Annotated in this window: 93 protein-coding genes, 1 tRNA gene and 1 other RNA gene (1 of these 95 running past the window's edge); 59 read left to right on the plus strand and 36 right to left on the minus strand. The window is 56.6% G+C overall.

What is annotated here, in order from left to right; genetic code table 11:
- The 5 genes in view from agaF to kbaZ are tightly spaced (at most 20 nt apart) and all read right to left on the minus strand, a layout consistent with a single transcriptional unit that may run on beyond the window.
- On the minus strand, positions 1-299 hold the 5' portion of the coding sequence (gene agaF / locus KIF87_RS12605) for a PTS galactosamine/N-acetylgalactosamine transporter subunit IIA (protein ID WP_159514984.1). The gene continues 136 nt to the left of window position 1, outside the view; only the first 299 of its 435 coding nucleotides appear in the window; it begins with the start codon at positions 297-299; the stop codon falls past the left edge of the window.
- Between the two features lie 16 nt (positions 300-315).
- Entirely contained in the window at positions 316-1,194 is an 879-nt protein-coding gene (agaE, locus tag KIF87_RS12610; RefSeq protein ID WP_029739649.1) for a PTS N-acetylgalactosamine transporter subunit IID, read from the minus strand.
- Positions 1,184-1,963 carry a PTS N-acetylgalactosamine transporter subunit IIC gene (gene agaW / locus KIF87_RS12615; protein ID WP_024906387.1) on the minus strand — a complete coding sequence of 260 codons (780 nt, stop codon included), beginning with the start codon at positions 1,961-1,963 and terminating at the stop codon, positions 1,184-1,186. Before agaW ends, agaE begins: the two co-directional genes overlap by 11 nt.
- Positions 1,964-1,973: 10 nt before the next feature.
- Positions 1,974-2,447: a PTS N-acetylgalactosamine transporter subunit IIB gene (gene agaV, locus KIF87_RS12620; RefSeq protein ID WP_213328893.1), complete on the minus strand. Its 474-nt coding sequence runs from the start codon at positions 2,445-2,447 to the stop codon at positions 1,974-1,976.
- A gap of 20 nt (positions 2,448-2,467) precedes the next feature.
- Entirely contained in the window at positions 2,468-3,763 is a 1,296-nt protein-coding gene (gene kbaZ, locus KIF87_RS12625) for a tagatose-bisphosphate aldolase subunit KbaZ (RefSeq protein WP_349628229.1), read from the minus strand.
- 251 nt (positions 3,764-4,014) lie between these two features.
- Between kbaZ and KIF87_RS12630 the strand changes: the two genes are divergently transcribed.
- On the plus strand, positions 4,015-4,818 hold the full coding sequence (locus KIF87_RS12630; RefSeq protein ID WP_063143552.1) for a DeoR family transcriptional regulator: 804 nt from the start codon (positions 4,015-4,017) through the stop codon (positions 4,816-4,818).
- Between the two features lie 46 nt (positions 4,819-4,864).
- Here the strand turns inward: KIF87_RS12630 and garD are convergent, their stop codons facing one another.
- A complete protein-coding gene (gene garD / locus KIF87_RS12635) occupies positions 4,865-6,436 on the minus strand; it encodes a galactarate dehydratase (protein ID WP_213328894.1) in 1,572 nt (523 codons plus the stop codon).
- 374 nt (positions 6,437-6,810) lie between these two features.
- Here garD and garL point away from each other — a divergent pair, with 374 nt between their 5' ends.
- The 14 genes from garL to KIF87_RS12700 all read left to right on the plus strand — a co-directional run bounded on the left by garL (position 6,811) and on the right by KIF87_RS12700 (position 22,146).
- On the plus strand, positions 6,811-7,581 hold the full coding sequence (garL, locus tag KIF87_RS12640; RefSeq protein WP_213328895.1) for a 2-dehydro-3-deoxyglucarate aldolase: 771 nt from the start codon (positions 6,811-6,813) through the stop codon (positions 7,579-7,581).
- Between the two features lie 21 nt (positions 7,582-7,602).
- Positions 7,603-8,493, plus strand: a complete 891-nt coding sequence (garR, locus tag KIF87_RS12645) for a 2-hydroxy-3-oxopropionate reductase (protein WP_213328896.1) — start codon at positions 7,603-7,605, stop codon at positions 8,491-8,493.
- 59 nt (positions 8,494-8,552) lie between these two features.
- Positions 8,553-8,929, plus strand: an RNA gene (gene rnpB / locus KIF87_RS12650) — RNase P RNA component class A.
- 199 nt (positions 8,930-9,128) lie between these two features.
- Complete coding sequence (locus KIF87_RS23290; RefSeq protein ID WP_249665889.1) at positions 9,129-10,013, plus strand: PAAR domain-containing protein; 885 nt, start codon at positions 9,129-9,131, stop codon at positions 10,011-10,013.
- A 24-nt stretch (positions 10,014-10,037) separates the two neighbouring features.
- Positions 10,038-10,550, plus strand: coding sequence for a hypothetical protein (locus KIF87_RS23295; protein ID WP_249665890.1), 513 nt, complete (start codon positions 10,038-10,040; stop codon positions 10,548-10,550).
- Positions 10,540-10,956 (plus strand): hypothetical protein, encoded by a 417-nt coding sequence (locus KIF87_RS12660; protein ID WP_249665891.1) that lies wholly within the window; start codon positions 10,540-10,542, stop codon positions 10,954-10,956. The genes KIF87_RS23295 and KIF87_RS12660 overlap by 11 nt, the downstream gene beginning before the upstream one ends.
- A gap of 810 nt (positions 10,957-11,766) precedes the next feature.
- Entirely contained in the window at positions 11,767-12,687 is a 921-nt protein-coding gene (tdcA, locus tag KIF87_RS12665) for a transcriptional regulator TdcA (RefSeq protein WP_008501504.1), read from the plus strand.
- 101 nt (positions 12,688-12,788) lie between these two features.
- On the plus strand, positions 12,789-13,778 hold the full coding sequence (gene tdcB / locus KIF87_RS12670) for a bifunctional threonine ammonia-lyase/L-serine ammonia-lyase TdcB (protein WP_032640996.1): 990 nt from the start codon (positions 12,789-12,791) through the stop codon (positions 13,776-13,778).
- A gap of 9 nt (positions 13,779-13,787) precedes the next feature.
- Entirely contained in the window at positions 13,788-15,119 is a 1,332-nt protein-coding gene (gene tdcC / locus KIF87_RS12675) for a threonine/serine transporter TdcC (protein WP_213328897.1), read from the plus strand.
- Positions 15,120-15,149: 30 nt separating this feature from the next.
- Complete coding sequence (tdcD, locus tag KIF87_RS12680) at positions 15,150-16,358, plus strand: propionate kinase (RefSeq protein ID WP_213328946.1); 1,209 nt, start codon at positions 15,150-15,152, stop codon at positions 16,356-16,358.
- 15 nt (positions 16,359-16,373) lie between these two features.
- Positions 16,374-18,668 (plus strand): formate C-acetyltransferase, encoded by a 2,295-nt coding sequence (gene pflB, locus KIF87_RS12685; RefSeq protein ID WP_213328898.1) that lies wholly within the window; start codon positions 16,374-16,376, stop codon positions 18,666-18,668.
- A 149-nt stretch (positions 18,669-18,817) separates the two neighbouring features.
- On the plus strand, positions 18,818-19,228 hold the full coding sequence (locus KIF87_RS12690; protein ID WP_148243368.1) for a Spy/CpxP family protein refolding chaperone: 411 nt from the start codon (positions 18,818-18,820) through the stop codon (positions 19,226-19,228).
- A gap of 261 nt (positions 19,229-19,489) precedes the next feature.
- Positions 19,490-20,821 (plus strand): SLC5/6 family protein, encoded by a 1,332-nt coding sequence (locus KIF87_RS12695; RefSeq protein ID WP_213328899.1) that lies wholly within the window; start codon positions 19,490-19,492, stop codon positions 20,819-20,821.
- Between the two features lie 20 nt (positions 20,822-20,841).
- Positions 20,842-22,146 carry an L-cysteine desulfidase family protein gene (locus tag KIF87_RS12700; RefSeq protein ID WP_213328900.1) on the plus strand — a complete coding sequence of 435 codons (1,305 nt, stop codon included), beginning with the start codon at positions 20,842-20,844 and terminating at the stop codon, positions 22,144-22,146.
- An 80-nt stretch (positions 22,147-22,226) separates the two neighbouring features.
- Here the strand turns inward: KIF87_RS12700 and KIF87_RS12705 are convergent, their stop codons facing one another.
- Positions 22,227-22,928 carry a pirin family protein gene (locus KIF87_RS12705; RefSeq protein WP_023309295.1) on the minus strand — a complete coding sequence of 234 codons (702 nt, stop codon included), beginning with the start codon at positions 22,926-22,928 and terminating at the stop codon, positions 22,227-22,229.
- A 104-nt stretch (positions 22,929-23,032) separates the two neighbouring features.
- Between KIF87_RS12705 and KIF87_RS12710 the strand changes: the two genes are divergently transcribed.
- Positions 23,033-23,935: a LysR family transcriptional regulator gene (locus KIF87_RS12710; protein ID WP_213328901.1), complete on the plus strand. Its 903-nt coding sequence runs from the start codon at positions 23,033-23,035 to the stop codon at positions 23,933-23,935.
- 41 nt (positions 23,936-23,976) lie between these two features.
- On the opposite strand, the gene KIF87_RS12715 is transcribed toward KIF87_RS12710, so the two are convergent.
- The 11 genes from KIF87_RS12715 to KIF87_RS12765 form a co-directional block, all read right to left on the minus strand.
- Positions 23,977-24,342 carry a DUF805 domain-containing protein gene (locus KIF87_RS12715; protein WP_029739660.1) on the minus strand — a complete coding sequence of 122 codons (366 nt, stop codon included), beginning with the start codon at positions 24,340-24,342 and terminating at the stop codon, positions 23,977-23,979.
- 107 nt (positions 24,343-24,449) lie between these two features.
- Positions 24,450-25,436, minus strand: a complete 987-nt coding sequence (locus KIF87_RS12720; protein ID WP_213328902.1) for a glutathione S-transferase family protein — start codon at positions 25,434-25,436, stop codon at positions 24,450-24,452.
- A gap of 71 nt (positions 25,437-25,507) precedes the next feature.
- The gene (locus KIF87_RS12725) at positions 25,508-25,900 is read right to left on the minus strand and encodes a DoxX family protein (RefSeq protein ID WP_023309292.1); all 393 of its coding nucleotides are present in this window, start codon (positions 25,898-25,900) and stop codon (positions 25,508-25,510) included.
- A gap of 253 nt (positions 25,901-26,153) precedes the next feature.
- Positions 26,154-26,450 (minus strand): YqjK-like family protein, encoded by a 297-nt coding sequence (locus KIF87_RS12730; protein WP_213328903.1) that lies wholly within the window; start codon positions 26,448-26,450, stop codon positions 26,154-26,156.
- A gap of 2 nt (positions 26,451-26,452) precedes the next feature.
- Positions 26,453-26,845, minus strand: coding sequence for a phage holin family protein (locus KIF87_RS12735; protein WP_023333540.1), 393 nt, complete (start codon positions 26,843-26,845; stop codon positions 26,453-26,455).
- Between the two features lies 1 nt (position 26,846).
- Positions 26,847-27,152 carry an ElaB/YgaM/YqjD family protein gene (locus KIF87_RS12740; protein WP_008503141.1) on the minus strand — a complete coding sequence of 102 codons (306 nt, stop codon included), beginning with the start codon at positions 27,150-27,152 and terminating at the stop codon, positions 26,847-26,849.
- A gap of 31 nt (positions 27,153-27,183) precedes the next feature.
- Positions 27,184-27,552, minus strand: a complete 369-nt coding sequence (locus KIF87_RS12745) for a DUF1090 domain-containing protein (RefSeq protein WP_213328904.1) — start codon at positions 27,550-27,552, stop codon at positions 27,184-27,186.
- Positions 27,553-27,694: 142 nt separating this feature from the next.
- A complete protein-coding gene (gene mzrA / locus KIF87_RS12750) occupies positions 27,695-28,078 on the minus strand; it encodes an EnvZ/OmpR regulon moderator MzrA (RefSeq protein ID WP_121424730.1) in 384 nt (127 codons plus the stop codon).
- A gap of 2 nt (positions 28,079-28,080) precedes the next feature.
- Positions 28,081-28,743, minus strand: coding sequence for a DedA family general envelope maintenance protein YqjA (gene yqjA, locus KIF87_RS12755; RefSeq protein ID WP_023309289.1), 663 nt, complete (start codon positions 28,741-28,743; stop codon positions 28,081-28,083).
- A gap of 344 nt (positions 28,744-29,087) precedes the next feature.
- Positions 29,088-29,864: a transcriptional regulator ExuR gene (exuR, locus tag KIF87_RS12760; protein ID WP_023309288.1), complete on the minus strand. Its 777-nt coding sequence runs from the start codon at positions 29,862-29,864 to the stop codon at positions 29,088-29,090.
- Positions 29,865-30,060: 196 nt separating this feature from the next.
- Complete coding sequence (locus KIF87_RS12765; RefSeq protein ID WP_159514971.1) at positions 30,061-31,359, minus strand: MFS transporter; 1,299 nt, start codon at positions 31,357-31,359, stop codon at positions 30,061-30,063.
- Positions 31,360-31,835: 476 nt separating this feature from the next.
- On the opposite strand from KIF87_RS12765, the gene uxaC reads away from it, so the two are divergent.
- Positions 31,836-33,248, plus strand: a complete 1,413-nt coding sequence (gene uxaC / locus KIF87_RS12770; protein ID WP_213328905.1) for a glucuronate isomerase — start codon at positions 31,836-31,838, stop codon at positions 33,246-33,248.
- 17 nt (positions 33,249-33,265) lie between these two features.
- The gene (locus KIF87_RS12775; RefSeq protein ID WP_213328906.1) at positions 33,266-34,753 is read left to right on the plus strand and encodes a UxaA family hydrolase; all 1,488 of its coding nucleotides are present in this window, start codon (positions 33,266-33,268) and stop codon (positions 34,751-34,753) included.
- 92 nt (positions 34,754-34,845) lie between these two features.
- Here KIF87_RS12775 and sstT read toward each other — a convergent pair whose 3' ends face one another.
- From sstT to KIF87_RS12795, 4 genes are all read right to left on the minus strand, one after another.
- Positions 34,846-36,087, minus strand: a complete 1,242-nt coding sequence (gene sstT, locus KIF87_RS12780; RefSeq protein WP_213328907.1) for a serine/threonine transporter SstT — start codon at positions 36,085-36,087, stop codon at positions 34,846-34,848.
- 237 nt (positions 36,088-36,324) lie between these two features.
- Positions 36,325-37,293, minus strand: a complete 969-nt coding sequence (locus tag KIF87_RS12785) for a TerC family protein (protein ID WP_032650327.1) — start codon at positions 37,291-37,293, stop codon at positions 36,325-36,327.
- A 250-nt stretch (positions 37,294-37,543) separates the two neighbouring features.
- Positions 37,544-38,542: a Gfo/Idh/MocA family protein gene (locus KIF87_RS12790; RefSeq protein ID WP_213328908.1), complete on the minus strand. Its 999-nt coding sequence runs from the start codon at positions 38,540-38,542 to the stop codon at positions 37,544-37,546.
- Between the two features lie 70 nt (positions 38,543-38,612).
- Positions 38,613-39,116, minus strand: a complete 504-nt coding sequence (locus KIF87_RS12795) for a YgjP-like metallopeptidase domain-containing protein (protein ID WP_213328909.1) — start codon at positions 39,114-39,116, stop codon at positions 38,613-38,615.
- Between the two features lie 83 nt (positions 39,117-39,199).
- Here KIF87_RS12795 and rlmG point away from each other — a divergent pair, with 83 nt between their 5' ends.
- The gene (gene rlmG / locus KIF87_RS12800; protein WP_213328910.1) at positions 39,200-40,336 is read left to right on the plus strand and encodes a 23S rRNA (guanine(1835)-N(2))-methyltransferase RlmG; all 1,137 of its coding nucleotides are present in this window, start codon (positions 39,200-39,202) and stop codon (positions 40,334-40,336) included.
- Positions 40,337-40,456: 120 nt separating this feature from the next.
- Here the strand turns inward: rlmG and KIF87_RS12805 are convergent, their stop codons facing one another.
- From KIF87_RS12805 to lsrR, 3 genes are all read right to left on the minus strand, one after another.
- Complete coding sequence (locus KIF87_RS12805; RefSeq protein ID WP_213328911.1) at positions 40,457-42,478, minus strand: NADPH-dependent 2,4-dienoyl-CoA reductase; 2,022 nt, start codon at positions 42,476-42,478, stop codon at positions 40,457-40,459.
- A 185-nt stretch (positions 42,479-42,663) separates the two neighbouring features.
- Complete coding sequence (gene lsrK, locus KIF87_RS12810; protein ID WP_213328912.1) at positions 42,664-44,244, minus strand: autoinducer-2 kinase; 1,581 nt, start codon at positions 44,242-44,244, stop codon at positions 42,664-42,666.
- Positions 44,245-44,278: 34 nt separating this feature from the next.
- Positions 44,279-45,247, minus strand: coding sequence for a transcriptional regulator LsrR (lsrR, locus tag KIF87_RS12815; protein WP_010435856.1), 969 nt, complete (start codon positions 45,245-45,247; stop codon positions 44,279-44,281).
- A gap of 215 nt (positions 45,248-45,462) precedes the next feature.
- Here lsrR and lsrA point away from each other — a divergent pair, with 215 nt between their 5' ends.
- The 6 genes from lsrA to lsrG are packed head-to-tail and all read left to right on the plus strand — an operon-like array spanning position 45,463 to position 51,148.
- Entirely contained in the window at positions 45,463-46,950 is a 1,488-nt protein-coding gene (lsrA, locus tag KIF87_RS12820; protein WP_213328947.1) for an autoinducer 2 ABC transporter ATP-binding protein LsrA, read from the plus strand.
- Positions 46,947-47,978 carry an autoinducer 2 ABC transporter permease LsrC gene (gene lsrC, locus KIF87_RS12825; RefSeq protein ID WP_213328913.1) on the plus strand — a complete coding sequence of 344 codons (1,032 nt, stop codon included), beginning with the start codon at positions 46,947-46,949 and terminating at the stop codon, positions 47,976-47,978. Before lsrA ends, lsrC begins: the two co-directional genes overlap by 4 nt.
- On the plus strand, positions 47,979-48,956 hold the full coding sequence (gene lsrD, locus KIF87_RS12830) for an autoinducer 2 ABC transporter permease LsrD (protein ID WP_213328914.1): 978 nt from the start codon (positions 47,979-47,981) through the stop codon (positions 48,954-48,956).
- A 1-nt stretch (position 48,957) separates the two neighbouring features.
- Positions 48,958-49,959: an autoinducer 2 ABC transporter substrate-binding protein LsrB gene (gene lsrB / locus KIF87_RS12835; protein ID WP_042715406.1), complete on the plus strand. Its 1,002-nt coding sequence runs from the start codon at positions 48,958-48,960 to the stop codon at positions 49,957-49,959.
- 11 nt (positions 49,960-49,970) lie between these two features.
- Positions 49,971-50,858, plus strand: coding sequence for a 3-hydroxy-5-phosphonooxypentane-2,4-dione thiolase (gene lsrF / locus KIF87_RS12840; RefSeq protein ID WP_213328915.1), 888 nt, complete (start codon positions 49,971-49,973; stop codon positions 50,856-50,858).
- Complete coding sequence (gene lsrG / locus KIF87_RS12845; protein ID WP_003862606.1) at positions 50,855-51,148, plus strand: (4S)-4-hydroxy-5-phosphonooxypentane-2,3-dione isomerase; 294 nt, start codon at positions 50,855-50,857, stop codon at positions 51,146-51,148. The genes lsrF and lsrG overlap by 4 nt, the downstream gene beginning before the upstream one ends.
- 114 nt (positions 51,149-51,262) lie before the next feature.
- Here the strand turns inward: lsrG and KIF87_RS12850 are convergent, their stop codons facing one another.
- Positions 51,263-51,952, minus strand: a complete 690-nt coding sequence (locus tag KIF87_RS12850; protein ID WP_213328916.1) for a B3/B4 domain-containing protein — start codon at positions 51,950-51,952, stop codon at positions 51,263-51,265.
- A gap of 42 nt (positions 51,953-51,994) precedes the next feature.
- Between KIF87_RS12850 and KIF87_RS12855 the strand changes: the two genes are divergently transcribed.
- Entirely contained in the window at positions 51,995-52,597 is a 603-nt protein-coding gene (locus KIF87_RS12855; RefSeq protein ID WP_213328917.1) for a helix-turn-helix domain-containing protein, read from the plus strand.
- 38 nt (positions 52,598-52,635) lie between these two features.
- Here KIF87_RS12855 and ygjG read toward each other — a convergent pair whose 3' ends face one another.
- A complete protein-coding gene (ygjG, locus tag KIF87_RS12860) occupies positions 52,636-54,015 on the minus strand; it encodes a putrescine aminotransferase (protein WP_032660397.1) in 1,380 nt (459 codons plus the stop codon).
- Between the two features lie 435 nt (positions 54,016-54,450).
- Here ygjG and KIF87_RS12865 point away from each other — a divergent pair, with 435 nt between their 5' ends.
- Both KIF87_RS12865 and KIF87_RS12870 read left to right on the plus strand, forming a co-directional pair.
- Positions 54,451-55,971: a methyl-accepting chemotaxis protein gene (locus KIF87_RS12865; protein ID WP_213328918.1), complete on the plus strand. Its 1,521-nt coding sequence runs from the start codon at positions 54,451-54,453 to the stop codon at positions 55,969-55,971.
- Between the two features lie 336 nt (positions 55,972-56,307).
- Positions 56,308-57,867, plus strand: coding sequence for a methyl-accepting chemotaxis protein (locus KIF87_RS12870; RefSeq protein WP_213328919.1), 1,560 nt, complete (start codon positions 56,308-56,310; stop codon positions 57,865-57,867).
- Here KIF87_RS12870 and KIF87_RS12875 read toward each other — a convergent pair.
- Positions 57,864-58,358, minus strand: a complete 495-nt coding sequence (locus tag KIF87_RS12875; RefSeq protein ID WP_023333504.1) for a PadR family transcriptional regulator — start codon at positions 58,356-58,358, stop codon at positions 57,864-57,866. The genes KIF87_RS12870 and KIF87_RS12875 overlap by 4 nt on opposite strands.
- Positions 58,359-58,505: 147 nt before the next feature.
- Here KIF87_RS12875 and KIF87_RS12880 point away from each other — a divergent pair, with 147 nt between their 5' ends.
- Positions 58,506-59,270 (plus strand): siderophore-interacting protein, encoded by a 765-nt coding sequence (locus tag KIF87_RS12880; protein ID WP_213328920.1) that lies wholly within the window; start codon positions 58,506-58,508, stop codon positions 59,268-59,270.
- Here the strand turns inward: KIF87_RS12880 and KIF87_RS12885 are convergent, their stop codons facing one another.
- Entirely contained in the window at positions 59,271-60,440 is a 1,170-nt protein-coding gene (locus tag KIF87_RS12885; RefSeq protein WP_213328921.1) for a coiled-coil domain-containing protein, read from the minus strand.
- 432 nt (positions 60,441-60,872) lie between these two features.
- Here KIF87_RS12885 and KIF87_RS12890 point away from each other — a divergent pair, with 432 nt between their 5' ends.
- Together KIF87_RS12890 and KIF87_RS12895 are read left to right on the plus strand one after the other, a co-directional pair.
- On the plus strand, positions 60,873-61,376 hold the full coding sequence (locus KIF87_RS12890; protein WP_084492154.1) for a hypothetical protein: 504 nt from the start codon (positions 60,873-60,875) through the stop codon (positions 61,374-61,376).
- Entirely contained in the window at positions 61,373-61,720 is a 348-nt protein-coding gene (locus tag KIF87_RS12895) for a hypothetical protein (protein WP_213328922.1), read from the plus strand. The genes KIF87_RS12890 and KIF87_RS12895 overlap by 4 nt, the downstream gene beginning before the upstream one ends.
- A 55-nt stretch (positions 61,721-61,775) precedes the next feature.
- Here KIF87_RS12895 and KIF87_RS12900 read toward each other — a convergent pair whose 3' ends face one another.
- On the minus strand, positions 61,776-62,351 hold the full coding sequence (locus tag KIF87_RS12900; protein ID WP_213328923.1) for a phage repressor protein CI: 576 nt from the start codon (positions 62,349-62,351) through the stop codon (positions 61,776-61,778).
- 227 nt (positions 62,352-62,578) lie between these two features.
- Here KIF87_RS12900 and KIF87_RS12905 point away from each other — a divergent pair, with 227 nt between their 5' ends.
- The 17 genes from KIF87_RS12905 (at position 62,579) to KIF87_RS12980 (ending at position 72,545) form a co-directional block, all read left to right on the plus strand.
- Positions 62,579-62,917, plus strand: a complete 339-nt coding sequence (locus KIF87_RS12905; RefSeq protein ID WP_213328924.1) for a DUF5347 domain-containing protein — start codon at positions 62,579-62,581, stop codon at positions 62,915-62,917.
- 68 nt (positions 62,918-62,985) lie between these two features.
- A complete protein-coding gene (locus KIF87_RS12910) occupies positions 62,986-63,213 on the plus strand; it encodes a DUF2732 family protein (protein WP_213328925.1) in 228 nt (75 codons plus the stop codon).
- On the plus strand, positions 63,213-63,434 hold the full coding sequence (locus tag KIF87_RS12915) for a TraR/DksA family transcriptional regulator (RefSeq protein ID WP_193941385.1): 222 nt from the start codon (positions 63,213-63,215) through the stop codon (positions 63,432-63,434). The genes KIF87_RS12910 and KIF87_RS12915 overlap by 1 nt, the downstream gene beginning before the upstream one ends.
- Before the next feature lies 1 nt (position 63,435).
- Positions 63,436-65,625: a replication endonuclease gene (locus tag KIF87_RS12920; RefSeq protein ID WP_213328926.1), complete on the plus strand. Its 2,190-nt coding sequence runs from the start codon at positions 63,436-63,438 to the stop codon at positions 65,623-65,625.
- A 109-nt stretch (positions 65,626-65,734) separates the two neighbouring features.
- Positions 65,735-66,175 carry a DinI-like family protein gene (locus tag KIF87_RS12925; protein WP_213328927.1) on the plus strand — a complete coding sequence of 147 codons (441 nt, stop codon included), beginning with the start codon at positions 65,735-65,737 and terminating at the stop codon, positions 66,173-66,175.
- Between the two features lie 179 nt (positions 66,176-66,354).
- On the plus strand, positions 66,355-66,558 hold the full coding sequence (locus tag KIF87_RS12930) for a tail protein X (protein ID WP_023309248.1): 204 nt from the start codon (positions 66,355-66,357) through the stop codon (positions 66,556-66,558).
- The gene (locus KIF87_RS12935) at positions 66,549-66,770 is read left to right on the plus strand and encodes a phage holin family protein (RefSeq protein ID WP_029741404.1); all 222 of its coding nucleotides are present in this window, start codon (positions 66,549-66,551) and stop codon (positions 66,768-66,770) included. The genes KIF87_RS12930 and KIF87_RS12935 overlap by 10 nt, the downstream gene beginning before the upstream one ends.
- Complete coding sequence (locus KIF87_RS12940) at positions 66,754-67,263, plus strand: lysozyme (protein ID WP_213328928.1); 510 nt, start codon at positions 66,754-66,756, stop codon at positions 67,261-67,263. Before KIF87_RS12935 ends, KIF87_RS12940 begins: the two co-directional genes overlap by 17 nt.
- Complete coding sequence (gene lysB / locus KIF87_RS23300) at positions 67,260-67,685, plus strand: Rz-like lysis system protein LysB (RefSeq protein ID WP_249665892.1); 426 nt, start codon at positions 67,260-67,262, stop codon at positions 67,683-67,685. The genes KIF87_RS12940 and lysB overlap by 4 nt, the downstream gene beginning before the upstream one ends.
- Positions 67,573-67,818 carry an Rz1-like lysis system protein LysC gene (gene lysC / locus KIF87_RS12945; protein WP_229226321.1) on the plus strand — a complete coding sequence of 82 codons (246 nt, stop codon included), beginning with the start codon at positions 67,573-67,575 and terminating at the stop codon, positions 67,816-67,818. The genes lysB and lysC overlap by 113 nt, the downstream gene beginning before the upstream one ends.
- Complete coding sequence (locus tag KIF87_RS12950) at positions 67,781-68,248, plus strand: phage tail protein (protein WP_213328929.1); 468 nt, start codon at positions 67,781-67,783, stop codon at positions 68,246-68,248. Before lysC ends, KIF87_RS12950 begins: the two co-directional genes overlap by 38 nt.
- A gap of 112 nt (positions 68,249-68,360) precedes the next feature.
- Positions 68,361-69,002, plus strand: a complete 642-nt coding sequence (locus tag KIF87_RS12955; protein ID WP_032645069.1) for a phage baseplate assembly protein V — start codon at positions 68,361-68,363, stop codon at positions 69,000-69,002.
- On the plus strand, positions 68,999-69,349 hold the full coding sequence (locus KIF87_RS12960) for a GPW/gp25 family protein (RefSeq protein ID WP_023309241.1): 351 nt from the start codon (positions 68,999-69,001) through the stop codon (positions 69,347-69,349). Before KIF87_RS12955 ends, KIF87_RS12960 begins: the two co-directional genes overlap by 4 nt.
- A 5-nt stretch (positions 69,350-69,354) precedes the next feature.
- Positions 69,355-70,263 carry a baseplate assembly protein gene (locus tag KIF87_RS12965; protein WP_213328930.1) on the plus strand — a complete coding sequence of 303 codons (909 nt, stop codon included), beginning with the start codon at positions 69,355-69,357 and terminating at the stop codon, positions 70,261-70,263.
- Positions 70,256-70,864 (plus strand): phage tail protein I, encoded by a 609-nt coding sequence (locus KIF87_RS12970; RefSeq protein ID WP_193941375.1) that lies wholly within the window; start codon positions 70,256-70,258, stop codon positions 70,862-70,864. The genes KIF87_RS12965 and KIF87_RS12970 overlap by 8 nt, the downstream gene beginning before the upstream one ends.
- Positions 70,861-71,946, plus strand: a complete 1,086-nt coding sequence (locus KIF87_RS12975; protein WP_213328931.1) for a phage tail protein — start codon at positions 70,861-70,863, stop codon at positions 71,944-71,946. Before KIF87_RS12970 ends, KIF87_RS12975 begins: the two co-directional genes overlap by 4 nt.
- On the plus strand, positions 71,946-72,545 hold the full coding sequence (locus KIF87_RS12980; RefSeq protein WP_213328932.1) for a tail fiber assembly protein: 600 nt from the start codon (positions 71,946-71,948) through the stop codon (positions 72,543-72,545). Before KIF87_RS12975 ends, KIF87_RS12980 begins: the two co-directional genes overlap by 1 nt.
- A gap of 86 nt (positions 72,546-72,631) precedes the next feature.
- Here KIF87_RS12980 and KIF87_RS12985 read toward each other — a convergent pair whose 3' ends face one another.
- Positions 72,632-72,826 carry a hypothetical protein gene (locus tag KIF87_RS12985; protein WP_213328933.1) on the minus strand — a complete coding sequence of 65 codons (195 nt, stop codon included), beginning with the start codon at positions 72,824-72,826 and terminating at the stop codon, positions 72,632-72,634.
- On the minus strand, positions 72,813-73,073 hold the full coding sequence (locus tag KIF87_RS12990) for a hypothetical protein (RefSeq protein ID WP_249665893.1): 261 nt from the start codon (positions 73,071-73,073) through the stop codon (positions 72,813-72,815). The genes KIF87_RS12985 and KIF87_RS12990 overlap by 14 nt, the downstream gene beginning before the upstream one ends.
- Positions 73,074-73,225: 152 nt before the next feature.
- On the opposite strand from KIF87_RS12990, the gene KIF87_RS12995 reads away from it, so the two are divergent.
- The 9 genes from KIF87_RS12995 (at position 73,226) to KIF87_RS13035 (ending at position 80,279) form a co-directional block, all read left to right on the plus strand.
- Positions 73,226-73,819, plus strand: coding sequence for a recombinase family protein (locus tag KIF87_RS12995; protein WP_213328934.1), 594 nt, complete (start codon positions 73,226-73,228; stop codon positions 73,817-73,819).
- Positions 73,820-73,877: 58 nt separating this feature from the next.
- Positions 73,878-75,065 carry a phage tail sheath protein gene (locus KIF87_RS13000; protein ID WP_213328935.1) on the plus strand — a complete coding sequence of 396 codons (1,188 nt, stop codon included), beginning with the start codon at positions 73,878-73,880 and terminating at the stop codon, positions 75,063-75,065.
- An 11-nt stretch (positions 75,066-75,076) separates the two neighbouring features.
- On the plus strand, positions 75,077-75,595 hold the full coding sequence (locus tag KIF87_RS13005) for a phage major tail tube protein (RefSeq protein WP_023309235.1): 519 nt from the start codon (positions 75,077-75,079) through the stop codon (positions 75,593-75,595).
- A 56-nt stretch (positions 75,596-75,651) separates the two neighbouring features.
- On the plus strand, positions 75,652-75,960 hold the full coding sequence (locus KIF87_RS13010) for a phage tail assembly protein (protein ID WP_029741760.1): 309 nt from the start codon (positions 75,652-75,654) through the stop codon (positions 75,958-75,960).
- Positions 75,961-75,992: 32 nt separating this feature from the next.
- Positions 75,993-76,112 (plus strand): GpE family phage tail protein, encoded by a 120-nt coding sequence (locus KIF87_RS13015; protein ID WP_023616176.1) that lies wholly within the window; start codon positions 75,993-75,995, stop codon positions 76,110-76,112.
- Positions 76,105-78,384, plus strand: coding sequence for a phage tail tape measure protein (locus tag KIF87_RS13020; protein WP_213328936.1), 2,280 nt, complete (start codon positions 76,105-76,107; stop codon positions 78,382-78,384). The genes KIF87_RS13015 and KIF87_RS13020 overlap by 8 nt, the downstream gene beginning before the upstream one ends.
- An 11-nt stretch (positions 78,385-78,395) precedes the next feature.
- Positions 78,396-78,860: a phage tail protein gene (locus tag KIF87_RS13025; protein WP_213328937.1), complete on the plus strand. Its 465-nt coding sequence runs from the start codon at positions 78,396-78,398 to the stop codon at positions 78,858-78,860.
- The gene (locus KIF87_RS13030) at positions 78,857-80,011 is read left to right on the plus strand and encodes a phage late control D family protein (protein ID WP_213328938.1); all 1,155 of its coding nucleotides are present in this window, start codon (positions 78,857-78,859) and stop codon (positions 80,009-80,011) included. The genes KIF87_RS13025 and KIF87_RS13030 overlap by 4 nt, the downstream gene beginning before the upstream one ends.
- A 67-nt stretch (positions 80,012-80,078) precedes the next feature.
- A complete protein-coding gene (locus KIF87_RS13035) occupies positions 80,079-80,279 on the plus strand; it encodes an ogr/Delta-like zinc finger family protein (RefSeq protein WP_182073016.1) in 201 nt (66 codons plus the stop codon).
- Between the two features lie 82 nt (positions 80,280-80,361).
- Here KIF87_RS13035 and KIF87_RS13040 read toward each other — a convergent pair.
- Positions 80,362-80,437, minus strand: a tRNA-Ile gene (locus tag KIF87_RS13040).
- A 125-nt stretch (positions 80,438-80,562) separates the two neighbouring features.
- Between KIF87_RS13040 and mug the strand changes: the two genes are divergently transcribed.
- Positions 80,563-81,069 carry a G/U mismatch-specific DNA glycosylase gene (gene mug, locus KIF87_RS13045; RefSeq protein WP_029741755.1) on the plus strand — a complete coding sequence of 169 codons (507 nt, stop codon included), beginning with the start codon at positions 80,563-80,565 and terminating at the stop codon, positions 81,067-81,069.
- A 102-nt stretch (positions 81,070-81,171) separates the two neighbouring features.
- Here the strand turns inward: mug and rpoD are convergent, their stop codons facing one another.
- The 3 genes from rpoD to rpsU form a co-directional block, all read right to left on the minus strand.
- On the minus strand, positions 81,172-83,019 hold the full coding sequence (rpoD, locus tag KIF87_RS13050; RefSeq protein WP_023333459.1) for an RNA polymerase sigma factor RpoD: 1,848 nt from the start codon (positions 83,017-83,019) through the stop codon (positions 81,172-81,174).
- Between the two features lie 153 nt (positions 83,020-83,172).
- A complete protein-coding gene (gene dnaG / locus KIF87_RS13055; RefSeq protein ID WP_213328939.1) occupies positions 83,173-84,918 on the minus strand; it encodes a DNA primase in 1,746 nt (581 codons plus the stop codon).
- Between the two features lie 115 nt (positions 84,919-85,033).
- Positions 85,034-85,249, minus strand: coding sequence for a 30S ribosomal protein S21 (gene rpsU, locus KIF87_RS13060; protein ID WP_001144069.1), 216 nt, complete (start codon positions 85,247-85,249; stop codon positions 85,034-85,036).
- Positions 85,250-85,485: 236 nt separating this feature from the next.
- Between rpsU and tsaD the strand changes: the two genes are divergently transcribed.
- Positions 85,486-86,499, plus strand: a complete 1,014-nt coding sequence (gene tsaD, locus KIF87_RS13065) for a tRNA (adenosine(37)-N6)-threonylcarbamoyltransferase complex transferase subunit TsaD (protein ID WP_032650276.1) — start codon at positions 85,486-85,488, stop codon at positions 86,497-86,499.
- Positions 86,500-86,617: the final 118 nt, after the last annotated feature.

Genomic DNA, 86,617 nt, shown 5'->3' on the forward strand with positions numbered 1-86,617 from the left:
ATCTCCAACAGCAGCTGCAGGTTGGTGCCGGTGATCACTTCGCGGCCCGGCCTTTGCATCGCGAGCGTTGACGCTACGCGGAACGGCGTGCCGCCGAGCAGGTCGGTGAGAAACACAATATCGTGCTGCGCATCGAGTTCGCTGACCGCCTGCTCAAGCTGAGCGGTCAGCCGCGCGGTGGTGGAGGTTTCAGGAAAATCGATGGCGATAAACTGCGGCTGCTCGCCGAGGATCTGCTTCATCGCCTGCTCAAGCCCGCTGGCAAACCCGCCGTGACCCGTCAAAATAATGCCTAACATCGCAACCTCTTTGCTTTTACAGGAAGTGACAGAATTTACCGACAACGCCCAGCAGCACGGTGATACCGATTAGCCGCAGCGGGCTCCAGCCGCGGCGTACCAGCCAGAACATCGTCAGGGTGTAGACAAGCGGCAGGAACGCGGGCATCAGCTTGTCGATGACGTCGGCCTGCAGTTTGACGACCGCATCACCCGCCTTGATTTCGAGCGTGGTATTGAGGCGGACGTAGGTTGCCACCAGCGCGCCGATCACCGTCATCCCCACGATAGACGCTGCGTGGCCAACCTTTTTGGTGTTGGCTTTAATCAGCGGAATGGCCGCGACGCCCATCCGGTAAGCGTAATGCGCCAGGCCAAAACGCAGGCCGAGGTGTACCACGTTAAACAGCACGATAAAGACCACCGCGCCCAGAATCGATCCTTGCAGCGCCAGGCTGGCACCAATACCGCCGCAGATGGGCAGCAGGGTTAGCCAGAACATGGCGTCGCCAATGCCGCCGAGCGGCGCGCCGACGGCAATTTTGGTGCTCTGGATGCTGTTCACATCCTGCTTGGATCGCTCCATCGCCAGAATGATGCCGATAACAAAGGTCACCAGGAACGGGTGGGTGTTAAAGAAGCCCATATGGCCTTTCATCGCCCGCGCCAGGTCCCGCTTGTTGGTGTGGATCTTTTTCAACGCGGGCAGCAGCCCGTACAGCCAGCCGGAGGCCTGCATACGTTCGTAGTTAAACGAGGCCTGCAGCAGCATGGAACGCCAGGCCACGCGGTTAATATCCTTTTTCGTCAGTTCGGCACCGATGTTTTGGTCTTCGTAGACGTTTTCATTCACGCCGGTCAGCAGCGTCTCTTCGCTTTCAGACACGCCCGGCAGGGTGGTTTGGTTAGATGCCATCTTCGAATTCCTCTTTCTGGGCTGCGGGAGCCGTCGGTTCAGGTGATTTACGCATCAGGTCGATCAGCGCCATGGCCAGCGCGGCCGCCGCAATCGCCAGCACCGGAAGCTTGAGCCAGGCGGCGGCGACAAAGCCGATAATGAAGTAAGGGATGTAGACGTTTTTCATCATGATCTTCAGCAGCACGGCGAAGCCGATGGCTGGCATGATGCCGCCCGCGACGCCGAGGCCGTCAATCAACCGTGCTGGCAGAACGTCAATGGCGGTTTTTGCATGTTCCGCACCGAAGTAGATCGGCAGGAACGCGCACAGAAAATAGAAGATGCCGAGCGCCAGCAGCGCAAGATAGTTAACCCGTTCAATACCGTGAGTATCTGCATTGGCCGCCATGCGATCGCAGCGTGACATGACGCCGGACATTACCGAGAAGAGGAACGTAATCCCCATCTGAACCGCCACGGCAAACGGCACGGCGACGCCAACCGCGACTTCTGGCTTCACGCCGGTGCTGATGGCAAAGGCGGTACCCACGATGGTGCCGATAATGACGTTAGGCGGCTGGGCACCGGCGAGCGGGGCCAGCCCCATCCAGACCAGCTCTAACGTACCGCCGGTCAAAATGCCGGTGTGCAGATCGCCCAGAATCAGGCCGACCAGCGGCCCGAGTACCACCGGGCGGTGCATGTGCGTTAACCCGTTAAACATATCCAGACCGGCGATAAAGGCGAGTATGCCTAACCCCAGCGCCTGCAACAGACTGATTTCCATTGTGAATCCCTCAGAGCAGTTTAAAGAGATCCAAAGCAGTTTCTGTTGGAACGCCCTGAACGAAGCATTCCACACCGGCCGCTTTCAGGCCGTTGAACGCGGCGATATCGTTCGTGTCGACAGAGACCGTTTTGGCAATTTGTTGTTTGCCACTGGCGTAGTGCATGTTTCCGACGTTAATACGGGTGATGGGCACGCCGCCCTCAACCAGCTTCAGAAAATCGGCGGGTGATTTGCAGACCAGCAGGATTTTCTGGCGGTCAGCGGCGCGATGAATGTTGTCGATGACCTTTTGCAGCGACCAGAAACGCACGGCAATCCCTTCCGCGAGCACCATTTCCATCAGGTTCTGTTGAACCGGATCCTCAGCGACCTCGTCGTTAGCGACCAGCACCAGGTTTGCCCCCGCAAACCCCACCCACTGCACGCCCACCTGACCGTGGATCAGGCGTTCGTCGATGCGGCATAAGACAATGTTTGGCATAGCGTTTTCCTCTTTTTTAATTATGCGTTTTGAGTCGTTACGCCTTCGCAGGCGGCGTGGTACTGCTGGAGTATGTCCTGAATGTGGTCGATGATGAGTTCCCGTGGCGTTGACTTGAGAGCGCCCTCGCGAACTTTGCCGTACTGAAACGGCAGGTACTGGCTGATCAGCGGCAGAGGAATAGGCTCGTCTGCCAGGTTACGCACCAGCCGTTCAAAGGCGTCGTCGATCTGGCTGTCCGGCCAGTAGTAGCGCACGCGGTCTGAGTAGCTGTAGCCGCGCGCCAGGCGACGCGCGTTGCCGTCACCGTGGTAATGGCTTTGCCAGTATTCCGGGCGATCGAGCATGACGTTTTCCAGCACGTGACGCAGGCCGGAGCTGGCTTTTGCCGGCAGCAGCTCCTCTTCTATGGCGGCCAGCGAGAACAGCGCTTCGCGCAGGGCGAAGGTCAGGGCGGGGCCAACTTTCAGAATCGCAAAGTGATCGTTGACCAGCTGACGCAGCGCCTGCGGCGTCTGGTAGTCGGTGGAGTGCGCTTCAAACACCAGCGTATCGTAGGCTTCAACCATTTTGCTCAGGGCAACGGCTTTCTGCGGCTGATAGTCGCAGACGTGCGCGTGGTCGAACTCCACGCCAGGCTGGACCACCAGGCCAATAATGCGCGGCCAGATGTCGCTCAAGCCTTCCTTTTCGAACGCGTGGCGGTGCGCTTCAAGCGTGGCGCGTGCCGCGTCCGGCGTGGTGACGGCAAGTTCGGTGAGCGCCTCGTGCGCGCCGCCGGGAACCGGCACTTCCGTGCCGATAACGTAGACCAGATCGGATTCACCAAACCGATCGCGACAGGTCGCTTCGGCAATCTTCGCCAGGCGTGCGGCGCGACCGGCGACGATCGCATCGGTCAGGGGAACCGGATCGTCCTCGCAGGACATGCTGCAGTCCAGGTGGATCTTTTTGAATCCGGCAGAAACATAGCTTTTGATCAGATCGTCGGCGTTTGCCATCGCCTGTTCCGCAGGGAGATTTTGCCAGCGGTTAGGGCCTAAATGATCGCCGCCGAGGATCAGCTGTGACGTCGGGAAACCGAGCGAATCAGCAAGCTGGCAGACAAATCCGTAAAAATCCGCAGGCGTCATGCCGGTATAGCCGCCAAACTGATCCACCTGGTTGGAGGTGGCCTCGATCAGCAGCGGCGACTGATGCGAATGCGCGTAACGAATGGCAGCTTCAAGTACCAGCGGATGTGCGGAACAGACGGCATAGATCCCGTTTGAATTCCCTCGTTTATGTTGTTCCACCATTTCTGTCAGATGTTTCACTTTCCTCTCCATTTCGGATGGTAATGATACTTGTCTTTCGTTTTGTTTCATTTAATCCTGCATCATGGTGATATAAAAATAAAACGAAAGATAATAGATTTCCGATCTGTTTCACAAAAGAAACATAATGAAAGGTTTCAGCGCAGTGTTGGCTTGCTTCTGGACGTAAGGCGGGACTTGCATTCCCGTAAAAGAAAGGCCTTAATAGGCAAAACGAAATGAAACGAAAGACTATTTATTAAGGAGCTCGTATGAGCAGCACCGATTCATCCGCGGAAAAGCGCATCACCGGCACCAGTGAAAGGCGAGAGCAGATCATTCAGCGGTTGCGGGCGCAGGGAAGCGTGCAGGTTAACGACCTGTCTCATCTGTACGGCGTATCGACGGTGACGATCCGCAACGATCTGGCGTTCCTGGAGAAGCAGGGCATTGCCGTTCGCGCTTACGGTGGGGCATTGATATGCGAAGGCAACATGCCGGGCGCTGAGCCTTCCGTGGAGGATAAAAGCTCGCTGAATACGGCGGTGAAGCGCAGCATCGCGCAGGCCGCTGCCGCGCTGGTCAAACCCGGGCACCGTATTATTCTGGACTCCGGCACCACGACGTTTGAAATCGCCCGCATGCTGCGCCAGCACACGGACGTCATTGCGATGACCAACGGGATGAACGTGGCGAATGCGTTGCTGGAAGCGGAAGGGGTGGAATTGCTGATGACCGGCGGGCATCTGCGCCGTCAGTCGCAATCTTTCTACGGTGACCAGGCAGAACAGTCGCTACAGAATTACCATTTTGACCTGCTGTTCCTGGGCGTTGACGCCATCGATCTCGATCGCGGCGTGAGCACGCACAACGAGGATGAAGCCCGTCTGAACCGCAAAATGTGCGAGGTGGCGGAGCGCATTATCGTTGTCACTGACTCCAGCAAATTTAACCGCTCAAGCCTGCATAAAATCATTGATACGCAAAGGATTGATATGATTATTGTCGATGAAGGCATTCCGGCGGAGAGCCTGGACGGGCTGCGGAAAAGCGGGATTGATGTGGTGTTGGTTTAAGGTTTTTACCCTCTCCCCTATGGGGAGAGGGTAGGGTAAGGGGAAGTCACGTCACCGGTGCCGGGTTAAACACCGCCAGCTGATTATGCAGCCCCCACTGGTCGGAGAACGTTTTCTTCCGTCCGCTGGCGACATCCAGAATGAAGTGGAACAGTTTCCAGCCCACGTCCTCAATACTCTCTTCTCCGGTGGCGATGGTGCCCGCGTTGATGTCCATCAAGTCATACCAGCGGTTTGCCAGCTCGGTGCGGGTCGCCATCTTGATTACCGGCACCGCCATCAGGCCGTACGGCGTGCCGCGCCCGGTGGTAAAGACCTGCACCGTAATGCCGGACGCCACCTGCTGCGTGCCGCAGACGAAGTCGCTGGCAGGCGTTGCCGCGTAAATCAGGCCGCGTTTCGTCGGGCGCTGGCCCGGAGAGAGCACTTCCACAATCGCGCTCTGGCCGGATTTGGCAATCGACCCGAGGGCTTTTTCCACCACGTTTGCCAGGCCGCCTTTTTTGTTGCCCGGAGACGGGTTGGCGCTGCGGTCGGTTTTGCCCATATCGAGATAGCTATCGTACCAGGCCATTTCCTCGAGCAGGCGCTTGCCCACCTCTTCATTCACGGCGCGTGGCGTCAGCAGATGGATGGCGTCACGCACTTCGGTCACCTCGGAGAACATCACCGTGGCGCCGCAGCGCACGAACAGATCGGATGCATAGCCCACCGCCGGGTTGGCCGTCACGCCGGAGAAGGCATCGCTGCCGCCGCACTGGGTGCCCACTACCAGTTCCGAGGCCGGGCACGTTTGGCGCTGGCGCCGGTTGAGTTTGTCGAGATGACGCTCTGCCACCTGCAGAATATCGTCGACCATTGAGCGGAACCCAACGTGGCGTTCGTCCTGCAGGCGCACGATGCTGGCCTCGTCTACCGGAATGGCTTTGACATCTTCAGTGCCCTGCAGCAGGCGCTCGGGCTGCAATTTTTCACACCCCAGACCGATGACCATCACCTCGCCGCCAAAGTTCGGGTTCAGGGCGATATTGTGAATGGTACGGATAGGCACCACGGCAGCGGGGGCGTTAATCGCCACGCCGCAGCCGTAGAGGTGGTTCAGGCCCACCACGCCGTCGACGTTCGGGTATTTCGGCAGCAGATCGCGTTCGATGATTTTCACCACGTAATCCACGACGCCCGCCACGCAGTGCACGCTGGTGGTAATGCCGAGCAGGTTCTTGGTGCCGACGCTGCCGTCCGCGTTGCGGTAGCCTTCGAAGGTATAGCCCTCCAGCGGAGGAAGCGGTTCCGGCACGCGGGTCGCCAGCGGAAGCGTGTTCAGCGGCGGCGCTTCAGGCAGCGCCACCAGCGACTCCTCAACCCAACTCCCCTGTGGTATAGAGCGAACGGCATAGCCGATGACTTCACCGTAACGTACGATTTCGCTATTAGCAGGGATATCTACCAGGGCGACCTTATGCCCCTGCGGAATATGCTCAATCAATTCCAGCCCGTCCGGGAAGCGGGTGCCCGCTTTTAAGCCATTATCGTTGACAATAATCGCCACATTATCGGTGTCGTGTACTTTGATATAAAACGCCGTCGGCGATGCCTGTCGAATTTCAATGTCGGCCATTGTTCAGTATTCTCCAGCAAAGTGTCTGATAATAATTCCAGCCAATTTTCTAATGGTAGAAATAAATACGCGGCTTTCAGAATTAAAGCATGTCAGCATAGGGGGCATGAAAATGTGATCGCGATCGCTCCCGAACCGGTAATCCCTGATTCTGTGCATTAGCGCCCAGTGCTTTGTGCATATGCAAAAATTTTTATCAAAATGTATCGCAATGCTTGAGCATTACAACAATGTGTGGTCGTGGATTGCGTCTTATACTGAATGACGATTTTATAACGCCAAAATACGTCAGAATAATAAATATAATGCTGGTGCGGTGTCTGAATAAATAAAATGATACTGAAAAAGGCTGCGGAATAAAAAAGGTAAATACGATGAGTAACGATATCTTCCCGAATAAATTTAAAGCGGCCCTCGCGGCGCACCAGATTCAAATTGGCTGCTGGTCCGCGCTGGCAAACCCAATCAGCACCGAAGTGCTGGGCCTGGCCGGTTTCGACTGGCTGGTGCTGGACGGCGAACATGCGCCGAACGATATCAGCACGTTTATTCCGCAGCTGATGGCGCTGAAAGGCAGCCACAGCGCCCCGGTAGTGCGTGTACCCACCAATGAGCCGGTGATTATCAAGCGTCTGCTGGATATTGGTTTCTACAATTTCCTGATCCCGTTTGTGGAGACGGAAGAACAAGCGGCGCTGGGCGTAGCCTCAACGCGCTATCCGCCAGAAGGGATCCGCGGCGTTTCCGTTTCGCATCGCGCCAATATGTTTGGCACCGTGCCGGACTACTTCGCGCAGTCTAATAACAACATCACCATTCTGGTTCAGATCGAGAGCCAGCAGGGCGTTGATAACGTCGACGCGATTGCAGCCACAAACGGTGTGGACGGTATCTTCGTCGGCCCAAGCGATCTGGCTGCCGCCTTTGGCCATCTGGGTAACGCCAGCCACCCTGACGTGCAGCGCGCGATCCAGCACATCTTTGCCCGCGCTAAAGCACACGGCAAACCGTGCGGCATTCTGGCGCCGGTTGAGGCTGATGCCCGTCGCTATCTGGAGTGGGGAGCCACGTTTGTTGCCGTCGGCAGCGACCTCGGCGTATTCCGCTCGGCTACGCAGAAATTAGCGGACACTTTTAAAAAATAACCATCATTGAGGAAACAGATTATGACGCTGAAAGTGGGTTTTATTGGCCTGGGGATCATGGGTAAACCAATGAGTAAGAACCTCATCAAAGCGGGTTACTCACTGGTGGTATCCGATCATAATTCGCAGGCCGTGGCTGAGGTAATGGCGGCTGGCGCAGAAACGGCCACCACCGCCAGAGCCATTGCCGAGCAGTGCGATGTCATCATCACCATGCTGCCAAACTCCCCGCATGTTAAAGAGGTCGCGCTGGGTGAAAACGGCATTATCGACGGTGCGAAGCCGGGCCTGGTACTGATTGATATGAGCTCTATTGCGCCGCTCGCAAGCCGTGAAATCAGCGAGGCGTTAAAAGCGAAGGGCGTCGATATGCTGGATGCGCCGGTCAGCGGCGGTGAGCCGAAAGCGATCGACGGCACGCTGTCGGTGATGGTAGGCGGCGATAAAGCTGTATTCGATAGATACTACGACCTGATGAAAGCCATGGCGGGCTCCGTGGTGCATACCGGGGACATCGGGGCGGGTAACGTGACCAAGCTGGCAAATCAGGTTATTGTGGCGCTGAACATTGCCGCCATGTCCGAAGCGCTGACGCTGGCAACCAAAGCGGGCGTCAATCCGGATCTGGTCTATCAGGCCATTCGCGGTGGTCTGGCGGGCAGTACCGTGCTGGATGCCAAAGCGCCGATGGTCATGGATCGTAATTTCAAACCCGGTTTCCGCATCGACCTGCATATCAAAGATCTGGCGAACGCGCTGGATACGTCACACGGCGTGGGCGCACAGCTGCCGCTGACCGCGGCGGTCATGGAGATGATGCAGGCGCTGCGTGCCGATGGCCTGGGCACGGCCGATCACAGCGCGATTGCATGCTACTACGAAAAACTGGCGAAGGTGGAAGTGGCGCGTTAATCACGCCTTGCCCACACCTTAGGGTGACAGCGGCGCGCAAACCCTCTATACTACGCGCCGAAGCTGACCAGACAGTCGCCGCTTCGTCGTCGTCCCTTTCGGGGGAGACGGGCGGAGGGGAGGAAAGTCCGGGCTCCATAGGGCAGGGTGCCAGGTAACGCCTGGGGGGGAAACCCACGACCAGTGCAACAGAGAGCAAACCGCCGATGGCCCGCGCAAGCGGGATCAGGTAAGGGTGAAAGGGTGCGGTAAGAGCGCACCGCGCGGCTGGTAACAGTCCGTGGCACGGTAAACTCCACCCGGAGCAAGGCCAAATAGGGGTTCACAAGGTACGGCCCGTACTGAACCCGGGTAGGCTGCTTGAGCCAGTGAGCGATTGCTGGCCTAGATGAATGACTGTCCACGACAGAACCCGGCTTATCGGTCAGCTTCAACTTCTTCTAAAACGATCGTTGATGTGTCTCAGGTGTAAAAAATGGGATGCATCAGCGGTTGTCTTTTTTCCTGCCCTCCATTACGTATACCTATTGAGTAATACCTGATTAAGTTTTACTTAAGTCTGATGTTTCTTGTTTGAGAGATTATTGCTTGTAAACTGTCCAGCATTGTTATTTCCATAACAAGTAGAGGGACTTATGGCAACAGGTTATTATCTGCGGGTTGGAGACCAAACTACCTGTGGTGGCAAAATCTTAACCGGAACCCCGGTAATAGATTGGTACGGTGCTAACGCTGCGCGCGAAGGCGATTTTGTTTCTTGTGGAAAAAATCCAGGTGTTTCCTACAAAATTATCGGGGGCACAGAGGGATTTTTGGACAAAACGCAGCAGTTAGCCGGAACATTGGATAGTATCAGCTCCTGCCCGTGCAAGGCGAAGTTCATTCCTTCCATTCCGGACTGTTATGAAAAAGAAAATGTATCTTCGTCAAGACGTTCAAATGTAGCGGCAGCGTCCCCAGTCGCACTGATGCCAAAACTTCGTTCAGAGCCGGAACCAGAACAGCACGCCCAGACCGCGAAAAAGAAAACAGGAATAGACGCAGGTTTTGCCATTATCCCCTATGGTGGCACTACGGAAGCCTGGCAACGTCTGTTGTTCACAGAGAGCCCACCTGCAGGTGTAAAAGAACTCTTTGCCGCGCTGAACGGCCGGGATGAAAGATATAAAGCCGGTTCTATTATGCTGGTGGTTGACCCTGATAAGCAGGACAGAGAACAAATTGCACATATGCGGACCGCGAAAGCGCGAGTTGATGCAGCGTTAGCTCCTCTCTCCATTCAGCAAGCCAACTTTCTCTACAAGTACAAAGACACCATTGAGATGTTCGCTGCTGCTGCCAGTACGGCGAGCGATACTTATGGATACTCAGGACAAGCAACCGAAGCCGCGAAAGGGTATTTTGAACAGGTAGAAAAAATCCTTGTCGAGATAGAGAAAACCTACAAGAACCAGTACATCACCAGTGGCACACTGATCGGTGAACAATTCTTTGTTGAGCGCCGTCGCCTGTTCGGGTAACTCGATAGCGTGCTGAAGATGTTCATGAAGCATCGTTTCATGTTCAATGAATACACCGACCTTAAAAGCGCCCTCGGCCTTTCCAGCCGTTCAATCACTCACCGCTGGAATGAAACAGGCATTAGCGATATAGAGGGTTACGCCACCCACATTGAGAAGCTGGCGAAGTACGTCAAGTGGATGGAAACAGCCGGGAAGATCGGCATTGGTCTGTCTGCCTTTGATACAGCCGCAAAGATCATCGAAGCCTGCACCGTGGGCCGAGATTGTGCGAAAATGTCGTTTACCTCTATTGGAGAGTTTTCCGGTAGCCTGAACGGCGGTGCGATAGCTGGAAAAATTGCGGGTACAGCCGCAGCAAATACCGTCTGTGCGATAGTGCTTGGCGCTGCAACCATAGAAGCCGCAGGTGCCGGAGCATTACTTTGTACGCTTGGTGTAAATGGCGCTATTGCATATGGGAGCGATAAAGCCACATCCGCGTTCGGTGGCTTCGTTGGTGAATCGCTATATGAGGTTACAAGCAATGACCATTGATGACCTACTTAGCGCCAAGGCAACAGTAATTATTGGTGCACTTGCTTTCGGCTTCGGTATAGCCAGTATCATAGCCTCAGTTCTGAACAGGGATAGATTTAAAGAGATCTGCATCCTGTACAAAGAAAGATACGGTAGTTTGCCTGATGCTGTATTGCTGTTCGAGAACGTCAACACGCTCTATGTCAAAGTGGCATACAGCACAAAAGTGAGTTTTATATACATGCCGCTGTTGTGGAATAAAAGCTCAATCCTGACCAAAAACGATGACAAGGACTTTATTCGTGGGCTACCAAAACGGCTTATTGGCCCATTCTACGCGGAGATATACCTGGCGGTTGTCAGTCTGTTGTTTTTTATCGTTGGTGTATTACAAATGTTAGCAATTAGGCATGGTTGGGTGTGAAAGGAGCTTTACTCGGTGGACTTTGCACTGTAACACAAACGGCGATACAGTCTGCGACACACGACAACCCCAGCGCCGCAAATGCCTGACGTATGGTTGAACGAAGCCGTCTTATCGGTCAGCTTCAACTTCTTAAAAAACCCCGCTTCGGCGGGGTTTTTGCTTTCAGGGTGTTGTAGGTCGGGTAAGCGCAGCGCCACCCGACAAACGACATCAATTCTCATATTTGCGACATTAAGCACATTTCACTGTTTTTACCCCCTCAGTGTCGCTCCTGTATCTGTAGACGATCGCCATCACAAAATTTCACGCTAAAAAACGCACGATTTTCAGTATTGATAATTTGTTATGATTGTTACCTTAATGATCGCGAAACTTTTCTCGTTTGATATACATATATTGAAATCAAATACATTTCTCCCGTGAATATGTGACGTATTCCACTCTTTTCCGCAAGCATGAAAATTCGCGTCGGAAAAATTTGATAAATTGAAAGAATGTTTCAAACAATTAGCGGTTATTTATTGGCCTTTAATTGCCTGAAATATCGTCTTTATTGATTTTTTCCGGACGGTAAAATTTATCAGGGTTATCGCCATAAAATAAATTTATTACCGCTATTTTTGTTGATCAATATCAGCGTAGTAGCATATTTATACTGTGGTATCTATTTGATATATATTTGTTTTATTGGTTTTATGATGTGTGTGTTAAGGGGCCTGGAAAGCAAATTGTGAGTAACAGCACATACCCCTTCAAACATTATTGAGTAGAATTCACCCCGTCATAGGGAAATAAGTGCAGAATATTATGAACACTATTATTCTACCGAAAACACAGCACCTCGTGGTATTTCAGGAAGTCATTAAAAGTGGCTCCATAGGTTCTGCAGCAAGACAGCTGGGCCTGACGCAACCCGCCGTCAGCAAAATCATCAGCGATATTGAGTCCTACTTCGGCGTGGAAGTGATGGTGCGTAAAAACACCGGCGTAAAACTCACTGCCGCGGGCCAGGTTCTGCTCTCGTACTCTGAGTCGATCACCCGCGAAATGAAAAACATGGTGAGTGAGATTAACAGCCTGAGTTTCAGCACCGTTATGGACGTTTCCTTTGGTTACCCGTCGCTGATCGGCTTTACCTTCCTGTCTGAGATGATCAAAAAATTCAAGGAAGTGTTCCCGAAAGCACGCGTCTCGATGTATGAAGCCCAGCTCTCCTCTTTCCTGCCGGCCATTCGCGACGGTCGTCTGGATTTCGCTATCGGCACGCTGAGTGATGAAATGCTGTTGCAGGATCTGCACGTCGAACCGCTGTTTGAGTCCGAGTTTGTGCTGGTCGCCAGCAAAACGCGAACGTGCACCGGCCCGACGACACTGGCATCGCTCACGCACGAGCAGTGGGTGATGCCGCAAACCGATATGGGCTACTACAAAGAACTTCTGACCACCCTGCAAGACAACCACATCAGCATCGAAAACATCGTCCAGACCGATTCCGTCGTCACCATTTATAACCTTGTCCTGAATGCCGATTATCTGACGGTCATTCCCCGCGACATGATTGCACCGTTCGGTTCTGACCAGTTTATAGTGCTGCCAGTGGAAGATGAATTACCCGTGGCGCGTTATGCTGCCGTGTGGTCAAAAAATTACAGGATTAAAAAATCGGCGTCAGTATTAGTTGAGCTGGCAAAACAATATTCGTCGATGAATATCGAAAGACGACGATGAATAATTAGCACCCATTTTAAAAACACCCAGAGCGTTAACGTGTTAACGCGCTGATACCCTGACTTTGCCTGAAAAGAATGAATTATTATAACGAGGATATTATGCATATTACCTACGATCTCCCGGTAACGATTGAAGATATTCAGGACGCCAGAAAACGACTGGCAGGAAAAATATATAAAACCGGTATGCCACGTTCGAATTACCTGAGCGAACGCTGTAAGGGTGAAATATTCCTGAAGTTTGAGAACATGCAGCGTACCGGCTCGTTTAAGATCCGCGGCGCGTTTAACAAGTTAAGCTCGCTGACCGACGCTGAAAAACGCAAGGGCGTTGTCGCCTGCTCCGCGGGGAACCACGCGCAGGGGGTGTCCCTCTCCTGCGCCATGCTCGGCATCGACGGCAAAGTAGTGATGCCGATGGGTGCGCCGAAATCCAAGGTTGCCGCTACCCGCGACTACTCCGCAGAAGTCGTGCTGCACGGTGAAAACTTCAACGACACCATCGCCAAAGTCAGCGAAATCGTCGAGATGGAAGGGCGTATTTTTATTCCCCCTTACGACGATGCCAAAGTGATCGCCGGGCAGGGCACCATCGGTCTTGAAATTCTCGAAGATTTATACGACGTGGATAACGTCATTGTGCCTATCGGCGGTGGCGGTTTAATTGCCGGGATTGCGACGGCAATTAAATCCATCAACCCAACCATTAATATCATCGGCGTGCAGTCAGAAAATGTTCACGGCATGGCGGCATCGTATCAGGCCGGAGAAATAATGAGCCATCGCGTTACCGGCACGCTGGCCGACGGCTGTGACGTTTCTCGTCCCGGTAATTTACCGTTCGAAATTGTTCGCGAGCTGGTTGATGACATTGTGCTGGTCAGCGAAGACAACATTCGCGACAGCATGATCGCGCTTATTCAGCGAAATAAAGTGGTGACGGAAGGCGCGGGCGCGCTGGCCTGTGCCGCGTTATTAAGCGGCAAGCTTGACCACTATATTCAGGGTCGTAAAACCGTCTGCATTATTTCCGGCGGCAATATCGATCTCTCCCGTGTTTCCCAAATTACCGGCTTCGTTGACGCATAAAGGTGACCTATGAGCAACACAGAAAGCATTATCGTTGGCCAGACAAAAACGTCCTCCTGGCGTAAGTCTGATACCACCTGGACGCTTGGCCTGTTTGGTACCGCCATTGGCGCAGGCGTGCTGTTCTTCCCCATTCGCGCAGGCTTTGGTGGATTGATCCCTATCCTGCTGATGCTGGTTCTCGCGTTCCCGATTGCGTTTTACTGCCACCGCGCGCTGGCGCGTTTGTGTCTGTCCGGCAGCAACGTCTCCGGCAACATCACCGAAACGGTGGAAGAGCACTTTGGTAAGACCGGTGGGGTGCTGATCACTTTCCTCTACTTCTTCGCCATTTGCCCGCTGCTGTGGATTTACGGCGTCACCATTACCAACACCTTTATGACTTTCTGGGAAAACCAGCTCCAGCTGCCTGCGCTGAACCGCGGCGTGGTGGCGCTGTTCCTGCTGCTGCTGATGGCCTTTGTTATCTGGTTTGGTAAAGACCTGATGGTGAAGGTCATGAGCTTCCTGGTGTTCCCGTTTATCGCCAGCCTGGTGCTGATTTCCCTGTCGCTGATCCCTTACTGGAACTCGGCGGTGATCGACCAGGTCAACCTGAGCGATATCGCCTTTACCGGTCATGACGGCATTCTGGTCACGGTGTGGCTGGGTATCTCCATCATGGTCTTCTCCTTCAACTTCTCGCCTATCGTCTCCTCGTTTGTGGTCTCCAAGCGCGAAGAGTACGAACCTGAGTTCGGTAAAGAGTTCACCGAGCAGAAATGTTCCAAAATCATCGGTCGCGCCAGCCTGCTGATGGTGGCCGTGGTGATGTTCTTCGCCTTTAGCTGTCTGTTTACGCTCTCTCCGCAGAACATGGCGGACGCCAAGGCGCAGAACATTCCGGTGCTCTCCTACCTGGCGAACCACTTTGCGTCAATGTCCGGAACCAAATCGACGTTTGCGACGGTACTGGAATACGGTGCTTCCATCATCGCGCTGGTGGCTATCTTCAAATCCTTCTTCGGTCACTACCTGGGCACGCTGGAAGGGCTGAACGGCCTGATCCTTAAGTTCGGCTACAAGGGCGATAAGAAGAAAGTTTCTGTTGGCAAACTGAACACCATCAGCATGGTGTTCATCATGGGCTCCACCTGGGTTGTGGCCTACGCCAACCCGAACATTCTGGACCTTATTGAAGCCATGGGTGCGCCAATCATCGCCTCTCTGCTATGCCTGCTACCGATGTATGCCATCCGCAAGGCGCCTGCGCTGGCGAAATACAAAGGGCGTACCGAGAACATCTTCGTTACCGCGGTCGGCCTGCTGACCATTCTGAATATCGTTTACAAACTGTTCTAACCCATTGCTCAGGAAGAGCGGAGTCACATGATGATTGAGTTTCCGGTTGTACTGGTTATTAACTGCGGATCGTCCTCTGTTAAGTTTTCGGTGCTCGACGCCAGCAGCTGCGATGCCCTGATGACGGGCATTGCAGACGGGATCAACACCGAGAAGGCCTTTATTTCCGTGAACGGGGGTGAGCCGGCCAGGCTGGCTCACCAGGACTACGAAGGGGCGCTGGCTGCCATCGCCCTGGAGCTGGAGAAGCGTAACCTGATGCGCAGCGTGGCCCTAATTGGCCACCGCATTGCGCACGGCGGCGACCTCTTCAGCGAGTCGACCCTGATCACGGAAGAGGTGATAGAGCAGATCCGCCAGGTCTCCCCGCTGGCGCCACTGCATAACTACGCCAACCTGAGCGGCGTGGAAGCCGCAGAGCGCCTGTTCCCGGGCGTGCAGCAGGTGGCGGTATTTGACACCAGCTTCCACCAGACGCTGCCGCCGCAGGCGTATCTGTACGGATTGCCGTACCGCTATTTTGAAGCGCTGGGCGTGCGCCGCTACGGCTTCCACGGCACCTCTCACCGCTACGTGGCCGCGCAGGCGCATACGCTTCTCGGGCTGTCCCCCGATGACAGCGGCCTGGTGATTGCCCATCTCGGCAACGGGGCGTCCATCTGCGCGGTGCGCAACGGCGAAAGCGTCGATACCTCGATGGGGATGACGCCGCTGGAAGGGCTGGTAATGGGGACGCGCTGCGGCGACGTGGACTTCGGCGCGATGGCGTGGATTGCCCAGCAGACCGGGCAGTCGTTCGAGGATCTGGAGCGCGTGGTCAATAAAGAGTCCGGGTTGCTGGGGATCTCCGGCATCTCCTCCGATTTACGCGCGCTGGAGAAAGCCTGGCACGAAGGCAATGAGCGGGCACAGCTGGCAATACACACCTTTGTTCACCGCATTGCGCGACATATCGCCGGGCACGCGGCGTCGCTGCACCGCCTGGATGGGGTGGTCTTTACCGGCGGCATTGGCGAAAACTCGAAGCTTGTCCGCGCGCTGGTGGCGGAACATCTGAACGTATTCGGCATCCGCCTCGACGACGCCAAAAATGCCCTGCCGGGCAGCGCGGGTGAGCGCGTGATCTCCACCGAGTCGTCCCGCGTGGCCTGCGCGGTTATCCCTACCAACGAAGAAAAAATGATCGCGCTGGACGCCCTCCGTCTTGGGAAGGTTACCCCGGCCGCGGCTTACGCCTGATAAAGCGAGAAACACATGAAAGTAACAATCGATACGGGCGTCGCGCCCTACAGCGACGCATGGGCCGGGTTTCGCGGTGAAGAATGGAAAAACGCCGTCAACGTCCGCGATTTTATTCAGCATAACTACACCCCTTATGAAGGCGATGAAGCTTTCCTCGCGCAGGCGACGCCAGCAACGACGGCGCTGTGGCAGAAGGTAATGGTTGGCATTCGCCAGGAGAACGCCACCCACGCCCCGGTGGATTTTGACACCAGCATTGCCACCACTATTACGGCCCACGGGCCGGGCTATATCGACCAGGATCTGGAGACGATCGTCGGTCTGCAAACCGATAAGCCGCTCAAGCGCGCGCTGCACCCGTACGGCGGGATCAACATGATCCGCAGCTCGTTCGAAGCCTATGGCCGGGAGATGGATCCGCAGTTCGAATACCTGTTTACCGACCTGCGCAAAACCCACAACCAGGGGGTATTTGACGTCTACTCCCCTGAGATGATGCGCTGTCGTAAATCCGGCGTGCTGACCGGTCTGCCGGACGGCTACGGGCGCGGACGCATCATCGGCGACTATCGCCGCGTGGCGCTGTACGGGATCGCTTATCTGGTGCGCGAGCGTGAACTCCAGTTTACGGATCTGCAGGGCAGGCTGGAGCGCGGTGAAGATCTGGAGGCGACGATCCGCCTGCGTGAAGAGCTGGCGGAGCACAAGCGCGCGCTGCTGCAGATCCAGCAGATGGCGGCGAACTATGGCTTTGATATCTCGCGCCCGGCGATGAACGCCCAGGAAGCGGTGCAGTGGGTCTATTTTGCCTACCTTGCCGCGGTGAAATCCCAGAACGGCGGGGCGATGTCGCTGGGGCGCACGGCCTCGTTCCTCGATATCTACATTGAACGCGACATGCAGGCAGGAAGGCTGAATGAAGTCCAGGCGCAGGAGCTTATCGACCACTTCATCATGAAGATCCGCATGGTGCGCTTCCTGCGCACGCCGGAGTTCGACACGCTCTTCTCCGGCGATCCGATCTGGGCGACGGAAGTGATCGGCGGCATGGGGCTGGACGGGCGCACGCTGGTGACCAAAAACAGCTTCCGCTATCTGCACACGCTGCACACCATGGGGCCTGCGCCGGAGCCGAACCTGACGATCCTCTGGTCTGAACAACTGCCGATCGCTTTCAAGAAATATGCCGCGCAGGTGTCGATCGTCACCTCTTCGCTGCAGTATGAGAACGACGATCTGATGCGTGCGGACTTCAACAGCGACGACTACGCCATTGCCTGCTGCGTCAGCCCGATGGTGATCGGCAAGCAGATGCAGTTCTTTGGCGCGCGCGCCAACCTCGCCAAAACGCTGCTGTACGCGATCAACGGCGGGGTGGATGAGAAGCTGAAGATCCAGGTCGGCCCGAAAACCGAGCCGCTGCTGGATGACGTGCTGGATTACGACACCGTGATGGCGAGCCTCGATCACTTTATGGACTGGCTGGCGGTGCAGTACATCAGCGCCCTGAATCTCATTCACTACATGCATGATAAGTACAGCTACGAAGCCTCGCTGATGGCGCTGCACGACCGAGACGTCTATCGTACCATGGCCTGCGGCATTGCCGGGCTGTCGGTAGCGGCGGATTCTCTGTCGGCCATTAAATATGCCACGGTGAAGCCGGTGCGCGACCATACCGGACTGGCGGTCGACTTCGTGATTGAAGGGGACTATCCGCAGTACGGCAACAACGACGACCGCGTGGACAGCATCGCCTGCGACCTGGTGGAGCGCTTTATGAAGAAAATTCAGGCGCTGCCAACCTACCGCAACGCGGTGCCAACCCAGTCGATCCTGACCATCACCTCCAACGTGGTTTACGGCCAGAAGACCGGGAACACGCCGGACGGACGCCGCGGCGGCACGCCGTTTGCGCCTGGCGCGAACCCGATGCACGGCCGCGACAGAAAAGGGGCGGTGGCCTCGCTAACGTCGGTTGCCAAACTGCCGTTCACCTATGCGAAAGACGGGATCTCGTACACCTTCTCCATCGTGCCGCAGGCGCTGGGCAAGGACGAGCTGGTTCGCAAAACCAACCTGGTAGGGCTACTGGACGGATACTTCCACCACGAAGCGTCCATTGAGGGTGGGCAGCATCTGAACGTCAACGTCATGAACCGGGAAATGCTCCTTGATGCCATCGCGCATCCCGAGAATTACCCGAACCTGACGATCCGCGTGTCAGGCTATGCGGTGCGGTTTAACGCCCTGACGCGCGAGCAGCAGCAGGATGTGATTTCGCGAACGTTTACCCAATCTATCTAAAAATGAGTTCTCATGCCCCCTCAACGCAGGGGGCTTTTTTTTGCCCGCTAAACATACAAAATTGTTTATATAATTACTGACACATATTCATCCGCTCTTGAAAAACAATACGCCTGCTTTTCCCTATAACAGCATGTAAGGACAGTAAGATGATGAAAATGACCCGTATTGCGCTGGTCGCCGCCTCGCTGGCAGTGTGCAGTTTTACGGCACAGGCCGCGAACGTTGAGGCTGCCCCGTCTCCATCGCAGGATCCGCTGGTACAGCACCTGAAGCTCAGCAATGAGCAGGTTAAGAAGATTGAAGATCTGCATAAGCAGCTGGAACAAAATGTCAGCAAGATCCCGATGACGGGCGTGAAGGACGGCGCGCTGATCGACATGTTCCAGGCGGGTAAATGGGACGAAAGCACGGTGAAAAGCCAGCTTACCGCCTTTAGTAAAATTGAAGAGCAGACCCGTTATTACCGCGTGAAATATTACTTCGACGTCAGCCAGGTATTGACGCCGGAACAGCGTAAGCAGATCAGAACCGACATGGCTAACGCGCTGGCTGAGTGATTTCCTACCCGCGCACGGCGCGGGTTTTTATTTCTTGATCGTCGTCACTTTTAGAAAAATAACGCATATTAAACCTTCAAAAAAGCAAAATTTCCCCCAGCTTTTGAAAATCCTTATAAAAATTGTGACTTTTTTCTCCCTCGCTCCGGATATGATTTTCACACATCAACAATAAGCACCTGCTGCTCTCTGAATCGCAATCGCTGGCGATCGGAAACCTATAAAAACAACTGTTTACCCTACAAAATAAGCGAGTGCCCAATGGATACGGCAACAAACAGCAGTGTGATTGTGAGTGATTCCCCCGCGGCAAGGCGGGCGGGAATGAGCGAAAGCGAGTGGCAAGAGGCAATTAAATTCGACAGCACCGACACGGGCTGGGTCATCATGAGTATCGGGATGGCTATCGGCGCGGGGATAGTTTTTCTCCCCGTACAGGTAGGATTAATGGGGCTGTGGGTGTTTTTGCTCTCATCAATAATCGGCTATCCGGCCATGTATTTATTCCAGCGTCTGTTTATTAATACGCTGGCGGAATCGCCGGAGTGCAAAGATTACCCGAGCGTCATTAGCGGTTATTTGGGGAAGAACTGGGGCATCTTATTAGGCGCGCTCTATTTCGTGATGCTGGTGATCTGGATGTTTGTCTATTCCACGGCCATCACCAACGACAGCGCCTCGTATTTGCACACCTTCGGCGTGACCGACGGTTTGTTATCCGACAATCCGTTTTACGGTTTATGCCTGATCTGCATTCTGGTGGCCATTTCGTCGCGCGGTGAAAAGCTGCTGTTTAAAGTCTCCAGCCTGATGGTGCTGACCAAGCTGTTTGTGGTGGCGGCGCTGGGGCTGTCGATGATTGGGCTCTGGCATCTGGCCAACGTGGGCATGCTGCCGCCTGCGGGGCTGCTGATTAAAAACGCCATCATTACGCTGCCCTTTACCTTAACCTCCATTCTGTTTATTCAGACCTTAAGCCCGATGGTGATCTCATATCGTTCACGTGAAAAATCCGTGGAGGTTGCGCGTCACAAGGCGCTGCGGGCGATGAATATTGCCTTTGGCATACTGTTTGTGACGGTCTTTTTCTACGCCGTCTCTTTCACCCTGGCGATGGGGCACGATGAGGCAGTTAAAGCCTACGAGCAGAACATTTCGGCTCTGGCGATTGCGGCGCAGTTTATCAGCGGTGACGGCGCGGGCTGGGTCAAAATTGTCAGCGTGATCCTCAATATTTTTGCCGTGATGACCGCGTTCTTCGGCGTTTACCTCGGCTTCCGCGAGGCTACGCAGGGTATCGTCATGAACATCCTGCGCCGCAAAATGCCGGCAGAGAAAATCAGTGAAAACGCCGTCCAGCGCGGGATTATGCTGTTCGCCATTCTGCTGGCCTGGAGCGCCATTGTCTTAAACGCGCCGGTGTTGAGCTTCACCTCCATTTGCAGCCCTATCTTCGGCATGGTGGGCTGCCTGATCCCTGCATGGCTGGTCTACAAGGTGCCGGCCCTGCATAAATATAAAGGCGTATCGCTGGTGATAATCGTCATCACCGGACTGCTGCTTTGTGTTTCTCCTTTCCTCGCATTCTCCTGAGGGTAATTAAGGTCGTAACGATGTCTAAGCAAACTCATCCTTTATGGAATCAATTTATTCGCGCGGTGCAGGAAGAAGTGAAGCCTGCTCTTGGGTGCACCGAACCCGTATCTCTGGCGCTGGCCTGCGCGATGGCCGCAGACCTTCTGCCGGGGGAGGTCACGCAAATAGAGGCGTGGGTATCGCCGAACCTGATGAAAAACGGGCTGGGCGTAACGGTGCCGGGTACTGGGATGGTCGGGTTACCCATTGCGGCGGCGCTGGGCGCGACTGGCGGTAAAGCCAACGCCGGACTGGAGGTGTTGAAAGATGTCACCGCCGATGCGCTGATACGCGCCAAAGCCCTGCTTGAGGCGGGGCTGGTGCAGGTCAAACTGCAGGCGCCGTGCGATGAGATCCTTTACTCGCGCGCCTGTGTTCATGCAGGGGACACCTCGGCAATGGTGACCATCGCTGGCGGGCATACGCGAGTGGTGGAGGTGGTTTGTCAGGGCGAAACGCGCTTTAGGCTTGACGATCAACGGTGCCAGACGAACGACGATCCGCTGGCGGTGCTTTCCACTACCACGCTGTCGCAGATCCTGGAATTTGTTGAGCAGGTGCCGTTTGAGGCGATCCGCTTTATCCTGCAGGCAGGGCAGTTGAACGATGCGCTCTCCCGCGAAGGGCTCAGCGGGAAGTGGGGGTTGCACATTGGCGCAACGCTCAGTAAGCAGCGCGCGCGCGGATGGATGGCGCAGGATCTGGGGTCAGATATTGTCATTCGTACCAGCGCAGCCTCGGATGCCCGTATGGGCGGCGCGACGCTGCCGGCGATGAGCAATTCGGGCTCTGGCAATCAGGGGATCGCCGCCACTATGCCGGTGGTGGTCGTGGCTGAACACGTTCAGGCTGACGACGAACGGCTGGCGCGGGCGCTGATGCTGTCCCATCTTTCGGCTATCTATATCCACGTCCAGCTTCCGCGGCTGTCGGCGCTGTGTGCGGCGACAACGGCAGCGATGGGCGCTGCGGCGGGGATGGCGTGGCTGATGGGCGGTTCTTACCAGACCATTTCAATGGCGATAGGCAGTATGATCGGTGACGTCAGCGGGATGATCTGCGACGGGGCATCTAACAGCTGCGCCATGAAGGTCTCAACCAGCGTCAGTAGCGCCTGGAAAGCGGTGATGATGGCACTGGATGACTCTGCCGTAACGGGCAACGAGGGGATTGTGGCGCACGATGTGGAGCAGTCAATTGCAAACCTGTGCGCGCTGGCGTGCCGCTCAATGCAGGAAACGGACCGGCAGATTATTGAGATTATGGCGAGTAAGGTGTTGTGATTTAATCCAACCCGTTACCCCTCACCCTAACCCTCTCCCACAGGGAGAGGGAACCGATCGAGCGAGGGGGCGTGTTTATCTTAAACCGGCAAATCAATCAGCAGCGCGCGCAGCGGCGTATCCGCCACCAGGGTGATATTCGCTTCATCACGAATAAACGCCCCGTCGCCGCAGGTGAGCGCTTCTTTCTCTTCCGTGTGCGTCACCGCATGCACCGTACCGTGAATAGACTGCAAATAGGCGCGCGGACCATGAAGCTGGAAGCTCGCCTGTTCACCTTTCTTCAGCTCGATATGGTGCAGCCACACCTGCTGACGCAGCTGCAGACTACCTTTACTGCCGTCCGGCGATGCAATCAGCTGCTGCTTATCACCCGTTAAATCTAACTTCTGTACCAGCGGATTTTCCCGCTCAGGGCAGGCGTCCAGCCACAGCTGCATGCGGGTCAGCGTTTTGTCTTTGCTGAGGTTATGCTCGCTGTAGCTAATGCCCGGCTGCGTGGAAATTAACAACGCTTCGCCAGCCTTTGCCTGGACATGATTGCCCTCGCTATCGCGGTATTCTGCCTCGCCTTCCAGGATCAGGTTCAGGATATCGACTTTCGGGTACGTACGCGGCTGGAAGGAGGCGCCCGGGGCGAGCACTTCCTGGTTCAACACGCGCAATGAAGCGTAACCGAGGAGTTTAGGGTCAAAGTAGTGTCCAAAGGAAAAGGTGTAGCGGGCCTGCAGCCAACCGAAATCGGCTTGTCCGCACTGTTTAGCTGTTCTTGTCGTAATCATAAACTTGACCTCTCTTTACACTAAAACAATGGTAAAGGTATGGACGCTGCATTGTTAGCCAGATATTCTGCCCGGTATGTTCAAATTTCCTGAATGAGAACGAGATGGCTAAAGAGAGAGCATTGACGCTTGAGGCGCTTCGCGTCATGGACGCGATTGACCGGCGCGGCAGTTTTGCGGCGGCGGCAGATGAGCTGGGGCGCGTTCCGTCTGCGCTAAGCTACACCATGCAGAAGCTGGAGGAAGAGCTGGACGTGGTGCTGTTTGACCGCTCCGGTCATCGAACAAAATTCACCAACGTGGGGCGAATGCTGCTGGAGCGCGGCCGCGTGCTGCTGGAAGCGGCGGACAAGCTCACGACGGACGCGGAAGCGCTGGCGCGCGGCTGGGAAACCCATCTGACGCTGGTGACGGAAGCGCTGGTGCCGACTGAAGCGCTGTTCCCGCTGGTGGACCGCCTGGCGGCGAAGGCCAATACGCAGCTGTCAATCATCACCGAGGTGCTGGCAGGCGCGTGGGAACGTCTGGAAACGGGCAGGGCGGATATCGTCATTGCGCCGGACATGCACTTCCGTTCCTCATCAGAAATCAACTCGCGCAAGCTTTACAGCGTGATGAACGTCTACGTTGCTGCACCCAATCACCCGATTCATCAGGAGCCGGAGCCGCTCTCGGAGGTAACGCGGGTGAAGTATCGCGGCGTGGCGGTGGCGGATACCGCGCGCGAGCGTCCGGTGCTAACGGTGCAGCTGCTGGATAAGCAGCCTCGTCTGACGGTGACCTCGCTGGAAGACAAACGGCAGGCGCTGCTGGCAGGTCTGGGCGTGGCGACCATGCCGTACCCGTTTGTGGAAAAAGACATTGCTGAGGGGCGGCTGCGCGTTGTCAGCCCGGAATATAGCCACGAGGTGGATATCATTATGGCGTGGCGTCGCGACAGCATGGGCGAAGCCAAATCGTGGTGCCTGCGCGAAATACCTAAACTCTTCGCCCACCAGAATAAATAAACGAGTAGGCCCGGTAAGCGTAAGCGCCACCGGGCGTTATTTTACGCGCCGATCTTAGGATCGGGACCAAAGCGGTTTTCGCCCGGCGTCCCGCTCTGGCAGTTGAAGATCAAAATCACGATCCAGCCAATAATCGGGATCAACAGCAGCAATAGCCACCACGCTGAACGATCGGTATCGTGCAGTCGACGGAACAGTACCGCCCATGATGGCAGCAGGACCAACAGGCCATAAATGGTGGTCAGCACGCCTTCACCGCCAGCCCGCTCCCAGCCGAGAATTTTATCCACAATACCCAGCACCATGATAAGGATGAAGTTCACCAGAACGAACATCCAGTACTCTTTGCGGCGGGCACGGCCACCAAATCCAATGTAGTTGCGCAGTACTTTTAAATACCAGTCCATTTTTCCTTGCCTCAATAGTCGGTCAATCACTTGTTTTCTAAGCAATCAAAGTAAGGATAGATGGAGATTGTGAATTAAAAAAGGGCATCCATTGATGCCCTTAATATTTATCCAAAACGGACGTGGCGCCCGTGAGGTTCATCCAGATCCTGCCACGGCCCAATGGAGATAATGCCCGTCGGGTTGATGGTTTTGTGGCTGCGGAAATAGTGGGTGCGAATATGGTCGAAGTCGACCGTGTCGGCAATACCCGGCATCTGGTAGATGTCGCGCAGGAAGCCATACAGGTTCAGGTAATCGCTGATGCGGTGCTTGTCGCACTTAAAGTGGGTGACATAGACCGGATCAAAGCGAACCAGCGTGGTCCACAGGCGAATGTCCGCTTCCGTCAGGCGATCGCCCGTCAGGTAGCGATGCTTGCCCAGGAGCTGTTCCAGACGCTCCAGCGATTCAAACACCTTTCCAACCGCTTCGTCATACGCTTCCTGGCTAGTGGCGAAACCGGCCTTGTAGACGCCGTTGTTGACGTTGTCGTAAATCCAGCTGTTCAGCTCGTCAATTTTCTCACGCAGCTCAACCGGATAGTAATCTCCGGCACGGGCGCCGTGCGCGTCAAACGCGGTATTGAACATGCGGATGATTTCCGCAGACTCATTGCTGACAATCGTCTGGTTTTTCTTGTCCCACAGCACCGGCACGGTAACGCGCCCGGTGTAGTGCGGATCGGCGCGCAGATAGAGCTGGTAAAGGAAATCGTGGTGGTAAAGATCGTCGCCGGTCGCCGCAGGGAAATCACTGTCAAACGTCCAGCCGTTTTCCAGCATCAGCGGGTTCACGACTGAAACCGGAATTAAGGATTCGAGACCTTTAAGCTTGCGCACAATCAGCGTGCGGTGTGCCCACGGGCAGGCAAGCGAAACATAAAGATGATAACGGTCTTTCTCAGCCGCGAAGCCGCCTTCGCCGCTCGGGCCTGGCGCGCCGTCGGCGGTCAGCCAGTTACGGAAGGCCGAAACAGAGCGCTTGAAGCGACCTCCGGTGGATTTGGTGTCATACCAGACATCCTGCCATACGCCGTCTACGAGTTGTCCCATTTTTTCTCCTCCGTCAGATAGCAAAAGCGAGGAGATGTCTCCTCGCTTTGTGTTCATTCAGTATAGCGTGCTTACCATTTCTTATTCAGAACGCGGTCGATGCTGTATGCGCCCGGGCCAGTGACGGCCAACAGCAGGAAGCCGCCCGCGATGGTCAGGTTTTTCATGAACATCAGAGAGTTCACGCCTTCCGCAAAGTTGCTGTGGAAGATGAACGCCGTCAGCACGGTGAAGCCTGCGGTAAACAGCGCGGTGGTACGGGTCAGGAAGCCGAACAGGACTGCCAGGCCGCCGCCGAACTCAAGAAGAATGGTCAGCGGCAGCAGGAACCCCGGAACGCCCATGGCTTCCATATACTGCTGGGTACCCGCATAACCGGTGATTTTTCCCCAACCTGCCACGATGAACAGAATTGGCATCAGAATACGCGCGACCAGTACACCAACATCTTCTAATTTTTTCATTTTACTCTCCAGGAAACCACATGAGCGGCTGAACTTTATTTGTCTGCAATTCCGGGTAGATACCGCGGTATTGCTGTCGATGGAGAGCATCATAAACGGGGCGGGTGGCAATTGTTAGCAAGGAAAACTGTCAATCTAATTCAAAGATATTGAGTAAGGGGGCGTGCGCGCTGGTGCCCTCACCCCAACCCTCTCCCACAGGGAGAGGGCGCAAAAACAAAAAACGGTAACCAGGGTTACCGTTTTGCTTTTATCACCGTAACTGCTGCTGACGGATCGTGGCTTTCACCAGACGCCAGGCGCTCCAGGCACCAAACCCACGACGGGCCCAGCGGATCAGCATATTCGGATGACGAACGGACCAGATAGCCATCACGCTGCTGCCGACCAGCGCCCAGGAACGCAGGCTCAGGACGGTATTCCAGCCCCGGTCAAACCGTCGCGTCGCGTCAACCCAGCCGCGACGACTGGCAGACAGATCCAGCCGTTGCTGCTGGATCTGGCTTAACAGGTACGCTTTTCGCTTTTGACGTTCGGCTTTACCGCTCACGGCTAGTCATCCTCCAGCAGGGCGCGATCGTTCGCCAGCTCCTGACGCGTATGGCGCAGGAAAGTGGATTTGCGCGCTTTACGCAGCGTCCAGATACCGCCTATCAACGCTGCGACCAGCAGAACGACGGTGGTGGCAATCATCGCGTTAAGACGATACTGCGGATCAATGGCCCAGATGATTAGCACCATCAGGCTCATCAGACCAAACGCGGCGAAGAGCATGGTCAGCCCGAGCATCAGCAGCATCTGGAAGAGGTTCGCTTTCTCCTCCTCCAGCTCGACCACTGCCAGCCGGACGCGCGTTTCGGCAATCCCGACCAGCGTCGTTAAAATACGCTGGCCGATGCCGAGGACGTTGTTAGCAGGCCCTTGTGCGTGACGAGGATCTTCCATATCAACGACGCGTCAGAAGGACACCCAGTACCACACCCACTGCGGCACCAATCCCTACACCCGTCCATGGATTATCACGCACATATTCGTCCGCGCGCGCAGCCGCTTCGCGGGTCTGTTTCGCCAGTGCATCACCGGTTTCACCCAGGCGATAGCGGCTCTCTTTCAGCGCCTGCTCCGCCTTGCTGCGCAGTTTGCTGACCTCTTCTTTTGACTTGTCAGCAGAGGAGTTCAGCACCTCTTCAAGGGTATCGGCCAGGGATTTCAGTTCAGCGCGCAGATGTTCAGACGTCGTATCTTTTGACATGATTCTCTCTCCTGTTGAGATTTCCGTTAACTCAATAATCGCGAGCTTCCAGCGCTTTCAGATCATCCTGCGCTTCTTTCAACTTCTTCTCGCGCTTAGCAATTTTTTCCGCATCCCCTTTCTCTTTCGCTTCCTGCAGGTCGCGACGGCGCTCGGCTATCTCGTCCTTCTGTTCAGCGATTTTCTTCTGGTGGTCGGCACGAAGCTTACTGTCTGAACAGTTCGCTTTCACTTCGCTCAGCGCTTTTTTAAGACCATCAACACGGTGCTGATTGTTATGCTTTTGGGCATAACCGATCTCACGCTGAATATCCTGTTCTTTCTCCTGACAGAGAGAGTTTGCGAAGGATGCTGTGCTTAAAGAAAAAAGGGCCAGAGCCAGAGTAATGCGGAATTTCATTATCGAAACCTTCCATTGTGTGGCGGCATAAGCCGCTATCCAAAGTTATGCGGAGTACATCGAGGGGTGCTCCGCGTACTTAAGCATAGTAAGTAAACGGGGGATTCACCAAAGTGAGTGAAAAGATTCGGAATCCTGGAAGTTATCCAAACCGATGCGACGTATCGCGAATCAATGAGAGCCAGGCCGCAGGCTGGCTCTCATCTTCCTGCTGAGCAATGATATACCCGTGCGGCAGCGTACGGTCTAGCACCACTTTCGCGGCGGCACTTTGCGCACGGGAATCAAACTTGATCAGTAAAACATCGTCCTGCGGGGTGATGCTCTTAAAGCGGATCCCGTTCGCATCCAGATGATGCCAGACGGAAAAACCGTCAGGCACGCTGGCACCCTGGTTTACCGGGCGGATGGCCAGCGTCGATTCCTGATGCGAAAGCGCGCTCCATGCCAGCAGCAGGGCGCTGAGTACCACCAGTGTAATCATGGCAAAAGCAAAACGGCGCAGAGCGAGCGGTGAGATAACCATCGTCAGCCTCTGGCTCCGTATTTCTTTTTCCACAGGACAACCAGTGAGCCAATCAGGCCGAAGACCAGCAGAACCACGGGCAGCAGCATCAGGCAGGACATCAGCTGATCTTCATATTTCATAAAGACCGGCGTTTTACCCAGTGCATAGCCCAGCGTCGTCAGAATAAGCACCCATAGCAGGCCGCTCATCCAGTTAAAGAACTGGAAGCGCGCACTGCTCAAGCCCGACAGACCGGCAATGGTGGGCAGCAGGGTGCGAACAAAGGCGATAAAGCGGCCAATCAGCAGCGCGGAAAGCCCGTGCTTATGGAACAGGTGGTGCGCCCGCTGGTGATAATGCGCGGGAAGGTGAGAGAGCCAGTTCTGGACGATCCGGGTATTGCCCAGCCATCTTCCCTGGATATAGCTCACCCAGCAGCCGAGGCTGGCCGCAACGGTCAGTAATAAAATGGTGTGTGGAAACGCCATCGCCCCTTTGGCACACAGCACGCCGACAAGCACCAGCAAACTATCACCGGGCAGGAAGGCAGCAGGCAGCAAACCGTTCTCAAGGAACAGGATCATAAACAAGACGAAATAGAGCATGCCAATCATGGAAGGGTTGGCCAGCGTTTCAAAATCCTGCGCCCAGAGGGCATGCAGTAGTTGGGTCAAAAGTTCCATTCAGTGTTCCTGGAAATCGGTTAACGTCACGCCTGTTATCCGGGACAAACAGCACGGCGACATTGTTGTGATTTCATTATGGTCGCTCGCGGACACATTGCGGTGTGGCCAACACTGTTCCCTGTTAATTGGCTGGTTAGCAAGCACTAACTTACAAAATAAGGAATTGAATCCAATTGTAACAAAGCCCAACGTTCTGCGTCACAGAATTTGCAGGGGTGAGTTGATTTTGGCGTAAGCCCAGGAAGTGAGCGAGGGGATTTACAAAGGCTGACACTATATATGTTTTGCTTACCCATGTGAGCCGGAAGGCGCAACGTAGCGCCTGCCAGCAGAAAGGTCATCTATTTTGCGGCACTGGATGCCGTATCGAGATGAACAACGGGATTATCGGCAAAAAGATAGCGGTCAGCGTTAAATTCGAAGTCATCGCTGGTTTCGTTGAACAGCATCTGCTTGGTGTTTTCCAGGTGCTGCCACATCGCCAGCTTGGCGGCATGCGGATCTTTACGAATCAGCGCCTTAAGGATTTGGTCGTGATCGTCACACCAGTTGTCGACAGTACGGGAATCGATATGGTCGTGCAGTTTTTTCCAGTACGGGTTGTGAACGCGCTGAGTCCACATTTTTTCAACGATTGCCGCCAGGGCCGTATTTTGGGTTGCCAGTGCGACCTGAACGTGGAACTGAAGATCCCACTCTGAATCGCGGAAACATTTTTCCTTACGGGCGTTCTCCTGGATCTCCATCAACTTCATGATGTCCTGCTTGGTCACCTGCGTCGCCGCAAACTCAGCAATGTTGCTTTCGATCAGCTGGCGAGCCTGGAGCAGCTCAAACGGGCCATAGCTGGCGAATTCCAGGCTTTCGTCCGCGACGGGAGAGTGTTTCGGCAGATTAGAAATCACGTGAATGCCGGAGCCTTTGCGTACCTCAACGTAGCCTTCCACTTCCAGCATGATAATCGCTTCACGCACCACGGTGCGGCTCACGCTTTTTTCATCCGCGATAAAGCGCTCGGCGGGAAGTTTATCACCGACAAGATAGACCCCTTGCTCGATGCGATCTTTCAGCTCCGCAGCAAGTTGTTGATATAAACGACGTGGTTCGGTGATTTCCATATGCGCTCCAGGCAGGGTACGGCAGATGATTTGTTATACCACTTTTGCGTGCCACTCTCCAGATTTTGCCATTAAAAAAGCCGCTACTGAGCGGCCTTTAAATGCCGGGTGGCGCTGCGCTTACCCGGCCTACGGTTTCGTTGGATGGTGTAGGCCGGGTCAGGCGAAGCCGCCACCCGGCTCCCGGCACAACATGCTAACTCTGCGTAGCCGGTTTCCCGAGGGACTCTTTCGCCAGCTCCTCTGCCGATTTGCTTTTCAGCACCGTCCAGATAACCACCGCACCCATCAGGTCGAAGATCGCCAGCACCGCGAACAGCGGGCTGAAGCCGATGGTATCCGCCAGCGCGCCGACCACCAGTGCAAACATGGTGCTCGCGGTCCAGGCGGCCATGCCGGTCAGGCCGTTTGCGGTTGCCACTTCGTTACGACCAAAGACGTCAGACGAGAGCGTAATCAGCGCGCCGGACAGGGACTGGTGCGCAAAGCCACCGATGCACAGCAGAGCAATGGCGATGTACGGGCTGGTAAACAGGCCGATCATGCCAGGGCCGATCATCAGCAGCGCGCCCATGGTGACGACCAACTTACGGGAAACAATCAGGTTCACCCCAAACCAGCGCTGGAACAGCGGTGGCAGGTAGCCGCCCACGATACAGCCCAGGTCAGCGAACAGCATTGGCATCCAGGCGAACATCGCGATCTCTTTCAGGTTAAAGCCGTAGACTTTAAACATGAACAGGGGGATCCACGCGTTAAAGGTACCCCAGGCCGGTTCAGCCAGGAAACGCGGCAGGGCGATACCCCAGAACTGACGGGTGCCCAGGATCTGCCAGACGGTCATTTTTTTGCCGTTGTTGGTCTGATGCTGCGCTTCCTGACCGCCAATGATGTATTCGCGTTCTTCTTCGGAGAGCTTTTTCTGATCGCGCGGGTGTTTGTAGAAAATCAGCCACGCCATCGCCCAGGCAAAGCTCAGCACGCCAGAGATGATGAACGCCATCTGCCAGCTGTGCATCACGATAGCCCACACCACCAGCGGCGGCGCAATCATGGCCCCGATGGACGAGCCTACGTTGAAGTAGCCGACCGCAATGGAACGCTCTTTCGCCGGGAACCACTCGGAGCTGGCCTTCAGACCCGCCGGGATCATTGCGGCTTCAGCCGCACCGACCGCACCGCGAGCCAGCGCCAGTCCACCCCAGCTGCCTGCCAGCGCGGTTGCACCGCAGAACACCGCCCAGGCGATGGCGAAGAAGGCATAACCGATTTTGGTACCGAGAATGTCCAGCACATAGCCCGCAACAGGCTGCATGATGGTATAAGCCGCGGAATAGGCGGCAATGATGTAGGAGTATTGCTGCGTGGAGATATGCAGCTCTTCCATCAACGTTGGCGCTGCTGCTGCCACGGTGTTACGCGTCAGGTAGCCCAGCACGGTGCCTAACGTCACCAGTGCGATCATATACCAACGTAACCCTTTAATTTTACGCATCTAAAACCTCATCGTTATGTTATTTCCGCGCCAGAGCACGGCAACCTCTCAACCGTTTCCGGGAGCAGTTGTGTAACGGGAGGGGCGTAACCGGGAGCATGTCCCGGAACGGCCCGAACCTTGCCATAAGTAAGCGTGCATAAGTCGGTATCCGTACCGCTAAACCCGATGTCTCTCACACCGGTAATGCATTCCGTCGGCTTATAGTTTGCGACGGCGAAAAGATAACTTGTCATACAACTTTAAAAGGTGAGTGACATCACAAATGTATGATTCTTTGTGGGGACATTAATCGTTGCGCGCAAAGCCAGTAATGGCGGGGGTTGCGGAAGGGTTTACTCCATTGAGGGTAATTTATTTGTTGACGTTTATTGATCTCACTCACGAAAAAAGCTTCGGTGGGTGGAAATTGGTGTGATAACTTTGCAGCATATGAACATACGCTTTCTGACGCTCCCGTAATGAGGAAGACGATAATGACGCCGTTTATGACCGAAGATTTTCTGTTAGATACCGAATTTGCTCGCCGCCTGTACCACGACTACGCAAAAGACCAGCCGATTTTCGACTACCACTGCCATTTACCGCCGCAGCAGGTTGCCGAAAATTACCGTTTCAAAAACCTGTATGACATCTGGCTGAAGGGTGACCACTACAAATGGCGCGCCATGCGCACCAACGGCGTTGCCGAGCGCCTGTGTACCGGCGATGCGACCGACCGCGAGAAGTTTGACGCCTGGGCGGCGACCGTTCCGCACACCATCGGCAACCCGCTCTATCACTGGACGCATCTTGAGCTCCGCCGTCCGTTTGGCATCACCGGCAAACTGCTCTCCCCAGCGACCGCCGATGAAATCTGGGATCGCTGCAACGCGCTGCTGGCGCAGGATAACTTCTCCGCGCGCGGCATCATGAAGCAGATGAACGTGAAGATGGTGGGCACCACCGACGATCCGATCGACTCCCTGGAACATCATGCCGTTGTCGCCAAAGACACCTCTTTTGATATCAAAGTGCTGCCAAGCTGGCGCCCGGACAAAGCCTTCAACATTGAGCAGGCCACCTTCACCGATTACATGGCGAAGCTGGCGGAAGCGTCGGATACCGACATCCGTCGTTTCGCTGACCTGCAAACCGCGCTGACCAAACGTCTGGATCACTTCGCGGCGCACGGCTGTAAAGTGTCTGACCACGCGCTGGACGTGGTGCTGTTTGCGGAATCAAACGAAGCCGAGCTGGACAGCATCCTTGCGCGTCGTCTCTCCGGCGAAGGCCTGAGCGAGCACGAAGTGGCGCAGTTTAAAACGGCGGTGCTGGTATTCCTCGGCGCGGAATACGCGCGTCGCGGCTGGGTACAGCAGTACCATATCGGCGCGCTGCGCAATAACAACCAGCGCCAGTTCAAGCTGATCGGTGCCGACGTGGGCTTTGACTCCATCAACGACCGTCCGCTGGCGGAAGAGCTGTCCAAACTGCTGAGCAAACAGAACGAACAAAACCTGCTGCCAAAAACCATCCTGTACTGCCTGAACCCGCGCGATAACGAAGTGCTGGGCACCATGGTCGGCAACTTCCAGGGCGAAGGGATGCCGGGCAAGATGCAGTTCGGTTCCGGCTGGTGGTTCAACGATCAGAAGGACGGCATGGAGCGTCAGATGACGCAGCTGGCGCAGCTGGGCCTGCTGAGCCGCTTTGTCGGCATGCTGACCGACAGCCGCAGCTTCCTGTCCTATACCCGCCATGAATACTTCCGCCGCATTCTGTGCCAGATGATTGGCCGCTGGGTGCACGCGGGCGAAGCGCCAGCGGATATCCAGCTGCTGGGCGAAATGGTGAAAAACATCTGCTTTAACAATGCGCGTGACTACTTCGCCATTGAACTGAACTAAGGCCGTTTGAGGTTGATATGCAATACATCAAAATCCATTCGCTGGATAACGTTGCCGTCGCGCTGGCTGATTTGACCGAAGGAACGAGCGTCACGTTCGACGGTCAGTCGGTCACGTTGCGCCAGGCTATTGGGCGTGGACACAAGTTTGCCCTGATCCCCATTGCGAAAGGGGAGAACGTGGTGAAGTACGGTTTGCCCATCGGTCATGCGCTGGCGGATATTGCGCCGGGTGAATATATTCACTCCCACAATACCCGCACCAATCTGAGCGATCTGGACGAGTACAGCTATCAACCTGATTTCCAGGCGGAAGCCGGGCAGGCGGCAGATCGTGAGGTGCAGATCTACCGTCGCGCCAGCGGCGAGGTGGGGATCCGCAACGAGCTGTGGATCCTCCCGACCGTCGGCTGCGTGAATGGGATTGCGCGTCAGATCCAGACGCGTTTTCTGAAAGAGACCAACGATGCCGAAGGCACTGACGGCGTGCATTTGTTCAGCCACACCTACGGCTGCTCGCAGCTCGGCGACGACCACATCAATACCCGCACCATGCTGCAAAACATGGTGCGTCACCCGAACGCGGGCGCGGTGCTGGTGATTGGTCTGGGCTGCGAGAACAACCAGGTGGACGCCTTCCGCGAAACGCTGGGGGAATTCGACCCTGAGCGCGTGCATTTTATGGTGTGTCAGCATCAGGACGACGAAGTGGAAGCGGGCATTGAGCAGCTTCATCAGCTGTACGACGTAATGCGCCACGACAGGCGCGAGCCGGGCAAGCTGAGCGAGCTGAAGTTTGGGCTGGAGTGCGGCGGGTCTGATGGCCTGTCCGGGATCACCGCTAACCCAATGCTCGGCCGTTTCTCGGACTACGTGATTGCCAACGGCGGCACCACGGTGCTGACCGAAGTGCCGGAAATGTTCGGCGCGGAACGTATTCTGATGAGCCACTGCCGCGACGAAGAGACGTTTGAGAAGACCGTCACCATGGTGAACGACTTCAAACAGTACTTCATTGCCCACAATCAGCCGATTTATGAGAACCCGTCGCCGGGCAACAAGGCGGGGGGGATCACCACGCTGGAAGAGAAATCCCTCGGCTGCACTCAGAAAGCGGGCGCGAGCCAGGTGGTGGACGTGCTGCGCTACGGCGAGCGCCTGAAAACGCACGGTCTGAACCTGCTGAGCGCACCGGGCAACGATGCGGTCGCCACCAGCGCGCTGGCGGGTGCCGGCTGCCATATGGTGCTGTTCAGCACCGGGCGCGGTACGCCGTACGGCGGTTTTGTGCCGACGGTGAAAATCGCCACCAACAGCGAGCTGGCGGCAAAGAAAAAGCACTGGATCGACTTTGATGCGGGCCAGCTGATCCACGGCAAAGCGATGCCGCAGCTGCTGACGGAGTTCGTGGACGCTATCGTGGAATTTGCTAACGGTAGGCAGACCTGCAACGAGAAGAACGATTTCCGCGAGCTGGCGATTTTTAAAAGCGGTGTGACGCTTTAATCGGTGCGGCCTGATGCCCTCACCCTGGCCCTCTCCCACGGGGAGAGGGTACAAACACTAAAAACGGCAACCTCAGGGTTGCCGTTTTGCTGTTAACCTCGCAGGGCGTTCTTCGCTAAACGCGCGTCTTCCGCCTGGCATACGGCGGCGGTGAACATCACGTCGGTGGAGGAGTTAATCGCCGTCTCGCAGGAGTCCTGCAATACGCCGATGATAAAGCCCACCGCAACTACCTGCATGGCGATCTCGTTCGGGATGCCGAACATATTACACGCCAGCGGGATCAGCAGCAGGGAACCGCCCGCCACGCCGGATGCGCCGCAGGCACAGAGCGCAGCAACGACGCTTAGCAGCAGAGCCGTTGGCAGATCCACCGGGATACCCAGCGTATTGACCGCCGCCAGCGTCAGCACCGTAATGGTAATTGCCGCCCCCGCCATATTGACGGTCGCCCCCAATGGGATTGAGACGGAGTAGGTATCGCGGTCCAGATTCAGCTTCTCACACAGCGACATGTTGACCGGAATATTCGCCGCAGAGCTGCGGGTGAAGAAGGCGGTCACGCCGCTTTCGCGCAGGCACATCAGCACCAGCGGGTACGGGTTACGGCGGGTCTGCAGGAACACCAGCAGCGGGTTAATCACCAGCGCCACCACGGCCATACAGCCGATCAGAACCAGCAGCAGTTGGGCATAGCCCCACAAGGCCCCAAAACCGGTCGTTGCCAGCGTCGAGGCGACAAGACCAAAAATACCAATCGGTGCGAAGCGGATCACCACCGTCACGATAAAGGTCACGGCGTTAGAAACGTCGGTGATCAGGTTTTTGGTGGTGTCATTGCTATGGCGCAGGGCAAAGCCCAGGCCCACCGCCCACACCAGAATGCCGATATAGTTGGCGTTGATCAGCGCGTGAATCGGGTTTGCCACAATGCTCATCAGCAGGCCGTGCATCACCTCAACAATGCCCGCAGGTGGCGTAATGTCGGTTGCGCCGGTGGTCAGCTGCAGCGTGGAAGGGAAGATAAAGCTAACGATAACCGCCGTCAGCGCGGCGGAGAACGTACCCAGCAGGTACATCCACAGAATCGGGCGAATATTGGTTTTTTGCCCCTGCTGGTGGTTGGCGATTGAGGCCATCACCAGGGTCAACACCAGAACCGGCGCGACCGCTTTCAGCGCGCCGACGAACAGCGTGCCGAGCAGGCCGGTGGCCTCGGCGGCAGGTTTCGAGATCAGTGCCAGCGCGATGCCGAGCACAAGGCCAACCAGTATTTGCTTAACGAGGCTGCCGCGCGACAGACGCGCAAACAGACCAGACGAAGATGCGGTCATGGGGATTCCTTAAGTGAAATTGCGTTCCATCCCGGATGTGCTCTAAGTCACATTTATGTCCGGATGTAAGTACATGTTTGCCTGGTCGAGTATAGGGAAAGTGTCTTCGGAGGGAAGCGTAAAATGCTGGATTTTACGTGTTGCATCATGTTTTTTAACTACTGCATTACAAATGTGTGTTCACCCTCTCCCTGTGGGAGAGGGCCGGGGTGAGGGCATCAGCCCGCACCGACCGTTTTACTCCACCTGCTGCTTCTTATCGTGCTGGCGGTTAACCCAGGTATTGATAATCAGCGTCACGATCAGAATGCCAAACACCACGCCGAGCGAAATGGCGATCGGGATATGGTAGAAATCGACGATCAGCATCTTGATACCGATAAACACCAGGATCACCGACAGACCGTACTTCAGCATCGAGAAGCGCTCCGCCGCGCCTGCCAGCAGGAAGTACATCGCACGCAGGCCGAGGATGGCGAACAGGTTTGAGGTCAGGACGATGAACGGGTCGGTTGTCACCGCGAAGATAGCCGGAATGCTGTCCACCGCGAAAATTACGTCGCTCAGCTCAACCAGAATCAGCACCAGCAGCAGCGGGGTTGCAAACAGCAGGCCGTTCTTGCGCACGAAGAAGTGCTCGCTCTCAATCTTGTCGGTCATGCGCAGATGCCCACGGATCCACTTCACCAGCGGGCGATCGCCAATCGCGGAGCCGTCCTCTTTCGCCAGCGCCATCTTGACCCCGGTGAACAGCAGGAACGCGCCGAAGACGTACAGCAGCCATTCGAACTGGGTAATCAGCCAGCTGCCGGCGAAGATCATAATGGTACGCAGAACAATGGCACCCAGCACGCCGTAAACCAGCACGCGGCGCTGCAGGGCAGCAGGCACGGCGAAGTAGCTAAACAGCATCAGCCAGACGAAGACGTTATCGACCGCCAGGGCTTTTTCAATCAGATAGCCGGTGAGGAAGGCGAGCGCCTGAGGATCGGCCACCGCGCGGCCTTCGGTCGAGGCCAGATACCACCAGAAGGCGGCACAGAACAGCAGGGAGAGGGTGACCCACACCAGAGACCAGGCCGCAGCCTGTTTGATGCTCATGCCGTGTGCGCCGCGACGCCCCTGCAAAAAGAGGTCGATCGCCAGCATGATGAGCACGACAACCGCGAATCCGCCCCACAACATTGGAGTGCCGACAGAATGCATACTATTTTCCTTACACATAAAAAACAAAAACGGCCATGGTCAGAAGACGATAGCCGTTAGCTTTTTATGCATAGACCTCGCCTTCCGGCAAGGTCTCACTTACAACCACGAGGGTTGCCCGGCGACCGGATGCGTGTTTAACGCATCGTAATGACGATCCACCGGCGAAGAAGTTACTCCCCTTTGCAGGTAACAAAATATGTCAGACCATTGGTTTCGTCAATGGTCTGCGCCGTTTCATTACACAGCTTTACGCGATAGCTTCCGCGCCTACGCCGTCTGCCGGGAACACCACGCCGGTCTGGCGGCGGATCTCCGTTTGCAGCTTCGCCGTGGTGCGGCTCACCGCCAGGCCAGGGTGATTCACTTCGTTGTCTTCCACCAGACGGGCGAAGACCTCTGCCTCATAGAGCATAGTGTTAATATGCTGAGGCTGCGTCAGCTCCTGCGCTTTGCCGCCGCGAGGCACAAAGCTCACTTTCTGGCACTCGGAGATCTTCTCGATAACCAGCGAGCCCGCCTCGCCCTGAATTTCGCTCGGCAGCACGGAATCGCTCACCTTGGAGTGCTGCAGCGTGACGCTGAAATCACCGTAGTCCAGCACCGCTAAGCCGTGCGCATCCACGCCGCTCTCCAGCAGGCTGGCGGTGGCCGTTACGCCGTGCGGCTCGCCCCACAGGGCCACGGCGGAGGCCAGACAGTAGAAGCCGATATCCATAATCGAGCCGTTCGAGAAGGCCGGGTTAAAGGTGTTCGGGTTCTCGCCGTCCAGGTAGCGCTGGTAGCGCGACGAGTACTGGCAGTAGTTGATAAAGGCTTTACGCACTTTGCCAATTTTCGGCAGGGACTGCTGCAGCAGCAGGAAATTCGGCAGGCTGGCGGTTTTGAACGCTTCGAACAGCACCACCTGGTTTTCGCGGGCAAGCGCAATGGCCGCTTCCACTTCCTGGATATTTGAAGCCAGCGGCTTCTCGCAAATCACATGCTTTTTGTGGCTGAGAAACAGCTTTGTCTGCGGGAAGTGCAGGGAGTTCGGGCTGGCGATATACACCGCGTCAATGGCGTCGCTTTGCGCCATCTCATCAAGCGAGGTGAAGAGATGCTCAACGAGATAGTCGTTAGCAAAACTCTGCGCCTGCTCAAGGCTGCGGGAATAGACTGCGGTGAGTTTAAGTTTGCCGGTTTCGTGGGCGGCGTCGACGAACTGGCGTGTGATCCAGTTCGTACCAATGACTGCGAAACGTATCATAAACGTTTACGTACTCCGTAGCGGGGAACCTTTAGCCACTGTAGCACGTCATCATGACAATTCGCGTGCGCTATTCCGCATTACCATTTAACGATAAATGCGTAAGCCATAGCCGGGTATCAAACTCCAGCTGGTGGTACTGCGGCTCCATGTGGCAGCACAGGGAATAGAACGCTTTGTCGTGCTCTTTCTCTTTCAGGTGCGCCAGCTCATGGACGACGATCATCCGCAGAAAGGCTTCCGGCGCGTTACGGAACACCGTCGCGACGCGGATTTCGGCCTTCGCCTTCAGCTTGCCGCCCTGCACGCGGGAGATGGCGGTGTGCAGGCCGAGCGCGTTTTTCAGCACGTGGATCTTGTTGTCGTATATCACCTTGTTGATCGGCGGCGCGCTCTTCAGATACCGGCTTTTCAGATCCTGCGTATACTGCCAGAGGGCCTTATCGGTCGCGAAATCGTGCGTGCCGGGATAGCGTTTTTCCAGCACCGCGCCGAGCTTCTGCTCGGCAATCAGGCTGCGAACCTGAGTCAGTAAATGCTCCGGATAGCCCTGGAGATAAGTAAGTTGGTTCATCAACGCCCCAAATCGACAATAAAACGGGTATACTCACGCACCCTTTTCAGGGATACGCCAAATTTTACCATTCAGGAGGGCCGATGAGCCACTTAGACAACGGTTTCCGTTCACTCAACCTTAAACGTTTCCCGGAAACGGACGACGTTAACCCGCTCATGGCGTGGGAAGCTGCGGATGAATATCTGCTGCAGCAGTTGGATGAGACTGAAATCCGCGGCCCGGTTTTGATCCTGAATGACGCCTTTGGCGCGCTGGGCTGCGCCCTGGCGGAACACACGCCTTACAGCATCGGCGATTCCTACCTGAGCGAGCTGGCGACGCGTGAAAACCTGCGCCATAACGACATCGAAGAGTCCAGCGTGAAGTTCCTCGACAGCACCGCGGACTACCCGCAGGCGCCGGGCGTGGTGCTGATCAAAGTGCCAAAAACCATGGCGCTGCTGGAGCAACAGCTTCGCGCGCTGCGTAAGGTCGTGACGCCTGAAACGCGCATCATCGCGGGTGCCAAAGCGCGCGATATTCACACCTCGACGCTGGAGCTGTTCGAGAAAGTCCTCGGGCCGACCACCACGACGCTGGCCTGGAAAAAAGCGCGCCTGATCAACTGTACCTTCAGCGCGCCGGAGCTGGCCGACGCGCCGGAGACCCTGAGCTGGAAGCTGGAAGGCACCGACTGGACCATCCACAACCATGCGAACGTCTTCTCCCGCACCGGGCTGGATATCGGGGCGCGTTTCTTTATAGAACATCTGCCGGAAAATCTGGAAGGTGAGATTGTCGATCTAGGCTGCGGTAACGGCGTGATTGGCCTGACGCTGCTGGCGAAGAACCCGGACGCCAGCGTGGTGTTCAGCGACGAGTCGCCAATGGCGGTGGCCTCCAGCCGTCTGAACGTGGAAACCAACATGCCGGAAGCGCTGGACCGCTGTGAGTTTATGATCAACAACGCGCTGTCTGGCGTAGAGCCGTTCCGCTTCAACGCGGTGTTCTGCAACCCGCCGTTCCACCAGAAGCACGCCCTGACGGATAACGTCGCGTGGGAGATGTTCCACCACGCGCGCCGCTGCCTGAAAATCAACGGCGAGCTGTACATCGTGGCGAACCGCCACCTGGACTACTTCCACAAGCTGAAGAAGATTTTCGGCAACTGCGTCACCGTTGCGACCAATAACAAGTTCGTGGTGCTGAAAGCGGTGAAGCTGGGACGTCGTCGGTAAGATTGGGTATGTGTGGCCTGATGCCCTCACCCCAACCCTCTCCCACAGGGAGAGGGAGCAAACACTAAAAACGGCAACTGGGTTGCCGTTTTGCTTTTACCTTGGCCGCCCGGCAATGCCCTAGATCGCCAGAGCTAACTTCGTTCCCTGCGCAATTGCCCGCCGCGCGTCCAGCTCCATCGCCACGTCGCATCCGCCGATCAAATGCACCGTTTTACCTGCTTCGCGCAGCGGATCCGCCAGATCGCGCTTCGGCTCCTGCCCGGCACATAAAATGACGTGATCCACGCGCAGCAGCTGCGGTTCGCCGCCGATCGTGACGTGCAGACCCTCGTCGTCGATCTTCTGGTAGCTGACCGCCGGGATCATCTTCACCCCGCGTGAGAGCAGGGTGGCGCGGTGGATCCAGCCCGTGGTTTTGCCCAGCCCTTCGCCCGGCTTGCTGGCCTTACGCTGCAGCATCACGATCTGGCGCGGGCTTTTCGGCAGCTGCGGCCCTTCCGGGCGCAATCCGCCGGACTGGCTCAGGCTGGTGTCGATACCCCATTCCACGCAAAACTCGGCAATGTTCTGGCTGGTGGCCTCGCCCGGCTGGCTTAAATACATGGCGGTATCAAAACCGATCCCGCCGCAGCCGATAATCGCCACCTTCTCGCCAACCGGCGTTTTGTCACGCAATACATCCAGATAGCTCAGCACTTTCGGATGATCGATACCCTCGATCGCCGGCAGGCGCGGTACGATCCCGCTCGCCAGGATCACCTCATCGAAACCGATCAGATCCGCCGCGCTGACAAACTGGTTAAGCCGCAGCTCGACGCCTGTAAGTTCGATCATCCGGCGGTAGTAGCGCAGGGTTTCATAGAACTCCTCTTTGCCGGGGATCTGCTTGGCGATATTAAACTGCCCGCCAATCTCCGCCAGCGCATCAAACAGCGTCACGCTGTGCCCGCGCGAGGCGGCATTTACCGCAAACGCCAGCCCCGCCGGGCCTGCGCCCACCACGGCCAGGCGTTTTTTATTGACCGCCGGAACGACCGGCATTTTGGTTTCATGGCAGGCGCGCGGGTTGACGAGACAGGAGGTGACCTTGCCGACGAAGATCTGATCCAGACAGGCCTGGTTACAGCCGATGCAGGTATTAATCTCGTCCGCACGGCCGCTTTGCGCTTTGGACAGCAGTTCGGCATCCGCGAGGAACGGGCGCGCCATCGACACCATATCGGCGTCGCCGCGTGAGATCACATCGTCCGCCACCTGCGGATCGTTAATGCGGTTAGTGGTGACCAGCGGAACAGACACTTTGCCTTTCAGCTTCCGCGTTACCCAACTGAACGCCGCGCGCGGCACCGGCGTGGCGATGGTAGGGATGCGCGCCTCGTGCCAGCCAATCCCAGTATTGATAATCGTGGCGCCTGCGGCTTCAATCGCCTGCGCCAGCTGCACGGTTTCGTCGAACGTCCCGCCGCCTTCCACCAGATCGAGCATCGACAGGCGGAAGACGATAATAAAGTCCGCGCCCGCACGTTCGCGCACCGCGCGCACCACCTCCACGGCAAAGCGCATCCGGCGGGCATAGTCGCCGCCCCATTCGTCGTCGCGCTGGTTGGTGCGGGCGGCGAGGAACTCGTTGATCAGGTAGCCTTCTGAGCCCATCACCTCAACGCCGTCGTAGCCCGCCTCGCGGGCCAGCGCCGCGCAGCGGGCGAAGTCGTCGATTAGCGCCAGGATCTCATCGTGGGTCAGGGCGTGAGGTTTAAAACGGTTAATCGGTGCCTGAAGAGCCGACGGCGCGACCAGGTTCGGCTGATAGCTGTAGCGTCCGGTGTGCAGGATTTGCAGGGCGATTTTACCGCCCTCGCGGTGTACCGCGTCGGTCACAATGCGGTGGTGCGGCAGCTGTGACGCATCGTTCAGGACCGCGCCGCCCTCCATGCCCACGCCGGAAGGTGCAGGGGCCACGCCGCCGGTGACAATCAGCGCCACCCCGTGGCGGGCGCGCTCGGCATAGAAGGCTGCCAGACGCTCGGCCCCGTCCGGATGCTCCTCCAGCCCGGTGTGCATCGACCCCATCAACACGCGGTTTTTGAGTGTGGTGAACCCCAGATCGAGAGGGGCGAATAACGACGGGTAGCGGCTCATAGTCTCTTCCAGTGTAAAATTATTGTTATGTGGTCGGATGAGTTAATAATTTAGCCAGCGGCAGCGGAAAGGTAAAAGCGGGATCGAATGATTGTGATAGATCTCAAAGAACTTCCCCGGTGGCGCTGCGCTTACCGGGGCTACAAAACCGTAGGCCGGATAAGCGCAGCGCCATCCGGCGTTTTTTACGGCGCCGTTGCGCGCACTAGCCCCGGTGCCTGCCACATCGACGTCGTCAGCCCGCTGTCCACCAGCCCAAGCTGGTCGGCGTACACCGCCTGCCATTTCTGCATCATGCCGTCGTACAGCTCGCGGTGCTGCGGGTTCGGCGTGAACTCGCGGCTCCACTTCACCAGCCGCTCGCCCATCGAAGCCATATCCGCAAACAGCCCCGCGCCCGCACCTGCCGCAATGGCGCAGCCGAGCGCCGTCGCCTCTTTCACTTCCGGCACGCGCACCGGCAGGCCGGTGACGTCGCTTAAGATCTGGCTCCACAGGGCGCCCTTAGCCCCGCCGCCCGCAAACACCAGGCTTTCAAACGTCACGCCGGAGAAGCGCGAAATTTGCGCCAGGTTACAGGCCGAGACGATGGCCGCATTCTCCTCCAGGGCGCGGAACAGCGTCGCTTTGTTGCACTTTTCCGGGTCGATGGAGAGGTTAATAAACGACGGCGCGGCGTGGTACCACTGCTTAAAATGCATCGCGTCGGAGAAGATCGGCATCACCCCGTGGGAGCCTGCCGGCACGCGGCTCGCCATCTCTTCCAGCAGGGAGTAGGTGTCCATCCCCATCCGCTCGGCAATCAGCTTTTCCTCCGCGCAGAAGGCGTCGCGGAACCAGCGCATGGTCAGCCCGGTAAAGAAGCTGATCGACTCCGCCTGCGCCATGCCGGGAATAACGTGCGGGTTCACGCGGATGTTCATCTCGGGGTCGGTGCGCACCTGCGGCAGGTTCACCACCTGCTGCCAGAAGGTGCCGCCCAGCACCGCCGTTTGCCCGGCGCGGACCACGCCCAGCCCCAGACAGCCCAGCTGTACGTCGCCGCCGCCCATCACCACCGGGGTGCCTTCGCGCAGGCCGCTCTGCTGCGCGGCCTCTTTGGTGATAGCGCCCAGCACGGTGCCGGTCTCTTTCACCGGGGAGAGGATATCGGCGCGCAGCCCGGCCATGTCGAGCAGCGCCGGACGCCAGTCGCGGGAGAAGAGATCGAGCATGCCGGTGGTGCCCGCGTTAGACGGGTCGACCGCCAGCTCGCCGGAGAGCTTCGCCGCCAGCCAGTCGCTGATCATGGTGATGGTCGCGGCCTTGCGATAAATATCCGGGCGATGGTGCGCCAGCCACAGCAGGCGCGGCATGGCGCTCAGCGCCAGCGTCTGGCCGGAAACTTCATACACTTCGGATTCAAAACGGTCGTCGTGGATCTCTTTGAGTTCGGCCACCTCGCGGCTGGCGCGGGCGTCGACGTTGGCGCAGGCCCAGATGGCCTCGCCGTTGCGGTCGTATAGCACGATCCCTTCGCGCATGGAACAGCAGGCGACGGACTGAATGTCCGCCGCGCTCAGGCGCGCGCGCTCCAGCGCCTGATGAATGCACCGGCAGGCCAGCTGCCAGTTGGTCTCGAGGTCGAACTCCATCGACCCCGGCACGTTCTCCACGCTCAGGTGCTTCCACTCGGCCTGGCCGACGGCAATCTGGTTGCCCTGTAAATCGAAAATAACGGCGCGAACGCTGCCTGTCCCTGCATCTAACGCTAAAAGGTAACTCATGAGCTTGCCTCATTGTTAGCGCAGGGCAACCCCGTTACGTCAGGGCCAACACCGCGCGGGCTGTCGTCTCCTCCGTCACCAGGCCATTGATACGGCGACCCTTCAGTGCGGCATAAATCGCATCGGCTTTCTCTTCCCCTCCGGCCACGCCAACGATGGTGGGCAGCTGCGCCAGTTCATCGAGCGTGACGCCCAGCAGTTCTTTATGGATCTCCAGCTCCTCGACGCATTCCCCTTCGGCATTGAGGAAATAGCCGAGAATGTCGCCGACCGCCCCTTTGCGGGCGTACATCAGCTGTTCACCTTCGCTGATATAGCCGGAACGCAGTATCGTCGCGTCACGGCGCTGGTTCACCGACCCAATGCCGACCACCGCCACGTCGGCGGCTGTGGCGGCGAGGATCACGTCCCGCACGCTGGTTTCGCGTTTTAAGATCCCGGCCACCTCGGCGGATGACACGCGAAGCGGGGCGGGGATCATGCTGACGCTGCAGGCCGCATCCAGCTGGCCGATACCGGTCATATAGGGCCCGACGCCGCCGGAGAGCGTCACCAGGCGGATCTGCTGCGAGCTGATAAAGCCGCTCAGGTGCTGCAGGCTGCTCATGGTGGTTTCACCAAACCCCACCGCCAGCAGTTGGCCGGGCTCCAGTACGCCCATCAGCGACTGCGCCGCGCCAATGCCGAGCCGCACGTTCATCGGCGGCGTATTTAACGCGGGCATCACGCGCACCAGCTTCAGGCCAAAGCGCTGCTGTAGCTCGGTCTCCAGCGCCAGGCAGCCCTCGTAGCGGGAGTTGATCTGCACGCGGATCACCCCGGACTGACGGCCCTTCTCCAGCAGGCGAGAAATCTTCAAGCGCGGCAGCCCGAGCCGCTCGCCGATGTCGTTCTGGGTCAGCCCGTCGTGGTAGTAGCACCAGGCCACGCGCGCAACCAGCTCCTCTTCCGCCAGTGCCAGCCCGGCAAACCGTCCTTCTTCCGCAGTGCGTTTATCGCTCATAGTTGAACTCTTATAAAAATTTAGATCATATGTTCGTGATGGCGCGGGCGGAAAGTGTGAGCCACGCGGCAAAACGGATCTTTTAGATCGTTTCTGGTTTATCTGTATCTCAATCGATAAAACTGTGATCCCTGCACGGTTGTAAATATAGTTCACCGTCTACGCTTTTGAACATTATTAAATCTAAAAATCATTTGTTCAATAGCGGAGCGATGATGACACCACTTCTCGACGCGCGGAATATCAGCAAGCAGTTCTCAGGCGTGCCGGTTCTAAAAGGCATTGATTTCACGCTGCTTGCGGGCCAGGTGCACGCCCTGATGGGCGGAAACGGCGCGGGAAAATCGACGCTGATGAAGATCATCGCCGGGGTCGAAACGCCGGACAGCGGTGAACTTTCTGTCGAGGGGCAGTCATATGCGCGGCTCACGCCCGTGCAGGCGCACAGGTTAGGCATTTACCTGGTGCCGCAGGAGCCGCTGCTGTTCCCCAACCTGACGGTGCGGGAAAACATCCTGTTCCGCCTGCCGCGCGAGCGCGATCTGGAAAAGCGGCTGGCGGAGAAACTCCAGCAGCTGCAGTGCCAGCTTAATCTCGACGCCGCTGCCAGCACCCTGGAAGTGGCGGATCAGCAGATGGTGGAGATCCTGCGCGGGCTGATGCGCAATGCCAGGATCCTGATCCTCGACGAACCTACGGCCTCCCTCACGCCGGGCGAAACCGAGCGGCTGTTCCGCCAGATCCGCGCCCTGCAGGCGCTCGGCGTCGGGATTGTGTTTATCTCGCACAAATTGCCGGAAATCCGCATGCTTTCGAGCCACGTCTCGGTGATGCGCGACGGCGCGGTGGTGCTGAGCGGCGAAACCGCGCAGTTTGACGACAGCGCCCTGATCGCCGCCATGACGCCGGTAAGCCGGGAGAAATCCCTCAGCGATACGCAAAAGCTGTGGCTGGCGCTGCCGGGCAACCGCCGCACTCAGGCGCAGGATTTCCCGGTGCTGCGGGTGGACGATCTCACCGGAGAAGGGTTTATCGATCTTAGCCTTGAGATCTACGCCGGGGAGATCGTCGGCCTGGCCGGGCTGGTGGGATCCGGGCGCACCGAGCTTGCAGAAACGCTTTACGGCCTGCGGCCGGTACGCGGGGGCCGCGTCTGGCTGGAGAATCAGGATATTACCGGCGAGCCGGTAAGTTCACGCCTGGAAAAAGGGCTGGTCTACCTGCCGGAAGACAGGCAGGTGTCCGGCCTGTTCCTCGACGCGCCGATCCGCTGGAACACCGTGGCGCTGAACGAGCCGTCGATTTGGCAGCAGCGCAAGCGGGAGTCTGCGGTGGTAGAGCGCTATCACCGGGCGCTGGGGATCAAGCTCAACCATGCGGATCAAACCGTGCGCACGCTCTCCGGCGGCAACCAGCAGAAGGTGCTGCTCGCGCGCTGTCTCGAGGCCAACCCTTTACTGCTGATCGTCGATGAACCGACGCGCGGCGTGGACGTCTCGGCGCGTGCGGATATCTACCAACTGATAAAAAGCGTGGCGGCGCAGAACGTGGCGGTGCTGATGATCTCAAGCGATCTCGACGAGTTTCCCGGCCTTGCGGACCGGGTGCTGGTGATGCATCAGGGCGTGCTCAGCGGCGAGCTACCGCGCCACGCCGTCAGCCTCGACAGGATGATGGCGCTGGCGTTCGGAGGGCAATCATGAAGACCTTACTGAAAAACCGCGAGCTGAGCGCGTTTCTCGCGATTTTGGCGCTGTTCGCCGTGCTGGTGGCGCTGAATCCGTCCTACCTGAGTTTACAGACGCTGGGGATGATCTTCGCCAGCTCGCAGATCCTGATCCTGCTGGCCATCGGCGCGGCTCTGGTAATGCTGACCCGCAATATCGACGTGTCCGTCGGCTCCATTGTCGGGCTGTCCGCCATCGCCGTCGGCGTGGCGCTTAACAGCGGCTACAGCCTGCTCGTTTCCATTCTCTTCGCGCTGTCGACTGGCGCGCTGGCCGGGGCGTTCAACGGGCTTCTGGTGGTGGGGCTGCGCATCCCGGCGATTGTCGCCACCCTCGGCACGCTGGGGCTGTACCGCGGGGCGATGCTGCTCTGGACGGGCGGAAAGTGGATTGAGGGGCTGCCGCCGGGGCTGAAATCCCTTTCTGAGCCTGCCGCCGTCGGCATTTCGCCGCTCGGCATGCTGGTGTTGATCGTCGCGGCCACAGGTGCGTGGACGCTGTCGCGCACCGCGTTCGGGCGTGATTTTTACGCCGTGGGGGATAACCTCGCCGCCGCGCGCCAGCTGGGCGTGGCGGTGAACCGCACCCGCATGATTGCCTTTACCCTGAACGGCATGCTGGCGGCCTGCGCCGGGATCGTCTTTGCCGCGCAGATTGGCTTTGTGCCCAACCAGACCGGCAGCGGGCTGGAGATGAAGGCCATCGCCGCCTGCGTGCTCGGCGGTATTTCGCTGCTGGGCGGCACGGGCACGCTGGTTGGCGCGCTGCTCGGCGCCTTCTTCCTGACACAAATCGACACCGTGCTGGTGCTGTTCAGGCTCCCGGCGTGGTGGAACGACTTTATCGCCGGGCTGGTGCTGCTGGGCGTGCTGGTGCTCGACGGGCGCCTGCGCCAGGCGCTGGCGCGCCATCAGAGGGCGCTGAAGTACGGTCGCTTCCAGCCGGGTAACAAAGGGGGAAAGCACGTCACCCCGTTTCCCAAACGCAAAAAAGAGGTGGCGTAAATGAGGCTTAACTGGGAAAGCGCGCTGCTGATTTTACTGGTGCTGGAGATCCTGCTCTTTGGCGCCATCAACCCGCGCATGCTCGACGTCAACATGCTGCTGTTCAGCACCAGCGACTTCATCTGCATCGGCATTGTGGCGCTGCCGCTCACGCTGGTAATTATCAGCGGCGGGATCGACATCTCCCTCGGCTCGACCATCGGCCTGTGCGCCATCGCGCTGGGGGGGATGATGCAGGCCGGGTGGCCGATGGCGGTCGCCGTTCCATTGACGCTGCTGCTCGGCCTGCTGTGCGGATTATTTAATGCCGCGCTTATTCACTACACCGGCATCAGCCCGCTGGTGATCACCCTTGGCACGCTCTACCTCTACGGCGGCGGCGCGCTGCTGCTCTCCGGGATGGCGGGAGCGACGGGCTACGAGGGCATCGGCGGCTTCCCGGACAGCTTCACGGCGTTCGCTAACCTCACGGTGCTGGGTCTGCCGATCCCGCTGGTGCTGTTCGCGGTGATTACCGTCTTCTTCTGGCTTATTACCCACCGCGGGCGCTTTGGCCGTCATCTGTTTTTGATCGGCCAGAATCCTCGCGCGGCGCGCTATGCGGCGCTGTCGGTGAACGGCATGCCCTACGCGCTGTACGGGCTGGTGGGCGTGGCCTCCGCCATTGCCGCGCTGGTGATGGTCTCCTATTTCGGCTCCGCGCGTTCGGATCTGGGGCGCGATTTGCTGATGCCCGCGCTCACCGCCGCCGTGCTCGGCGGGGCCAATATCTACGGCGGGTCAGGTTCGGTTGTCGGTACGGCGCTGGCGGCGCTGCTGGTGGGCTACCTGCAGCAGGGTTTACAGATGGTCGGCATCCCTAACCAGGTGTCGAGCGCGCTGTCAGGGGCGCTGCTGGTTGTAGTGGTGATGGGACGTTCGCTGAGTCTGCACCGCGAGTGGGTGCGTTCTCTCTTTAGAAAACTATCCGGAGCGTAAGATGAAAACAAAACTGTTCGTCCTGGCAATGGCCCTCAGCTTCGCCTCGGCGCAGGCGGCGGACCGCATTGCCTTTATTCCGAAGCTGGTGGGCGTGGGCTTCTTCACCAGCGGCGGCAACGGCGCGAAAGAGGCGGGAAAAGACCTCGGCGTGGACGTGACCTACGACGGCCCGACCGAGCCGAGCGTCTCCGGCCAGGTGCAGCTGATCAATAACTTCGTTAACCAGGGCTATAACGCCATCATCGTCTCCGCCGTGTCGCCGGACGGCCTCTGCCCGGCACTAAAGCGCGCGATGCAGCGCGGCGTCAAGGTCCTGACCTGGGATTCCGACACTAAGCCGGAGTGCCGCAGCATCTATATCAACCAGGGGACGCCGGAGCAGCTTGGCGGCCTGCTGGTGGAGATGGCGGGCAAGCAGGTCACCAAACCGAACGCTAAAGTGGCGTTCTTCTACTCAAGCCCCACCGTTACCGACCAGAACCAGTGGGTGAAAGAGGCGAAGGCCAAAATCGAGAAAGATCATCCGCAGTGGCAGGTCGTGACGACCCAGTTTGGCTATAACGACGCCACCAAATCCCTGCAAACCGCCGAAGGGATCTTAAAAGCGTATCCGGATCTGGATGCAATCATCGCCCCGGACGCCAACGCGCTGCCTGCGGCGGCGCAGGCGGCGGAAAACCTGAAGCGCGAAGGGGTGGCGATTGTCGGCTTCAGCACGCCGAACGTGATGCGTCCGTACGTTGAGCGCGGCACGGTGAAAGCCTTCGGCCTGTGGGATGTCGTACAACAGGGCAAAATTGCGGTCAATGTCGCCGATCGCCTGCTGAAAAAAGGCGATCTTAACGTCGGCGACAGCGTGGACGTAAAAGATATCGGCGCGCTGAAGGTCGAGCCGAACAGCGTGCAGGGCTACCAGTATGAGGCGAAGGGCAACGGCATCGTGCTGCTGCCGGAGCGCGTGGTGTTCACCAAAGAGAACATCAGCAAATACGATTTCTGACGGGGGAGCAAATGGCTGATTTAGACGACATCAAAGACGGCAAGGATTTTGGCATCGGCACGCCGCAGCAGAACGTGCCTTACACCCTGAAGGGCTGCGGCTCGCTGGACTGGGGCATGCAGTCCAGGCTTTCGCGCATCTTCAACCCGCAGAGCAACCGCACGGTGATGCTGGCCTTTGACCACGGCTACTTTCAGGGACCGACCACCGGCCTTGAGCGTATCGATCTCTCCATCGCGCCGCTGTTTGGTGAAACCGACGTGCTGATGTGCACCCGCGGCATCCTCAGGAGCCAGGTGCCAGCCGCGACGAACAAACCGGTGGTGCTGCGCGCCTCCGGCGGTAATTCGATTCTGGGCGAGCTGTCGAACGAGTGCGTGGCGGTGGCGATGGAGGACGCGCTGCGCCTGAACGTCTGCGCCGTGGCGGCACAGGTGTACATCGGCAGCGAGTTTGAGCATCAGTCGATCAACAACATCATCAAGCTTGTCGATGCGGGCGCGCGCTACGGGATGCCGACGCTGGCGGTGACGGGCGTGGGGAAAGAGATGGCGCGTGACGCGCGCTATTTCTCGCTCGCCAGCCGCATCGCCGCCGAAATGGGGGCGCAGTTCGTCAAAACCTACTACGTGGACGAGGGCTTTGAAAAAGTGACCGCCAGCTGTCCGGTGCCGATTGTCATCGCCGGGGGCAAAAAGCTGCCGGAGCACGAGGCGCTGGAGATGTGCTGGCGCGCTATCGATCAGGGCGCGTCCGGCGTGGACATGGGGCGCAACATCTTCCAGTCCAGCGCGCCGCTCGCCATGCTGAAGGCGGTGAAGAAAGTGGTTCACGAGAACTGGAACGCCCGCGATGCGTTCCAGTTCTGGCAGGAAGAGAAACAGGGAGAAGCACAATGAACGTGACGCTGGTTGAAATCAACATCAAGCCCGAGCGGGTGGACGAGTTTCTGGAGGTGTTTCGCGCCAACCACGAGGGGGCAATCAAGGAGCCGGGAAACCTGCGCTTTGACGTATTGCAGGACCCGAGGGTGAAAACCCGGTTCTTTATCTACGAGGCCTATAAAGACGAGGAGGCGGTGCTGGCGCATAAGCAAACCCCGCACTATCTGGCGTGCGTGGATAAGCTTGAGGAGTTGATGTCGGAGCCGCGTAAGAAACGCAGTTTTGTGGGGCTGTTGCCGGAGTAGCGGATTTGCCCGGTGGCGCTGCGCTTACCGGGCCTACGGGTACGAGGTTGTGTTGATTTTGTAGGCCGGGTAAGTTTTGTAGGCCGGGTAAGCGCTAGCGCCACCCGGCGTTGTTCAGGCCAGCTCCAGCAGCTGTACCCGAGCCGTTGCCCCCGGCATCAGCCGCTGCAGGTTGTTGACCAGCTCTTCTCCTGCCTCTTCCAGTGCCGCAAGCGGCATCGACGGCTGGCTTTCAAGAATAAACCACATAGATTGCGCCTGTCTGTCCAGACGGGTACGCACCCCCTGTCGCCAGTTCCAGCGGCGGCAGGTGACGCCGAGGTCGTCGCGCCAGATAACCTCGCCAGCATCCGGGTATTCCACCACCGGCTGGCCCTCTTTAAAGGTATCAAACGGCTCGCTGCCGTCGGCCAGCGTCAGACGCGGAGCGCTCGAGTACGCCGCAAGATTTTCCCCTCCTACCGGAATGGCATAGCGAATGCTCACCGCGTTATAGATATCCACGACCGGATCCAGCGACGGCAGCGAACCGTCTTTCAGCACCCGCTTGCGCAGGGCTGCGGCGGAACAGGGCGTGCGTTTCGGTTTCGCACCGAAGGCTTTAAACACCTCATCCCAGCCAGAAAGGTGTGCATCAGCCCACGGCACATCATCATTCAACATCTGCTGGCAGGCCTGCGCCAGCGCGGCTGCCGCAACCTCCGGGTGGGTAATCGGCGCAGCTTCAACCAGAATGCTCAGCGCCCGAAAGCCCGGGGCAATCCCGGCAAGACGCGAATCTATTGACGGCGTAACGAGAGACATAAATAATCCTGTATTGACTGTTTTATACCATGGTAGTGACCAATGACTGATAAAGTCAATATAATGACTGATTCGGGTGCCGATGTTGCCCAGGTAAGCCTGGCCGTGGCGAACCGCATCCGCAACTGGCGTAAAGAGAAAAAGCTGTCGCTGGACGAGCTGTCCCGCCGCGCCAGCGTCAGCAAAGGGATGCTGGTGGAGATCGAAAAGGGCGCAGCCAACCCCAGCATCGCCATTTTGTGCAAGCTGGCCGCCGCGCTTGGCATCTCCGTGGCGGATATCGTCAACGTCTCCAGCGAGCCGCTGGTGCATGTTATCGAAGAAGCGGCGATCCCGGTGCTGTGGCAGGGTGCACAGGGTGGACGCGCCAGACTGCTGGCGGGTACCGCGGGACCGGACATGATTGAGTTATGGCAGTGGGAGATGCAGCCGGGGGAGCGCTTTACCTCTCCGGGGCACCCGGCGGGAACCTGTGAGCTTCTGCACGTGAACGAAGGCGTTTTAACGCTGACGGTGGACGAGACGGTGACCCAGGTTAACGCTGGCGCATCGGCGGTGGCGAAAACGGAAGCGGCGCACGGCTACGCCAATGAAGGCGATACCGTGCTTCGCTTCACCATGACGGTGGCGGAGTTTCACCGATAAAAAGTAGGCCGGGTAGGCGTAGCGCCACCCGGCGTTGATTACGCCTCTTCCACGCTCACCCGCAGCGCTGCCAGCGCTTTACGCGCCGCTTTCAGCACCTGCTCACACTGCTCAATCGTCAGCGTCAGCGGCGGTTCTATGCGGATGGTTTTCGAGTTGTTGAGCGTTCCGGCCACCAGCACCCGCTGGCGGAACATCTCGCTCGCGAAGCTATAGCCGGTTTCGTTATCGACAAACTCAATCGCCATCAGCATTCCTTTCCCACGCGCGTCCTGCACCAGGTCCGGATACTCCCGGCCTAGCTGACGGAAGCCGTCCAGCAGCATGTCGCCTTTCTGCTCCGCCTGGGCGGGAAGGTTTTGCTCCAGCAGCACGTTGATGGTCGCCAGCGCGGCCGCACAGGCCAGCGGGTTACCGCCAAAGGTGGTGGTATGCAGGAACGGATTGTCGAACAGCACCGAGAAGACCTCCTCGGTAGCCACCGTCGCGCCAATCGGCATCACGCCGCCGCCGAGCGCCTTCGCCAGGCACAGAATGTCCGGCTGAACGTTTTCGTGCTCGCAGGCAAACATCTTGCCGGTGCGCCCCATCCCTGTCTGGACTTCGTCGAGGATCAGCAGGGCGCCAAACTCATCGCACAGCTGACGCACGGCGGGCAGATAGCCCTGCGGAGGGAGGATCACGCCGCCTTCGCCCTGAATCGGCTCCAGGATCACCGCCGCCACGTCATCGCCGGTTTTACGGCATTCGCTCAGCACGGTGCGCATGGCGTTGATGTCGCCAAACGGCACGTGGCGGAAGCCCGGCAGCAGCGGCATAAACGGTTTACGGAAGGTGGATTTGGCGGTAGCAGACAGTGCGCCCAGGGATTTACCGTGGAACGCGCCGCTGGTGGCGATAAAGGTGAATTTCCCGCGCGGCGACTGGTACGCTTTGGCGAGTTTAATCGCCGCTTCGACCGATTCCGTGCCGCTGTTGCTAAAGAAGCTGTATTTCAGCTTGCCGGGCGTTAAGGCCGCCAGCGTTTTCGCGAGCATGGCGCGAAGCGGGTCGAGCAGTTCCTGGCTATGGAGAGGTTGTTTCGCAAGTTGATTCTGTACGGCGGAAACCACAACTGGATTACGGTGCCCCACGTTGAAAATTCCAAAACCTCCCAGGCAATCTATAAACTCCTGTCCCTGGGTGTCGACAAGCGTGTTAAGACTTCCCGCTTGCCACTCTACGGCTCCGTAATCCCCGCCGGCGGTAACAGATTTGCGATATTCCAGAAACCCTGGATTGACGTGCTCTTTAAAGTAATCGATGACCTCTCGGTTAAGTTGTTTCATCTCCTCATGATCGAGCGTTCGCTTTTCAATGAGATTCAGTGCGTGCGCGGTACAGGCAAGAGCCGAGGCGCTGGAAGGTAACCTGTTCAAAATGTGCTCCCGGGGATCGCGTATCACATGATACTGGATTAAGTATTGCAGGGATTACGCCACTTCAGATGACTTAACGAAAATCGGGATAAACGCCAGGTTAAAATTATGTTGCACAATATTTAATCATGCCGGAGCAACCGAAACGGGATTTAGCGGTACAGGAAAGAGAGGATAAATGAGGGCGGAAAAGCGCAGCTGCACTAAAGAAGTGCATTCGCTGCAACTTAAGTGGGCATTAACTGGTCATGCTTTATAGGTAATTTCTTTACGAAAGTATTTGAAATCAATGAATTATAAAATCGTACAAAAAGTATGGTTTAAGTGAAATCTGCGATCTTCATCAAGTTTAACAACTAAAGATAAATTGTTTACCGCCGAAAAAACATTGACCCACAAAATTAACATTCAAATAACCTGCAAGGGATGCCCACGATGTCCTCTCCAACCTATGTCACCCAGAATGAATATCCTCTGGACGATGACACCACCTTAATGTCTACCACAGACGTCCACAGCTATATCACACACGCCAACGACACCTTTGTGCAGGTGAGCGGCTACCAGCTTGATGAGCTGACGGGCCAGCCGCACAATCTGGTACGCCACCCCGACATGCCAAAAGCCGCGTTTGCCGATATGTGGTACACGCTGCAGCAGGGCGAGCCGTGGAGCGGGATTGTCAAAAACCGGCGCAAAAACGGCGACCACTACTGGGTGCGTGCGAATGCGGTGCCGATGGTGCGCCGCGGGCAGGTGACGGGCTATATGTCCATTCGCACCAAAGCCACAGCGGAAGAGATTGCCACCGTGGAGCCGCTCTACCGGGCGCTGAACGACGGGAGCTGTAAGAAACGTGTGCACAAGGGGCTGGTGGTTGGAAAAGGCTGGCTGGGCAAACTGCCGGCTATGCCGCTGCGCTGGCGCGTGCGCAGCGTGATGGCGGTGCTTTTTGCCGTTCTCGCCGCCACGCTGGTCGCGACCTCCGCCGGGTGGATGCCGCTCGCCGCAGCCGCGCTAGTGATGCTGCTGGGGACGCTGCTGTTTGAGCAGCAGATTGTCCGCCCGGTAGAGAATGTGGCCCGACAGGCGCTGAAGGTCGCAACCGGTGAGCGCAACAGCGTGCAGCATCTGAACCGCAGCGACGAGCTGGGGCTGACGCTGCGCGCGGTCGGGCAACTGGGCCTGATGTGCCGCTGGTTAATCAATGACGTGTCGAGCCAGGTGGTGAGCGTCCGTGACGGCAGCGACAGGCTGGCGCAGGGGAACGAAGATCTCAACGATCGGACGCGTCAGACCGTGGCGAACGTGCAGCAGACCGTTGCAACAATGAACCAGATGGCCGCTTCCGTTCAGAGTAACTCTGAAACCGCCGCCGAGGTGGACAAACTCTCCGTGGCCGCGAGCAGCGCGGCCACGAAAGGGGGCAACGCGATGCAGACCGTGGTCAAAACCATGGATGACATTGCCGACAGCACGCAGCGAATTGGCTCGATTACCTCCCTGATTAACGATATCGCTTTCCAGACCAATATTCTGGCGCTGAACGCGGCGGTTGAAGCGGCAAGGGCAGGGGAGCAGGGCAAGGGTTTTGCCGTGGTCGCGGGCGAAGTCCGCCATCTTGCCAGCCGCAGCGCCAGTGCCGCGAATGATATTCGTAAACTGATTGATGCCAGCGCCAGCAAGGTGCAGTCCGGCTCTGAGCAGGTGCACGCCGCAGGCCGTACGATGGATGATATTGTCGAGCAGGTGAAAAACGTGACGCAGCTTATCGCCCAGATCAGCCACTCGACCTCCGAGCAGGCAACCGGACTGTCAGAGTTGACCCGCGCGGTCGCCGAACTCGACAGCATCACGCAGAAAAACGCCGACCTGGTCGAGGAGAGCGCCCACATTTCCGCGATGGTGAAGCACCGCGCCGGACGCCTTAAGGATGCGGTAACCGTGCTCCATTGATTCAATAATGTTCCGGAAAAGCCGTTTATTCCGTAAGGAATAAGCGGCATTTTATTTTCTGGTTGTGACTATTAATGTATTTTCTTGTTAAGTTAATATTAAATAACTAAAGAAAGTGCGTCAGCTATTTATCCCTGCCTAAGTCAATTATTCAGAACGCTATTTTGAAAAATACCCTTCCGGTGGTCTGGTAACGATCGATGGAGCAATATTAATAGCCTGTACCTATCCATTGTGACGGTTATTAAATAAAAAAACGATCAAACTCATAAAGTTAGCAAAATCGTTACCGATAACAGCGATCGTCTGAGAAATAATCACATCGATGGAGAAAATATGTTCTTACATGACGTAAAGATCGGCACGAAATTATTTCTGGCGTTTGGGTTCTTTATTGTCCTGATGGCGATCAGCGCGAGCCTGTCTCTGCTGAGCCTGAACCGGGCTAATAACGGGATGCAATCCATTATTACCAGTGATTATCCGACCACCGTAAAAGCGAACCAGTTAATCGATAACTTCCAGGAATTTATTAGCACTCAACAGCTGATGCTGCTGGACGAGCAGGGCACCTACACGGGGCAATCTCAGCAGCGCCTGAAAGAGATCAGCGAGCACATCACGGTGATCCTGGGCGAGCTGAACAACGCGCTGCAGGATCAAAAGTCTCAGCAGGTACTGGCGGATATCCGCAGCGTGCGCCAGCAGTATCTGGACTCGCGCTACCGCATTTTGCAGGCGGTGCAGAACAACAATCGTGCGGGCGCTATTCAGGAGATGATGACCACCACCCTCGCCGTGCAGCAGGCTTATAAAGCGAAGGTGAAGGAGCTGATTACCATTCAAAACAGCGAGATGCAGAGTGCAGGCGCGCAGGTGGAAGGGGATTTCAGGTCTAACCGCCTGCTGCTGATCCTGCTCACGCTCTTTAGCGTCGGGGCAGGCAGCCTGATCGGCTGGTTTATCGTGCGGGCTATCACTCGTCCGCTCGGCGAGGCGGTGCATTTTGCGAAAGCCATTTCAGAGGGCGACCTGACGGGCAGCATCACGCCTCACGGCAAAGACGAAACGGGTCTGCTGCTGCATGCGCTGATGGAGATGAAGACGCGACTGCTGGACATTGTGCAGCAGGTGCAAACCGGCTCGGAGAATATCTCCAGCGCAGCCGCGCAGATTGTCGCCGGGAACCAGGATCTGGCCGCGCGCACGGAAGAGCAGGCAAGTTCTGTCGAACAGACCGCCGCCTCGATGGAGCAGATCACCGCGACGGTGAAAAATACCGCCTCGCATACCGGGGAAGCAACCAACCTCTCGGCGGATGCCGCCACGGTGGTCAAAAACAACGGTGAGATGATGAAGCAGGTGACCAGCAAAATGCGCCTGATTAACGAAACATCGAACCGGATGTCCGACATTATCGACCTGATCGACGCCATTGCGTTCCAGACCAACATTCTGGCGCTGAACGCGGCGGTGGAAGCGGCGCGCGCCGGCGAGCACGGCCGCGGCTTCGCGGTGGTGGCCGGCGAGGTGCGCCAGCTTGCCCAGAAGAGCGCGTCGTCTGCCAGCGAAATCCGCGAGCTGATTGAGAGCTCCACCAGCCAGACTCAGGACGGGATGAACCTGGTCGAAAAAGCGAGTGGGCTGATCAACGGGATGGTCGGCAACGTGGAAGAGATGGACGTGATCCTGCGGGAAATTCGCCAGGCCAGCCACGAGCAGACGGAAGGTATCTCGCAGATTAACAGCGCGATTGGCCTGATTGACGCCACCACCCAGCAGAACTCCGCGCTGGTGGAGGAGTCTGTGGCTGCGGCGGCATCGCTTAACGAACAGGCGATGCACCTGAAAGAGCTGGTGCGCGTCTTCCGCGTGAGCGAGCGCGCTCCGGCTTAATCCAGCTGGGAGATCTCGAGCGCCGCGCGGTCAATGACGCCGATAATCTGCTTGAGCTGCGCGTCGCTGAGCTCTCCCTGATTCACCTTCAGGTCTAACACTGCTTTGAAGTTATCCAGAGCCCGCTTCATCTGCGGGTTTTTGCGCAGCTGAAAACCGACGGAACGCGCTTTGATACGCACCTGGATCTGTTCCAGCTGTTCCCGGTTTTCGTCCAGCCAGCGTTGTCCTTCAGCGGTAATCGCAATCTTCTTACGACCGCTCTCTTCTTCCGTGATGGTGATAAAGGTCTGATCCTGAAGATAATCCAGGGTTGGATAGATCACCCCTGGGCTCGGGGTGTAATTCCCCTGAGTCAGATTCTCGATCTCTTTGATCAGCTCGTAGCCGTGGCTCGCGCTGCGGGTCAGGATATCCAGAATCACCAGCCGCAGATCGCCGTGGCCGAAAAAGCGCGGTCGGCGCCCGCCGCTGTCGTGTTCGTGTCGCATAACAGATCCTTAAATTTGATATATCTAAACTATATCTAAGATATATTCAGATGCAATCTAAAAGATCTTGCATTTTTACTAACTAGTAATCATTATCATTTGAAAATTGATTTAGATATATCGTATTCACCAGAGAAGGGGCTACAAATGGCATCTACCCGTTACCCACAGCGTGTTCGTAATGACCTGCGTTTTCGCGAGCTGACGGTGCTTCGCGTTGAGCGCGCCAGCGCGTGTTTTCAGCGTATTGTTTTAGGCGGCGAGGCGCTTGAGGGCTTTAGCTCCCGGGGTTTCGACGACCATACCAAAGTCTTTTTCCCGGCTCCTGGGGCGGTGTTTGTACCGCCGGTGGTCACCGATGAAGGCATCGACTGGGGCGACGGCGTGCGTCCTCAGGCGCGAGACTATACGCCGCTTTACGACGAGGCAAATCATGAGCTGGTGCTCGATTTCTTCATTCACGACGGCGGCATTGCCAGCCGCTGGGCGGTCGAGGCGAAAGCGGGGGACAGGCTGACCATCGGCGGCCCGCGCGGTTCGCTGGTGGTGTCGGAGGATTACGCCTGGCAGCTGTACGTGTGCGACGAGTCCGGCATGCCCGCGCTGCGCCGACGCTTAGAAAGCATTGCTAAACTGCCGGTTCGCCCGCAGGTTCATGCGGTAGTGACGGTCGGGGACGAATCTTATAAAGAGTATCTGGCACACCTGAACGGGTTCGATATCACCTGGGTGATGGGCCATAGCGAGCAGGCGGTAGCGGACCATCTGGCGGCGCTGACCGTTCCGGGGGAAGACTATTTTATCTGGCTGACCGGGGAAGGAAAGGTGGTGAAGACGCTGAGCCGTCAGTTTGAAACCGATGCAATTGACCAGCAGCTGGTGCGTGCCAGCGCATACTGGCACGCCAAATAATCAGGCGGCGGAATCCAGCTGCGCTTCGTTCACCTGATGTTCGAGCGAGGCGCGGACCTCGTGCAGCGCTTTCTCCTGCTGAGCGAAGTACGCTTCCATATTGTTGAGCGATGAGACCAGCAGCCAGGATTCCTCTTTCTCCAGTTCCGCCAGCTCGTTCACTAAGATGTCGATCTGCTCGCGGACCTGCGCCATTTTCTTGCGGATGCGTTCCAGATCGTTCAGCCTGTCGCTTGCCATCAATGGCTCAAAGCCCTGCTGCAGGCGGGCCACCAGTGAGCGAATGGTTTTAACGTCACCACGCTGCTTCGCCTGGTTGAGCTGCACCATCATCGCGTTGGCTTCTTCTTTCAGGTCGTCCGCCACCAGATCCGGGTGGCAGAGCTTGCTCGCCTGACGCCAGAGACGCTTGAGCTCGTTCCGATCCTCTTCCGAAAGATCCTTGCCCTTGCGCAGCCGCACTTCGGCATCGTGGTGCTGCTCGCGATACTTCTCATACTCTTCGTTAGCGTCGTCGCGCGCCTGACGCGCAGGCTCCTCTTCGCGCGTTAAGCCGCTTTCCAGCTCCAGCGCTTCGGCCAGCAGGTTGGCAATCAGATTGCTTTGCTGCTCCAGATGCTTACGCGTCTCAGCGGCCTGGACGGAGTCGGCCGGGAGATCGCGCCAGCGCTGGGTGAGCGTCGCCAGCACCTCTACCGCCTGCGCCATATAGCGCTGGCAGCGACGGTAGTCTTCCTCGCGACGACGCGCTTCCGCCTGCTGGCGACGCAGGTTGAGCTCTGCCAGGGTTTTACGCAGGGCGAGGATCTGCTGCATCAGCGGGCCCAGGCGGGAGAAATAGAGATCGTTGAACTCATCGAGCTGCTGCACCCGGGCGTTGCGGCGGTCAATCAGATCGCGCAGACGCTCTTCCAGCGCCTTTAGCTCCAGCTTGCTGGCGGCCACCTGCGGATCGCGCCATTGGGTCACGGCGCGCTGACCCTGCAGCCAGGCGGTAATTGCCGCCATCGCAGAGGTGTAGTTCTTCTCCTCAAGCGCCACGACGATTGCCTGTAGCTCATCGTCAAACGCTTCATTTTTCAGGCGTGTCAGCTGGCTCTGGATGATGTCGTCATCTTCCAGTTCAATGGCATTTTTAATGATTTCTAGCCGTTTGATCGGTGTGCTCATGATGCCTTTCGCTTTGGCGCTTAAGTATTTGAGTTAAGGTTAGTTGTTGTAAAAGCTACAGGAAATAATACACACGGATGATGATCGGCGCGATGGGGGATTTCTTTAGTTTTTAGGGTTTGTGAGTAAAGAGACAGGATGGTTTGCGTTCCCCGTTCCCGTTCTGCCAATGTTTCCACGCTTTGCCATGGGGTTCGCAGCGCTTTCCGTGCCTGAGGAGCATCATATAGCAATGGACATTTCATTGTACAAATCGTATTCGTGAATTCCTCAAAATCCAACGTCACGCTCATTTTTATTACACTAAACCTAAATTTATTTTTTTTAGTTGACCTTTATATCTATGAGTGATTTGTTAATAACATTCCGGGATGTTAATGGCCCGGCATTGTCTCCCGGGAAATAAGCAATGGTATATATAAAGGTAACGGTATGCGATTTTTAAAATATATAATTATTCCAGCAATAGTGAGTCTTTCTGGTTGTAGCACTTTCTTTCCTGAGCCGAAAATGTACACTCCTCCTCCGAATAGCGAGGATGTGGCTAAGATTCGCCTCATTGGCCCGCCGATGAGTTATGGCATCTATCAGTATGATAAGGCAGGTAAAGAAACTGGTGGATGGGTACTCAAGCACAATCGCTATCTGAACCCTTTCCTTGGGTCGACAAAAGATATTGGTCTCCCTAAAGTGACGGGTAAGAAATATGATAAAGACTATTTTGAAACGCTGATTGTGCCAGACGAAAAAACGACTGTTCAGCATGCTTTATACCAGGGATGTAATGTATCGCTCACCTTCACGCCAGAAAAGAAAAAGATTTACGAAGGCCATATTAGCTATAGCGATAAAACGGGATATTGCGTGCTTTATATGAAAGAAGTCGCGCTGGATACCGTCAATGGTATTTATATTGAAAAGGATTTTGTACAGTGAGAACCATGAATGTCTTAGGTGTGGCGTTAGTCTGTCTACTGAGCACCTCTTGTGCATCAAACTACGATGGAACTAAGGCAACAAGCCTGGCGCAGTATTCTGAAAAAGAGATAAAGCATAAGCTGATCCCAGAGGTCACGACCCGCAAAGATGTACTGATTGCTTTTGGCGTGCCTGCCAATACGGCTGACTACAATAATACGCGCCACTGGGAATATACGTCGCAGATCCTCGACCGTCGTATCTATCTCATCATTCCACTTAATCTGGACCGCAAGCAGCAGCTGTCCGTTGATTTTTCTGATAAAGGAATTCTGACTTCATACAACTACATCGAAAAATAAGGTTTAAAATCAATCAAAAGGCTGGCGAGCGTCGTCAGCCTTGAATCTGGCCGCCTCAGCTCACCTCGCTGTAAATCCCCACCACGCGACCCACAGTTTTTATCTCGTCGATACCACATTCAAACGGAACCTTGCCGCCCGCCACGTGGAGTTTTTTACCCGGCAGCAGCGTTAGGTCGCGGATGCTGGCGGTGCCTTCAATCTCAACCAGCCACAGGCCGTCGGTTAACGATGCGTCTTTTTCAATAAAGTGCAGCTTCCCCTCCGCCCGGACGGCGATGCCGCGCGCCAGCGGTTTGCTAAAGAAAGCAGAGTCGATACTCAAAATGGTATTTTCTTCCAGTCTTCCATCACCGAGTGTGAACATGGAAATCGAAACCGGATCGCCCGGCGCGGGGTGACCTTCAAACTGCGCACCTTGCCCGGTCATCAGCCAGCGAAGGCTCGCGCCGGTGTCCAGCGCGCACTGAACCGCAAAGTCGTAAGAGATGGTACCGCGCGCGTAGCGGTTCTGAAGCGAGCTGGCGGCGATATTGAAGTGCCGGGCCAGCTGGATTTTCTGCGTGAAACCATATACCTGACAGATTCTATCGAGTAACTCTTCATTATTCACTTGAGAATCTAAAATCAAAATATATTCCTTTGGGTGTTTACTAATGCTCAATTGGGTATTAGTATCATTACAAATTCGGGCAATCAGCGGCAGACGTTGGCAAACAGAGGCTAATGATTGCAGACCTTATCAAAATGGGAATCATGCAGCATGGCTTCTGAAATCGCAATCCTCAAACGGTGGAAAAAGCCGTGCTGTGCCCGTTTTCCGCGCATTAGCGTGCGTGAATTTATGCGAGGGGAGATATGGCGATAGAAGCTGCCCGTGCAAGGGTTCCACTTAGCGTGGGAGCGCGTCTTAACGGGCTTAACCACGTCGCTGAGCTGCGCGCCCGATACGGGAGCGATAGCGGGAAAGAGCTGGCGCGGTTTATGGCCGAGCTGCGCGATAGGCGCGATCCCTGTTTTGAGGAGAACAGCAGGGCGCTGGCCGCCCTTTTTTTCCTGGCGAGATTGCCCGTCGCCCGTCATGAGTGCGATATCAGCGAGCTGACGATCGAAGAGAAACGGGCGCTGATTAACGCCATGAACCATTTTCGTGCTGTTGTGAGTTTATTTCCTGAACGGCTGACCATGCCGATATAACCCAACCAAAAACCTGATGGCGTAAACCCGCCGGGCACCCTATTGCCTGAAATTAAGGAGAACGCGTGATGCGAAACAGTGAAAACCGCCCTTATCCGATCGGAAGTGAAGAACTTAAACGCCTGCTGATGGAGGCAAAAATGGAGGAACGATGCGCGCGAGCCCTCGCGGTCTCCCTGCGCCTGGAGGCGCTGGCAAGCCATATCTACAAAACCGGCATGAGCGGAGAAGACGTTGCCGAGCTGCTGTGCCACGAGGCGGCCCGCTACGAGCGTGAATCTCAGGAGCTGCACTGATGGCCGATTTTATCGATCTTGCGCAGGCGCGCGAGCAGGAGGACAGAGAGCGGTACATTAATCGCGCCCGCAGACGGCCCGCATCGCCTTCGCGTTTCCTCTGCGAGGACTGCGAGGCCCCGATACCGGAGGCGCGCCGAATGGCGGTGCCCGGCGTGGCCCTGTGCGTAACCTGCCAGGAGATCGCGGAGATGAAAAATAAACACGTCCGGGGAGGATAAGTTGGCTACGTCATTTGCTTATCCGTGGAATGCCCCGCGGTCGGCCATTGCCAGCCCTTATCTCACCCATGCCCAACAGCAGCGCCGCGATAGCCTTTTCGCGGCGCTGCAGCAGGCAAGAAGGGCTCTCGCACAGCAGCCCGACTGCGTACGCTTCGAGGTCTGGCGCACGGTTGATGCCCTCGAACAGCATCGGGGCAGCCCGCAGGCCAACGCCTTTTTGATCCGCTTCTGCAAAAGGATGTTACCCCGCCTGCGGCGGGTCTCTGAACGCTATGGCTGCACAGGCCTGCACGACGAGGTCTCCAGGGCCGTGTTTGACGGCCATTTCGACACTCAGCTTCTGCAATACCTCGCCTCGCGGATGGTCGAACTGGTTGCCCGCTATAACCGCCTTTCGGATATGTCCCGCGCGGATATCGACCTGCTGGCCGCAGATATCGCCAGCTTTATTCGCGGCGAGCTGGCGAATATTAAGGATGCTGAGATGGGGGAATACCAGACGCTGTACGTCTGGTATCAGCGCGCCGGGCTGATCGCCCGGCAGTTCAACGTGTCGCCTCCGCACTGGGAGCGGGTGTCGAAGACGTTTTTCGACAAAGATGACGTTGCTGCGGCGGTGATCCGCATGTTTTCCGAGGCGTGGTGGCGCGGGCGTCTGCGTCGGGTCGCGGCTGCCTGGCGCGAGCATTTGCAGATCGCCCTCGGCAACGTCAGCAAACGGAGAACGGCGTATGCGAGCAAACGCTGCGTGACCGAGTGGCGCGAGCAGAAGCGCCGCACCCGCGAATTTCTCAAGGGTATGGAGCTGGAAGATGAAGAGGGCAACCGCATCAGCCTGATTGAAAAATACGATACCTCGGTGGCTAACCCGGCGATACGCCGCTGTGAACTGATGACCCGCATCCGCGGGTTTGAAAATATCTGCGAGGCGCTGGGCTATGTGGGCGAGTTCTATACCTTAACCGCGCCCGCGCAGTATCACGCGACGCTGAAATCAGGTTACCCCAACGCGAAGTGGAACGGGGCCAGCCCGGCGGATACGCAAGGCTACTTTACCCGGCTGTGGGCGCGTATCCGCGCAAAGCTCCACCGTGACGGGCTCCGTATTTTCGGTATCCGCGTTGCGGAACCCCATCACGACGGTACGCCCCACTGGCACATGCTGATGTTTATGCTGCCGGAAGATGTCGAATGCGTTCGCCAGATTATCGGGGACTACGCGCGGCAGGAGGAGAGCGCTGAACTGCAGAGCGAAAGCGCCAGACAGGCGCGCTTTCACGCGGACGCGATCGATCCGCAGAAAGGCAGCGCTACCGGCTATATTGCCAAATACATCTCAAAGAATATCGACGGCTATGCGCTCGATGGCGAGACCGATAGCGAAAGCGGCGGATTGCTGAAGGAGACGGCGTCCGCCGTGTCGGCATGGGCAGGGCGCTGGCACATTCGCCAGTTTCAGTTTATCGGCGGCGCGCCGGTAACGGTCTACCGCGAGCTGCGGCGTCTGGCGGATCCCGAAGCCGCGCGCGGTCTGAGCGTTGAGTTTGCCGCCGTCCATGAGGCTGCCGACGCCGGGGACTGGGCGGGTTACGTCACTGCGCAGGGCGGGCCGTTTGTACGTCGCGATGATTTACAGGTGCGCACCCTGTATGAGCCGCACGCCGGGTTTAACCAGTACGGCGAGGAAACGGTCCGCATCCGCGGCGTGTACGATCCTGCCGTTGGCGCGGGCAGCCCGATTATAACCCGACTCACGCAGTGGAAAATTGTGCCGAAGCGGGCCGCTGATCTTAAGGACGCGCCTGTATCCTCTCGGAGTTCTGTCAATAACTGTACGCAGGCCGATCTTTCTCAACCCCTCAGCCGACGAGCGAGACGGGCGTTAACCGAACGCATCAAATTCATCCGCCCTGGCGCGTCGTCGCCCATCGTCTTCGCGAGCGACCCGCAGAACGGGGTTCCGGAGAAGGTGATCGATGAGATACGGCTCGCCACCGGGATAGCCATCACTCGGGGAGAGGCCCTGCATCTAATGGCGGGAGGCATCAGCCGCTTTAACGATAAATGGTGCAGAGGCGCAGCCGACGGATCGCTATTTCCGGCACCGTGCTCTTACCAGCAAAAGGCGCGGAAAATCCTTGAACGTATTGGGTATTTAACGGATCTCTTCGCTCAGAGAGCCCGCTAATCTCCATCCATATCATGTACATACCGTGAAGGGTTCTGATTTTTCGCTTCACTCTTTTTATGAATACGTGCTACTGTATGTTTATACAGTATCTCGTGGTGGAGGTTGTGTGGACAGAGAGTTGAACGAGCAGGTCATGATTGAGCGAGTCGAGCTGATTGCGCGACTGACGACAGAAGGAACGTGTCAGGAAAGAGATCGTGAGATTGCCCTGAATTTGATTGCTGAGATTGCGCGGGGAAATTTAATCAAGAACAACGCATTTACCGTTGTTTTCTCAGCATCGCCTGTTCCGGAACGAATCAAAAAAGAGGGCAACGTTCGGGTGAACGTTACTCTCGATAAAGATCAGCAGATTGGCCATGCCGTCGTTGAAGCCTTTCAGTGCGAACTGACCCGCAGAATACGATCCCTGTTTCCGTCATCGCGGGTGAACGTGAAAATAGGATCGGTGACGGGGGTCGAGCTCCAGGGGCTTGAAAAAGAGGCCGATCGCGAAATGCTGGACGCTATTCTCCGGGAAGTCTGGGAAGACGAGAGCTGGCGCTAGCCCCGGCGGCGTCACCCGTACCAACACCCTCATTCCTATTTTGCGCTTCCGTTGAACCACGCTTCGCTGCTCGCGGACGATCTGTTGTGCCCGCGATTGTCCATCCGTCAGCGATAGCGAAAAGCCTTCTGGCCCGGGAAACTCTAGGGTACCTGGAAACCGGATGTTGGGAGCGTCTGATGAAAATCTATGCAATGCAGGGGGACACGCTTGATGCCGTTTGCGCCCGCTTTTATGGGCGCACGGCTGGCGTCGTTGAAGCCGTTCTGAAGGCCAATCCTGGCCTCGCGGAGTTAGGCGTTATCTTGCCTCACGGCACGCCGGTAGAGATGCCGGAGGTGAATAGCGCCCCCACAAAAGAATCCGTAAACCTATGGGACTGAGCCTGGAGAAAATCACCACGTTTATCGCCTACTGGCTGGCCGTGGCGCTGGCCTGGTTCGGGGCGATGTCTCCTGAAAAAGTCGCGCTGTACGTGGGGAGTCTTTGCGCCATTTTTACCGCGCTGACGAATTACTGGTTTAAGCGCAAAACCTGGCGCTATCTCCAGTCTCTGGGCCTCGATAAGAAGAGCATTCGTGAACTCAATCATTAAGCGTTGCAGCGTCGCCGGCGTGCTGGCCCTGGCGGTGCTGATGCCTGACTTTCGATTACTGAAAACGTCCCCGGAGGGGCTGGCGTTGATTGCCGATCTCGAAGGATGTCGCCTGTCGCCCTACCGGTGTAGCGCCGGCGTATGGACGTCAGGCATTGGGCACACGGCAAACGTTGTGCCGACGCGGGACATTACCGAGCGTGAGGCTGCGGTAAACCTGGTCGCTGATGTGCTCAACGTTGAGCGGCGTCTGGCGGCGTGTGCGTCGGTAGAGATGCCACCCCGGGTCTACGACGCGCTGGTGAGTTTTACGTTTAATGTCGGCGCAGGCGCCGCCTGCCGTTCGACCCTGGTGTCCTTTATCAAACGTAAACAGTGGTCACAGGCATGCGGGCAGCTTACCCGCTGGGTGTACGTCAACGGCGTCAAAAATGCCGGGCTGGAAAATCGTCGCGTCCGCGAGAAGGCCTGGTGCATGAAGGGGCTGCGATGAGAACCCTCATGCTGGCGCTGGCCGGGCTGTTGGCCATCACGCTGTGGCTTCGTCATGACAACCTGCACCTGTCCCGTTCCTTAGCCACGGCCAACCGGGTCGCCAGCGAGCAAAAAACGGCCCTCGCCACGCTTAACCAGCAGCTGTCCCTGTCGCAGCGGATGGCCAGAGCAAATGAAAACGCCCAGGTCAGGCTCCGTGAGGAGCTTGTTACCGCGGGCCAGGAGAGGGCAAGACGGGAAGCGACTATCGGGAGATTACTCAATGAAAATGAAGCGTTACGCCGCTGGTATACCGCTCAGCTGCCTGATGCTGTCCGCAGGTTGCACACCCGCACCGCCTGCGCCTCCGCAGCCCATTGTTTACAACGCCTGCCCGAAGGTGAGCCGCTGCCCGATGCCGGGAAGCGAACCCGCCACTAACGGCGATCTCAGCGCGGATATTCGCAGGCTGGAATACGCCCTTATCGCCTGCGCGCTGCAGGTTGAAACCATCAAAGACTGTCAGGATAAACTCGATGCACAAACTCAAGAGCCTGCGTCAGGCATTAATTGACGCGATCCCCCAACTCAATGCCAACCCTGATCGCCTGCAGATGTCGGTCGGAAGCGGCAATATTGACGCCCGGCTGGCCTCCTCGCTCTCCTTTGAAAAGCGGTATGCGCTGAACGCGAAGGTCAGCGGCCTCACCGGCGACAGCGACGGTTTTTTCGTCCCGGTACTGGCCTGGCTTCGGGAAAACCAGCCGGATATTTTTACCCTCGATGAAGGACGCAAAAACGGTTACACCTTCGCGATCGTCTTAAACGATGACGATACGATGGATATCACCATCAGCGTGCAATTAACCGAGCGTATTCTTGTTTCCCAGGATCAGGGCGCTCTGCACGCGACGTATTCCCCCGAGCCGCCGCTGCCGGAGCCCGTCACGCGGCCGAAGGCGCTGTACATCAACGGCGAGCTGGTCAGCCAGTGGGAGGACTAAGTTCCCCGCGCTGAAGGCCGCCATTCGCCTGCCGTCTGGACCGCTTGTTGTATCATCCCGCATAAAACCCCGTCTCGTTGCTGCCGTTCCTCCTGAACGGCATTCTCTTCTCATGAATACATTAACTTCCATGAACGGTATCGCTCGCGCGATCCGCAATCTTATTCGTATCGGTGTTGTGACCGATGTCGACCTCAACAGAGGGCTTTGTCGTGTCCAGACCGGCGGGATGAAAACTACCTGGCTGAACTGGCTAACCTGTCGCGCGGGACGATCGCGCGTCTGGTGGGCTCCTTCCGAGGGAGAGCAAGTGCTGCTGCTGGCCATCGGCGGCGAGCTTGATACCGCCTTCGTGCTGCCCGGCATTTTCTCTGACGACCATCCGGCGCCGTCCGGGTCACCTGACGCGTTCCACGTCTCGTTCCCTGACGGCGCGGTGATCGAGTACGAACCCGGGCGCGGGGCGCTGACGGTTGCAGGGATTAAAACGGCCGATATTACCGCCTCTGAATCGCTGACCGCCACCGTGCCGGAGGTGCGGGTGACGTCAACGTCGCGCATCACGCTGGATACGCCTGAAGTGGTGTGTACCAACAGGTTAATTACTGCCTCTCTTGAAGTGCAGAAGGGCGGCGTGATGGCCGGAAATATTGAGCATTCCGGCGGTAAATTCACCTCCAACGGGGTGCAGGTGGACAACCACGCGCACGGCAGTGTGCAAAGCGGCGGAAGCTGGACTAAGGGGACACAATGACGGTGCGTTACAGGGGGATGAACAGGCAGACCGGGCTGAGCATTTCAGAGGCTGAACACATCCGGCAAAGCGTGCGCGACATTCTGGTTACGCCGATCGGCTCACGGGTCATGCGCCGGGATTACGGCTCGCTGCTGGCGGCGATGATCGACAGGCCGCAGAGTCCGGCGCTGCGTCTGCAAATCATGGCCGCATGCTATTCCGCCATCCAGAAATGGGAGCCGCGGATAAGCCTGACGGCCATCACTTTCGAGCGTTCGGAGAACGACGGGACGTTGTATGTCGATATCACCGGCACGCGCCCGACCTCCGGACAATCCTTTTCTATCACCATTTCACTGAGTTAAACGCTATGGCTATTGTTGATCTGAGCCAGCTCGCCGCGCCTGATGTCGTGGAGGAGGTGGATTATGAAACGCTGTTGGCAGAACGAAAGGCCACCTTTGTCTCCCTCTATCCGGAAGAGGAGCGAGAGGCGATTGCACGGACGCTGACCCTGGAATCCGAGCCGATTGTGAAGCTCCTGCAGGAGAACGCCTACCGGGAAGTTATCTGGCGCCTGCGGGTTAATGAGGCTGCGCTGGCTGTGACGCTTGCCTATTCTGCCGGTCACGACCTTGATGTTATTGCGGGAAACAATAATACCGAACGCCTGACCATCACCCCAGGAGATGACACTACCATTCCGCCAACGGCTGCCGTCATGGAGTCTGACGCTGACCTGCGACTGCGCGCGCAGCAGGCATTTGAGGGATTGAGCGTCGCGGGGCCGGTTGGAGCCTATGAATATCATGGTCGAAGTGCCGACGGACGGGTCGCTGACGTTTCGGTTGAAAGCCCTCAGCCTGCATATGTGACGATTTCGGTGTTATCCCGTGAGGGTGATGGCACCGCTCGTCCTGAACTACTGGCGGTTGTTGAAAAAGCGCTTAACGCTGAAACCGTCCGCCCGGTCGGCGATCGTGTGACTGTTCAGTCAGCAGAAATTGTGCCTTACAAGATAAACGCAACGCTCTACGTTTATCCCGGACCAGAGTCTGAACCCATCAGGCAAGCTGCAGAGCAGAAGCTGCAAAATTATATAAGCGCACAGCATCGACTTGGACGCGATATCCGTCTGTCGGCCATTTATGCAGCACTTCACGTTGAAGGCGTGCAGCGCGTTGAACTGGAATCTCCCCACTCTGACATTGTACTGAGTAAGTCGCAGGCATCGAACTGTACCTCGTATCAGATAGCTATCGGGGGTTCGGATGAGTGAAAGGCTATTACCCGTTGGATCCTCACCGCTGGAAATCGCCGCTGCTACTGCGCTCTCGAATATTGAGCGTGTGCCGGTCCCGCTACGCACGTTATGGAACCCCAGCGCGTGCCCGGTAAATTTGCTTCCCTACCTGGCATGGGCGCTGTCGGTAGATCGTTGGGATGAGGCGTGGCCGGAGAGCACGAAACGCAGCGTCATTATGTCCTCGTTTTTCGTCCATCAGCATAAAGGAACCATCAGCGCATTGCGTCGTGTGGTGGAACCGCTTGGCTTTTTGATTGAGGTGCGCGAGTGGTGGCAGCTCGGTGAGGAGCCAGGCACATTCCGTCTGGTTGTCGGTGTGCTTGATAACGGCATCACTGACGAAATGTATCAGGAGCTTGAGCGCCTAATTGAGGATGCCAAACCGGCAAGTAGACACATGACCGGGCTGGCTATCAGCTTGAGCTCAACGGGAGAGTTTTATGTCGGCGCAGGATGCTATCACGGCGATGCGCTGGCCGTTTACCCCTACACCACAGAGGAACTTATTGTCGGTGGTGATTATTACCCGGCCTCGGCCATCCATTTGATTGATAACCTGAGAGTGAACGCATGACCGCAAAATATTTTGCCATACTGACTAATCAGGGCGCGGCGCGGCTAGCTAACGCGACGGCACTTGGTACGCAGCTCAACCTGACGCAAATGGCGGTAGGAGACGCTAACGGAACGTTGCCTACTCCCGATCCGGCGCAGACGAAGCTCGTCAACCAAAAACGCATAGCGCCGCTGAACCTGCTCGCTGTTGACCCAAACAATACCAGCCAGATCATCGCTGAACAGATTATTCCCGAGAATGAGGGCGGTTTCTGGATCCGAGAGATCGGTCTCTATGACGACGACGGCATTCTGATCGCCGTGGCCAATTGCCCGGAGACATACAAGCCTCAGCTGCAGGAAGGCAGCGGCCGCACGCAGACCATCCGCATGATTCTGATTGTGTCGAGCACAGCGTCAATTTCCCTGAAAATTGATCCATCCGTTGTGCTGGCAACGCGCCAGTATGTTGACGATAAAGTTATTGAGGTAAAGGGCTACGCTGATGATCAGATTAAGAAGCATATTGCTGCTGCTAATCCGCATAAACAGTACCCTTTAATCGCCAATGCGTTAAAAGAAATTGCCGATGCAGGGTTGAGTGCTGAGGTTCTCAAAAACCTTGGTTTGGGAGAAGGGTCAGCTCTGCCGGTTGGCGTCCCCGTTCCGTGGCCGTCAGCAACTCCACCGACGGGGTGGCTCAAATGCAACGGAGCGGCATTTACGGCTGCGCAATATCCAAATCTGGCACTTGCCTTTCCCGCACTCAAATTGCCAGACCTGCGCGGTGAATTTATACGCGGCTGGGATGACGGGCGAGGGATTGATGGTGGTCGAACGCTGCTTTCTTTGCAGCTTGATGCCCTTCAAAAAATGACTGGTTCAGCGAGTAACGGCGCGGCGACTGGCTTCGTGAATAGCAGCACGTCAAATGTCAGCGGAGTTTTTAAGCGCGGGAGTAACATTTACCCAAATACTAACGCTCAGAATGCCGATTACCAGGGGGTCGATCTTGTCTTTGATTCATCCCTTGTCGCGCGTTCTGCGACGGAAACCCGTCCGCGCAACATCGTATTTAACTACATCGTGAGGGCCGCATAATGGCGAAAGCAAAATTAAACAATCAGATTATTGCTACAGTGGCCGGTGATATAACTGTATTTAACTACGATGGTGAGACGCGCGAATACCTTTCTTCATCCGTTGAATATTTGGCGGAAGGTGTAGGCATTCCGGGCCTATCATGTATTGATGCGCCTGGAAAATCTAAAGAAGGTTTTACCATTTTTCGCACCTCTGACTTAAGCGCATGGGAGTATCTCGCTGATCATCGCAGTGAAACTGTATACAGCACGAAGACTGGTCAACGAGTCACGATATTCCTGCCGGGTGATTATCCTAAAGATACGACTACAGAAGCCCCTGGAACGCCATATGATAAGTGGAGTGGCAGCGAGTGGATAACCGACGCAAAAGCGAAACACTCTGCGGATGTGGAAAAGGCTGAACAGCAGAAAACCGCATTACTGGCTGAAGCATCTGCAATTATCGCACCATTGGCAGATGCTCTGGCTGGAGGCTACATTGACGATGCAGATATTCCACGTCTGACTGAATGGCAGCGCTACCGCTATAAACTAACTAAAGTTGATATCGACACCGCTCCGAATCTACACCTTCCACCGAAACCCGAGGTATAGGTCATTCAATATCGGGTGCTTTTGATGTATCAATAATCATCAGCAGCACCTGATATTTTCAGCACTCAGCCAGAAAACGTATTCATTTATTCGTTGCCAGAGACATCAGATTTATTTTCCACAAGGATTGGTTCGCCTTTTTCATTAACTGCAAGTCGCATTCCTTCCGGTATTTCCTGTATTCTGAAAAACCAGTTATCCTCAGGGAGTTGAATAGCACCTCCAGTATCGTGGAAACCAAGAATGATCTCCGTCATCGTGATCGGATTAAATAGGCGCATAGTAAACTCTCCACGAAAAACCATTATTTGATGGGGCACCCGTTGCGGCCATTGTGCAACGAGCTTTGAAACCGACATTTGTTGTTAAAGCATCAATGATCATTGATGAATGAGCATAGTTGGGCGTAGTGCCGGGATCAGCAGAAAGACGTTCGGCAATGCTGATATAGCGGCTTATACCTGGCAGCGCAATTGGGTAATTAACCGTTGCCAGGCCGTTATCAAGGATTACACCATACCCCATCACCTCAATGGCTCCATCCGACCATATTACCCAAGCTCCATTTGCGTTACTTCCTCGACTGGTTACGTATTTAGCTCCTCCTAAACCAAGGTTTTCGAAAATGCGTGTTTATCAATTAACTGGCATGATTTCCGGTTTTGACGGAGAGAAATACCATGTTTATTGGATACATACGCGTGTCAACAAATGAACAAAACACCGCCTTACAGCGTGACGCGCTGAAGCGTTCAGGATGTGAGCTAATTTTTGAAGATAAAATCAGCGGTAAATCGACAAACAGACCGGGACTCAATCGTGCCCTCAGACAACTTAATGCGGGCGACACTCTCGTTGTATGGAAACTCGATCGTCTCGGGCGCAGTATGCGCCACCTTGTTTCAATGACCGAGGAACTACGCCAGCGAAGCATTAATTTTCGCAGTTTGACTGATAGCATTGATACATCAACGCCAATGGGGCGTTTCTTCTTCCATATTATGGGGGCGCTTGCTGAAATGGAGCGTGAACTCATTGTCGAGAGGACGTGCGCCGGGCTGGCCGCAGCGCGGGAGCAGGGACGAATTGGTGGCAGACGCCCTAAATTGACGCAGGAGGAATGGGCTCAGGCTGGCAGGCTGATTGCTTCCGGGGAATCCCGACAGCGCGTTGCGTTAATTTTTGATGTGGGTATTTCCACGCTTTATAAAAAATTCCCCGCCACGGCGATCGGACAATCGTTGTGCCAGCGGCCGCTGGACAGGGATGGTTAGCTCATAGCAAGCCCAGCCGCGACAATATCACTCACCAACTAACCAAGGAGTTAAACGGATGAGTGATTTTCACCACGGCGTGGAAGTTATCGAAATCAACGATGGCACCCGCACCATTTCCACCGTCTCGACGGCAATCATCGGCATGGTCTGTACGGCCAGCGATGCTGACGACAAGACATTTCCTTTAAATGGGCCCGTGCTCATTACTAACGTGCAAAACGCGATTGCGAAAGCCGGCAAGGCGGGGACGCTGTCCGCTTCTCTGCAGGCGATCGCCGACCAGTGCAAACCGGTTGTCGTTGTTGTTCGCGTGGCCGAAGGCACCGCAGAAACCCCGGAAGAGGCGCGCAAGCAAACCGTTTCCAACATCATCGGTACCACCGATGAAAACGGTAAATATACCGGCCTGAAGGCGCTTTTGACCGCGAAAACGGTGACCGGCGTTAAGCCGCGTATTCTCGGGGTGCCGGGGCTGGACTCTCAGGAAGTGGCGACCGCGCTGGCCGCCATGTGCCAGAGCCTGCGCGCGTTCGGCTATGTCAGCGCGTGGGGCTGTAAAACCATCTCTGAAGCGATCGACTACCGCAAAAACTTCAGCCAGCGCGAGCTGATGGTTATCCATCCTGATTTTCTGGCATGGGATACCACCACGAACGCAACGACGACGGCCTGGGCTACCGCCCGCGCGCTTGGCCTGCGCGCCAAAATCGACCAGACAATCGGCTGGCATAAAACCCTGTCAAACGTTGGCGTCAACGGCGTTACTGGCGTAAGCGCCTCTGTCTCCTGGGATCTGCAGGAACAGGCCACCGATGCGAACCTGCTCAACCAGGCTGGCGTTACCACGTTGATTCGCAACGACGGCTTCAAATTCTGGGGTAACCGTACCTGCTCAGACGATCCGTTATTCGTCTTTGAAAACTACACCCGTACCGCACAGGTGCTGGCCGATACCATGGCGGAAGCGCACGCGTGGGCGATGGATAAACCCATCACGCCAACGCTTATCCGCGACATCGTCTCCGGTATTAACGCCAAGTTCCGCGAGCTGAAAACCAACGGCTATATCGTCGACGGCTCCTGCTGGTATGACCCTGAGTCGAACGATGCATCAACCCTGAAAGCGGGGAAACTGTATATCGATTACGACTACACCCCTGTCCCGCCGCTGGAAAATCTGACCCTGCGCCAGCGCATCACCGATACCTATCTGGCAGACCTGTCAGATTCGGTTAACAGCTAAGGAGCTGAAGCATGGCGTTACCACGCAAACTTAAATACCTGAATATGTTCAACGATGGCCTGAGCTATATGGGCGTTGTTGAGTCTGTGACCCTACCGAAGCTTACCCGCAAGCTGGAGAAGTATCGCGGCGGCGGTATGCCGGGCTCGGTCTCTGTCGACCTCGGCCTGGACGATGACGCCCTGGCGCTGGAGTGGACCGTTGGCGGTCTGCCGGACGCCGCGCTGTGGGCGCAGTACGCCTCTCCGGGCGCGGACAGCGTGCCGCTGCGCTTTACCGGCTCTTATCAGCGCGATGATACCGGCGAAATCTCCGCCGTCGAAATCGTCATGCGCGGCCGCCATAAAGAGTTTGATGGCGGTGAAAACAAGCAGGGCGAGAGCGGCACCACCAAGATGTCCACCGAGTGCGCTTACTACCAGCTGACCATTGATGGCAAAGAGATCATCGAAATCGACATCATCAACATGGTGCTCAAAGTCGATGGCGTCGATCGCCTGGCAGAACACCGTAAGGCCATCGGCCTGTAACCCTTTAACCGGCTGGGATTACCGGCCGGTGAGTTAACTTTCTGAAGAGTAACGAAATGGAAAATATCAACGAGACCGCCATGAACGAAAGTGAAAACCCACATATCGTCACGCTTGATAGCCCCGTTCAGCGCGGTGAGCAAAAAATTGAAAAGGTAACGGTTTCTAAACCCAATGCGGGGACCCTGCGCGGGGTATCGCTGGCGTCGCTGGCGCAATCTGACGTCGATGCGCTGATTAAGGTGCTGCCGCGAATGACCTCGCCGGCGCTGACCGAGCATGAGGTTGCGCGCCTGGATGCCTGCGATCTGCTCTCTTTTGCAGGTAAGGTGATCGGTTTTTTGTCACCGGCTTCGGCTCGCTGAAATTTCCCAAAAATGTGTCGGTCGACGATCTGATGGCGGATATCGCGGTGATCTTTCACTGGCCGCCGTCAGAACTGTACTCCCTTAGCGTGACCGAACTCCTCTTATGGCGCGAAAAAGCGCTGCAGCGAAGCGGAAACCATCATGAGTAATAATGTCAGTCTTCAGGAGCTGCTTAAGGCAGTCGACCGGGCAACCCGACCGCTTAACGCTCTCCAGAACGCCAGCCTCACTCTCGCGAGCGATATCCGCGAGGCGCAGACGGCGCTGGGGGCACTCGATGAGCAGGCGGGGCGTATTAACGGCTTCAGGAAAGCAAACGCCCAGCTCACCGTGACGGAGCAGTCGCTTGCTCAGGCGAAACAGCAGGCTGCGGCGCTGGCGGTGCAGCTTAAAAACACGCAAAACCCCACCCAGGCACAGGCTGATGCGCTGACTGTAGCCCGAAAATCGGCGGCCGACCTTAAGCTTGAATACAACAGCTTACGCTACTCGGTACAGCGTCAGCGCGCTGAACTCGCTCAGGCGGGAGTCAACACGCGCACGCTCTCGTCTGATGAGCGTCGTTTACGAACTCACATCAGCGAAAAAACGCAGCAGCTTAACCGACAGCGTGATGCGCTGGCCCGCGTCAATCAGCAGCAGGAGCGGCTGAGTACCGTTCAGAATCGCTACGAGTCAGGCAAACGCGTTACCGTGCGGGTGCGTCAGCTTGCGAATTCGGGTGTGGGCATAGCAAAAGCGGGCTTTGACCAGACGTCCCGGTTTATGGCGCCTGGCATCAGCTTTGAAAAGCAGATGTCGGCCATTCAGGCAAACCTTGGTCTGGCGAAGGGGGATCCCCGGCTTGAGGCGATTCGCCAGCAGGCGCGGGAGGTCAGTGCCAGCACCGGCGTACCTGCAGATACGGTCCTCCGGGCACAAACCGAACTGACTCGTTCAGGCTATGACGCCGATGGGCTGCTTGCGGCCACCGCGCCAACGGTCAACCTCAGCCTGGCGGGCAATATCGACGCGGCTAACGCGGCCGATATGATCGCCAGCACGCAGGCCGCGTATAGCCTGGCCGATGCGGATGCGGGACGCATCGCAGATGTGCTTACGCGCGGATCTACCTCTTCAAATACCAGCCTCGCTGAGATGGTGGCGGCCGTCACCTCCGCTGCGCCTGCTGCGGATGCATCCGGTATGGGGCTTGAAGAGACCACCGCGCTGCTGGGCGTTCTGGCGGAAAAAGGGATGAAAGGCGCCGCCGCCGGGGACGCGCTTAGCGCGATGTTGCGCCATGTTCAGACTCCGGATGCCATAAAAGCCGCGGGGGCGCTGGCTTCCGCTGCGGGTGATGGATCGCTTGATGAAAAACGCCAGCAGCTGCAGGGGGCAAAAGGCAGTACCGCGATTGCGGCGTCCATGCAGACCGACAATCTTGACGGCGATATCAACCGATTCCAGGCCGCGTGGAACGGGTTGAAGATTGATGTATTTGATAAAGCGGATGGCGCTCTGCGCAACCTGATAACAACCGCAACCGGCTGGCTTGGCACGGCCTCTCTTTGGGTGAATGCCAACCCTGAGCTGACGCAGACCCTCGCCAGCATCGTTGTCGGCGCCCAGGCGTTCTCTGGCGTACTGGGTGGCGTAGGCACGGTTATCGGCCCGGTTCTGACGGGCGTCAATATGGTTATTACCGCGGCCGGGATGTTGGGAACGGTATTCAGCGTGGTGGGCGGCGCCATCATGACGGTGCTGGGTGCCCTTAGCTGGCCGGTAATTGCCCTTGGCGCGGCGATTGCTGCCGGTGCCTTACTGATTTTTAAATACTGGGAGCCCATCAGCGCCTTCTTTGGCGGGGTAATGGAAGGGCTTTCGACGGCTTTCGCACCGCTGGGTGCGCTGTTCTCACCGGTGATGGCGGTGTTTGACTCTATCTCGGAGAAGCTGGGCGGTATCTGGCAATGGTTCACCGACTTAATCACGCCGATCAAGGCGACGCAGGAAACGCTGGATGGCTGTAAAAACGCTGGCGTGATTTTTGGTCAGGCGCTGGGCGATGCGTTAATGGCACCGCTTGATCTCTTTAACAGCCTGAGCGGCAAGGCCAGCTGGCTGCTGGAGAAACTCGGTCTTATCAAAAACGAGTCGGGCGATCTCGACGCCGCTGCGGCAAAAGCAGAAGCGGCATCCTCACCGGCGGGCAGCGCTTATATTCCTGGCACGGGGATCTCTGGCGGCAGCCTGGGGTATCAGCCGACCATCGCTACTGGAGGACGCTCTTACGTCGATCAGAGTAAAAGCGAATATCACATCACGCTGCAGGGGGGCACGGCCTCCGGAACGGATCTGACGCGTCAAATCCGGGAGGAAATAGAAAACAGTGAACGTGATAAAGCGAGACAGCGGCAATCCAGCTTTATGTATGTTTGAGGAGAGAGAAAATGTTAATGGTGCTGGGTCTGTTTGTCTTTGAACGACGAACCTTACCGTATCAGTCAATGATATTCACAAAAGACTACCGCTGGGCATCCAGCGCTCGCATCGGGAAACCCAAAGCCTGGCAGTACCTTGGCGAAGGGGAGACATCCTTCAGCCTCTCCGGCTTACTCTACCCGGAACTCACGGGAGGGCGGCTTTCTCTCAAGGCGGTTGAGCTGATGGCGAATGAGGGGCGGGCATGGCCGTTGATAGACGGTACCGGCATCATTCACGGTATGTTTGTCATTGAGAAAGTTACGCACACGCATTCGGATTTTTACAGCGATGGTACCGCACGAAAAATTGATTTTACCCTGTCGCTAAAACGCGTGGATGAATCACTGATGGCGACGTTTGGCGACCTGCGAACGCAGGCCTCAGAGCTGGTGGAAAGCGCACGCAATAGCATCGGAGGGCTGGTGGGATGATCGCCGAAATGAATATCCGGGCGGGTGGGAAAATCGCCCCTGATTTTATGCTTAAGCTTGACGACCGTGATATCACACAAAATTTCAGCCATCGTCTTATCAGCCTGACCATGACCGACAAACGGGGGCTGGAAGCCGATCAGCTGGTTATTCAACTGGATGATTCCGACGGGCTGCTGGACTTGCCTGCCCGGGGGGCAAGGCTGTCCTTATGGCTGGGATGGGAGGGAACCCCGCTCGAGGAGAAAGGGGACTTTACGATTGATGCGATTCAATTCCAGGGCGCGCCGGACACGCTGACCATCCGGGGATGCAGCGCAGATTTTCGTGGAAAGCTAAACGTGCGGCGCGAACAGTCGTGGCATGGCACGACGATTGGCGCGGTGGTCGATACCATCGCTCAGCGTAACCAGTTGACCGCCAGCGTCGCGTCGGGGCTTGCATCTATCGCCATCTCTCATATTGACCAGTCTCAGGAGACAGACGCGGCGTTTCTCTCCCGCCTTGCCGAACGTAATGGTGCATTTGTTTCAATCAAAGCCGGGAAGATTATCTTTATGAAAGCGGGTCAGGCCGTGACGGCCAGCGGCACTCCGCTTTCCTTAATGGTGATTGAGCGTGGGGATGGCGATAAGCACCTTTTTTCCGTCACTGACCGTGAAAATTATTCCGGCGTAACGGCCAAATGGCTGCAAACGCGCGACCCCAAACAACAAAATCCTCAATTGAGTATTTCTCGTCAGTCCGGAGGGCAGCAGACAGAAGCACTGCAGCACCCGGATGCCGCCGCACCGGTAGCGGGAGCAGGAGGCAAGGAGCAGAAACCGCAAGAGAAGCTGGTGGGATCGGCGGAAAACGTATTTGAGCTCACTACGGTTTATGCTTCTGAAGAGCAGGCGCTCAGGGCCGCAGAGGCGAAGTGGCGCGCGCTTCAGCGGGGAACCGTGGAGTTTTCCATCCAGCTTGCGCTGGGACGCGCCGATCTGTTCCCCGAAATGCCGGTGCTGGTAAACGGTTTTAAACGCGTCATTGACGAGCAGGCGTGGATCATCAGCGAGGTGGTGCATACCCTCAACGACAGCGGATTTACCACGCAGCTTACGCTTGAGCTGAACGTCACCGACGAAAAATTTACTGTTGATAGTGAGTAATGTAGTTGCTATTGGTTTTGTTTTGGGTATTATTGATTCACAAAATGTGAATCAAGTGGAGGGGTACATGTTTCATTGTCCTAAGTGCAAGCACTCTGCGCATGCGCGTACCAGTCGCTATCTAAGTGAAAATACCAAAGAGCGCTATCACCAGTGCACCAATGTGGACTGCAGCTGTACGTTCGTGACGATGGAGTCCGTGGAGCGCCTGATTGCGACTCCCGGTGCGTCTGAGCATGTCCGAACGGCTTCGCTGAACCACGGTTAGCGGCTGCATCGGCCGCTCAAAAAAGCCAATAAAAAAGCCACTCAATCGAGTGGCTTAATCATATGATTCTAAAACTAAAATTTGGTGGCCCCTGCTGGACTTGAACCAGCGACCAAGCGATTATGAGTCGCCTGCTCTAACCACTGAGCTAAGGGGCCGTGGCGGTGAATTATAAAGTAACTCCCCGCAGCAATCCAGCCATTCACACCTGCCTGCTGTTTTTATAAACAACGCATAATCAATCCTTTATACTTCCCTGACGATGTATCGAGCGGGAGTAAAGATGATCAACGATATTCTGGCCCCAGGCCTGCGGGTGGTGTTCTGCGGTATCAACCCGGGTAAGTCCTCGGCGCACACCGGTTTTCACTTCGCCCATCCGGGGAATCGATTCTGGAAGGTGATCTACCAGGCCGGGTTTACCGACAGGCTACTCAAGCCCGAAGAGGAGCAGCATCTGCTGGATACGCGCTGCGGGATCACCATGCTGGTCGAGCGGCCTACTGTACAGGCGAGTGAGGTCAACCTGCATGAGCTGCGCAGCGGCGGGCGGGAGCTGATTAAGAAGATAGAGGATTATCAGCCGGCCGCGCTGGCGATCCTCGGCAAGCAGGCCTACGAGCAGGCGTTTAGCCAGCGCGGAACGCAGTGGGGCAAGCAGAGCATCATGATTGGCGTTACGCAGGTATGGGTGCTGCCAAATCCAAGCGGGCTCAACAGAGCAACGCTGGATAAGCTGGTAGAGGCGTATCGGGAGCTGGATGAAGCGCTGATGGTGCGAGGGCTTTAGGGTCTCTGCGGCCTGATGCCCTCACCCTGGCCCTCTCCCACAGGGAGAGGGAATAAACAAAAAAAAGCTCCCGATTGGGAGCTTTTTCACTGTCAAGACCGATTAATCGTCCAGGAAGCTACGCAGCACTTCAGAGCGGCTTGGATGACGCAGCTTACGCAGCGCCTTCGCTTCGATCTGACGGATACGTTCGCGGGTAACGTCGAACTGTTTACCCACTTCTTCCAGCGTGTGGTCGGTGTTCATATCGATACCGAAACGCATACGCAGGACTTTCGCTTCACGAGCGGTCAGGCCAGCCAGAACGTCGTGTGTCGCGGCACGCAGGCTCTCGGTGGTGGCAGAGTCCAGCGGCAGCTCGAGGGTGGTATCCTCGATGAAATCACCCAGATGCGAATCTTCATCATCACCGATTGGTGTTTCCATGGAGATTGGCTCTTTGGCGATCTTCAGCACTTTACGGATCTTGTCTTCCGGCATCAGCATGCGCTCGGCCAGCTCTTCCGGCGTCGGCTCGCGGCCCATCTCCTGCAGCATCTGGCGGGAAATACGGTTGAGCTTGTTGATGGTCTCAATCATATGCACCGGAATACGGATGGTGCGCGCCTGATCCGCGATAGAGCGGGTGATAGCCTGACGGATCCACCAGGTTGCGTAGGTGGAGAACTTGTAACCACGACGGTATTCAAACTTATCTACCGCTTTCATCAGTCCGATGTTGCCTTCCTGAATCAGATCCAGGAACTGCAGACCACGGTTGGTGTATTTCTTGGCGATAGAGATAACCAGACGTAAGTTCGCTTCAACCATCTCTTTCTTCGCACGGCGGGCTTTCGCTTCACCGATGGACATACGACGGTTGATGTCTTTAACCTGCTCGATGGTCAGGCCGGTCTCTTCTTCGATCTGCTGCAGCTTCTGCAGACCACGATAGACATCGTCCTTCACGTCGTGCAGTTTTTCTGACCACGGCTTGTTCATCGCGATAGCCGCGTTGAACCAGGTTTCGCTGGTTTCGTTGCCGGTGAAGAGGGTGATGAAGTTCTTCTTCGGCATTTTGCACTGCTCAACGCACAGCTTCATGATGATGCGTTCCTGGGTGCGTACGCGATCCATCATCACGCGCATGCTGTTTACCAGGTAGTCGAACTGTTTTGGCACCAGGCGGAACTGTTTGAATACCTCAGACAGTTTCAGGATCTCTTCCTGAGCGGCGGCATGGCTGCGGCCTTTCGCTTTGATGGTGTCACGCGTCACTTCGTACTGGGTACGCAGCTCGGCAAACTTCTCGCGCGCCAGCTCCGGGTCGATGCTGTTGTCATCGTCCGCGGTGTCGTCGTCGCTCTCTTCCTCATCTTCGTCTTCGTCATCATCCATCTCTTCCTGAGACAGTTCGGAACCGACGTGAGTGGCGGTAGGCGCCATATCTTCTTCAGCGTTCGGGTCGACAAAACCGGTGATCAGGTCAGACAGGCGCGCTTCTTCCGCTTCAACGCGATCGTACTGCTCCAGCAGATAGGTGATCGCTTCCGGGTACTCGGCAACGGAGCACTGAACCTGGTTGATCCCGTCTTCGATGCGTTTTGCGATGTCAATTTCGCCTTCGCGGGTCAACAGTTCAACGGTACCCATTTCGCGCATGTACATGCGGACCGGGTCAGTGGTACGCCCGATTTCAGATTCCACGCTGGACAGTACCTGTGCAGCAGCTTCTTCCGCATCTTCGTCAGTGTTGTTGGAGGTTTCAGCCAGCAACAGATCATCGGCATCCGGTGCTTCTTCCATCACCTGAATGCCCATGTCATTGATCATTTGGATGATATCTTCGATTTGATCTGAATCGACGATATCTTCCGGCAGATGGTCATTGACCTCGGCATAGGTCAGATAGCCTTGCTCCTTACCACGTTGGACAAGAAGTTTCAGCTGTGACTGCGGGTTTTGCTCCATAAGACGGTATCCACACTTAATTCGTTTGATTGGTGTCGGCGATGGGGCTGCCAACCTTTAAAGCGAGGGCGTACTTATATTTTTGCCGCTGCCTCTCAGTGCGGCTGCCGGGGGCTTCCCGATCGATATTCGGCACTTAAGCCGTTAAATTTTTTATTTCTTCGCCAGTTCCTGATTAATCATCCAGAGCTCCCGGCGTTCTTCGCTGCTTAAACCGTGTGTGCGCTCGCGAGCAATTAACTCTTCCTGGCGCAGCTCAAGCATCGAATCAAACATATGGTTGAGTGAGTCGGTGAACGTTTTTTCTGCAATGTCCTTATCTGCTATATCGTCCCACATCGACAATTTTTCAAGGGTAGCGGCCTCTTTTGTGCCGCGATAGTGCTCTAAAAGTTGTCCGGTGGTCAGACCTGGCTGAGACAAACACGTGTTGACCAGTTCTGAAAATAAGCCAAGCCCGGGCAATTTCTCGTGGTTTAAACCCGCCAGCGACGGCACCTGCGGTGCGAGCTCGGGGTTTTGTACCAGCAACCCTATCAGTATACGCATGGTTGTGCGTTTTAGCTGAGGCGCAGGGCGAACCGCGCCGTTTTCAGCCTGTTTAGGCATTAAACGTTCAAGCTGGCTGTCATCCAGAATGCCGAGCTTGTTGCCTAATTCCTGACGCAGATAGATGCGCAGCGTTTCGCCGGGCACCTGGCTGATTAACGGCAGCGCCAGCGTACTGAGCTGCGCGCGCCCGTCAGGGGTACTCAAATCGACCTGCGGCATCAGGCTGTTAAACAAAAACGTGGAGAGCGGCTGAGCCTGCTCCATCCGCGCTTCAAACGCCGCTTTGCCCTCTTTACGCACCAGCGTATCCGGGTCTTCGCCGTCGGGCAGAAACATAAAGCGTAGCTGACGCCCGTCGGTCATATACGGCAGCGCGGTTTCCAGCGCACGCCAGGCGGCGTCGCGTCCTGCGCGGTCACCGTCGTAACAGCAGATGACGTTGTTGGTCGCCCTGAACAATAGCTGAATATGATCGGCGGTGGTGGACGTACCTAACGACGCAACCGCGTAGTTGATGTCGTACTGCGCCAGTGCCACGACGTCCATATAGCCTTCGACGACCAGAAGACGCGGAGGTTCCGCATTATTCTGCTGCGCCTCATAAAGACCGTACAGCTGGCGGCCCTTATGGAAAATATCGGTTTCCGGGGAGTTGAGGTATTTCGGCAGGGCATCACCCAGCACGCGACCACCAAAACCAATTACCCGGCCACGCTTGTCGCGAATTGGGAACATGACCCGTTCGCGGAAGCGGTCGTAGCTTCGTCCCTGGTCATTGGTGACCAGCATGCCTGCATCGATGAGAGACTTACGATCTTCGCTATTGCCGCCAAAACGCTTTAACACGTTGTCCCAGCCGGGCGGGGCGTAACCAATAGCGAAACGCGCAATGACATCGTCGCTCAGTCCGCGCTTGTTCAGATACTGACGCGCAGGCTCAGCCGCAGAGTGCTTAAGAGACTGTTGGTAAAACGAATTCAGGCCATCCATCAGTTGATACAGCGTTTGCCGTTGATGGCGCTCGATCTGACTTGGCCCACTGCCTGCTTCATACGGCACTTCAAGGTTATGCATCGCCGCCAGCTCTTCGACGGTTTCAACGAACTCGAGCTTGTCGTAGTTCATCAAAAAATCGACGGCATTACCGTGTGCGCCACAGCCGAAGCAATGGTAGAACTGCTTTTCACCGTTTACGGTGAAGGAGGGGGTTTTTTCGTTATGGAACGGACAGCACGCATGGTAGTTCTTGCCCTGCTTTTTTAGCTTTACCCGCGCGTCGATGAGATCGACGATGTCGGTTCTGGCAAGCAGGTCATTGATGAAAACGCGTGGGATTCTTCCGGCCATATGCCCCAAAATTTTAAGCGACTTATAAACGAAAACAAGCCGCGCATTCCTTCCGGAAGCACGGCCTTACGACTATTACTCTGTCTGTCAATTGAGGGCTGAGGCCCTCAACCAATTAGTACAGACGAGTACGGCGTGCGTTTTCGCGAGCCAGTTTCTTCGCGTGACGTTTCACAGCGGAAGCTTTAGCGCGCTTACGTTCGGTCGTTGGTTTTTCATAAAACTCACGACGACGAACTTCAGCCAGAACACCTGCTTTCTCGCATGAACGTTTGAAGCGACGCAGTGCTACGTCGAACGGCTCGTTTTCACGTACTTTAATTACCGGCATGTAACTCTCACCTTTAATAAATTCGGTTTGCCGCTGGCATCAACGCCAGCTTATTTCAAAATGGTGCGGAATTTTACTGCAAATGCTGCTGCTTTGTAAAGCACCGATGCGATTTTGAAAGGGACTTTAATAAGGGTGAGGAGTATACACGAGCCTTCTTCCTGGGGCGAACAAAGTTTTACATCAACCCGCCCAGGCTCTACACTGCGCGGTATTGAAACGAGGTAAAACAAGTCATGCGTGTACTGGGTATTGAAACATCCTGCGATGAAACCGGCATCGCCATTTACGACGACGAAAAAGGGCTTCTGGCCAACCAGCTGTATAGTCAGGTGAAATTGCACGCTGACTACGGCGGCGTCGTGCCTGAGCTGGCCTCTCGTGACCACGTGCGTAAAACGGTTCCCCTGATTCAGGCGGCGCTGAAAGAAGCGGGATTAACGGCAAAAGAGATTGATGCAGTGGCGTATACCGCAGGCCCGGGCCTGGTCGGCGCGCTGCTGGTTGGCGCGACGGTGGGTCGTTCACTGGCGTTCGCGTGGGATGTTCCGGCTATTCCGGTTCACCATATGGAAGGGCATCTTCTGGCACCGATGCTGGAAGAGAATCCGCCTGAATTCCCGTTTGTGGCGCTGCTGGTCTCCGGCGGCCATACGCAGCTGATTAGCGTAACGGGCATTGGCAAGTACGAGCTGCTGGGCGAGTCGATCGACGACGCCGCCGGTGAAGCGTTCGACAAAACCGCCAAGCTGCTGGGGCTGGATTACCCGGGTGGCCCGATGCTCTCGAAAATGGCGTCGCAGGGAACGGAAGGGCGCTTTGTCTTCCCGCGCCCGATGACCGACCGTCCGGGGCTGGACTTCAGCTTCTCCGGGCTGAAAACCTTCGCGGCGAATACGATCCGTAATAACGATGACAGCGAGCAGACCCGCGCCGATATCGCCCGCGCGTTTGAAGATGCGGTGGTGGATACGCTGATGATCAAGTGCAAGCGCGCGCTGGATCAGACCGGCTTTAAGCGTCTGGTAATGGCGGGCGGCGTGAGCGCTAACCGCACGCTGCGCGCGAAGCTCGCCGAGATGATGCAAAAGCGTCGCGGGGAAGTGTTCTATGCTCGTCCGGAATTCTGTACCGATAACGGCGCGATGATTGCTTACGCCGGAATGGTGCGCCTGAATGCGGGTGCGACGTCCGACCTGAGCGTGTCCGTGCGTCCGCGCTGGCCGCTGGCGGAACTGCCGGAGGCGTGAGTTTTTTTGCCGGGTGGCGCTGCGGTATGAACCGGAAACATGGGTAACACTTTAGACCGGATACATGGGTAACAGTTATAACTGGCATAGAAGAGGAGACTCGCTATGCCCTGGACTG

Origin of the sequence: Enterobacter sp. 120016, assembly GCF_018383635.1 — a bacterium.
Lineage (GTDB): Bacteria > Pseudomonadota > Gammaproteobacteria > Enterobacterales > Enterobacteriaceae > Enterobacter > Enterobacter asburiae_D.

Coding starts and splice junctions, on each gene's coding strand:
- tsaD (WP_032650276.1), top strand. CDS start 85,486: ATGCGTGTACTGGGTATTGAAACATCCTGCGATGAAACCGGCATCGCC.
- tdcB (WP_032640996.1), top strand. CDS start 12,789: ATGCATATTACCTACGATCTCCCGGTAACGATTGAAGATATTCAGGAC.
- lsrR (WP_010435856.1), bottom strand. CDS start 45,247: ATGAGCGATAAACGCACTGCGGAAGAAGGACGGTTTGCCGGGCTGGCA.
- KIF87_RS12765 (WP_159514971.1), bottom strand. CDS start 31,359: ATGCGTAAAATTAAAGGGTTACGTTGGTATATGATCGCACTGGTGACG.
- KIF87_RS12955 (WP_032645069.1), top strand. CDS start 68,361: ATGAATACATTAACTTCCATGAACGGTATCGCTCGCGCGATCCGCAAT.
- KIF87_RS12785 (WP_032650327.1), bottom strand. CDS start 37,293: ATGCATTCTGTCGGCACTCCAATGTTGTGGGGCGGATTCGCGGTTGTC.
- KIF87_RS12775 (WP_213328906.1), top strand. CDS start 33,266: ATGCAATACATCAAAATCCATTCGCTGGATAACGTTGCCGTCGCGCTG.
- KIF87_RS12745 (WP_213328904.1), bottom strand. CDS start 27,552: ATGAAATTCCGCATTACTCTGGCTCTGGCCCTTTTTTCTTTAAGCACA.
- KIF87_RS12710 (WP_213328901.1), top strand. CDS start 23,033: ATGGCTAAAGAGAGAGCATTGACGCTTGAGGCGCTTCGCGTCATGGAC.
- KIF87_RS12985 (WP_213328933.1), bottom strand. CDS start 72,826: ATGCGCCTATTTAATCCGATCACGATGACGGAGATCATTCTTGGTTTC.
- KIF87_RS12995 (WP_213328934.1), top strand. CDS start 73,226: ATGTTTATTGGATACATACGCGTGTCAACAAATGAACAAAACACCGCC.
- KIF87_RS12970 (WP_193941375.1), top strand. CDS start 70,256: ATGAGTGAAAGGCTATTACCCGTTGGATCCTCACCGCTGGAAATCGCC.
- KIF87_RS12950 (WP_213328929.1), top strand. CDS start 67,781: ATGCACAAACTCAAGAGCCTGCGTCAGGCATTAATTGACGCGATCCCC.
- KIF87_RS12855 (WP_213328917.1), top strand. CDS start 51,995: ATGACTGATAAAGTCAATATAATGACTGATTCGGGTGCCGATGTTGCC.
- KIF87_RS12740 (WP_008503141.1), bottom strand. CDS start 27,152: ATGTCAAAAGATACGACGTCTGAACATCTGCGCGCTGAACTGAAATCC.
- KIF87_RS13035 (WP_182073016.1), top strand. CDS start 80,079: ATGTTTCATTGTCCTAAGTGCAAGCACTCTGCGCATGCGCGTACCAGT.
- yqjA (WP_023309289.1), bottom strand. CDS start 28,743: ATGGAACTTTTGACCCAACTACTGCATGCCCTCTGGGCGCAGGATTTT.
- KIF87_RS12930 (WP_023309248.1), top strand. CDS start 66,355: ATGAAAATCTATGCAATGCAGGGGGACACGCTTGATGCCGTTTGCGCC.
- KIF87_RS12905 (WP_213328924.1), top strand. CDS start 62,579: ATGGCGATAGAAGCTGCCCGTGCAAGGGTTCCACTTAGCGTGGGAGCG.
- KIF87_RS12980 (WP_213328932.1), top strand. CDS start 71,946: ATGGCGAAAGCAAAATTAAACAATCAGATTATTGCTACAGTGGCCGGT.
- KIF87_RS12870 (WP_213328919.1), top strand. CDS start 56,308: ATGTTCTTACATGACGTAAAGATCGGCACGAAATTATTTCTGGCGTTT.
- pflB (WP_213328898.1), top strand. CDS start 16,374: ATGAAAGTAACAATCGATACGGGCGTCGCGCCCTACAGCGACGCATGG.
- KIF87_RS23295 (WP_249665890.1), top strand. CDS start 10,038: ATGAAGCATCGTTTCATGTTCAATGAATACACCGACCTTAAAAGCGCC.
- KIF87_RS13025 (WP_213328937.1), top strand. CDS start 78,396: ATGTTAATGGTGCTGGGTCTGTTTGTCTTTGAACGACGAACCTTACCG.
- tdcD (WP_213328946.1), top strand. CDS start 15,150: ATGATTGAGTTTCCGGTTGTACTGGTTATTAACTGCGGATCGTCCTCT.
- garL (WP_213328895.1), top strand. CDS start 6,811: ATGAGTAACGATATCTTCCCGAATAAATTTAAAGCGGCCCTCGCGGCG.
- KIF87_RS12975 (WP_213328931.1), top strand. CDS start 70,861: ATGACCGCAAAATATTTTGCCATACTGACTAATCAGGGCGCGGCGCGG.
- sstT (WP_213328907.1), bottom strand. CDS start 36,087: ATGACCGCATCTTCGTCTGGTCTGTTTGCGCGTCTGTCGCGCGGCAGC.
- KIF87_RS12865 (WP_213328918.1), top strand. CDS start 54,451: ATGTCCTCTCCAACCTATGTCACCCAGAATGAATATCCTCTGGACGAT.
- mzrA (WP_121424730.1), bottom strand. CDS start 28,078: ATGGTTATCTCACCGCTCGCTCTGCGCCGTTTTGCTTTTGCCATGATT.
- rpoD (WP_023333459.1), bottom strand. CDS start 83,019: ATGGAGCAAAACCCGCAGTCACAGCTGAAACTTCTTGTCCAACGTGGT.
- lsrD (WP_213328914.1), top strand. CDS start 47,979: ATGAGGCTTAACTGGGAAAGCGCGCTGCTGATTTTACTGGTGCTGGAG.
- agaE (WP_029739649.1), bottom strand. CDS start 1,194: ATGGCATCTAACCAAACCACCCTGCCGGGCGTGTCTGAAAGCGAAGAG.
- KIF87_RS13010 (WP_029741760.1), top strand. CDS start 75,652: ATGGAAAATATCAACGAGACCGCCATGAACGAAAGTGAAAACCCACAT.
- KIF87_RS12695 (WP_213328899.1), top strand. CDS start 19,490: ATGGATACGGCAACAAACAGCAGTGTGATTGTGAGTGATTCCCCCGCG.
- KIF87_RS12960 (WP_023309241.1), top strand. CDS start 68,999: ATGACGGTGCGTTACAGGGGGATGAACAGGCAGACCGGGCTGAGCATT.
- KIF87_RS13030 (WP_213328938.1), top strand. CDS start 78,857: ATGATCGCCGAAATGAATATCCGGGCGGGTGGGAAAATCGCCCCTGAT.
- KIF87_RS12805 (WP_213328911.1), bottom strand. CDS start 42,478: ATGAGCCGCTACCCGTCGTTATTCGCCCCTCTCGATCTGGGGTTCACC.
- KIF87_RS12735 (WP_023333540.1), bottom strand. CDS start 26,845: ATGGAAGATCCTCGTCACGCACAAGGGCCTGCTAACAACGTCCTCGGC.
- KIF87_RS12880 (WP_213328920.1), top strand. CDS start 58,506: ATGGCATCTACCCGTTACCCACAGCGTGTTCGTAATGACCTGCGTTTT.
- KIF87_RS13020 (WP_213328936.1), top strand. CDS start 76,105: ATGAGTAATAATGTCAGTCTTCAGGAGCTGCTTAAGGCAGTCGACCGG.
- KIF87_RS12875 (WP_023333504.1), bottom strand. CDS start 58,358: ATGCGACACGAACACGACAGCGGCGGGCGCCGACCGCGCTTTTTCGGC.
- KIF87_RS12660 (WP_249665891.1), top strand. CDS start 10,540: ATGACCATTGATGACCTACTTAGCGCCAAGGCAACAGTAATTATTGGT.
- exuR (WP_023309288.1), bottom strand. CDS start 29,864: ATGGAAATCACCGAACCACGTCGTTTATATCAACAACTTGCTGCGGAG.
- lsrF (WP_213328915.1), top strand. CDS start 49,971: ATGGCTGATTTAGACGACATCAAAGACGGCAAGGATTTTGGCATCGGC.
- lysC (WP_229226321.1), top strand. CDS start 67,573: ATGCTGTCCGCAGGTTGCACACCCGCACCGCCTGCGCCTCCGCAGCCC.
- KIF87_RS12850 (WP_213328916.1), bottom strand. CDS start 51,952: ATGTCTCTCGTTACGCCGTCAATAGATTCGCGTCTTGCCGGGATTGCC.
- KIF87_RS12790 (WP_213328908.1), bottom strand. CDS start 38,542: ATGATACGTTTCGCAGTCATTGGTACGAACTGGATCACACGCCAGTTC.
- lysB (WP_249665892.1), top strand. CDS start 67,260: ATGAGAACCCTCATGCTGGCGCTGGCCGGGCTGTTGGCCATCACGCTG.
- KIF87_RS23290 (WP_249665889.1), top strand. CDS start 9,129: ATGGCAACAGGTTATTATCTGCGGGTTGGAGACCAAACTACCTGTGGT.
- KIF87_RS12690 (WP_148243368.1), top strand. CDS start 18,818: ATGATGAAAATGACCCGTATTGCGCTGGTCGCCGCCTCGCTGGCAGTG.
- KIF87_RS13000 (WP_213328935.1), top strand. CDS start 73,878: ATGAGTGATTTTCACCACGGCGTGGAAGTTATCGAAATCAACGATGGC.
- agaV (WP_213328893.1), bottom strand. CDS start 2,447: ATGCCAAACATTGTCTTATGCCGCATCGACGAACGCCTGATCCACGGT.
- rpsU (WP_001144069.1), bottom strand. CDS start 85,249: ATGCCGGTAATTAAAGTACGTGAAAACGAGCCGTTCGACGTAGCACTG.
- lsrK (WP_213328912.1), bottom strand. CDS start 44,244: ATGAGTTACCTTTTAGCGTTAGATGCAGGGACAGGCAGCGTTCGCGCC.
- KIF87_RS12915 (WP_193941385.1), top strand. CDS start 63,213: ATGGCCGATTTTATCGATCTTGCGCAGGCGCGCGAGCAGGAGGACAGA.
- KIF87_RS12965 (WP_213328930.1), top strand. CDS start 69,355: ATGGCTATTGTTGATCTGAGCCAGCTCGCCGCGCCTGATGTCGTGGAG.
- lsrB (WP_042715406.1), top strand. CDS start 48,958: ATGAAAACAAAACTGTTCGTCCTGGCAATGGCCCTCAGCTTCGCCTCG.
- KIF87_RS12705 (WP_023309295.1), bottom strand. CDS start 22,928: ATGATTACGACAAGAACAGCTAAACAGTGCGGACAAGCCGATTTCGGT.
- rlmG (WP_213328910.1), top strand. CDS start 39,200: ATGAGCCACTTAGACAACGGTTTCCGTTCACTCAACCTTAAACGTTTC.
- tdcC (WP_213328897.1), top strand. CDS start 13,788: ATGAGCAACACAGAAAGCATTATCGTTGGCCAGACAAAAACGTCCTCC.
- dnaG (WP_213328939.1), bottom strand. CDS start 84,918: ATGGCCGGAAGAATCCCACGCGTTTTCATCAATGACCTGCTTGCCAGA.
- mug (WP_029741755.1), top strand. CDS start 80,563: ATGATCAACGATATTCTGGCCCCAGGCCTGCGGGTGGTGTTCTGCGGT.
- KIF87_RS12725 (WP_023309292.1), bottom strand. CDS start 25,900: ATGAAAAAATTAGAAGATGTTGGTGTACTGGTCGCGCGTATTCTGATG.
- KIF87_RS13005 (WP_023309235.1), top strand. CDS start 75,077: ATGGCGTTACCACGCAAACTTAAATACCTGAATATGTTCAACGATGGC.
- garR (WP_213328896.1), top strand. CDS start 7,603: ATGACGCTGAAAGTGGGTTTTATTGGCCTGGGGATCATGGGTAAACCA.
- uxaC (WP_213328905.1), top strand. CDS start 31,836: ATGACGCCGTTTATGACCGAAGATTTTCTGTTAGATACCGAATTTGCT.
- lsrA (WP_213328947.1), top strand. CDS start 45,463: ATGACACCACTTCTCGACGCGCGGAATATCAGCAAGCAGTTCTCAGGC.
- KIF87_RS12935 (WP_029741404.1), top strand. CDS start 66,549: ATGGGACTGAGCCTGGAGAAAATCACCACGTTTATCGCCTACTGGCTG.
- KIF87_RS12630 (WP_063143552.1), top strand. CDS start 4,015: ATGAGCAGCACCGATTCATCCGCGGAAAAGCGCATCACCGGCACCAGT.
- KIF87_RS12885 (WP_213328921.1), bottom strand. CDS start 60,440: ATGAGCACACCGATCAAACGGCTAGAAATCATTAAAAATGCCATTGAA.
- KIF87_RS12910 (WP_213328925.1), top strand. CDS start 62,986: ATGCGAAACAGTGAAAACCGCCCTTATCCGATCGGAAGTGAAGAACTT.
- KIF87_RS12720 (WP_213328902.1), bottom strand. CDS start 25,436: ATGGGACAACTCGTAGACGGCGTATGGCAGGATGTCTGGTATGACACC.
- KIF87_RS13015 (WP_023616176.1), top strand. CDS start 75,993: ATGGCGGATATCGCGGTGATCTTTCACTGGCCGCCGTCAGAACTGTAC.
- KIF87_RS12715 (WP_029739660.1), bottom strand. CDS start 24,342: ATGGACTGGTATTTAAAAGTACTGCGCAACTACATTGGATTTGGTGGC.
- tdcA (WP_008501504.1), top strand. CDS start 11,767: ATGAACACTATTATTCTACCGAAAACACAGCACCTCGTGGTATTTCAG.
- garD (WP_213328894.1), bottom strand. CDS start 6,436: ATGGCCGACATTGAAATTCGACAGGCATCGCCGACGGCGTTTTATATC.
- KIF87_RS12700 (WP_213328900.1), top strand. CDS start 20,842: ATGTCTAAGCAAACTCATCCTTTATGGAATCAATTTATTCGCGCGGTG.
- KIF87_RS12890 (WP_084492154.1), top strand. CDS start 60,873: ATGCGATTTTTAAAATATATAATTATTCCAGCAATAGTGAGTCTTTCT.
- KIF87_RS12795 (WP_213328909.1), bottom strand. CDS start 39,116: ATGAACCAACTTACTTATCTCCAGGGCTATCCGGAGCATTTACTGACT.
- lsrG (WP_003862606.1), top strand. CDS start 50,855: ATGAACGTGACGCTGGTTGAAATCAACATCAAGCCCGAGCGGGTGGAC.
- agaW (WP_024906387.1), bottom strand. CDS start 1,963: ATGGAAATCAGTCTGTTGCAGGCGCTGGGGTTAGGCATACTCGCCTTT.
- lsrC (WP_213328913.1), top strand. CDS start 46,947: ATGAAGACCTTACTGAAAAACCGCGAGCTGAGCGCGTTTCTCGCGATT.